A 115343-nucleotide genomic window follows, 5' to 3' on the forward strand; every position below is an offset into this window, starting at 1 on the left:
GTGCTGCGGTGGCCGATCGAATCGATCGGGTTCCTCTTTTCGTTCATGCTGGATGCCCGCACCGCGACCGACCGCGTGTTCGACATCTTCTCCGAGACGAACAGCATCACAGACCCAGAGAACCCCGTGCAGATCGGCGAGCCGCGCGGCGAACTGGTCTTCGAGAACACGCATTTCCGGTACCAGGATGCCGGATCCGCCGAACGCGACCTCCTGGACGGCATCGACCTCGTTCTGCGCCCCGGCGAGACGATGGCACTGGTGGGCCTCACCGGCAGCGGCAAGACCACGCTGACGACCCTGCCCGCACGCCTGTACGACGTGACGGGTGGCCGAGTGCTGCTCGATGGCGTCGACGTGCGCGATCTCTCGCTCGTCGAGCTGCGCCGTCACATCGCCATGGCGTTCGAGGACGCCACGCTCTTTTCTGCATCAGTGCGCGAGAACGTGCTGCTCGGACGGGCCGAACTCGACATCCACAGTGCAGAAGGCGAGCGCGTGCTGCGTGAAGCGCTCGGCGTTGCGCAGGCCGGCTTCGTCGACGAGCTTCCGGAAGGCGTGGAGACGGTGATCGGCGAAGAAGGCCTGAGTCTCTCGGGCGGCCAGCGTCAGCGTCTCGCTCTTGCCCGCGCGGTCGCCGCAGCGCCCAAGGTGCTCGTACTGGATGACCCGCTGTCGGCGCTGGATGTCGACACCGAGGCGCTCGTCGAAGAGGCGCTGCGCCACGTGCTCGCTGAGACGACAGCGCTGATCGTCGCGCACCGTCCGTCGACGGTGGCGCTCGCCGATCGCGTCGCACTTCTCGAGCGGGGACGGATCACGGCTGTCGGCACGCACTCGGAGCTTCTTCGCTCGAGCTCGCACTACCGCCACGTGATCTCCAGTCTCGAGGCCGAAGAGGCCGTGCGCACCGGCGCGATTCCAGTCATCGATCTGCAGACCGATACGCAGAACGATACGCGGACCGATACGCGGACCGAAGAAGAGGAGGTGCAGGCGTGAGCGCGTCGCTGACCGGCACCCAGGATGAAGACCGCTCGAACTACACGCGCGAAGAGAGCCGCGCGATCCGTCAGCGCTCCCTGCGGCTGCTCGGCTCGCTCGTCGCGCCGCTGCGCACGAAGATCGTCCTGGCCGCGATCGTTCTCGTGATCTCCACGGCGCTGCAGGTCGCCGGCCCCATCCTCATCAGCATCGGGATCGACTGGGCTCTGCCGCAGGTGCTCGACAACGCCGACTGGATGCCGACATTCCTGATCGGCACCGTCTACCTGGTCGCCGGAGCGGCAGCTGCGGCACTGATCGGCTGGTACGTCGTCCTCGCCGCGCGCATCACCCAGGCGGTGCTCATCGACCTCCGCAAGCGCATCTTCCTGCACACGCAGCGGCTGAGTCTCGAGTTCCATGAGACGTACACGTCCGGCCGCATCATCTCCCGTCAGACGAGCGACCTCGACTCGATCCGCGAGCTTCTCGATGGCGGCCTCAACAACCTGGTCTCCGGCGTGCTCTTCGGCGCGTTCACGTTCATCGCGCTGATGGTGTGGGACTGGCAGTCCGGCGTCATCCTGCTGCTGGCAGGGGTGCCGCTGGTGCTGCTCATGCGCTGGTTCTACTCGCGTTCGCAGGTGATCTTCCGCGAGTCGCGCGTGATCAGCGCCAAGGTGATCGTGCAGTTCGTCGAGACCATGACCGGCATCCGTGCGGTCAAGGCATTCCGCAAGGAGCCGCGCAACGACGTCGCCTTTCAGGAGGTCGCTGGCGATTACCGCGACGTGAACCGCCGTTCGATGCTGCTGTTCGGCACGTTCGAGCCGGGGCTCATGGCGGTCGCCGCCCTCACCCTGGGGCTTGTGGTGCTGTGGGGCGGCATCCGGGTCGCCGACGGCGCGCTGACTGTCGGCGTGCTGCTGTCTGCCGTGCTGTATGTGCGCAACTTCTTCGCGCCCATGCAGGAGATCGCGATGTTCTTGAACTCCTACCAGTCCGCCACGGCGGCGCTGGAGAAGGTTTCTGGCGTGCTCGATGAGGTGCCGACGGTTCCGGACCCCGAAGAGCCCGTCGACCTGTGGGAGTCCCGCGGACACGTGAACTTCGACGAGGTGACCTTCGGGTATTCGGGAGAGAAGACGATCCTGCCGAACTTCTCGCTCGATATTCCCGCAGGGCAGACGATCGCTCTGGTTGGAACCACGGGGGCGGGCAAGTCGACGCTCGCCAAGCTCATCTCGCGCTTCTACGATCCCTCGAAGGGGAACGTGACGCTCGACGGCGTGGATCTGCGTTCACTGCATCCGAAGGATCTGCGCCGTGCGATCGTGATGGTCACGCAGGAGGCGTACCTGTTCAGCGGCACCGTCGCAGACAACATCGCGCTCGGAAAGCCGGATGCGACGCTCGACGAGATCAGGGCGGCCGCCCGCGCCGTGGGTGCGGACGAATTCATCTCCGCGCTGCCGGACGGTTACAGCTCCGACGTGAATAAGCGCGGCGGGCGAGTGTCGGCGGGACAGCGCCAGCTGATCTCGTTCGCGCGTGCGTTCCTCGCAGATCCTGCGGTGCTGATCCTCGATGAGGCCACGGCATCCCTGGATATTCCGTCGGAGCGACTCATCCAGGACGCACTGCAGACCCTGCTCGCCGACCGCACCGCGATCATCATCGCGCACCGGCTCTCGACGGTCGCGATCGCCGACCGGGTGCTCGTGATGGAACACGGCAAGATCATCGAGGACGACACCCCGGATGCTCTGATCAGCGGAACCGGCAAGTTCGCCCAGCTGCATGCGGCGTGGCAGGAGACGCTCGTCTGACCGCCACTGCCCGGCGTGCGGTCGCGCCCCGGGCGGCTGCGGAGGGGTCGCGTCTGGTCGCCTCAACGGAGTTCTGGCGACCATCTGCGACCCCTGCGGCAGTCCGAGGCCAGCACTCCCCGCCCGACGGCCACCGCGCGACCGATACCATCGAGGAGTGGATCCGTTGTGGATGCTGGCCGCCGAGTGGTGGTGGGTCGCTCCGACCGCGGTCGGAGCGGGCGCCGTCACCGCCGTCGGCGTGCGCCGTGGCGTGAAGAACAGCGGCCGAAGAGTGGCGGTGGATGCCGCGCGCAAAGACCTGCACGACGCCCAGCGCGAGGCCGGTGACCGCCGCAGAGCAGTCAAGGTGGCTCGTGCCGAACATGCCCGTCTGGTTGCAGGACGCACGGCATCGCGAGCATCCGCGTCAGAGGTGGCAAGTGCGCGCCGCACGCTGAAGCAGGCAGAGCAGGACGCCAAGGCGGCGCGGGCGGATGTGCGCGCGCGCCGCGTGCACGTGAGCGTGGCGCAGGCGGAGGTGCCATCGGCATCCCAGCGCGAGCTCTACCCGATCGCCCGACTGCACCGGGCCCACGACGCGATCACCGCCCGCTGGATGGCATACGAGACCGATCCGGCCCTGCTCATCGCATACCCCGTCATGAGCGATGGCAAAGAGCCGGCGATGGCGGCGTTCCTCGCTGCCGCACGCGCGGCGCGTGATCTTCGTCCTTCGTCGAGTGCCGGTCTCTCGACTGAGGACTACTCCGCGTATCGCCAGGCGGTGGCGCGCCTGGAGCGCACCTTCGACATCGCAGAGCACACGGCGAAAGAGCGAGCGGCCGGCCGCAACCCGAACAGCGCGAACGGGTGGCAGGACAGCGCGCAGGAGATGCTCAATCGCTCCACGGAGGCGTTGGACAAGGCGGCGGGAGCCGCGGCATCCGCCTTTGCGGTCTGGTCGTCGCGCAAACGTCCGCGCGATGACCAGGACCGCTGAGCCGGGAGCTGCTCAGGCAGGCAGAGAGCGAGTGCGCACGAGTTCTTGGTACCAGTGCCCGGAGTCCTTGACCGTGCGCTCGAGCGAATCGAAGTCGACGCGGACGATTCCGAATCGCTTCGCGTAGCCGTAGCCCCACTCGAAGTTGTCCAGCAGTGACCACACGAAGTAGCCGCGCAGGTCGACACCGCGCTCCATGGCGCGATGGGCTGCGGTGAAGTGGCGACGCAGGTAGTCGGTGCGCTCGGTGTCGGGAACAGTCCCGTCCTCTGCCACCTCGTCTTCGAATGCGGCACCGTTCTCGGTCACCATGAGGGGCTGCTCGGGGAACTGCTCAGACAGCGAGACGAGCAGTTCTTCCAGGCCCTCCGGTGCGATGTTCCAGCCCATCGCCGTGTATGGTCCGGGCTGCTCGACGAACTCGACGGCCTGGTCGCTGCCCGGCCATGCGGTGCCGGCCGAGGTGCCCTTGTGCCCGTCGTTCTGCTGCTTCTCGGACACGCCGTCCCACAGTCGGACGGTCGCTGTGGAGTAGTAGTTGACCCCCAGCACGTCGATCGGCTGATTGATGGTCGCAAGGTCGCCATCGTGCACGAAGGCCCAGTCGGTGACCTCGGCCGTGTCGGCAAGCAGATCTTCGGGGTACTCGCCGCGCAGCATCGGATGCGTGAACGCGCGGTTTGCGAGGCCGTCGATGCGGCGCATCGCCTCGGCGGCCCCGTCGCCCTGGCCGCGCAGCACGTGGAAGTTCAACGTGACCGAGTAGTCGGGGTCTCCCGTGGAGGTTGCACGCAGCCCCTGGATGGCGCGGCCGTGCGCGAGGTTGAGGTGGTGCACCGCAGCCAGCGCGGATGCCGGCTCGGTGCGCCCCGGTGCGTGGCCGCCCTGGCCGTAGCCGAGGTAGGCCGAGCACCACGGCTCGTTGAGTGTCGTCCAGGTGTGCACGCGGTCACCGAGTGCCTCGCCCATGATCTCGGCATACCGCTCGAACGCATCGGTGGTGGCGCGTGAGGTCCAGCCGCCGGCATCTTCGAGGTACTGCGGGAGGTCCCAGTGATAGAGCGTGGCGACCGGGCGGATGTCGCGCTCGAGCAGACCGTCGACCAGGCGCGAATAGAAATCGATACCTGCCTGGTTGACCTCGCCGGTGGCGGTCGGCTGGATGCGCGGCCACGCGATCGAGAAGCGGTAGGCCCCAAGCCCCAGGTCCTTCATCAGATCGAGGTCCTCCGAGGCGCGGTGGTAGTGGTCACAGGCCACGTCTCCTGTGTCACCGTTCCAGACCTTGCCGGGCGTCTTGCTGAACGTGTCCCAGATGGAGGGAGTGCGGCCATCCTCGGCGGCCGCACCCTCGATCTGGTACGACGCGGTCGCCGATCCGAACGTGAACGAGGGCGGGAAGACGAGGCCGGAGTCGCGGTAGTCAGCGGAACCGGTGATGGAACTCATGCGGTGGTCTCCTCAAGGTCTGCAGTGTAGGCACAACGCTACCGGGCCGGGCGAGGTCCACTCATCGGAGGAAGGCGACGGAGCCTCGGTGGGGGAGGGTATCCGAGACCCCGCCGCCAGTATTAAGGGGCGACCTGGATGGACGCGATGACCTCGCCGTACTCGGTCTCGCCGACCTGCGTGAAGCCGACGCGCTCGAAGAACGCGCCAGGACCGCCATCGCCTGCCTCGTAGATGACATCGACGTGACCCATGTCGCGCGATCGGGCTTCGTCGATCAGCGCGGCCACCGCGAAGCGGCCGATGCCTCGGCCCTGATCATCGGCATCGACGTTGATGCGCCACAGCACCGAGCGGAAATGCTCTTCGGGCGCCTCGGGGTCGAAGTTGGCGCTGACGAAGCCGACGACCTCGTTGCGATCGAGGACGACGCGCTGCCAGGACGTCTGCGGGTTGATCACCGTAGCGGCGATCCCGTACGAGACAGGTGCGAGGAACTGCTCCTGTCCTGGTTTGAGAGACAGGTTGTTGACCGCGACGATCGTCGCGGCGGACAGTTCGACCACGCGCAGTTCAGTCATACGCCCAGGGTAACCTCTCTTCGCAGTGTGCGCGCGAAGTTGTCAGCGAACGTTGATAAGTCGACTCAGGTATCTTGGTATCGAGACAAATTTGACTCGTGAACGGAGAATCTCCCGGTGACCGACGACGCCATCATCTACACGTACACGGACGAGGCACCGGCTCTGGCCACCGCGTCGCTCCTCCCCATCGTTCAGGCTTACGCAGGCAAGGCGGGAATCGAGATCGAAACCCGCGACATCTCGCTCGCCGGCCGCATCCTCGCAGCGTTCCCGCAGCGGCTGACGGCCGACCAGGAAGTGTCCGACGCGCTCGCCGAGCTCGGCGGCCTTGCCACACTGCCCGAGGCGAACATCATCAAGCTGCCCAACATCTCGGCATCCATCCCGCAGCTGAAGGCGGCAGTCGCCGAACTGCAGGCCCTGGGCTACGAGATCCCCAGCTTCCCGGATGAGCCGTCCTCTCTCGAAGAGAAGGACATCCGCGCACGTTACGACCGCATCAAGGGCTCCGCTGTGAACCCGGTGCTGCGCGAGGGCAACAGCGACCGCCGCGCACCGCTGGCCGTGAAGAACTACGCCAAGAAGCACCCGCACACGAACAAGCCGTTCGTCGAAGGCTCGAAGACCCGTGTCGCCACGATGAGTGAGAACGACTTCAAGCACAACGAGAAGAGCTGGGTCGCAGCGCACGACGACGTTCTCACCATCCGTCACACCGCAGAGGACGGCACGGTCACCGTGCTCAAGGACAACCTCAAGGTGCTGCCGCGCGAGATCATCGACGCGACCTTCCTGTCAGCATCCGCTCTCGATGCCTTCCTCGCGGAGACCCTCGAGGCGGCAGGGAGCGACGATGTGCTGTACTCGGTGCACCTGAAGGCGACGATGATGAAGGTCTCTGACCCGATCATCTTCGGCCACGTCGTGAAGGCTTTCTTCGCGGACGTGTTCGCTCGTTTCGGCGACCAGCTGGCAGCGGCCGGCCTCAGCGCAAACGACGGCCTCGGCTCGATCCTCGCCGGGCTCTCGGAAATCGATGGCGGCACGGAGATCGCCGACGAGTTCGCCGCGAAGATCGCGGCCGGACCTCGCCTGTCGTACACGAACTCCGACAAGGGCATCACGAACCTGCACGTCCCCTCGGACGTCATCGTGGATGCCTCGATGCCCGCACTCGTCCGCAACGGCGGCAAGCTCTGGGGTGTCGACGGCGGTGAGGACGACACGCTCGCCGTCATCCCGGACTCCTCGTACGCCGGTGTGTACCAGGCCGTGATCGAGGACGTCATCGCGAACGGTCCGCTGAACCCGGCCACGATCGGCACCGTGCCGAACGTGGGCCTCATGGCGCAAGCCGCCGAGGAGTACGGCAGCCACGACAAGACGTTCGAGATCGCTTCAGCCGGCCGCGTCGAGGTTCTCGATGGCGAAGGCCACGTCGTGATCGAGCACCGCGTCGGTGCCGGTGACATCTGGCGTGCGACGCAGACCAAGCACATCCCGGTCATGGACTGGGTGCGGCTTGCTGTTTCGCGTGCACAGGCGACCGGCGTCCCGGCCGTGTTCTGGCTCGACCTGAACCGCGCCCATGATGCACAGCTCATCGCCAAGGTGCACCAGGCGCTCGCAACCCTCGACACCAATGGTGCGCAGATCTCGATCCTCGCTCCTGAGGAGGCCACGCGCTACACGCTCGCGCGCATGCGTCACGGCCTCGACACCATCTCGGTCACCGGCAACGTGCTGCGCGACTACCTCACGGATCTGTTCCCGATCCTCGAGGTGGGCACCTCGGCGAAGATGCTCTCGATCGTTCCGCTGCTCGCCGGCGGTGGACTGTTCGAGACCGGTGCTGGTGGATCGGCACCGAAGCATGTGCAGCAGCTCGTCGAGCAGAACTACCTGCGTTGGGACTCGCTGGGCGAGTTCTTCGCGCTGGCGGCATCGCTCGAGCACTTCGCGGACCGCACCGGAAACGAGAAGGCCCGCGTTCTCGCCGAGACCCTGGATGCCGCAACAGGCACCTTCCTCGAAGAGGACCGCTCGCCCGGCCGCAAGCTCGGCACGATCGACAACCGCGGCAGCCACTTCTACCTGGGGCTGTACTGGGCTCAGAAGCTGGCTGCGCAGACGAAGGATGCCGAACTCGCCGCGGCCTTCGTCCCGATCGCTGAGAAGCTCGCAGCCGAAGAGCAGGAGATCGTCTCCGAGCTCAACGGCGCTCAGGGCTCTGCCGTCGACATCGGCGGCTACTACCGCCCCGACGTCGAGAAGGTCGCGAAGGTCATGCGCCCCTCGCAGACGCTGAACGCGATCATCGACGCGATCTGACACTGATCACGAGAAAGGCCGGATGCTTTCAGCATCCGTCCTTTTACGTACTGTTGGCGTCGCTATGGGCGACGTCAGGAAATCAGTAGTGCACGTTGACCGTGACGCCTTCGGGCGCCCAGTCGAACAGCCACGCGGCCTTCCATACGGGCATACCCACACAGCCGTGGCTCATCGGGGTGCCCCAGTTGCTGTGCCAGTACACGCCGTGCAGCGCTTCGTCGCCGTTGAAGTACATCACCCACGGCACATCGGGCTGGAAATAGTTGGGCGCCTTGGTCAGGTCGCGATTGCCCATGTTCTGGCTCGTGGTCTTCCAGCCGATCTGGAACGAGCCGGTCTGCGTGGCGAACTCGCCCGCACCTGAGGACACCGACCAGGAGTCGACGACAGATCCGTTCTCGATGGCTGTGACGGTCTGGTTCGCGAGGTCGACATCGATCTCGCGGACGAGTGCTGTGCTCTCGAACGGAGTCTCGGTCACAGCGATGGGTTGTACCGCGTCGCCGGATTCGATCCTCTTGGCGAAGTCTGCCGCAACGGTGCTGGTGTCGCCGATCGTGCGGCCGTTCACGCCCACGACCAGATCCTCGAGGACTGTGCCGCCGGTGTTCGTGACCATCTCGGCGGCCACGGGGGCTCGATCGACCGCGGCAGGAAGCGCGTCGACAGCAGTCTGGATCGCCGCTTCGTCTGCAACGACACGCAACGTGCCGTCCTCGTCGACGACATCGATCCAGGTCGCGGCGACAGCGGGAGCCACCGGCACGGTGCGCTCGTCGCCGATGTAGAAGCCGAGCGTTGTGAGCATCGTGTTCAGTTCGGTGGCGACGTCCGTGGCATCGGCGTCGCTGACCGCGGCTGGAGCCTCGGCTGGCGCGCCGGAGTACTCGGCGGCATTGCGATCTGAGGCGAGGGCATCGGTCATCGCAGCGGTGAGACCGGTGAGATCGACACCCGTGCCGGCGACGGCCGGGGTGATGGAATAGGTGCCAGCGGCTTCATCGAAGACGACGGCCGCGTCGACAGCATCTTCGTAGCTCGCCGGAGCCAGCGCGCGCAGCGTCTTGTGCGCCACCGCGGGGTCGAGGGCGATGTCGCCTGCGATCGGGGCCGACATCCATGAGCCGACGTTCCACATGGGATGCTCGGCGAATGCGGACTCGGCAAGAGCGGTGGCATCGACGCTCGCGCCGAGCTCGGCGCCGGTGACGACCGGTTCTGCGCCGACATCGGTCAGCGTGATCTCTACGTCAGCGAGGCGGGACTCGACGACATCAGCGGCAGCGCCCGGGGTCAGGCCGCCGACCGGGATCCCCGCAATCGTCGTGCCGGGAGCGATCAGGAACATCGACGCAGCCCCGAGCGCGACCAGCAGCGCACCCGCGCCGAGTCCTACCCAGAGACCAGTGCGGTGCTTCTTGGGGTCGGGCTCGCGAGGTGCCCACTCGAGTGGCTTATCGCCATCGTTCGGCGGCAACGCCTCTGTAACCGCTGCGCTCGGAGCGGTCTCTGCACCAGGTGATGCGATGAGGTCGGTCACGAATTCACCCCCCGGAGTCGACGTGACATATCCCCTTATCATACGGGGCTGTTTATAACGACGAGGCAACGGTGCGTCAAGCAGAAGCGCCCCGACATCAGACGATGTCGGGGCGCTTCGAGGTTCAGCCGATCAGCTGCAGAGCTTCTGCAGTGCGGTGGCCGAATCCGTCATGTCGCTGGTGATGGTGCTGAGGTCGGATGCTGCCGACATGTCCTGGTCGACGAGCACCTTGGAGAGCACCTCGCTCAGCGCGCCGAAGTCTTCGTAAACGGCGGTGGTCGCAGCCTTGACCTCTTCGTTGGAGACGCTGTCGGCTGCGTCGCCGAAGGCGGCGACGACGGTGTTGAACTGGTCGACGGTGGTCTGCGGGTCGGTCGCCCCGGTCGTGTCGATGTCACCGGCGGCGGTGCTCGCCTCCTGGAGCTTGGGCAGCACGATGCCGCACGCTTCTTCGACGGACTGGTCGGTGTTGGTCTCTTCTGCAGGCGCCGAGCTGTCAGCGGAGTCGGCGGAATCGTTCGAGGTGTTCTCGGATGCGCCTCCCGAACATGCGGTGAGGCCGAGGATGGCGACGGTGGCGATGGCGAATGCTGCGATACGACGGTTCATATGTGACTTCCTCAATGACGGCACCACGAAGAGCGGTGCGATTCTCCGGTCGGTGACCAAGTCAAACACATGTCTAGATCACTGACGATGGGCAGAAGGGCCCCGCTGCCCTGTGCAGTATCGTCAGCACAACGGGCCGATACCCGATCGGCGTGTGAAAGAACTTCGACTTGCGCATATCCCCGTTCGTAAGGTGAACTAACAAACATGACCGAAGCGGGTGATCGGCGGGGAACGACCCCTGCCCAGTACGTCAGCGCGCAGCCGCATGCCTTCGGGCCTGCGCGCTCGCTGCGCTCTCGTGCCAAGGTGCTCCCCGAGCATGCTCGCGGGCACAACAGGGCACTGGTGCTGCAGACTCTGTACCACGCGGGGTCGATGAGTCGCGCCGATCTCTCGCGCGAGACCGGGCTGACTCGCGTCACCATCTCCGATCTCGTCGCCGAGTTCATCACTGACGGGATCATCATCGAACTCGGCATCCGCGAGACGGTCGGCCCCGGAAAGCCGCCCACTCTCATCGACATCGATCGCCTGGGCCATCAGATCATCGGGCTCGATCTCTCGGATGCCGAAGTGTTCCGCGGCGCGGTGCTCAGCCTCGACGGCGACGTGCTGGTGCGACGCGAGGTGGCGCGTCCCGCACAGTCCGACGGAGACGCCGCCTATGAAGCGGTTCTCGGCCTCAGTCGCGCGCTCGTGTCTGCGGCCACCGCCTCGCTGCTGGGCGTCGGCGTCGGCACCCCTGGTGTGGTGCGCCCGGACGGGGTCGTCTTGAACTCTCCCAACCTCGGCTGGACGGACTTCCCTCTCGAAGCACGACTCGGAGCTGACCTCGATCTGCCTGTGCTCGCGCGCAATGATGCCAATGCCGCGGTGCTCGCCGAGTACACGTTCGGGGATGCTCGGTCCGACTTCATCCTGATCAAGATCGGTTTCGGCGTCGGTGCCGGGCTCATCTCCGGCAGTCAGCCGCTGATCGGGAGTCGGTTCGCCGCCGGTGAGATCGGGCACGTCGTCGTCGGCACCGGCGGGGGACCGCACTGCGTCTGCGGACGAGAAGGATGCCTAGAGGCCTGGCTCAGCGTCACACGATTGCGTGACGAAGTAGCAGCCCGACCCGATGCCCGCGACGTGATCCTGCGCGATGCAGGAGCGCGCATGGCGATCGCGATCGCTCCCATTGTCACAGCGCTCGACCTCTCTGAAGTGGTGCTCTCCGGACCATCCGAGCTGCTCGACGGCCCGCTCATCGAGGCGGCCACTGAAACTCTGCGCGCCCGCGCGCTCGAAGGCGTCTTCGACAACGTCGTGATCCGGCTCACCCGCCAAGACGACATCGTGCTTCGCGGCGCTGCAGTCATGGTCCTCTCCGCCCAGCTGGGAGTCTCGTAGTGCCGCCTGGAGCCCCTTCCCGCGTCGCTGCATCGAGATGCCCCGCGACGGTGGCTCCATCGCCCGTGCATCTCGATGAGAGAATCGAACTGCTTCCCTCCGGTTCTCCAGCGGCCGCCCTTGGCGCCGCGCTGGTCGGAGCGCCCGCCCCCGAACAGGAGACCGCTATCCATGGCTGAAGTCGTCATCGTCGAGAACCCCGCTGCTGCGGGAGCGCTGGTCGCGGATGAGGTCGTGCGACTGATCGCGCGGCGTCCGGATGCCGTGTTGGGCCTTGCCACCGGATCGACTCCGCTCCCGGTGTACAAGGCGCTGCAGGAACGTCTCGCCGGAACCGATGTGTCGCAAGTGCGTGGATTCGCTCTCGATGAGTACGTCGGCATCGACCCCGCTCACCCCGAGAGCTACCGGTCTGTGATCACCCGCGAGGTCGTCGAACCGCTGGGGCTGAACCCCGAGCGCATCCACACTCCGAATGGTGCTCTGGAGAGCGTCCAGCATGCCGGTGCTGATTACGAGGCCGCGATCGAGGCGGCGGGCGGCGTCGACCTGCAGATCCTCGGAATCGGCACCGATGGTCACATCGGATTCAACGAGCCCGGCTCATCCTTCGCGTCGCGCACGCGCGTGAAGACCCTCGCCGAGCAGACCCGCAAGGACAACGCCCGCTTCTTCGACTCGATCGACGACGTGCCGATGCACTGCATCACTCAGGGCCTCGGCACGATCCAGCGCGCGCGGCATCTCGTGCTCCTCGCGTTCGGTGAGGGCAAGGCGCGGGCGGTCGCCGGTGCCGTCGAGGGTCCCGTCAGCGCGCTGCTGCCTGGCTCGGCCATCCAGCTGCACGAACACGTGACGGTCGTTGTCGATGAAGCCGCAGCATCCCAACTGAAGCTCGCCGACTACTACCGTTACGCCTTCGACAGCAAACTGGAGTGGCAGGGGCTCTAAGGCCGGGCGCCTGCGTTCCGGTTCCTCGCGAGCGCGGGCCAGGCGATGGGCAGCAGGTGCTCCAGGCTCAGCGGCGCGAGCTCGAGCGTGCCGATGTCTGCGGGGGTGATCCATCGCAGCTCGGCGAGCTCGGCCTGCACGGTGACAGCATCCGCGTCGATCGTGAGCGCGAACGCATCGGCGATGACGCGGTGACCCGGTTCGTTCGCGGCGGCGGATGTGAACCTGCCCAGCGGCTCCAGTTCGGCCTCGGCAACGATCAGACCGAGTTCTTCGTCGAGTTCACGGGCGAGCGTCTGGGCCGGCTTCTCGCCGGCCTCCGGCTTGCCTCCCGGCTGCATGAAGGCGGTTGTGCCCTGCTTGCGCACGACGAGTACGCGGCCGGCCTCATCGTGGATGACCGCCGCGCTGACGTAGATGTCAGGCATGATCGAACACCTTTCCGGGATTCAGGATGCCGAGAGGATCGAATACGCGCTTGATCTGCCGTTGGATCTCCCACTGATCCTCGCCGAGTTCTTCGGAGAGCCACCGGCTCTTCAGCATCCCGATGCCGTGCTCGCCGGTGAGAGTGCCGCCCAACCGAATCGCGGAACGGAACAGATCGTCGGCAGCGGCCCACACGATGTCGGGAACCTCTTCGCCTTCGAAGACGAAGTTCGGGTGCAGGTTGCCGTCGCCCGCGTGGGCGACCGAGGGGATGATCAGCCCGTACTGCTCTTCGATGCGGGCGATTTCGTCGTACATCGCCGGGAGGGCGCTGCGCGGCACCGAGACGTCTTCGATCAGGGTCGTGCCGAGACTCGCGAAGGCGCCATGCATCGAGCGGCGGATCGCGAGCAGTCGCTCGCCCTCGGCACGGTCATAGGTGAGCGAGACCTCTCCGCCTGCCGTGCGTAGGACCTGCGCGATGCGATCGGCGTCGGAGCGAGCCGTGGGGCCGTCGGTCTGGATGGTGAGCTGCGATGTCGCGGGCGGGGGAGCAGGCAGCGAAAGATACGCGTGCACGGCGGCGAGGCCAGCCGCGTCGATGAGCTCCATGATCGCCGGCTGAACACCGGATGCGGTGATCGCGGCCGACCCCATCGCCGCTGCGCGCACACTCGAGAACAGCGCGGTGAGCGTGCACGTCTCGCCCTCGACGACGCGGCGAAGTTTGAGAGTGGCACCGACGACGACACCGAGGGTGCCCTCCGAGCCGATGACGAGCGACGTCAGATCGAGGCCGGTGACGCCCTTCACGCTGCGGTGCCCCAGGCGAAGGAGGCGCCCGTCGGCGAGCACGAGATCGATGGCGAGCACCCAATCGCGGACCACGCCGTACTTGGCGCAGAGCAGGCCGCCGGCGCCGGTGGAGATATTGCCTCCGACGGTGGAGATGTCGCGGCTGGCGGGGTCGGGCGGCCACCAGAGTCCGCTCTCGGCCAGCAGGGCGTTGAGATCCGAATTGAGGATGCCGGGCTCGACGACGGCGATCAGATCATCAGGACGGATCTCGAGCACGCGATTCATCCGCGCGGTCGACAGCACGATCTCGCCAGGGCCGGCGTTGGCAGCCCCCGCGAGTCCGGTCCCCGCGCCGCGCACGACGACCGGGGTGCGATGCTCGGTGGCAAGACGCATCGTCTGCTGCACGTGGGCGATGCTCTCCGCATGCACGATCGCCAGTGGCCTGCCGGGGGATCGGTGTCCTGACCGATCGGAGCGCGCGGCCTCCAGAGAATCTGCGGCGACATCGACAATGTCGCCGAGCGAATCTCGCAGGGCCGCGACGACGGTCAACGCAGGTTTCTCCGACCCGTGACGACACCGGTTGCCACGGCGACGACCGCGAAGGCGATGCCGGCCCACGCCTGTCCCATCGACCACCATGCCAGCGTGACGCCGGCGTAGATCAGCAGTTCGACAGCGGCGCGGATGAACGGATGCAGCTGCAGCACAGCCCGCGGGGAGAGGAAGAGCGCCCAGACCAGCAGCACGACGGCGGGTGTGCCGATACCGAAGACGAGCCCCCCCGGGAAGTCCCACATCGAGAAGCCCCAGATCGCAAGAGATGCCAGCGCGACGATCAGGACGACGGTCCGAATGATCTCGAGCGGACTGATCCTGGGCCGGGTGGGATCGGGGACGGCGTCTACTGCTTCGGGCATGATCCCAGTCTATTCGGCCGGTGCAGCGTCCTCGGTCGGGGCATCATCCTCGGCCGGGACATCGGGCACGACCTCTTCGACCACGGTGCCCTCGGCTGATTCTTCGACTGAGGCTTCGGGGGCGGACACTTCCGCAGCAGGAGCCTGTGCGTCGATGACCGGCTGTTCGGCGGCGGGCTGGTCTTCGACGACCTGATCATCTGATGCTGCCGGGTCACCGGAATCTGTCGAGGCCAGATCACGGAGTTCGTGCAGGCTGCGGGTGAAGACGATCGTCGGGCCGGTGTCGGTCAGGTACTGGAAAACGACGGCCTGATCGGATTGGATCTGGCCAGGGTTCGGCGTCAGCTGGAGAGTACCGTTTCCGTCGCTGTCGAGAACGGTGCGGGCAGAGCCGCCGGTGCCCTTGTTGATGACGGCCTCAAGAGTCGCTCCAGGAACGCCGCCGGAGATGGGAACGATGACGTGCACGCCGTCCTGCATCCAGGTGACCTCTCCGATCGTCGCACCCTCCGTTGGATCCGTCGGGTCCGTCGGATCGGTTGGCTCCGTCGGGTCGACCTCTCCGCCGTCGCCGGGGTCGGTCACCCCGCCATCGCCTGGATCTGTCGGCTCTACGCCGTCGTTGCCCGCACCGTCGCTCGGCTGCTCGTCGTCGACAGGCGCAGAGGCCTCTTTCACCGGTGCTTCCTCGGTGACCGGTGGTGCGACGGGCTGCTGCGGTGGCAGGTCGGGAGCATCCTTCGGCGTCTTCTTATCCGGGACGTCGAGAACCAGGGGGGCCTTCGACTCGATGCTGCCGTCGGGGGCGACATCCGAAGAGATGGATGAGCTGTCTGCGTCACCGGCGCTGGGCAGCGATGTCACCGGGCTCGCATCGAGGAGACCGGGGATGATCGCCGCCGCCGCGACCACGCCAGCGACGACCAGGGCGGCTGAGCCTGCGCCGACGAGTGCGCCGATGCTGGTGATGGCTCCGCCACTCGCCCCACCGCCTGCTGAACTGCTGGCAGCGGCGCTCGCCGCGGCATCCATGCCGGCCGGTGTCGCACCGGTGACGACGACGCCGCCGGCGACCACGCTGGAAGGCATTGCGGCGACGGCGACGGCAGGAACGCCGCCGGTCTGCAGCATGGCGGCGTATCCGCTGGCTCCGGCGATCCCCAGAACCAAGGGCAGCAGAACCAGAGCGAGTCGGCTGGAGACCTCATCCGCTTCGCCGGCGACGATGAGGCAGCGTGCGCAGCCGTCGAGGTGCGCGTCGATGCGCGCGCGGTCTCGTGTGCTGACGTTCCCGCGTGCGTAGGCACCGAGACGTTCGATGGTCCAGTGGCATTCCGAATCGGAAGAAGTGCTTCGAAGGTGCGCCTGCACCCATGCCGCGCGCAACCCTTCGCGGGCACGGAAGGCGAGCTGAGAAACTGCGCCGGCCTTCATCCCCAGCAGGGGGGCGATCTCGGCAGGCTTCATCTGCTCGATCTCGGAGTACCAGAGCACCTCCTGCCAGCGGGTGGGCAGACCACGGAACGCCTGCGCTGTCAGTCCGCGGTCGAGCGCGTCGTCGGCGGCCTGTTCAGTGCTGTCGGGATCGGGAACGGTCTCGAGCTCGTCCATCGCGGTCTCGCGACGCGCGCGTCCCCAGGCAGCGGCAGTGTTGCGGATGCTCGTGAACAGGTAGGCGCGGAACGAACCGTTCGGGCCGCCGCCCTTCAAGATCGCCTGATAGATGCGTGCGTACGACTCCTGGACCAGGTCATCCGGATCGATGCTCGAAGTGACAGAGCGGGCGACCACGATGCCGGAAGGGTAGTGACGGCGCCAGAGTTCACCGAACGCTTCGCCGTCTCCTGAACGGGTGCGCAGGATCAGGTCGGCATCAGCTGCCGGCTCGGTCTCAGAAGTCTTGTCGTAATGCACTGTCATCCATAGGTTGTGGGGCAGATCGTGGGCCTCCACAAGAAGAGACGCGTGAATCGCTCATTCGTCACGCGCCCGGACTATTCTCTCGTGAAATTTCCCGCCTGGCCAGCCCTGGGGATAACTCGGCGATGATTCTCCGAAATCTTCTCGATCTCGCGTAATGAATCGGCGTGACGGTCGTCTCATATGTGAGAGACAGCCACAAGAACTCCACCGGGGGGCGGAGTTCGGCTCCGATGCAGGGGGTAAACGCATCGGCCGGGCAGGCTCAGGACCCTCGGGGGAGGAGATCCTGGGCCTCCCGCTCTCGGCCCGTCTGCACGTGCCGCACCTGCAGTGCTGCGTCCAGCACCACGGCATCGCCGACGAAGCCGGGTGCGAGCTGTCCCAGACGCGCGCCCAGACCGATTGCTGCCGCCGGCGTCTGCGTGAGTGCACGGACAGCGTCGACCAGGTGCACTCCTGCCTGCACTGCGCGCTGGAGTGCGATGTCCTGAGTGAGAGTCGATCCCGCGATGGATCCGGTGGCATCGGTGCGCGCGATTGCGTTCGTCACCGTCACCCGCACCGCACCGAGGTCATAACTGCCATCAGCGCTGCCGGCGGCCGCCATGGCATCGGTGACGAGTGCGACCCGGCCAGGGGCTGAGTCGAACAGCAGCTTGATGACCTTCGGGTCCAGGTGCACATTGTCTGCGATCGCCTCGAGCACGACGCGGTGGTCTGCCGCAGCGGTGAGGACGGGTCCGGGTGCACGGTGATGGATGCCGGGCATCGCGTTGAACGCGTGGGTGAGGATCGTCGCCCCTGCATCGAACGCGGCATCCGCCTGTGCGGCATCCGCGCTCGTGTGGCCGACCGCGGCCGCTGCGCCGGCCGCGACGATCAGTCGGATCGCCTCGATGCCGCCGGGCAGCTCAGGGGCGAGCGTGACCTGGCGTATCGTGCCGCGCCCTGCGTCGAGCAGCCGCTGTACGTCCTCCGCCAGCGGCGCGCGCAGCAAAGAGGGCTCATGCGCGCCGTGGTGCGCGACATCGAGGAACGGTCCTTCGAGGTGCGAGCCGAGAACATCGGCATCCGTCTGCATGAGATCTGCGATCGCGCCGATCTGGCCGACGAGATCGTCGATAGACGCCGTGACGAGCGAGATCACCGCACGTGTCGTGCCGTGCGCGCGGTGCATCGTGCGTGCGGCGCGGATGGCCTCCGCACCGTCGTCATAGGAGGCTCCGGCGCCGCCATGCCCGTGGATATCGACGAAGCCCGGGGTGAGCACGGCATCAGGGCCCGCGATCGTCGTGGCGTCGAGAATCGTGTCGGCATCGGACCAACCAGACCCGGTGCCGACTTCGACGACCAGACCGTTCTCGAACCGTACCCAGGCATTCTCGGTCTCGGCGCCGTCGGTGACCAGACGAGCCGAATGGATCACGGTGGTGCTCATCTGCTGCTCCAGTCGACGTCGGCGAGAAGGACCATGAACAAAAGGTACTCGGTACTGCGGGCGAGATGAGCGCGCGGGCGCTGTTCCATGCCCGGTGATTCCGATATGCTCGAACGGTCGCGACTGGCGTCTGGGTGGGTCACCACCGGGGAGCGACCGTTACGGAAATTCGACCGCGCGCCTGGGCCGATGACATGCATTCCCCCATGCCATTCATTCCGCAACGAAAGAGGACGACATGACCGATCCGTACTTCAACGCCCCGCTCTCCGAGGTCGACCCCGAGATCGCCGAGGTCCTCGACCGCGAGCTGAAGCGTCAGCGCACGTTCCTCGAGATGATCGCATCCGAGAACTTCGTGCCCGTCTCCGTGCTTCAGTCGCAGGGCTCGGTTCTCACGAACAAGTACGCCGAGGGCTACCCCGGTCGTCGCTACTACGGCGGCTGCGAAGAGGTCGACGTTGCAGAGTCCCTCGCGATCGAACGCGTGAAGAGCCTGTTCGGAGCCGAGTACGCGAACGTTCAGCCGCACTCCGGTGCCACGGCGAACGCCGCCGTCATGCACGCGATCGCCCGCCCCGGCGACACGCTGCTGGGGCTCTCGCTGGACCACGGCGGACACCTGACCCACGGCATGAAGATCAACTTCTCCGGCCGCCTCTACGACATCGTCGCCTACGGCGTCGATCCCGAGACGTCGCTCGTCGACATGGACGAGGTGCGTCGCCTCGCTATCGAGCACAAGCCCAAGGTCATCGTCGCCGGCTGGTCGGCATACCCGCGTCAGCTGGACTTCGCTGCGTTCCGCGCGATCGCCGATGAGGTCGGCGCTCTGCTCTGGGTCGACATGGCGCACTTCGCAGGCCTCGTCGCGGCAGGTCTGCACCCGAACCCGGTTCCGCACGCACACGTCGTCTCGTCGACCGTGCACAAGACGATCGGCGGCCCGCGTTCGGGCTTCATCCTCTCGAATGACCCCGAGATCGCGAAGAAGATCAACTCCGCCGTCTTCCCCGGTCAGCAGGGCGGACCGCTCATGCACGTGATCGCTGCGAAGGCCACGGCGTTCAAGCTCGCCGCGACGCCCGAGTTCAAGGACCGTCAGGTCCGCACGCTCTCCGGCGCCAGCATCCTCGCCGACCGCCTCACCCAGCAGGACGTCAAGAACGCCGGAATCGCCGTGCGCTCGGGCGGCACCGACGTGCACCTCGTGCTCGTCGATCTTCGGGATGCCGCGATCGACGGCAAGCAGGCCGAAGACCTGCTGCACGACATCCACATCACCGTGAACCGCAACGCTGTTCCGAACGACCCTCGCCCGCCGATGGTCACCTCGGGGCTGCGCATCGGCACGGCTGCGCTCGCCACGCGCGGGTTCGGCGATGCCGAGTTCACCGAGGTCGCCGACATCATCGCGCTCGCGCTGATCCCCGGCACCGACGTCGCAGCCCTCAAGGCCCGCGTGGATGCCCTCGCAGGCGCCTTCCCCCTCTACCCCGACCTGCAGCAGTAAGCCGCCCACACTCACCCCGAGAATCGGCTTGCCGCGCGAGAATTCTGCTGCCACGCAGATTCTCGCGCGGCAGAGCAATTCTCGAGGGATGCTCGAGAGGAAGACAACATGACCGCACAGGTACTCGATGGTAAAGCCGCAGCAGCGGAGATCAAAAGCGAGCTGACGGAGCGCGTTGCCGCCCTGCGCGCGCAGGGAATCGTGCCCGGCATCGCCACCGTGCTCGTCGGCGCAGACCCCGCCTCACAGCTGTATGTCGGGATGAAGCACCGGCAGTCCGAGGCGATCGGCATGAATTCGATCCAGCGCGAACTGCCGGCGGATGCTGCGCAGCACGAGGTTGAGGCGCTGATCGACGAACTCAACGCCGACCCGGACTGCCACGGCTACATCGTGCAGCTGCCGCTGCCGAAGCACCTCGACACCGACGCGATCCTCGAGCGCATCGACCCGGCGAAGGATGCCGACGGACTCCACCCCACGAACCTCGGCCGCCTCGTGCTGAACGTCAACAACCCGATCACTACGCCGCTGCCGTGCACGCCGCGCGGTGTGATCGAACTGCTGCAGCGCAACGGCTACGATCTGGGCGGCAAACACGTCGTCGTGGTCGGACGAGGCGTCACGATCGGCCGGCCGATGGGCCTGCTGCTGACCCGTCGCGACATCAACGCGACCGTGACCCAGGTGCACACCGGCACCCCTGACATGTCGCCGTATCTGCGCCAGGCCGACGTGATCGTCGCTGGTGCCGGAGTCAAGCACCTCATCAAGGCCGCAGACGTCAAACCGGGCGCTGCAGTGCTCGATGTCGGCGTCACCCGTGAGGACGACCCCGAGACTGGCAAATCGAAGGTCTACGGCGACGTGCATCCCGATGTCGCAGAGGTCGCCGGCTTCGTATCGCCGAACCCGGGCGGTGTGGGCCCGATGACCGTTGCGCTGCTGATGACGAACGTCGTCGAGGCAGCCGAGCGGCTCGCAGCTTCCCGCTGAGCGGGACGGAGAGAGCCGCTAGAGCTCGTCGAGCATGCGTCGCTGCTCGGGTGTGAGCCCGTCGTCCAGTTGCGCGCGCCCTGCGGCCTGGGCGGGCGATGGCCCGCCAGAAGGCGAGGGGGCGGATGCCGCGGCACCCCGGCCCTTGACCTTCGAGGCGACCGAACCCATGAGCTCTCCGGTCTTGGCCTCCATGCGGTCATCGATCTGGTCGTAGATGACCCAGGCGATCAGCAGATACAGCGGTGGAAGCACGTACCCCCAGAACCACCCGTGCACGTTCACGCCGCTGAGCACCACGGTGAGCACCCAGACGATGAGCTCGACGACGAAGACCAGCAGGTACTGAACGAGCTTCTCTGCCAGCTTCGAGCGCGATCCAGCCGATTTCGCTGCCGAGCCGCGGAACCCCTTGAGCAGGGCGGGCTTGATCGCAAGAGTCGCCAGCGTGAGGATGATCGATGCCCACAGGGCGTGCCAGCCGACGCTGACACTGCGCATGATCAGGCCGATCAGGAACAGTACGACGACATTGAAGACGTACAGCGATACTGCGCGGATCAGCCAGTTCTTCATGCGCCGAGACTACCCTCGATACCGGTGATCCGCGCCTGCTCATCGAATCGGAAGGTCGCCGTGCCCGAAGCATCCGAGACCTTCGCTCCGGTGAACTCGGCATCGGTCCATTCCAGGTTCCAACCGGCGAGGCGCGCGGCATCCCACACAGACGAGCGGGCATCGCTGAGGGCAAGGCCCGAGAGGATGCGAGGCGCCTTGGCGGCGGCATCCGCGACAGTCGTGGCGGGGATGGGCGCGTCGAGCAGGAACACGGCGCGCGTGCCGCCGCCGATCGGTGCGGCGTAATAGGGGGAGCGCCCGGTGATCTCGGTCGCAATCGCACCGATCTGGTGCGCGGTGTCGGAGATCCAGGCTTCGGCATCGGCACCGACGTCGTCGGGGAAGGCCAGCTCGGACTGCGTCAGCTCGGTCAGCTCGTACTGGGCTCCGTACTCGCGCAGTTGCGCCGCGACGCCCTGCGGGTCGCCCTGAGGGTGAGCCCAGGCCCAAAGCAGCGAGCGAGGGCCCGGAGCGATCGTCGCGATCAGATGCGGCCGCGTGACGATGTTCTGCGCGGGGTCGGCGATCGAGCTGAACGTCAGCGTGCCCGCAGCCATGTCGGCATCCCAGCGGTGCTCGCCGAGCGCATCGACGGCACTGGTGAGCGCATCCTGGCGGAGAGCGGCGAAGAAGGACGCGCGATCGGCGAGTGGCTGAAGAGCTGCGAAAGTCATGCGACCAGTCTGGCCGCAAACCCTATGAGTGCGCCACTGTCGCGGCCGGGGCAGCCCTGCCCACCCTCCACGCGTCGAGCGTCGCTGCATTAGAGTGGGAGGGCTTTGCCACGTGGAAAACGTGGCGCACCACACGCAATGCATCCGCCGCACACCGCACCCGGCCGCAAGGGGCAACGACGATGACGTCACCACAGCACAGCTCAGCACCGCGCAGTCGCGCAGACCCTCGGGAGCGCCCTGGCGCGCGACTGTGGATCACAGTGATCGTGATCGGACTGGTCGGCCAGCTCGCCTGGACCGTCGAGAACATGTATCTCAACGTGTTCGTGTACGAGACGATCACACCGGAGCCCGCAGCGATCGCCACGATGGTCGCGCTCAGCGCCGTGGCGGCCACGGCGGCGACCATCTTCGTCGGCGCGTGGTCAGACCGGTTGCGTCGACGCCGCGTCTTCATCGCGATCGGCTACATCGCCTGGGGGCTGTGCACCGCGGGCTTCGGGCTGCTCGCTCCGGAATCCGGTGCCGTCGCGGCGCCGTATGTGCTCGCAGCGGTCGTCGGGGTGATCGTCCTGGACTGCGTGATGAGCGTGTTCGGCTCTGGGGCGAACGATGCCGCTTTTGGCGCGTGGGTGACCGAGTCGACGACTGTCCGCACCCGTGGACGGGTCGACGGCGTCGTGGCGATCATGCCGCTGATGGCCATGCTGCTGGTGTTCGGTCTTCTGGATCCTCTGACGCGCGCGGGGGAGTGGCGGCTGTTCTTCGCCGTCGTCGGTGCTGCCACCATGATCACGGGAGTCATCGCGTGGTTCCTCGTCAAAGACGTGTCGCGGGATGCCCTCCCGGCAGGCTTCCACGGTCCATCGGTGGCGGTACGGCTGATCGAGGGCTTCCGGCCAGCGACGATTCGCGCGAACGCGCCGCTGTACGTCTCGCTGGCTCTCTGGCTGGTCGTCGGCACCTCGAGTCAGGTGTTCCTGCCGTACGTGATCATCTATCTGCAGTACTGGCTGCAGGTCGAGTCATACGCGCTCATGCTCGGCGTATCGCTCGTCGCCGCGGCCGTGATCAGTGTGCTCGGAGGCCGGGTCATGGACCGGGTGGGCAAGCGGCGGGTGCTGCTTCCCGCAGCGGCACTGTTCGCGGTCGGTCTCGTGCTGATGTTCTTCGCTCGCGACATGGTGTTCGTCATCGTCGCGGCATCCCTTGCTCTGGGCGGCATGATGCTCGCGATCGCGTCGATCTCGGCGACGGTGCGCGACGAGACGCCGGACGGACGCGCGGGGATGGTGCAGGGGCTGCGCATGGTCACGGCGATCATGGTCCCGATGATCGTCGGACCTTTCCTCGGCGCATGGGTCATTTCCGGGGCTGGGCAGACGTACGTCGACCTCGGGGTGTCGAAGCCGGTCCCAGGGCCCGAGATGTTCCTCGCCGCGGCGGCGGTGCTCGTCTTCGTGCCGGTGCTGGCCATCGTGCGTGCGCGAATGGAGCGAAGCCGATGACGAAGGATGCTGTGCCTTTCCCCGAGTACCCCCGTCCGCAGCTGCGGCGCGAGAACTTCACGATCCTCAACGGACGATGGGACTATGCGTTCACCGCCGCAGGAGTCTCGCCCCAGTCTTGGGGCGGCAGCATCCTCGTGCCCTTCTCGCCCGAGGCCGAGCTCTCGGGCGTGGGACGACAGCTGCAACCGGACGAGTCGCTCTGGTACCGCCGGCAGCTCGATGTCGCAGCGAAACCAGGGCATCGCACCCTGCTGCACTTCGGCGCGGTCGACCAGTCGTGCCGTGTGCTCATCGATGGAGTCGAGGTCGCCGCGCACATCGGCGGCTACCTGCCGTTCACCGTCGACATCACCGACGCTCTGGGTGCCGGTGCCGGTGCCGGTGCCAGCGCCGGTGCCGGTGACGTGCACGAGCTCGTCGTCGAAGTGCGCGACGTCAGTGACACATCGCACCATTCGGTCGGCAAGCAGCGGCTCGACCGAGGGGGTATCTGGTACACCGCACAGTCGGGAATCTGGCAGACCGTCTGGCTTGAGATCGTTCCAGACGAGCACATCACTGGGCTGCGCCTGCGCACTCCCGACGCGCGGACGGGGGCACCGCACGCATCCGTAGAGATCACCGTCGAGGCGGCGAGCGCGGCCCCGGTTGCGGTGACGATCAGCCAGGACGGACAGAGCGTCGCGACTGCTCATGGAATCCCGGGAGAGAACCTTCAGCTGCAGATCGCCGAGCCCCGGCTGTGGACGCCGGAGGACCCCCACCTCTACGACATCGAGGTGACTCTCGGTGATGACCGGGTCACCAGTTACGCAGGGGTCCGCAGTGTCGGGGTGCAGCCGGATGCGAACGGCATCGCGCGCCTGCATCTGAACGGCGACCCGTACCCGCACATCGGCGTGCTCGACCAGGGGTACTGGGAGCGCGGGCTCTACACGCCGCCCGATGATGCGGCGCTGGAAGCGGACGTCACCGTGATGAAGAATCTCGGATTCACGATGATCCGCAAACACATCAAGATCGAGCCGCTGCGCTGGTACCACCACTGTGACCGACTCGGCATCCTCGTGTGGCAGGACGCGGTCAACGGTGGTGAGCGCTACAAGCCGTGGGTCATCACCGCGCCGGTGATCTCACCGCACGTCGGAATCTCAGATCACCGCTACGGGGCGTTCGGAAGAGCGGATGCCGAAGGCCGCGCGGAGTTCCTCACCGAGCTGGACGCCACGGTGGATCTGCTGCGCAACTCGCCAGCGGTGGTGACCTGGGTTCCCTTCAATGAGGGCTGGGGACAGTTCGACGCGGCGGAGGCCGCCGAGAGGGTGCGTCGGCGCGACCCGGATCGCGTGATCGATCATGCGAGCGGGTGGCACGACCAGGGCGCGGGAGACCTGCGCAGTCTGCACGTGTACTTCCAGCCGATCCGTCCTGCGCGCTGGTGGCGGCGCGATGGCAGGGTGCTGGTCGTCTCCGAATACGGTGGATACAGCCTGCGGCTGCCAGGGCACAGCTATCCCGAGAAGGTGTTCGGCTACCGACGCTTCGAGACGCGCGAAGCGCTCACCGATGCCTACGAGAAGCTGCATCGTCGTGAGGTTCTTCCGGCGATCGCCCGAGGGCTGTCAGCGACGGTGTACACCCAGCTGGCAGACGTCGAGGACGAGTCGAACGGTCTGCTCACCGCTGATCGCAGCGCTGTGAAGCCGGACCCCGATGTCGTGCGCGCGTTGAACGCGCAGTTCCGCGAGATATTCGAAGAATCAGTCAAGGAGAGTGCTGAACGATGACCGAGCGCGAGATCACGAGTCCCGTCCCGTTGTGCCTGCCAAACGGCGATCTCAATCCGGATGCCGTCGGCTGGAGCCGCACGCCGCTGCATGACACCTCGGGGATCGGGGGCGGTATCCGCGACCGCGGACGCATCAAGCGCTGGGAGTACTGGGCGATCGTCAGCCCGACCCACATCATCTCCATCACCGTGTCGTCTCTCGACTACGCCGCCGTGCACGGATTCTGGGTGCGCGATCGGCGGAGCGGCGTCACGATCGATCGGGGCAAGATCGGCGGCCCGTGGACGGCAACGCTGCCGCCCACACTGGGGGATGGGCCGGCGACGGCGAAGACGCGCGATCTCGAGATCGAGATCGCCGAGGTGCGAGGCGCCACGAAGATCACCGCGCGGGCGCCGGGGCTCTCGGTGTGCATCAGCGCGGAACGGGAGACCGCGCACGAATCGATGGCGGTCGTCGTCCCGTGGAGCAAGAGGCGATTCCAGTACACGGTGAAGGATGTCGTGCGTCCTGCGAACGGGCACATCGAGATCGATGGTGTCGTGACAGAGCTCGAGGATGCCTGGGCTGTGCTCGACCACGGGCGCGGGCGCTGGCACCACGACGTGCGCTGGAACTGGGCGGCGGCGGTCGGGCACACCGACGGACACTTGGTCGGACTGCAGTTCGGTGCCAGGTGGACCGAGGGCACCGGCATGACCGAGAACGCGCTGATCGTCGATGGGCGCACGACGAAGATCTCGGAGCAGCTGCGCTGGGAGTACGACCTCGAGCGTCCCCTGGAGCCGTGGCGCATCACCGGAACGGACGTCGACGTCACGTTGACACCCGAGTACGACCACACCTCGCGCACCGATCTGGGGGTGATCGGCACGCGAGGCGATCAGGTGTTCGGCACCTTCGACGGCTGGGTGCGCGTCGAGGGCAGACGCATCGAGATCAGCTCGCTGTTCGGGTGGGCGGAGGATGTCGCCAACCGCTGGTGATGCTCAGCTGACGAGCGCCCCGGCCTGCCTGGCAGCGCCGAGAGCGACGTACTCCGCGGGCTCGGGTACCTCGACGGGAAGGCCCAGAACCTGAGCGGCGACCTGCCGCACAGCTTCGGACTGCGCCCCGCCGCCGATCAGGAGCGCGCGCTCCAGCGGGATGCCGAGAGCGCGAAGCGCGTCAAGACCTGCGCCGAGCCCGCTCAGCATGCCTTCGACGGCCGCGCGAGCGAGGTTGGGGCGAGTCGTAGCCGCCAGCGTCATTCCCGACAGCGTCGCCGTGGCATCCGGCAGGTTCGGGGTGCGCTCGCCCTCGAAATAGGGCACGAGAGTGAGTCCGCCGGCGCCCGCATCCGCCTCCAGCGCGAGGGCGCTGAGGTCATCGAGAGAGACGCCGAGCAGGGATGCTGTGACAGCCAGCACCCGCGCCGCATTGAGCGTCGCCACCAGGGGGAGGAAGTTGCCGGTCGCGTCGGCGAACCCGGCGACCGTGCCGGACGGATCCGTGACAGCGCGCTCGCTGACCGCGAAGACCGTTCCGGACGTGCCGATCGAGACGACGACATCGCCGGGGGCTGCGCCGAGTCCGAGGGCTGCGCCCGCGTTGTCTCCGGCGCCGGCTCCGACCAGGCGGTCAGAGGCATCGCGCACCGACTCATCGGGGCCGAGAACGCGGGGGAGCACCGCGTCATGACCGAGGGCTGCGATCAGCAGCTCGCGGTCGTAGTCACCGGTGGACGGATCCCAGTATCCGGTGCCCGAGGCATCCGAGCGGTCGGTGACGAGCTCGTCGAGTACGGGGTTCGCAGGGCCGAAGCCGCGCAGTCGCCAGGTGAGCCAGTCGTGCGGAAGCGCGACGGCCGCCACGCGAGCCGCATTCTCGGGCTCGTTGTCGCGCAGCCAGCGCAGTTTGGTGATCGTGAACGATGCCACCGGAACCAGTCCGGTGCGGGCAGCGAGCTGCTCGGCGCCGAATTCGGCGATGAGCTCTTTCGCGGCATCCGCAGAGCGCGTGTCGTTCCACAGGAGTGCATCACGGACGACACGGCCTTCGGCATCCAGCGCCACCATTCCGTGCTGCTGACCGCCGATCGCCCAGGCGGAGATGTCGTCGAGTCCGCCGGCCTCGGTGAGTGCGGTGTTCAGCGCCGTCCACCACGCCTCGGGGTCGACTGACGTGCCGTCGGGGTGCGAGGCGCGACCGGTGCGCACGACGGCACCGGTCGCGGTGTCCACCACGACGACCTTGCAGGACTGGGTCGAGCTGTCGACCCCGAGAGCGAGCGGCATGATCAGCGCGCGCCGAGAAGGTGCTCTGTGGCGAGCTGCTGCAGACGAACGAAGCCGAAGCCCTTGCCGCCGAGGTAGGCGTCCGCGTCGAAGTCCTCGTAGGCGCTGCGGTCAGCGAGGAAGTCGTCGTAGCTCTCGCCCGGGTTCAGAGTCGGCTGTGCGAGCTCGTCGACCTTGGCGGCAGACAGTGCCTCCTGAACCTCGGGGTCGGCGCGGAATGCGGCGGCACGCTCCTTGAGGAGCAGGTAGGTGCGCATGTTCGCGGCCGCCGAGGTCCAGACACCCGTCTCGTCCTCGGTGCGCGAGGGCTTGTAGTCGAAGTGGCGAGGGCCGTCGTAGGCGGGGACTCCACCGGGGCCACCGTTTTCGAGCAGGTCGACGAGCGAGAACGCGTTGTGCAGGTCGCCGTGACCGAACACGAGGTCCTGGTCGTACTTGATGCCGCGCTGGCCGTTGAGGTCGATGTGGAAGAGCTTGCCGTGGTACAGCGCCTGGGCGATACCGGCCGTGAAGTTCAGGCCCGCCATCTGCTCGTGGCCGACCTCGGGGTTGACTCCGAACAGCTCGGAGCGCTCGAGCGATCCGATGAAGGCGATGGCGTGGCCGAGCGTGGGCAGCAGGATGTCGCCGCGAGGCTCGTTGGGCTTGGGCTCGATGGCGAAGCGGATGTCGTAGCCCTTGTCGGTGACGTAGTCGCCGAGCAGGTTCACGGCCTCGCGGTAGCGCTCCAGCGCCTGGCGGACGTCCTTGGCCGAGTCGTATTCTGCGCCCTCGCGGCCACCCCACATGACGAAGGTCTTCGCCCCGAGCTCTGCACCGAGGTCGAGCTGGCGGAAGACCTTGCGCAGCGCGAAGCGACGCACGTCACGGTCGTTCGAGGTGAAGCCGCCGTCCTTGAAGACGGGCGCGCTGAAGAGGTTCGTGGTGACCATCGGCACGACCAGGCCGGTGTCGGCCAGTGCGCCCTTGAGACGGTCGATCTGGTTCTGACGCTCGGCATCGGTAGAACCGAACGCGAAGAGGTCGTCGTCGTGGAAGGTCAGGCCGTACGCGCCGAGCTCAGCGAGCTTCTCGACAGCGTGCACGACATCGAGGCGAGGGCGGGTCGGTCCGCCGAACGGGTCGGTGCCGTTGTAGTCGACGGTCCAGAGACCGAACGAGAACTTGTCTTCACGGGTGGGGGTGGGCATGGCTGCTCCTCTGCAAGCGGTGAATCAATATAAGTTGTGATAGACAACATAAGCGATCGAGAGCCCTTCCGCAATTGCAATCGCCGATGAAGATCCTCAGCGCCGCGGAGCGGCGGTCGACTCGCGCACGACGAGCGTCGTCGGCATCCGGATCGGCTCCGGCGCATGGCCCTGCAACACGTCCAGCAGCATCCGCACAGCGGCGGTCCCCATCTCGGGCAGCGGCTGGCGCACTGTCGTGAGCTGCGGTGTGTGTGAGGCGGCATCGAGGATGTCGTCGAAGCCGACCACCGAGATGTCGTCCGGCACTCGCAGTCCGCGTTCCGAAGCGATGCGGATCATCTCGATGGCAGACAGGTCGTTCGCCGCGAAGACCGCGGTGGGGGTGTCTGGCAGGTCGAGGATCCCTCGCGCTGCCGCTGTGGAGTCCGAGGTGCGGTATCCGCCATCTGCGACGAGCTCTGGATCGAAGGGGATGCCGGCCGACTCGAGCGCCTCGCGGTATCCGCGCTCTCGCTCCTGCGCGGATTCTAGATCGATGCGCCCTCGGAGGTGAGCGATCCGGCGGTGACCGAGCGAGATGAGGTGCTCGGTCGCTGCGCGTGCCCCCTCGACGTTGGCGACCCCCACGGTGGCGGGATCATCGGCGCCGATGTGCGGGTCGACCGAGACGATCGGCACCGAAGTCTTCGTGCGGGTGGTGGTGGGGGTGACCAGGATCGCCCCGTCGATGAGCGTGCCGCCCAGGCGTGACAGCGAACGATGCTCCCAGCCCAGGTGGTCACCGGCCGATACTGTTCCGGCGTACGCGAGAACGTCGTAGTCGGTGTCCTGGAGCGCACTGGAGACTCCGCGCAGCAGCTGGAGCGAGAACGGCTCGAACTCGGCCACGAGCACGCCGATCACGTTCGTGCTGCGACGGCGCATCGAGGTGGCGACCAGGGAGCTCTCGTATCCGAGATCGGAAACGACGCCCATCACGGTCGCCATCGTCTCGGGGGAGACCCCGTATCGCCCGTTGATCGCTTTGGACACCGTTGCGACCGAGACTCCGGCAGCACGGGCGACGTCGTTGATCGTGATCCGGCCATTCATGGCTTCACTATAGCCATGGTGTCGAAAACGTTATCGATAACGTTTGACACAACGTGATCCCGGATGCCAGAGTAGGCGCACGGCATATTGGGGTTGCTGGCAACAAATAAGCCCACGGCCGTTTCATCGCCTCAGCGATGGTGCGAAAACCCGATGAAGACAATCACTCGACGAAGAGGAGAACACAGCATGAAGATGCGCAGCGTACGGGGAGCGGCGATCGCCGCCGCAGCCCTGATGGTGGTGGGCCTCACAGCCTGCAGCGGCGGATCCGGCGAACCCGCAGAGGGCGGCAAGGCCGAGCTGACGATGTGGCACAACTCCACGACCGGCGACGGCAAGCAGTACTGGGACGACGCCGCAGCGGCGTTCCAGAAGGAGAACCCCGATGTGACGATCAAAGTCACGTCCATCCAGAACGAAGACATGGACGGCAAGCTGCAGACCGCCGTCAACTCGGGTGACATGCCCGACATCTTCATGGCACGCGGTGGTGGCAAGCTCGCCGACATCGTCAACGCCGACGCAGTCAAGGACCTCACCGACCTCGTCGACCCGAGCGTGAAGGAAGCATTCGGTGACGCGCCGTTCAGCGCATTCAGCGTCGACGGCAAGATCTACGGCATGCCGTCCGCAGTGCTCCCCGGCGGTTTCTTCTACAGCAAGGACCTGTTCGCGCAGGCCGGCATCACTGAAGAGCCCAAGACCCTCGATGACCTCGAAGCCGCCGTCGACAAGCTGAAGGCCGCCGGCATCGAGCCGATCGCCCTCGGCGGCAAGGCCGCATGGCCCGCTGCGCACTGGTACTACTTCTTCGCACTGCGCGCCTGCGACCAGGGCCTGATCGAGAACCTCGCCACCGAGGCAGACTTCGCCGACGCGTGCTGGCTGGAAGCCGCGGAGAACTTCCAGGACTTCGCTGCGATCGAGCCGTTCCACAAGGGCTTCCTGACGACCGACCCGCAGGAAGGCGCGAACTCCTCGGCCGGCCTGATCGCCAACCACAAGGCCGCCATGGAGCTCATGGGTGCCTGGGACGTCGGCGTGATCGCCAGCCTGACCCCCGACGAGCAGCCCCTCCCGGACCTTGGCTGGTTCCCCTTCCCTGAGGTTGCAGGCGGAGCAGGCGGCGCCGGTGCCATGATGGGCGGCGTCGACGGATACTCGTGCTCGAAGAACTCGCCGTCTGCGTGCGAGGACTTCCTGAACTTCGTCTCGTCGAAGGAATGGCAGGAGAAGTACGCGGTCGCATTCCAGACCATCCCCGCCTCGCAGGAGGCCATGGGCGCGGTCACCGACCCGTCACTCGAGCCGCTGATGGCCGCCTTCCAGAAGGCTCCCTACGTCGCGCTGTGGCTCGACACCGCACTCGGCCAGAACGTCGGAAACGCGCTGAACACCAGCGTCGTCGAGATGCTCGCCGGTCAGGGAAGCCCGGAGAAGCTGGTCGAGACCGTCACCAAGGCTCAGGCAAGGGGCTGACCGACCAATGCAAGACACCCAGGCACTAAAAAGCACGTCAGTGCCTGAGAGGGCTGCCGTTTCCGGGGCGGGCGCATCGCCCGCCCCGGAGCGGCGCTCGCCGCGGGCCGACTGGCGCAAGCGCGGCGAGATCGCGCTCCTCTCGGGACCCGCGCTGCTCATGTTCGTCGGCTTCGTCATCCTCCCGGTGGGGATGGCTGCGTTCTACGGATTCTTCAAGTGGAACGGCTTCGGCTGGCCCACCGAGTTCATCGGACTCGACAACTACATCATGATGTGGGAAGACGACACCTTCCGCGCTGCCGTCATGCACAACGGCATCATCGTGGTGCTCTCGCTGGTGCTCCAGGGCCCGATCGCGATCCTGTTCGCGCTGCTGATGAACCAGAAGATTCGCGGACGTTCGATCATCCGTGTACTGATCTTCGTTCCCTATGTCATCTCCGAAGTGATCGTCGGCATTGGCTGGAGCCTGATGCTGCAGGATTCCGGAGCGCTCAACTCACTGCTCGAGAAGTGGGGCCTCGGCGCCCTCCAGCAGTCCTGGATCGCAGATCCTGCGTTCGCGATGACCTCGCTCATGGTCATCATCACCTGGAAGTACATCGGCTTCGCCGTGATCCTCATGCTCGCCGGTATGCAGTCCATTCCGGAGGAGCTCTACGAAGCCGCTGCCATCGACGGCGCGGGCTTCTGGAAGATGCAGTGGACCATCACAGTGCCGCTGCTGGGCCCGACCATTCGGATCTGGGCGTTCCTGTCGATCATCGGCGCGCTGCAACTCTTCGACCTGGTCAACATCATCTGGGGCCAGTACATCGCTGCAACCGCCGGCACCTCGACGATGGCCACTTACATGTACCAGAACGGCCACCTGGCCGGCAGCTACGGATTCGGTAACGCCGTCGCCGTGATGCTGTTCATCATCACCCTGATCGTCGCGCTCATCTACCAGCGCTTCGTCCTGCGCCGCGACACCGAAGGCGCATTGACCGGCGACAGCGGAAGGAGGCGCAAGTGAGCGCTGACAACCTGAACACTCGGGTCGCCATCCAGGCGGTCACCACCAACGGACGTCGACCGCGACGCGTGCGCGAATCCGGCGTCAAGTGGGGCAGCCCCGCGGTCTACCTCGCAGCCCTGGTGCTGATCACCATCTGCATCACTCCGGTGCTCTACATCATCATCGGAGGGTTCCGCACCAACTCGCAGATCACGCTCGACCCGTCCGGCTTCCCGAGCCCCTGGCAGCTCGGCAATTACGGTGACGTGCTGGCGAGCTCGCAGTTCTGGACCGCCATGATGAACTCCACGATCACGGCCGTGGCAACCACCCTGGGAGCCGTGCTCCTCGGCCTCATGGCCAGCTTCGTGATCGCACGCTACAACTTCGGCGGCCGCGGCCTGATGTATTCGATCTTCGCCGCGGGGCTCATGTTCCCCGTGACGGTGGCGATCACCCCGCTGTACATCCTGATCCGAAACCTCGGACTGGTGAACAGCTTGGCCGGGATCATCCTGCCCCAGATCGCCTTCGCGCTGCCCATGACGATCATCATCCTCGTGCCGTTCCTGCGGGCGATCCCGAACGAGCTCGAAGAGGCGGCATCCATCGACGGCGCATCGCGCCTCGGGTTCTTCTGGCGCATGGTGCTACCGCTGAGCCTGCCCGGTGTGATCACCGTCGGCATCCTCGCCTTCGTCGGCTCGTGGAACGGCTACATGCTCCCGCTGTTCATTCTGAATAACGAGGCGCTGTTCACCCTTCCGCTGGGCGTGCAGAACTTCGCCTCTCAGTACTCCGTGGATACCGCACGTGTGCTGGCGTACACCTCACTGTCGATGCTCCCCGCACTGATCTTCTTCAGCATGTTCGAGCGTCGCATCGTCGGTGGCCTCACCGGGGCGGTGAAGGGATGACCGTGACGAACGACACCTTCGTGCCGGAGACGAAGGCAACCGCCGGCATTCCCGCGTTTCCCCTGGCCTCCGAGCGAGTGAGCGCACTGATCTCGCAGATGACGCTCGAAGAGAAGGCAGCGCAACTGGTCGGCTACTGGCTCGATCAGGGTGGCGAGGTCGTGGCCCCGATGCAGAACGAGATGGGCGGTGGCGGTCCTTCGGGGGCGCTCGCCGAGATCACCCGTCATGGCATCGGTCATTTCACCCGGGTGTACGGCACCCGCCCCGTCGAACCCGCAGAGCGTGCGGCATGGCTGTGGGCGGAGCAGCGCCGGCTGAAGAGTGAGACGCGCCTCGGCATCCCCGCGCTCGTGCATGAGGAGTGCCTGACGGGACTCGCTGCGTGGAAGGCCGCGACGTTCCCGACTCCGCTCGCCTGGGGAGCAGCATTCGACCCCGAGCTGGTCGCCGAGATGGGCACCCTGATCGGAGAGTCGATGCGCGAGCTCGGCATCCATCAGGGCCTCGCTCCCGTACTGGATGTCGTGCGCGACCCGCGCTGGGGGCGCGTCGACGAGTGCATCGGTGAGGACCCGTACTTGGTGGGCACCGTCGGCACCGCGTACGTGCAGGGCTTGCAGTCCGCAGGTGTCCATGCGACGCTCAAGCACTTCCTCGGGTATTCAGCCTCACGTGCGGGGCGCAACCACGCGCCGGTCTCGGCCGGTCCGCGCGAGATCGCCGATGTGTTCCTCCCGCCGTTCGAGATGGCGATCCGCGACGGCAACGTCCGCAGCGTCATGAACAGCTACGCGGCGATCGACGAGGTCCCCGTGGCATCCGACCCGGAGCTGCTCACGCACGAGCTGCGGGAGCGCCTCGGCTTCGACGGCGTCGTGGTCGCAGACTACTTCGCGGTCGCCTTCCTCGAAGTGATGCATGCGGTGGCTGCCGATCGCGGCGAAGCCGCGGAGCTCGCGCTGAAGGCGGGCATCGATGTCGAGCTGCCTTCGGGAGATGCGTATCTGGAACCGCTCCTCGATCGAGTGCGTGCAGGCGTCTTCGACGAGGCGTACATCGACCGCTCCGTGATCCGTGTGCTGATGCAGAAGGAGCAGCTGGGTCTGCTCGAGCCCGATGCGTTCGAAGACGCCCCGCCCACGGAGATCGATCTCGACACCCCGCGCCACCGGGACGTGGCGCGACGGCTGGCTGCACAGTCTCTGGTGCTGCTGTCGAACGATGGCGTCCTGCCCCTGGCATCCTCCGCCCGGCGCATCGCGCTCATCGGACCGAACGCCGATCGCACGGATGCGCTGCAGGGGTGCTATTCCTTCGCGAACCACGTGCTGGCCCACCACCCGGGTTTTGAGAACGGGTTCGAGATCCCGACGGTGCGCGAAGCGCTCGTCGCCGCGATTCCGGATGCCGAGATCGTGCATGTGCGCGGTGGCGAGGTCGAGGGCGATGACCGTTCCGGCTTCGCCGAAGCCGAGCAGGCTGCGGCGGACGCCGACATCGCCATCGTGGTCGTCGGCGACCAGGCCGGGCTCTTCGGGCGCGGAACGGTGGGGGAGGGCAACGACGTGGAGTCGCTGGACCTGCCCGGTGTGCAGCGCGAGCTCGTCGAGCGGATCGCGGCGACGGGGACCCCCGTCGTCATGGTGCTGCTCACAGGTCGCCCCTACGCGATCGAGTGGGCGCTCGACACGGGAGAGGCGCGTCCTGGCGCAGTGCTGCAGGCGTTCTTCCCCGGTGAAGAGGGCGCGACAGCGATCGCTGACGTGCTGACCGGCGCTGTTTCGCCGTCGGGCCGGATGCCGCTGAGCCTGCCGCGATCCGCCGGGGCGCAGCCGTACACCTATCTGCATCCGATTCTCGGGGGGGCCTCGGATGTCACGTCGACCGACCCCACGCCGGTGCGTCCCTTCGGGTTCGGGCTTTCGTACACGTCGTTCGAGTACTCGGACTTCGTCGTCGATGAGCAGGCAACGACAGACGGACGCTTCCGCGCCTCGGTGACGGTGACCAACTCCGGATCCCGCGAGGGCGCGGACATCGTGCAGCTGTACGGGCGCGACCTCGTCGCGTCCGTCACTCGCCCCGTCGCTCAGTTGCTCGGTTACGCGCGGGTGCCGCTCGAGCCGGGACAGTCGCGTCGAGTGAGCTTCGACGTTCCGGTGACGAGATTTGCCTTCACTGACCGGAGACGGGTCAAGGTCGTCGAACCCGGTGATGTGACTGTTTGGGTGGGGTCGCATGCCGCCGCGACCCCTGACCTCGAGCGCGGAGACACGACCGGTGGCGCGATCGTGAACTCGCGTGATCGTCATCACCGCGACTTCGCGTCCTCCGCCACGCCGGCACGGGTGCTTCCACTCATCGGTGGAGTCCATGCCGTCACGGGGGCCGACGCTCGTCTGGTGGAAGTCTCGTATTCGTGATCACGGCGGCCAATCCCATCATTCCCGGGTGCTTTCCGGATCCTTCGATCTGCCGGGTCGGTGACGACTACTACCTCGTGACGTCGACCTTCGAGTATCTGCCTGGCCTCCCCGTTCTGCGATCACGCGACCTCGTGAACTGGGAGACCATCGGCTTCGCGATCGATCGCGACGGGATGCTCGATTTCGACCGGATCGCGTCATCCGGCGGGCTGTACGCGCCGACGATCCGACACGACGGAGAGCGGTTCTGGATCGTCTGCACGATCGTCGATCAGCAGGACGACTCGCGCGGAGGCAACTTCGTGATCACCGCAGAGGACCCGGCAGGTCCGTGGAGCGACCCCATCTGGCTCGATGCCCGAGGGATCGATCCCTCGGTGGCGTTCGACGAAGACGGTCGGGTATGGATGCATGGGACCAGGCTCGCCGAGGATCCGCTGTGGTTCCACCAGACGGAGGTCTGGGTGCGGGAGTACTCCCGCACCGAACAGGCACTCGTCGGCGAAGAGCACGTGATCTGGCACGGAGCAGTCGATGGCGTGGTGTGGGCAGAAGCGCCGCACCTGTACCTGATCGACGGCCGCTGGTACCTGATCGCGGCCGAAGGCGGCACGGAGTTCCATCACGCCGTGAGCGTTGCACGCGCTGACGAGGTCACTGGCCCCTACGTGGGCAACCGGGCAAATCCCGTGTTCACGCATCGACACCTCGGGCGGAGCTCGCCCGTGATCGGCGCGGGACACGCCGACCTCGTCCAGACCCCGGACGGCTCATGGCAGGCGGTCATGCTCGCCATGCGTGCGGCGGACGGTCATCACTACCCGCTGGGACGCGAGACCTTCCTGTGCGACGTCGCGTGGGAGGACGGCTGGCCCGTCTTCGCCCCTGGGCGTGGAAGCCTGGCCAAGGCGATCGAGATCCCCTGGGCCGATACGGCTGTGGACGAGCGCACCTGGCAGCCGGACGCGCGAACGGCAGGCGTCGTGCTTCCGGGTGACCCCCGCTGGACGTCTCTGCGCGCGGTGCCGCGAACCATCGCCACCCCTGACGGCGATGGATGGATGCTGCCGGTGAGGGCAGAGGCTCTGACCGACGCCGGAACAGTGGCCTTCGTCGGTGTGCGGCAGCAGCACGATCACGTCGATGTGACGGTCGACCTCGATGCGTCCGCGCTCGCGGTGGGCGAGACGGCCGGGCTGGTCGTGCGGCAGTCCGAGAAGGACCACGTGAGCGTGCAAGTCACACGAACGGATACGGGACTGCAGCTGGGCAGCGTGCAGCGCAGGGCGGGCCGTGACACCGTGAGTAACGGAGGGGTCATCCCCGCTGAAGCATCCGTCACTCTCGGCGTGCGCAGCCGCGGGTACGACTACGAGCTCGTCGCCGGCGGTGACGTGCTGGCCCGCGCTGACGGGCGCGAACTCGATGCCTCATCGACAGGCGGCTTCCTCGGAATCTGGTTGGGCGTCTTCGCGACCAGTCAGGGGAATGAACCGCGCGGGAGCGTGCGAATCCGCGACTTCCGCTACGAGCCCTCCGAGGATGCGTCGCTCGCGCCGGTAACCTGAGAGCAATCGACCATGACATAGGAACGAGCACCTCGATGAAGGAACGCGCGACCGCAGTCGAAGAGGTGCGCCGTGCCAACCTCGGCGAGGTGCTGCGTCTGGTGCATCACATCGGTCCACGATCGCGCTCGCTCATCACCGCAGAAACCGGCCTCAACAGGTCGACGGTCGCAGACCTCGTGACAGCACTGGCAGAGCACGGACTCGTCGTCGAGCAGCAGCCCGATCCGACCAGGAGGGTGGGGCGGCCGAGCCCCATCGTCGCGGGCAGTCGTGACGTCGTGGCGATCGGGGTGAACCCCGAGGTCGACGCCATCGAGATCGGGGCGGTCAGCCTCGGCGGGGCTGTGCGCATGCGTGTCCGCGTCGACGCCGTGCGCCCAGGGGTCGCGGAGGTGGTCGAGACCGTCGCGCGCGTCGTCCGCGAATGGACGGACGGCGAGCTCGCCGGCAGCCGCATCGTCGGAGTCGGCGTGGCGGTTCCTGGTCTCGTGCGCTCCGGGGATGGACTGGTGCGCCTGGCGCCCCATCTGCAATGGCGTGATGAAGACATCACGACACCGCTCTCCGAAGCGCTCGGCGTGCCGGTGGCCGTCGACAACGACGCATCGCTGGGTGCGCGTGCTGAGCATCTCTTCGGCGCAGCGCGCGAGCATGGCGACATCGTGTATCTGAACGGCGGTGCCAGTGGTATCGGTGGCGGTGCGATTCTCGGCGGTGCGCTGATCCGCGGAGCGGGCGGCTACGCCGGTGAATGGGGACAGACCAGACCCGGCATCGCGAACGAATCGCATCGCCGCACTCATGACGGCGTTCTGGAAGACGAGGTCGGCAGGGCTCGGCTGATGTCAGCAGTGCAGCTGGTGAGCGGAGATGACGCCGCTCTGGCCGCAGCTCTCGCCGGCGACCCAGGACCCACCGCGGACGATGAGGTCGACCGTCAGCGTGGCGTCCTCGCTGCCACCATCAGCAATGCCGTGAACGTTCTGAATCCGTCAATGATCGTGCTCGGCGGATTCCTCGGCATTCTGCGAGATCGGGACCCAGAGGGCTTCGACGCGGCGGTGCGCGAGCGCTCACTCGTCATCTCTGCAGAAGAACTGCATATCGCATCTGCCGCCCTCGGACAGGACCGTCTGCTCATCGGTGCGGCCGAGGCAGCTTTCGCACGACTCCTCACCGACCCGCTGGGGTGAGCGCTGCGCTCAGAGCGTGAGCGACCTGCTCAGAGGCGCTCTCCGGTCATGTAAACCTGCAAAACCACGCCGAGACCACGGTGAATCACCGCGGTCTCGGCGTGGTTTTGCAGGAAAGGGCTCAGTAGCTTTCGCGCCCGGTGGTCTCGGCGTCGGGGATCCACGTCGCGGCGAGATTCTCGGTCGCGCGGGCGAGGATCGATACGTCGGCGGCGACCAGCACGAATGCCGCCCCGGCCGCAAGATAGCGGCGGGCAGTGTCGGGGGCGAACGCGTTCACTCCGACGGGCTTGCCGGCTGCGCGCACCTCCGCGATCGTATGCTTGACAGCCGCGACGACATCGGGATGCTCCTGCTGACCGAGCAGCCCCATGGAGGCGGCGAGATCGCTCGGACCGATGAAGACCGCATCCACGCCGTCGACTTCGGCGATCTGACGGGCGTTCTGCACTGCGGCATCCGTCTCGATCTGCACCGTGAGCGAGGTGATCTCGTGAGCTCGCTGCAGGTAACCGTCGATGCGGTTGAACTGCGCTGCGCGCGCGAGCGCGCTGCCCACCCCGCGGATGCCCAGAGGCGGGTAGCGGGTGGCGGCGACAACGGCGGCGGCATCCTCAGCGGTGTTCACCATCGGCACCAGCAGATTCTGCGCCCCGAGGTCGAGGACCTGCTTGATCCAGGTCGGGTCCGCCGATGGCACCCGCACGAGGGGGGTGATCGGGTACGGCGCCACTGCCTGCAGCAATGCGAGGATCGACTCGAGGCCAATCGGGCTGTGTTCGCCGTCGATCAGGGTCCAGTCCAGGGCGGAGCCCGCGACGATCTCGGCGGCGATCGGGCTGCCGGAGCAGATCCAGGCGCCGACCAGGGGCCGGGAGCTCGCCGCGAGGCGATCGCGGAACGACGGCGGTGGGGTCAGATGAAACGGCATGCGATCTCACCCATCTCTGCGTAGTCGCAGCGCACCTCGTCGCCCTTGTGCACCCACATCGGGCGGGTGAAGGAGCCGGCGAGAATGATCTCGCCCGCTTCCAGACGTGCACCGTGCTGATGGAACTTGTTCGCCAGCCACGCTACCCCGGTCGCCGGGTGCCCGAGCACGCCCTGCGCGACACCGGTCTCCTCGATCTCGCCGTTGCGCGAGAGGACGCCGGGCACCCAGCGCAGATCGATCTCATCCGGGCGCTTGCGCACATCCCCCAGCACCATCGCACCGTATGCGGCATTGTCGCTGATCGTGTCGACGATCGTGCGGCCCTCGAGCTCGATGTGGGAGTTGAGTACTTCGAGCGCGGGCACGGCGTAGTCGATCGCAGCCAGAGCGTCTTCCAGCGTGCAGTTCGGGCCTTCGAGCGGTGCTTTCAGCACGAACGCGAGCTCGACCTCGATGCGCACGTTCGAGAAGTCGTCGAACCGGAGCTCGGCGCCCGAGGAGAACACGGTGTCATCGAACATCACGCCGTAGTCGGGCTCGGTGATCCCGGTCGCCTGCTGCATGGCTTTCGAGGTGAGCCCGATCTTGCGACCGACGAGCTTGCGCCCGGAGGTGACGTTCTTGTCCCGCCATATGCCTTGAATGGCATAGGAGTCCTCGATCGTGGCATCCGGGTATCGCGCGGTGATCCGTGGGATCACGCTCTTCGTGCGATCGGCCTCGGCGAGCTCGTCCGCGATCGCTTCGATCACCTCTGCGGGCAGCGTCACAACTGGTGTCCCAGCTTGTACTCACCCTGCTTGTACTCGGGCATGGAGTCCTCGCCCTCGTCCTTGCGAGTGTACGAGAAGCCGTCGGCGCCGATCGTGACCGCCATCTCGCTGGAGTCGGTGCGCGCGATGACCGGTTGCGGGTTGCCGTCGAGGTCGAGCACGAGCGATGCGTCCGTGTACCAGGAGGGCACGACGGGGGTGCCCCACCAGTCACGACGCTGATTGTCGTGCACATCCCAGGTGATGACCGGGTTGTCGGGGTCACCCGTGTAGTAGTCCTGGGTGTAGATCTCGACGCGGTGCCCGTCAGGGTCGCGCAGGTACAGGTAGAACGCGTTGCTCACACCATGACGGCCAGGGCCGCGCTCGATGGCATCCGAGCGGCGCAACGATCCGAGCTTGTCGCAGATCGCGAGGATGTTGTGCTTCTCGTGCGTGGCGAAGGCGACGTGGTGCATCCGCGGGCCATCGCCACCGGTGGCCGCGGTGTCATGCACCGTGGGCTTGCGGCGCATCCAGGCGGCGTAGACAGTGCCCTCTTCATCCTGGATGTCTTCGGTGACGCGGAATCCGAGGTCCTGGTAGTGGCGCACTGCGCGCGGCACGTCAGGGGTGACCTGGTTGAAGTGGTCCAGGCGCACGAGCTCGCCGGGAGTGTGCAGGTCGTAGCGCCAGGAGAGGCGCTCGACGTGCGTGGTCTCGAAGAAGAACTCGTACGGGAAGCCGAGCGGGTCGACCACGCGCACGGAGTCGCCGATGCCCTTGACGAAGCCGTCGGCATTGCGGCGGACGTCGCAGCCGAGCTCGGTGTAGAACTCGACGGCACGGTCGAGGTCCTCCGCCGAGCGAACCCGGTACGAGAACGCGGCGACGGCCGCGATCGGGCCCTTGCGCAGCACGAGGTTGTGGTGGATGAACTCCTCCGTCGAGCGCAGGTAGATCGCCTCATCGTCCTCTGCGGTCACGTACAGACCGAGGATGTCGACATAGAACTGGCGGGATGCCGCGAGGTCGGTGACCACGAGCTCCATGTAGGCGCAGCGGAGGATGTCTGGCGGTGACGCCTGGGGGGTCGCGACCGGGTTGTCAGCCTGGATGGGCGCCTCTGCGCTCACGTAGTAACCCGAAGAGGTCAGGGTCATGTCTTCACGATTCGTCATGTCAGCGTCCTTACTGCTTTCCGAAAACGGGGTTGTGGACCTCGCCGAGGGTGATGTGCACGGCCTGCTGGTCGGTGTAGAAGTCGATCGATCGGTATCCGCCCTCGTGGCCGAGACCGGACGCCTTCACGCCGCCGAACGGGGTGCGGAGGTCGCGCACGTTGTTCGAGTTCAGCCAGACCATGCCCGCTTCGACGTTGCCGGCGAAGTTGTGTGCGCGCCGCAGGTCATTCGTCCAGATATACGCAGCCAGGCCGTACCTGGTGTTGTTCGCCAGGGCGAGAGCCTCGTCGTCGTCATCGAACGGCGTGATCGTGACGACCGGTCCGAAGATCTCCTCCTGGAAGATGCGCGCATCGGGGGAGACGTCGGCGAAGACGGTAGGGGCGACGAAGTTGCCGGTCTCGAATCCTTCTGGGCGTCCGCCGCCGGCGACGAGCTTCGCCTCTCCCTTGCCGATCTCGATATAGCTCATGACCTTGTCGTAGTGCTCGGGGTGGACGAGAGCGCCGACCTCGGTGGTCGGGTCGTTCGGGAGCCCGACCTTCACGCGCTCTGCCTGTGCCGCGTAGCGCGTCACGAACTCCTCGTAGATGCTGCGCTGTACGAGAATGCGCGAACCCGCAGTGCAGCGCTCGCCGTTGAGCGAGAAGACGCCGAAGATGGTCGCATCGATCGCGGTGTCCAGATCGGCATCTTCGAACACGACAGCGGGCGATTTGCCGCCCAGCTCCATCGACAGTCCCTTGAGGAACGGCGCGGCGTTGGCGAAGATCAGCTGCCCGGTGCGGCTTTCGCCGGTGAAGGAGATGAGCGGAACGTCAGGGTGCTTCACCAGCGAGTCACCGGCGAAGCCCTCTTCCCCGAAGCCGTTGACGAGGTTGAAGACGCCAGAGGGGAGGCCGGCCTCCTCGAAGATGCCGGCCCAGAGGGATGCCGAGAGCGGGGTGAACTCGGCCGGCTTCAGCACGACCGTGTTGCCGGTCGCGAGCGCAGGGCCGAGCTTCCACGACTCGAGCATGAAGGGGGTGTTCCACGGCGTGATGAGGCCCGCGACACCGATCGGCTTGCGGTTGACGTAGTTGATCTGGCGACCGGGCACCTTGAAAGTGTCATCGGCCTGCGCGACGATCAGATCGGCGAAGAAGCGGAAGTTCTCGGCCGCGCGACGAGCTTGGCCCAGCGCCTGGGCGATCGGGAGGCCGGAGTCGAAGCTTTCGAGCTCGGCAAGGCGCTGATCGCGGGACTCGACGATGTCGGCGATCTTGTGGAGCACGCGGGAGCGCTCGCGCGGCAGCATCTTGGGCCAGGGACCCTCGTCGAATGCGCGCTTGGCTGCGGCGACGGCGCGGTCGATATCGGCGACCTTGCCGGAAGCCGCCGTGATGTAGACGTCGTTGGTCACCGGGTCGATCACGTCGAAGGTGTCGCCGTCGAGGGAGTCGACGAACGCTCCGTCGATGTAGTGCTGGATGCGATCGGGAAGATCTGCGGGGATGCGTGAATCGGTCATGATTCCTCCGGTATCAGTGAACGGGTGTCGCGACGGCATCGTCGCGCTGTTCTGGGGCGACCGCGCGCTCGTGCGCAATGTAGGCCTCGAGGGTGGCCGAGTGGTGTCTGCGTGCGGCATCCTCGATCTCGGCGAACGGCGCGCCGTTCTCGATCAGCGCGATGATCTGCTCGTGCTCGCGGACCGACTCATGCGCACGGCCGGGAACGAAGCTGAAGGTCGAATCGCGCAGACGGTTCAGGCGCTGCATCTCGAGGGTGACGAGCTCGCGCAGGCGCGGGTTGGGGCATGAGGAGATGAGAGTCTCGTGGAACTGTTGGTTGAGCTGGGTGAACGCGGTCGGGTTGAAGTGACCGAGGGTCTCGGTCAGCTTCTCGTTGATCGCGCGGGCGCGCTCGAGGTCTTCGGCCTCGAGGTGCGGCGCCGACAGGGCAGTGGCGTTGCCTTCGAGGACGCTGAGGGCCTCCATGCTGTGGCGGTACTGCGCATCATCGACCATGGCGACGCGTGCGCCGATGTTGTGCTCGAACTGCACGAGTCCCTCGGCTTCGAGCTGCCGGATCGCCTCGCGTACGGGGACGACGCTCATGTCGAGCTCACCGGCGATGCTCCCGAGCACCAGCCGATAGCCGGGCGTGTAGCTCTGGCTCGCGATGCGCTCTTTGATCCACTGGTAGGCGCGCTGTGACTTGCTGAGGGATTTGATCATGCGCGGCTCGCTTCGTACTTCGCACGCCATTCGGCGTTCATCGGGAACAGCCCATCGACCGGGTGCCCTGCCTCGACCTGCGTGGCGATCCAGGCATCTTCATCCTCCTGCGCGAGCGTTGCATCGACGACCTCTTCCGCGAGGGACGGCGGAATCACGACCACGCCGTCACCGTCGCCGACGATCACATCTCCCGGCTGAACGGCGGCTCCTCCGCAGCCGATCGTGACGTCGAGCTCCCACGGAACATGCTTGCGGCCGAGAACCGACGGGTGGGCGCCTTGTGAGAACACCGGCAGGCCGATGCGCACCACCTCGTCGAAGTCGCGCACGCCGCCGTCGGTGACAACTCCGGCTGCGCCGCGCGCGGTGGCGCGAAGGGCGAGGATGTCGCCGAGGGTTCCGGTCGTCGCATCCCCTCGCGCTTCGATCACGATGACCTCGCCCTCGCACACGGCGTCGAACAGGCGCTTCTGCGCGTTGTAGCCGCCGCCATGGCTTGCGAAGAGGTCCGGGCGGGCAGGGATGAAACGCAGCGTCCGCGCGGTACCCACGATCTTCGTTCCGGGGATGTTGGCCGCGACACCATCGATGAAGCACTGGTGGTGACCGCGCTTGCGCAGCTGGGCGGAGAGCCCGGCGGTCGGTGCCTTCTCGAGCTTCGCCCGCAGCTCGGCGGAGAGGCCGCTCGGCGCGGCGGGGGTGAGACCCGCTTCTTCAGCGGACCCCCATGCCTCCGTGCGCTGCGTGTCATCGACAGCGGGAAGCGAGCCCAGCGTCTCATCGAACGGAATCGAACCCTGCGTGACAGTGGTGATCAGCCGGCCCGAGGTGGGGGAGCCGGGTGCGTTCGGAGCATCCACCTCGACCTCGATGACGTCTCCGGGAACGATCACCGATGAGCCCGCCGGGGTGCCGGCGAGGATCACGTCGCCGGTCTCGAGCGTGAAGTGCTGTGACAGATCTGCGACGAACTGCGCGAGGGGGAAGATAAGGCCGGAGGAGCTGTCGTCCTGACGGAGAGTGCCATTGACCCAGGTGCGCACGCGGATGTCGTTCGGATCGATCGACTGCGCATCGATCAGCCGAGGGCCCAGCGGTGTGTACCCGTCGCCGCCCTTGGAGCGGACGTTCGAACCCTTGTCGTTCGCGCGCAGGTCGTAGAGGCCGAGGTCGTTGGCCGCGGTGACAGATGCGACGTGCGACCACGCATCCTCGAGGCTCACGTGTCGGGCAGGTGCGCCGATGACCAGCGCGATCTCGCCTTCGAAGGCGAGCAGCTCGGTGCCGGCGGGGCGCTCGACAGTGCCACCGGATGCCGCGACCGAGCTTGCGGCCTTGAAGAAGTACGAGGGGGCAGCGGGGCGCCGGCCGCGCTGCTGCGCGCGAGAGGCGTAGCTGAGGTGGATCGCGATGATCTTGCCGGGACGACCGATCGAGTCCGTCACAGTGAGCGCCTCCTTGCGGTGTGTGCACCGCTCTTGTGCGATGTATTTGAAATCGTATATCATCTGATCAGGAGGTTGCAAGGATGACTTCAGCCCCGCGACAACGACGTCCCCCCAAGGAGCATCAATGACTGATCACCCCGGCTTCACGCCGACCGGTACCATCGCCAGTGCCGCAGATCGCCGTCGCGTAGTCTTCGCGACCGTCGTCGGCACCACCGTCGAGTGGTACGACTTCTTCATCTATGCCACCGCCGTCGGCCTCGTCTTCGGACAGCTGTTCTTCTCGGCACTGGGAACCAACACCGTGATCCTCGGATTCGCCACGGTGGGCATCAGCTTCCTGTTCCGTCCACTCGGCGCGTTCCTGGCAGGACACTTCGGAGACCGCCTCGGCCGCAAGCGCGTGCTGATGTGGACGCTTGTTCTGATGGGCGCGGCCACCGCGCTGATCGGTGTGCTGCCGACCGCTGAGGTCATCGGCATCGGCGCACCGATCATGCTCGTCTTCCTGCGCATTCTGCAGGGCATCTCTGCCGGCGGCGAGTGGGGCGGCGCGGTGCTCATGGCCGTCGAGCACGCTCCCAAGCACAAGCGCGGAATCTTCGGCGCCTCTCCGCAGATCGGCGTGCCGCTCGGCCTGCTGCTGGCCTCTGCCGTCATGGCGATCATGACCGTCATCGCACCAGGCGACCAGTTCCTCGCCTGGGGATGGCGCATTCCCTTCCTGCTCAGCGTCGTGCTGATTCTGATCGGTTACTACGTGCGTCGCAACGTCGAAGAGAGCCCCGTGTTCGCCGAGCTCGCCGCACGCAAGGAGAAGGCGAAGATGCCGATCGTGCAGCTGTTCCGCAAGCACCTGCTGCTCGTGATCATCGCCGCGCTCGTCTTCGCCGGCAACAACGCGGTCGGATACATGACCACCGGCGGATACATCCAGGGCTACGCGACCAACCCCGAGGGTCCGATCGGTCTCGACCGCGGCGAAGTGCTGTGGGCGGTCACCGGCTCTGCGGTCACCTGGCTGCTGACGACCCTTCTCGCCGGATGGATCTCCGACAAGGTCGGTCGCCGCAACACCTACATCGCCGGGTGGATCCTCCAGCTGGTCGGTGTGTTCCTGCTCTTCCCGCTGGTGAACACCGGGAGCGTCGGGCTCCTGTTCCTCGGCCTTGCGATCCTCACGATCGGTCTCGGGTTCACGTACGGGCCGCAAGCGGCGCTGTACACAGAGCTGTTCCCGGCATCCATTCGGTTCTCGGGCGTCTCGATCTCGTACGCGATCGGTGCGATCGCCGGTGGCGCATTCGCGCCCACGATCGCCGCGGCCATCGTGGCTGCCACCGGCTCGACCGAGATGGTCACCTGGTATCTGGCGGGCATGACGACGATCGGGTTGATCGCGACGCTGCTGCTGCGCGATCGCAGCGGGATTCCGCTCGGACCTGACCATGAAGAAGAACAGTCAGTGAGTCCGATCTACGGAATGTCGAGGGCGTAGGAAATGCAGTTCCACCATCACGGTTACGTCTCTAAGGACCCGCGCGTCGTCGCGGCGGCGGGCACGGGTATCGATCGCCCGGCTGACCTTCCGGATGAGATGGACGTTCTGATCGTCGGATCCGGACCCGCGGGGATGCTGCTATCCGCACAGATGTCGCAGTATCCGACGATCACGACGCGGATCATCGAACGCCGTGACGGCCGGCTTCCGCTCGGCCAGGCCGACGGCATCCAGCCGCGCAGCGTGGAGACCTTCCAGGCATTCGGGTTCGCCGACGCGATCTCAGCCGAGGCGTACAACATCGGCTACATGAACTTTTGGAGTCCCGATCCGGAGAACCCCCAGAACATCATCCGCACGACTCGCACCGAGGACTACGGGCTCAAGATCAGCGAGTTCCCGCACCTCATCGTGAACCAGGCGCGCGTGCTCGACTACTTCGCCGAGGCCGCGGCCGACGGACCCGCACGCATCGTTCCCGACTTCGGCGTGGAGTTCCTCGGGCTCACCGTCGGCGAGACCGGCGAGTACCCCGTCGAGGTGCGCGTGCGCTACGTCGCGGGGGAGCGCAGCGGCGAGGAGCGCACGATCCGTGCGAAGTACGTCGTCGGCTGCGACGGGGCTCGCAGCGGAGTGCGCGAGGCGATCGGTCGCCAGCACATCGGTGAGTTCTCCGCGCACGCATGGGGCGTCATGGACGTTCTCGTGAACACCGACTTCCCGGATTGGCGTACCAAATGCGCCATCAACGCGGCGGCGGGGAACATCCTGCACATTCCGCGCGAGGGCGGCTACCTCAGCCGGGTCTACGTGGACCTCGGCGAGGTCCCTGCAGACGACAACCACCGCGTGCGTCAGACGCCGATCGAAGCGATCATCGAGAAAGCGAACGAGATCCTGCATCCGTACACGCTGGATGTGAAGGAGATCGCCTGGTCGAGCGTCTACGAGGTCGGACACCGCGTCACGGATGGCTTCGATGACGTGGCTGGAACGAACGACCGCGCACCGCGCGTCTTCCTCACCGGAGACGCCTGCCACACCCACAGCGCCAAGGCAGGCCAGGGCATGAACGTCTCGATGCAGGACGGCTTCAACCTCGGGTGGAAGATCGGCTCCGTGCTCACCGGGCTCTCGCCGGAGAGCCTGCTGCGCACGTTCTCTGCAGAGCGGCAGCCGGTCGCGCAGCAGCTCATCGACTTCGATCGGGAATGGTCGACCCTGATGGCGCGCAAGCCCGAGGAGATCTCCGACCCGCAGGAGCTGTCGAACTACTACCTCGCGACCGCCGAGTTCCCCTCTGGATTCATGACCCACTACGAGCCCTCGGTGATCACCGGCGGTGCAGAGCACCAGGACCTCGCCGTGGGCTTCCCGCTCGGGAGACGCTTCAAGTCGGCCGAGGTGGTGCGGGTCTGCGACGGCAATGTCCAGCACATCGGACACCACGCGAAGGCCGACGGTCGCTGGCGCGTGTACGCGTTCGCGGATGCCTCGCACGAGAAGCTGGAGAAGTGGGCAGCGGACGCTGCGCCTGTTTTCGCCGGATTCACCCCGGCGGATGCCGACGTGGATGCCATTTTCGATGTGAAGGTGATCTACCAGGACAAGTACGAGGACATCGAAATCCTGTCGGCGCCGCAGCTGTTCCTGCCGAAGTCCGGTCCGCTGGAATTGACGGACTGGGAGAAGGTCTATACCGCAGCCCCCAACGCGTGGACGGACGCGGATATCTTCGCCGAGCGCGAGCTGAGCCGAGACGGCGTGATTGTCGTCGTGCGTCCTGATCAGTACGTCGCCGCTGTCCTGCCGCTGGATGCTGCGGACGAGCTCGAATCGTTCCTGGACGGCGTCTTCCTGCGAGCCTGACCCCGCCAGGTCGCGAATTGTGCCGTTATCCCGCCGGAATAACGGCACAATCCGTGACCCGAACGCGCACCGGAGGCATGACACGTGTCATGCCGATGAGGTGACAGCGGCCTCCGGAACCTGTGCAACGGCTGCGCCAGGCTGGATGCATGAGCACTTCACCGGCAACTCTGACTCCGAAAACACCCGCAGTCGCGGCATCCGACACCGCCATCGCGATCGAGAACCTGCAGAAGCGGTTCGGCGTGGGCGAGCGTGCGGTGAAGGCCGTCGACGGGGTGAGCCTCAGCATCCGCCGTGGTGAGATCGTCGCTCTTCTCGGGCCCAATGGCGCCGGCAAGACGAGCACGCTCGACATACTGCTCGGTCTCGCAGAGCCGAGCGGCGGGAGTGTGACGGTCTTCGGAGAGAAGCCGGGGAAGGCCGCGAAGTCCGGCGTGATCGCCGGTGTGCTGCAGACCGGCGGACTGCTGTCGGATCTCAGCGTGCGCGAGACCGTCGAGGTGATCGCGTCGCTGCACGGCTCTGCCGCGCTCTCACGAGTACCGGAAGTGCTCGCCCGCACCGACCTGACCGAGATCGCCCGGCGCCGCGTCGCGAAGTGCTCCGGCGGTGAGCAGCAGCGAGTGAAGTTCGCGCTGGCGCTGGTCGCCGACCCCGACATCCTCGTGCTCGACGAGCCGACGGCGGGAATGGACGTCAACGCCCGACGGCACTTCTGGGACGTCATGCGCGCCGACGCGGATGCCGGGCGCACGATCCTGTTCGCCACGCACTACCTCGAAGAAGCCGAACAGTTCGCTCGCCGCACCATCGTTATGCGCCGAGGCGCGATCGTCGCCGACGCGCCCACCGCGCAGTTGCGCGCGAACCTGGGCGGGCGCACGCTCGCAGCCACCCTGCCTGCTGAAGGAGCGGATGCTCTGGTGCGCGCCCTGCAGGCCGCAGAAGGCGTCGTCGACGTCCGCATCGACGGTGACCGGATCACCCTGCGGGCGGCGGATTCGGATGCCGCGGCATCCGCTCTTCTCACCGCGGGCGCCCACGGTCTGGAGATCACCGCACCCACCCTCGAAACCGCTTTCACCGCCCTGACGGAGGACTGATCATGGCCATGTCGATCTCACCCACAATGCTGCGCGTCGAAGCGATGCGTCAGGTCCGAAACCCGTACACGCTCGCGTTCACGCTCGGGATGCCGGTGGCGATGTATCTGCTCTTCGGAGCGAGTATGGGCTACGGCGACCTCAGCGCCGGACACGGCAACGTCAAGTTCTACGTGATGGTGTCGATGGCTGCGTACGGCTGCGCGGTCGCGATGAGCTCGCTGTCGTCGCTGGCTGCAACGGAGTCCAAACAGGGCTGGGGGCGCCAGCTCGCCATGACTCCGCTCGGCACGACCGGATACGCGGTCACGAAGCTCCTCACTTCGCTCGCGTTCGCAGCCCTCGCGGTGGTGTTGGTGTTCGCGGCCGGATTCGCGACTGGAGCGGAAGCATCCGATGCGTGGCGCTGGTGGGCATCCGCTGGAATCATGCTGGGGCTCGGCCTGATCTTCGGCCTTTACGGGCTCGGTGTTGGACTGTTCTTCAACTCCGATACGGCAGCTGCCCTGGCCTCCATCTCGATGACCTTCTTCGCCTTCTTCGGCAACGTCTTCATGCCCCTTGACGGTGTCATGCTCGACATCGCTCGGTTCACCCCGCTGTACGGTTTCGTCGCTCTGAGCCGCTGGCCGCTCACCGACGGCCTGCTCACCACGGGCCAGACGGATCCGCTGTGGGCGGTCGTGCTGAACATCCTGGCGTGGCTGGCCGTGTTCGTCGTGTTGGTGATGGTGGGCACTAAGCGCTCGTACTCGCGCCGATAGGGTCGAAACCATGACGGACGGAACCACTCACCGCAGCCGGCGCTCGCCGTGGGAGCGCTACGGCTGGGTGATGGCCGTGATCTGGTTGGTGTTCCTCGTCTACCCGGTCATCGCCCTCGTGAACTCCCCAGCGGATTCCGGATGGGTGATCACCGGATGGACGGCGCTGGTGGCATTCGTGGTCATCTATGTCGCGGGGTTCATCAACGGCATGAGCGGCTCAGGCGGCGGGCTGATGACCCCGCCCAAGCCGATCCAGTGGTGGGCGTTCGGTGCGCTGATCGTCTGCGGTGCGTTGACGATTCCCAGCGTGGGCGGCAACGCGCTGAGCTTCATCCCGTTCATCATGTCGTTCGCGTCATACGGGCTCACCAGGCCCGCGCACTGGATCACGCTCGCTGCCGGAATCGCGATCACCGGGGCGACGATCTTCCTCATGCCGGGGTGGATCAGCTACGTGGCGATCCTTGCAGTCGTGGTGATGCTCGGCGTGGTCAACACGGTCTCGACGACCTTGATCATCCGGTCGACTGAGGCAGAGACCCTCGATCGCGAGCTCGCCACGAGCGAGGCGCGCGAGGGGGTCGCTCGTGACGTGCACGACCTCGTCGGGCACTCGCTGACCGTGGTGAAGCTCAAAGCGCAACTGGTGCGCAAGCTCATCGACAGCGACCCGGAGCGGGCGAAGGCCGAGCTCGCTGACATCGAGGCTCTCACCACTGAGGCGATCTCAGGAGTCCGTACGACGGTGGCCGGAGTCCGCAGCGCTGAGCTCTGCGATCAGCTCAACACCTGTCGTGAGGCGCTGAAATCGGATGATGTGCGGTTGCGCGTCGAGGGGGACCCTGCAGCGCTCTCTCCGGTGCAGTCGCTGACGGCGAGCTGGATTCTGCGCGAGGCGACCACGAACGTGCTGCGGCATGCCCGCGCGAAGAACGTCACGGTGCGCATCGCACCGGGGAAGTTCACGGTGACCGATGACGGACGCGGTCACAGCGGCAGCGAGGGCAACGGCATGCGTGGCATGCGTGAGCGCGCGACTACCAGCGGAGCGACGTTCCTGGTCGCGCCGGCGGGCGACCGCGGCACGAGAGTGGAGGTGACCTGGTGACCGAAACAGCGCAGATCACGATCGTGGTGGCTGACGACCAGGCGATGCTGCGCGGAGCGCTGGCGGCGCTGCTCGAGCTCGAGCCTGATCTCCGGGTCGTCGGCGTCGCGTCCGATGGCGAAGAGGCCGTGCGCGTGGTCGCGGAGACGAACCCGGACGTCTGTTTGATGGACATCCAGATGCCCGGGATGGACGGTATCGCCGCCACGCGCGTGGCGCGCGCCGCGAACCCCGGCACGCGCGTGCTGATCGTCACGACGTTCGCGCGCCCCGGTTATCTGCGTTCGGCACTGGATGCTGGGGCGAGCGGGTTCGTCGTGAAGGATGCTCCGGTGGAGCAGCTCGCCGATGCCGTGCGCCGGGTGCATGCGGGTCTACGGGTCGTGGATCCGGCGCTGGCCGAATCCAGCCTGTTCGAGGGCGCGAACCCCCTCAGCGAACGCGAACAGCAGGTGCTGCGACTGGCAGCTGACGGACGCAGCGCCGCGACCATCGCATCCGAAGTGTTCCTCTCACCGGGTACGGTGCGCAACAACCTGTCCGCGGCGATCGGCAAGGTCAGCGCTTCGAACCGCGCCCAGGCGGTGCGGATCGCGCAGGACAAGGGCTGGATCTGACGACAGCTCACTGAAGAGTCGGCAGCTCACGGCTTCGCCGCCGACTGCTTTATCTGCGCGAGCCACGTGTAGTTGGCGATTGCCGCGCGCACCTCGGCGGAGTATTTTCCTCGGCCGCCCGGTCGGCGGTAGAGGTCCCTCGAGTAGAAGGGAGATGTCTCCTCATAGGGATGGCTCCTTTCGATGCGCCTGGCGAGCTCGGTGATGTAGTCGTGACCGCGTTTGCGGTACTGCTGCTGCTCCGACTCATCCAAAAGGACCAGAGCACTATCGTCGACCATCGTGTTGATCGCGTACCTGGCGTCGAGGTACAGCCCGTCAGGTCGCTCGACGAGGAACCAGGATGCCGGTTCATGATCGACGTATCGCATTGCGTCGCGGGCCGCAGCGATGCGGGCATCGTCAGCCCATTGCTCGATAGGAGGAATCGCCTCGAGCGGACGTCGCCTGGCCGCATCGGCGGGGTAGTGGCCGAAGGTCGGGGCGGAATCGCGGTGAAGGGTGACGCATGCGACCCGGTGGCATGCGGTGCAGGTGGCCTGACTCTCTACCAGCGCCAACAGGGCCGAGGCATGCAGAGGTCGAAGATCGGCGAGGGGCACGCATCTCGCTTCTTCTTTGAGGCTCCCGGCGTCGACGGCCGCGATGAGGGCGTCGACCGTGTCGTCCAGATCGAAGGATCCGTCGGACGTTCGGCGAATCAGATCGCGGCACACCGAGCAGTCCTCGTCTGCCGGTCGACAATCGGCTTTCGGATCATCAACGGTGAAGAGCACGCGCCGCAGGTCACCGGCTGCGGAGCCACCGTACTCCTTGAACTCAGGGAGCATGAACCCCGAGTCGAGTGTGAAACAACGGTCGCCGTCCGTGAAGTGCCATGACGAGCCGAAGATCGTCTTGAAGTCTTCGAACGTCGCGTCGTTGTCGACACCATCGATCCATTCCGCCACGTCGAGCCCACGCGGAGCGAACGGTGTTGCGGTCACATGCAGGATCACCGCGACGACGGCTCCGTCGTGAAGCACGATCTCCCCGCCGGACTCGAAGCGCAGGTGCCGTGAGAACACCTGCGGTTCGCCGAAGCGGTACTCGCGAGCCTCGACGGGTTCTCCGCCGAACGCATCGATCAGCTGACGCACCTGCGTATCGTGCTGCCCGAGACACAGAGCGTCGAGGATCATCTGCATCCGACCGGCTGCACGCTGCGATGTCATCTGACCAGTATCCAGGGGAATGGGGGCAGCGCGTCGTGCGCGCGATGGGGCTTTTATGACGGACCCTCTGGGAATACCTTTTCCTTAACGGGCGCTGTGCTTCTTCGCACGTTGCGCGTTCGCCCGCGACGGCAGAAGGGCGATGCGCATGGAAGGTCTCGAGATCACGGTCCTGCTGGGGCTGACGATTCTGGTGGGAACGCTGCTCGCGCCGCGTCTGCGTCTGGCGCTGCCACTCGTGCTCGTCGTGTTCGGCCTGCTTCTGGGATTCGTCCCGCCGCTGCGGGAGGTGCAACTGCCGCCCGAGACGGTGCTGCTGCTATTCCTGCCGGTGATGCTGTTCTGGGAGAGCCTGACGACCTCGTTGCGGTCGATCAGGCGCGACTTCCGATACATTCTGCCGATGAGCACTCTGCTCGTCGTCGCCTCAGCCTTCGCAGTAGCGGGAGTGGCGGTGATGTTCGGGATGCCATGGGAGATCGCACTCATCCTGGGTGCCGCGGTCGCGCCGCCGGATGCGACGGCTGTCGCAGCTCTTGGCAGACTGCTGCCTCGGCGCACTTTCATGAAGTTGAAGGCCGAGAGCCTCACGAATGACGGCACCGCACTGGTGCTGTACGCGATCGCGGTGTCTATCGCCGTCGGTGGCCAGGTGACTCCACTGATCGTCACCTGGACCGTGCTGGTGTCGTACCTCGGCGGGATCGCGGTCGGAATCGCGGTCGCGGCTGCCGCCTGGCTCCTGCTGCGTCGAGTGGGCACCACGATCGCGATCAATGTGACGATGCTGCTGATGCCGTTCACCGCGTTCATGATCGCTGAGCTGATTCATGCATCGGGTGTTCTCTCGGTCGTCGTCGCCGGACTCATCGCGGCGTACCTCAGCCCACGCGTCACCACCGCGGCTTCCCGGCGACAGGCAGAAGGAGTCTGGCCGTTCGGGGTCTTCCTGCTCAACGGGGCGCTCTTCGTGCTGATCGGGCTGGAAGTGCAATGGGTCGTGCACCAGACCTCGCTGCGGATGATCGGCTGGTTGACCCTTGCCACCGTCGCCGTATGGGTGGCGCTGCTGGTCGTGCGCTTCCTGTTCCAGATGCTCGCCGTGCCGTTCCAGCGCATGGGCGGAGGTACGGTGCACCCGCTCGGCCTGCGCACGCGGATGCAGATCGTGAGCACCGTGGCCGGGATGAGGGGTGCGATCTCACTCGCGATCGCGCTGTCGGTACCGCTCGCAACCGAGAGCGGCACCCGACTCGACGGACGCGACGACATCATCTTCGTCACCGCAGGAGTGATCCTGCTCAGTCTTCTCGTGCAGGGCCCGCTTCTGCCGGTAGTGGCCCGCTGGGCTCGGTACCCGGTCGATCACGATGAGGACGAAGAGTTCGAACTCGCTGAGCGCGCGATCTCCGGCTCGGCGATGGCAGCGTTGAACGCGCTCGCCGCTGAGCACGGGGTCAGCGATGAGGTGCGAGATCGAGTGCGACGCGATGGTTACGAGATGCTCGAGCTCGCGAATGCCAGAGCGATGGCGAGAGAGCGTGCGCTGGTCGATGCCGAAGTGGGCGCGATGGAGGAGATGCTGGACCAGCCGGATCCGCTGGCCGATGGCTCGGTGGAGCTGACCCCCGCCCCTGTCGCGCCATCCGGGAGGGTGCTGCAGATGGTCGCCACGTCAACCGATGTCGACCTCGAGCAGCGCTCGCCGCTGCTGAAACACGACGAGCTGTCGCGACTGAAGCTCGCGATGCTCGATCACAAGCGCGAGGTGCTTCGCAGCCTTCGCCGTGCGGGAACCGTCGACGATCTCATCGTGCATCAGATCTCTGCGCGACTCGACCTCGACCAGATCCGGCTGGAGGGCATCGAACAGTTCGAGTGAGAACAGTTCGAGTAAGAGGTGACGCCTCAGGAGTTCACACGGATGACCTCTTGCTGGTACGGCGCGATGACCGTGGGGGAGATGCGCAGATCCAGCAGCAGGAATGGGCGCTCGGCCACGGGCTGCGCTGCCCAGCTCGCAAGGCGGTCGAGGTCACCGAGGGTGCGCACGGCGACCCCCTCGGCGCCGACCGCCGCGGCGAACGCCGCGAAGTCGACCTCGGGAATCAGCATCGGCTCCTCGGCGAGACCTTTGAGCCCGTACAGGTGAACCTCGGCGCCGTACGCGGCGTCGTTCCACACCACCGCGCAGCCGCGACCGCCGGCAGCCCGCACGGCTGACTCCAGATCGGCGATCGCCATCAGGCCGCCGCCGTCTCCGGTGGTCAGGACGATGGTCGATTCCGGCCGTGCGCGCGCTGCGCCGACGACACTCGGCCATCCCTGGCCGATCGCCTGGAAGGCGGTGCCGACCATCATCATGCGATCGGGCGCCGCGACGGGCCAGTACATGTTGGCCCAGCCGATGAAGTGCCCGCCGTCTGAGACGACGATGCGGTCCTCGGGCAGAAGTTCGGCGATGCGGCGGGCGGCCGAGCGGGGATCGATGCGGCCGTCCGGGGCCAGATCGTCGCCGGCGTCATACGCACGTTCCGCCGCCGCGTCGACTGTCTCCCGCCACGACACTCCTGCGAAGCTCGTGCGGCTGAGCCGGCCGACCAGAGCTTCCGCAACCACTCGGGCATCGCCTCGCACGAAGCCGCCCACGTGGGCGTGCGTCGCAGCCGGTGCGACATCCACCTGGAACACCCGGGTTCCCGGAGCGAACAGCTCGCCGAAGCGCATCGTGAACTGATTGAGCGCGGCGCCGAAGACGACCACGACGTCGGCATCGTGAACCAGCGACATTGCTCCGTCTGCGCCGAATCCGCCGGTGACGCCCAGATCGAATTCCGCAGCGGGGAACACGCCTCGCCCGAGGGCGGTGGATGCTGTCAGCGCACCGGTCGCGTCAGCCAGAGCCCCGAGGGCCTCGCCTGCTCCCGAGAGCCACGCGCCGCGTCCGGCGAGTAGGAACGGCCGCTTCGCATCGCGCAGCGCAGCAGCGATCTCATCCAGCATCCCTTCGGCAAATGCGCCCTCTGGCTCAGGGGCGGAGGGCACGCGGGGGGAAGGGACGTCCGGGACCGGCCCCGCCTCTCGCGAGGCGACGTCGTAGGGGATCGCAAGCACGACCGGCACGCGGTAGGTGAGGGCGTGTTCGATGGCGATGACCGTTGTCGCCGCGGCATCCGCATGTCCGACCGTGTAGGTGCGGGCGCCGACCGCCGAAGCCAGTGCGATCTGATCCACATCCCACGGGCGCGGGCCAGACGTCGGCCCATCGCCGACGACCAGAACGAGCGGAACGCGCGCCTGCACGGACTCCGCGAGAGCCGTCAGCGTATTAGTGAAGCCCGCGCCGTACGTCGCCGTCCCCGCAGCGATACGGCCGGAGGCACGGTAGTGGGCATCAGCCGCGACGACCGCACCCTGCTCATGTCGTACCGCGGTGAATTCCGCTGTGGTCTCGCGCTCCAAGGCATCGAGGAAGTAAGCGTTGCCGTTGCCCATCACGCCGAAGACGGCATCAATGTGCTGAGCAAGAGTGAGAGCGACGTGTGCGGAAACCGAGGGCATGGCAAGCCTTTCGAGACGGTATCGGTGAAGGATTCCGTATGTGTCTCGCGCATCGCATCGCTGCGACGTCGGCGTCGTGCCCATTTTTCGAGCACCGGCTCGGCCGGACGACTCGATTCTACTGCCGCTGGCCAAACCGCTGCTGAGCATGCGGCCCCGCTACGCTGGGGACCACCTTGACCTCACCGGGACGGCCTGACTATGACAACCTCGACCTCATCATTCCTGCAGCGATTGCAGCACGCTTCGCGCACAGGCGTGATCACTCTTGAGAGTGCCGCTCTGCTGGTCGGCGCCGTGTTCTTCGCTCTCGGCTTCCTCGTCGCGCTCATCATCTTCTGGGGGCGCGAACTCAGCATCACGGGAGCAGGCTCGATCGGTATGTACGCCGCAATCGGCGGTGCGGTGGTCGCGGTTCTCTCCGTGCTGCTGGGCAGGTACGTCGTGGCGCGCGAAATCGGCATGAAGACCCGTGCGGACGGGCTGAAGATGCACGATGATCGCCTGCGCTGGTACGACATCGCCGCGATCGCGCTCGCTTACGCATCGACGGCATTCCTGGGATGGTGGGGCGTCTCTTCGCTGCTCGAACTCAGTTTCACTGGCGCTCCGGTCTTCGACTTTCCCGGAGCGATCCTGGTCGCCGTCGCTTTTGCGCTGACCGCATACATCTGCTTCCTGAGCTCCGCATCGCTGACACCGATGACGCTGTCGCTCGTGCTGGCGATCTTCCTGGTCGTGGGCGCGTTCGCCAGCATGCTCACGGCCACCGACGCGCACTGGTGGCAGGACAACCTCTCGGCATTGGGCATGGCCAGCAACGACTCGTCGTGGGTCTTCAACGGAACCGTGATCGTTGCCGGCGTCATCGTGACGATCATCGCGCGCTATGCGACCTCGGAGCTGCCCGTCGGAGACCCGAAGGCCATCCGCCGGCGCCACGTCGTGCGCATCGGTCTCATCCTCATGGGCATCTTCCTCACCTGCGTGGGCATCTTCCCTGTCGACAAGTTCTTCCTCGTGCACAACACCGTGGCCACCGGCATGGTGGTGTCGTTCGGCATCGTGGTCATCGCACTGCCGTGGCTGGTGCCGTCGGTCTCTAAGGTGTTCGTCACACTCGGATACATCTATGTTGCGGTGATCATGCTCGTGGTGATCTTCTTCGCGACGGGCTACTACAACCTCACCGCCGTCGAGCTGATCGCCGCGATCCTCATCTTCAGCTGGATCATCGTGTTCCTGCGGGCGACCGCAGAAACTGCGTCAGCAGACGAAGAGGTCGTACGCCTCTGACGAGGTCCCTGATGTGCACCGTGCCCGATGAGACTGCCCCCGAAGCGGATTCCTCCCGTCTGACCGAGCTGCTCGGCGTGCTCTCGACGCTCAGCACCGAGGCGGTGACCACCGAGCGCGGCGACCTCGACCTGCAGGGCACCGTCGAGCTCGTGCATCAGATGAATCAAGAAGATCAGCGCGTGCCCGTCGCTGTCGCCGAGCGCGCCGATGTCATCGCGCTGGCCGTCGACGGTATCACCGCACGCTTCCGCCGCGGTGGTCGCCTCATCTACATCGGCGCAGGAACTGCCGGACGCATCGGCGTACTCGACGCGAGTGAGTGTCCGCCGACGTTCGGGACCGAGCCCTCGATGGTGGTCGGTCTGATCGCGGGTGGCGAGAGGGCGATCCGCAACGCCGTCGAGAATGCCGAAGACGATGCGGATGCTGCGCCGCAGGCGCTGCGCGAACTCGAACTCACCCATCGTGACACGGTCGTGGGCATCTCGGCATCCGGGCGCACGCCCTACGTCATCGGCGGGCTCGAATACGCACGCGGCGTCGGCGCGCTCACGGTGGCGATCTCGTCGAACGCGCATTCCGAGATCGGAGCCGTGGCGGAGATCGCGATCGAGGTCGTCACAGGTCCCGAGTACATCTCCGCTTCGACGCGCCTGAAATCGGGCACCGCGCAGAAGCTCGTCGTCAACATGCTGACCACGCTGTCGATGATCAAGCTCGGCAAGACCTATCGCGGTGTGATGGTCGACCTCATCGCGACGAACGAGAAGCTGCACGCGAGGTCCGTCCGCACTGTCGCGCAGCTCTCGGGGGCCGGGATCGAGGAATCGTCGACCGCGCTGCGCGCGGCGGATGGCTCGGTGAAGCTCGCTGTGCTCATGCTGGTGACCGGCGCTGACCCGGAGCGCGCGAAGGCTGCGCTGGCGGATGCTGACGGGATCCTGCGCGAGGCGATCGCCGCGCTCGCCTGACGGCGACCGCTCAGCTGATCCGAATTTTGAACCCGTCATCGCTCGCGGCGAGCTCGACCTGCGTGAGGTCATCGACGTGATGCGCCGGGCCGAATGACGGTGCGTGCGGTCCGACGCCGATGACTGTCATACCGGCGTCGATCCCCGCGCGAATACCCGCGCCGGAGTCTTCGAAGACGACGCAGTCGGCAGCGGCGATGCCGAGAGCGGATGCGGCGAGCAGGAAGCCCTCCGGATCGGGCTTGCTGTTCGAGACGCGCTCCGCGGTGATCGCGAGTGTGGGGATCTGCAGTCCGGCAGCGCCCATCCGGGCGTTCATGAGCGCGACGTCGGCGGAGGTGACGATCGCGTGGGGCACGCCCTGGAGCGCACTCAGAAGCGCTGCGGCCCCGGGGATCTCGATGACGCCGTCGGTCTCGGCGCTCTCGCGGGCGAGCATCTGCTGGTTCTCTTCCAGGTTTATCGCGTGGTCACGGTCGGGAAGGAGCATCGACATGCTCTGCCAGCCCTGGCGGCCGTGGACGGTCTGGAGCACAGTGTCCTGGTCGAGGCCGTGGGGCGCTGCCCACTCCCACCACAGGCGCTCGACAACCGCGGTCGAGTCGACGAGCGTGCCATCCATGTCCAGGAGCGCGGCGCGGGCGAAGAGAGTGGTGGTCATGGATCCAGGCTAGCCGGGGTGCATCACCGCCTCGCGCTTCGCAGTATCCTGGAGGCATCCCCCGAAGCTTCACCCGGCAACTTGCGCGCCGGACGATCTTCGGTGCGCTCAGACATGCAAGGACGCAGATGAACGACTTCGCGGCACACAGTGATGACTGGAAAGCCAAGGAAGAACTCGCAGAACAGATGGTTCCCCTCGTCGGTGGACTCCGCCGTGATCGGGAGGTCGTGACCTCGCTGCACGGGCACCGACTGCTCGGACTGTCCACAACGGGCATCATCGAGCTGCACGAGCGCGTGGCGCAGCTCGGGCATGAAGAGCTCGCCCTCGAAGAGACCCTCGCGGTGCTCGAAGGGCTGCGTGAGCTGGCGCCCGGAGCGTCCTCGATCGACGTCGCGCGTCTTGTCGCGGGACGAACCGATGCACCGCTGGACGAGTACCTCCGTGAGGTGCTCGCACCGGCGATGGGCGCGACGCCCGCAGACCCCACCGACGTCGTGCTCTACGGCTTCGGCCGAATCGGACGCCTGCTCGCCCGCATCCTCATCGCGCATAACAGCGGTGGCAGCGGACTGCGCCTGCGCGCGATCGTCGTGCGACGCGGCGCGGAGAATGACCTCGTCAAGCGCGCTTCGCTGCTGCTGCGCGATTCAGTGCACGGCAAGTTCGCCGGCTCCGTCACGGTGGACGAGGACGCCGAGCAGATCATCGCCAACGGCACGCGCATTCAGGTGATCTACTCGAACGATCCGGCATCCATCGACTACACCGGCTACGGCATCCGCGACGCGATCATCGTCGACAACACCGGGCGCTGGCGCGATGAAGAGGGCCTTTCTCGTCACCTCGAGGCGAAGGGGGCGGCACGAGTGCTGCTAACCGCTCCTGGCAAGGGGAACCTGAAGAACATCGTGCACGGCATCAACGATGCGACCATCGAAGACGGCGACCGCATCGTGTCGGCGGCATCCTGCACGACCAACGCGATCACGCCGGTTCTGAAGGCCATGGACGAGGCATACGGCATCGTGCGCGGACACGTCGAGACAGTGCACTCGTTCACGAACGACCAGAACCTCATCGACAACTTCCACACCGGCGACCGACGCGGACGCTCCGCAGTGCTGAACATGGTCATCACTGAAACGGGTGCGGCGAAGGCTGTGGCGCGGGCGCTGCCAGAGCTCGAGGGAAAACTCACCGGGTCGGCGATTCGTGTTCCCACCCCTGATGTTTCGCTCGCCGTGCTCCACCTGACGCTGGAGCGGCCGGCGCAGAAGGACCAGCTCAACGACTACCTGCGCCGCGTCTCCCTGCACTCGAAGCTGCGCCAGCAGATCGACTACGTCGAGTCACCCGAAGTGGTCTCGACGGACTTCGTCGGCTCGCACCGCGCCGGCATCGTCGACGGGCTCGCAACCATCGCGAACGACCGTGACGTCGTGCTGTACGTCTGGTACGACAACGAGTACGGCTACTCGTGCCAGGTGATCCGCGTGCTCGAAGTGATGGCGGGCTCGCACCCGATCGTGCTGCCGACGCGCCGCGAGGTGACTCTGGAAGTCTGAGGGTCTCGCGCCGCGCTGCCCGCCGTTTCCTCGGCGCGCGGGCGAAAACGGCTAGCGCCTACTCGGCGGCGTGGCGGTCGAGGAACGAGTAGACCTCGCTGGCGTCCACACCGGGGAACGCGCCTCGGGGGAGCGGCGAGAACATGTGGGTGTGCACGCGCGCGCTCGGCCACGAGCGTCCTGCCCAGTGCCCGGCGAGCTCGGGGGAGGGCAGACGGCAGCATGCCTCATCCGGGCACGTCGACACGGCGCGATCAGCGGTCTCCCTTCCGCGCCACCAGCGTGCGTCGTCGAATGGCACGCCCACGGTGACCGAGTATTCGCCGTCGCTGCCTGATCCGGTCTGTGTCGCACACCAGAAGGTCCCCGACGGAGTGTCCGTGTACTGGTGGCGCTCAGTCGTGCGGTTCTGCTGCGTGAAAGCCGCCCGCGCCTGGAACTTGCGGCACACCGGCTGCCCCTCCACTGCACCGGTCACGTCCATCGGCAGAGGCAGATCGTCGTTCTCGTACACGCGAGTGATCGCACCGGTCTGGTCGACCCGCAAGAAGTGCAGTTTCATGCCGAGGCGCTCGGTCATGAGGTTGGTCATGCGCATGCCTGCGGCCTCGTGCGTGACACCGAATGCGTCGCGAAAGTCCTCGACAGCGAGATTGCGGTCCTTCTTCGCCTGCTGCAGAAAGGCGACACCCGCAGTCTCGGGGATCAGGCACGCCGCTGCGAAGTAGTTGATCTCGAGACGCTGCTGCAGGAAGTCGGCGTAGTCGGTCGGCGGCTTGTGGCCGAGAAGGCGGTGCGCCATCGCCTGGAGTGCCATTGAGCGCAGGCCGTGACCACCTGGAATGGATGCCGGTGGCAAGTAGATCCGGCTGTTCTCGAGGTCGGTGACCGAGCGGGTGGATTTCGGCAGATCGTTCACGTAGATCAGCTCGAAGCCGAGCTTCTCGGCCATGATGATCACGGTGCGGTGGGTGAGTGCACCGCTGACGTGCCCGGCAGACTTGAGCTGCTTCTCTGCCAGCTTCTCGATATCGCCGATGTAGTTGTTCTGCGCGCGCATGCGCAGCCGCAGCTCGGTGTTCGCGCGCCTGGCCTCTTCCGGAGTCGCAATGGCTTCGCGCTCGCGGCGCTGCAGCTCACGGTGCAGGCCGAGGATCGACTCGATGGTCTCGTCCGGCATGCCTTTCGACACGCGCACGGGGTCGATGCCGAGCTGGCGGAACACCGGGCTCGCCTGCGCCTTCTCCAATTCGATCTCCAGCGCTGCGCGCCGGTTCGGCGGCTCGTCGGAGATGAGGTCCGAGACTTCGGTGCCGGTCGCCTGCGCGATGGCCTGCAGCAGGGAGAGCTTGGGCTCGCGCTTGCCGTTCTCGATGAGGCTCAGCTGGGAGCCCGCGACGCCGACCCGCGCGCCGAGTTCGTCGAGGGTGAAGCCCTGAGCCACGCGGTGGTGGCGGATGCGGTGTCCGAGAGTCGTGAGATGGATGCCGGAGCTGCTCATTCCTTGATCATAGCGAAAGAAACGCATTTCTTTAGAGCCGAATCGACCGAAAGTGCCCGCCTACGTTGCGCAGAATGGAGGCATACACCGATCTCTTCGATCACCAAGGAGTAGACATGGCCATGGCTGAGACCTTCACCCCTCGCGTTCCGGCGGTTACCGCAGTGCGAACCCTGGGAGCGGCTCCAACCTATGACACGCCTGCCATGGCCGACCTTCAGGCTTGGGTGGATGAGATCGCCGAGCTCACTCAGCCCGACGCGGTGCACTGGGTCGACGGCTCTGCCGCCGAGAACGACGCGATTCTGCGCGGGCTCGTCGATGAGGGCAAGATCATCAAGCTCAACCCCGAGTGGCGTCCCGGGTCGTACCTCGCCCGCTCGCACCCGAGCGATGTCGCTCGCACAGAGGCGCGCACCTTCATCGCTTCTGCGAAAGAGAAGGACGCCGGCCCCACGAACAACTGGGCTGAGCCCACCGAGATGCACAAGAAGATGGACGAGATCTTCGAGGGCTCCATGCGCGGCCGCACGATGTACGTCGTGCCGTTCTCGATGGGCGCCGTCGGCGGTCCTCTTTCGCACATCGGCGTGCAGATCACTGACAGCGCCTACGCCGTGGCATCCATCGGCATCATGACCCGCGTCGGAGACGCGGTCACCCGTCAGATCGCCGAGGGCAAGCCGTGGGTCAAGACCGTTCACTCGGTCGGCGCCCCGCTCGCCCCGGGTGAGAAGGATGTCGAGTGGCCGTGCAGCGACGAGAAGTACATCGTGCACTTCCCCGACACTCTCGAGGTCTACTCCTACGGCTCCGGTTACGGCGGAAACGCCATCCTCGCCAAGAAGTGCTTCGCGCTGCGGATCGCGTCGGTCATCGCCCGCGACGAGGGCTGGCTCGCCGAGCACATGCTCCTGATCCGGGTCGTCGACCCCGCAGGCAAGGCCTACCACGTGGCTGCCGCCTTCCCCTCAGCGTGCGGCAAGACGAACCTGGCGATGCTGCGCCCGACCATCCCCGGCTGGAAGGTCGAGACTCTCGGCGACGATATCGCCTGGATCCGCCCTGGTGAAGACGGCCGCATGTGGGCCATCAACCCCGAGGCCGGCTTCTTCGGCGTCGCACCGGGCACGGGCGAGTCGACCAACGTCACCGCCATCGAAACGCTCTGGGGCAACACGATCTTCACGAACGTCGCGCTCCGCCCGGACGGCGATGTCTGGTGGGAGGGGCTGACCGATGCTCCGCCGGCGAACCTCATCGACTGGGAGGGCAATGACTGGACGCCCGACTCCGGTCGCCCTGCTGCGCACCCGAACTCGCGGTTCACCGTTGCCGCGGCGCAGTGCCCGCAGATCTCGGATGACTGGGAAGAGGCAGTCCCGCTCGATGTCATTCTGTTCGGCGGTCGCCGCGCGAGCAACGTACCTCTCGTCGTTGAAGCCACGGACTGGACGCACGGCGTCTTCCTCGGATCGACCATCTCTTCGGAGCGCACTGCCGCAGCTGAGGGAACCGTCGGTGAACTGCGCCGCGACCCCTTCGCGATGCTGCCGTTCTGCGGTTACAACATGGGCGATTATTTCGCGCACTGGCTGAAGGTCGGCCGGTCGCTGCGCTTCGATCGTGCCCCGCGCATCTTCCAGGTCAACTGGTTCCGTCGCGGTTCCGACGGCCGCTTCCTGTGGCCAGGATTCGGCGACAACTCCCGCGTGATCGACTGGATCATCCGTCGTATCAGCGGCGAGGTCACCGCGATCGACAGCCCGATCGGTCGCTTGCCCGTGACCTCGGACCTCAACCTCGACGGCGTGGATGTGCCTGAGAAGGACCTCGAGGAACTCTTCGAGGTGGACCCGGTGGCCTGGGCGGCCGAAGCCGACTCGACCGAGGCGTTCTACGACACCTTCGGTGACACCCTTCCGGCGGCACTGCGCACCGAGCTCGCTTCGCTGCGCTACCGCCTCGCACAAGCTTGAGGCTGCATCTGCAGTCTCACTGAGACCCGCGGCGGCGGGATGACTGGGATGACCCATGGCTGAGTGGTCCCGCCATCCTGCTGCCGCGAGATAGCCGGGCGCACGCGCCCGATCAGCCGGGCCTGTCCGGGTTCTGCTGACGTTTCGGGGGAATCAGTCAGCAGATCGGGACAGGCCCGCACCCCTGTGACCGGATATCTGCGACCGAGGTGTTGCACTCGGCGGAGCTTGTTGCGCTCGGCGGAGGTTCTGGCTGAAAAACTCCGACATGCGCAACAGCGTCCGTCAAGCGCAACAGGTGCAGGTTCGGATGCTGCGAGTCGAGGGCCTTACGCCAGCAATTGATGCCGGGCGAGATCCCGGTACAGCGGAACCTGTTCGACGAGCTCGATGTGCGTGCCGCTTCCGACGACCTCGCCGTCCTGCAGCACGACGATCAGATCACTGTCGACGACCGTCGCGAGCCGGTGGGCGATCACGACGAGCGTGCGGTCGGCAGATACGGCATCGATGGCTTCGCGCATGCGCTGCTCGTTCACTCCGTCAAGGGACGAGGTCGATTCGTCGAGCAGCAGGATCGGAGCTTCGGTCAGCAGCGCACGGGCGATCGCGAGGCGCTGGCGCTCACCGCCGGAGAGCATGACGCCGTCTTCTCCCACCGGCGTCTGAAGACCCAGCGGCCCGCGCTCGAGCACATCGCCGAGGTTCACGGCGCGCAGCACCCGCTCGCAGTCGGCATCCGTCGCGTCGGGCGAGGCCAGACGCAGATTGTCGGCGAGTGTGCCGGCGAGTGTGGGGGCATCCTGCTCGACGTAGCCGAAGTGCGCGCGCAGCTCGGCGCGCGGGTAGGTGCGGATGTCGTGTCCATCCAGGCGGATGCTGCCGCCGGTCGGGTCGTAGAAGCGCTCGACGAGAGACAGGATCGTGCTCTTGCCCGCGCCACTGGGCCCGACCAGAGCCACCCGTGCACCGCGTGGCACGTTGAACGAGACGCCGCGGAGCACGTCGTGGCCGGTGGGTGCCTCAGCATCCAATGCCTCTTCTGTGCGCTCCAGGTGCGCGTCGACCAGAAGCGTGCGGGCTTCCTTCGTCGCCGCCTCGCGTGCGGCGATGACGGCGTCGGGGTAGCGGAAGCGCACGTCGTGGAACGACAGCGCGGGTGTCGCACCGTTCGCGCTCACTGAGCCTGTCGAAGTGTCGGTCACGGATGCCGCGATCGCTGCGTCATCCTGGTCCTCGGTCGGGAGATCAAGGACCTCTTGGATGCGACCGAGTGCTCCGAGCGCCTGGTTCACCGAAGTGATCGCCCCGAAGGTCGTCGCGAGCGGCATGAGCAGCATGAACAGGAACATCACGAACGTGATGAGGGACGCCACGGTGAGTGCCCCCGCAGCGACGCGGAAGCCGCCGACTCCGAGCACGGCGAGCAGCGAGAGCTGCAGGGCGACGCCCGAGATCGGCACCACGAGCGCCGAGACTTTGGCGATGCGCACGCCGATGCCGTACGCATCCTTCGCGAGCCCTGAGACCGCCTCTGTCTCGCGTTCGGTCGCCCCTGACGCCCGCACGGTGCGGATCGAGCCGACAGCGCGTTCGACGGCAGATGCCAGTTCGCCGACCTTCACCTGCTGAGCGGATGATGCCGTGCGGATGCGTCCGCCGAGGACCACGACGACGGTAAGTGAGATGCCGACGACCACCACGATGATCAGCAGCAGGATGGGGTCGATGATGAGCATCGCGATCAGTGCGCCGACGAAGAGGACCGTGCTGCCGACGGCATCCGCCAGTCCTTGGGTGAGCACGGCGTACAGCAGTGTCGTGTCGGTGCCGACGCGTGAGACGAGGTCACCGGTGCGGCGGGCGTCGAACTCGCGGACCGGCAGGTGCAGGATACGGGCGATGAGCTGGCGGCGGCTGGAATGCACGACGGCCGTTCCCGTGCGCTGCAGCAGGTAGTGCTGGTATCCCGAGATGACGGAGGAGATCACCACGAACCCGACGAGCGCCCACACGAGCATGCCCAGGGTCTGATTCGTCTGCACGGCGCTGATCACCTGTCCGACCAGCAGTGGCTGCACGAGTGAGGTGGCGGCGCCGACGACGCTGAGCACCGCGACGACGATCAGCGTGCGCTTGTGCTCGAAGAGGAAGGGGAGAAGCTGACGGAACGTGGCGCGCGGGCCGTCGTGCGGCGCACCGCGTCCGCGTCGGCGAGTGGGCGCCGTACGAGACATGCGAGACCTCGATCTGAGTAAAAGGGGTTACCTACGACCGTACTTCCTCCAGATAGGCGCGCGTTGACAGCGAGCGGGCAGAATGGACGGATGCTGACACCGCCCAAGCTCGTTCCCGGTGACCGCGTCGCCGTCCTCTCGCCATCCTTCGCCGCCCCTGCGGTGGCACCAGAGCTGCACGAGCAGGCGCTGCGGCGGCTCACCGAGCTGACGGGTCTTGTTCCGGTTGAGTACCCCACCACCCGTCAGCTCGGAGCGAGCCCCGAAGCACGCGCGGCCGATGTCAATGCGGCGTTCGCCGATCCGAGCATCCGGGCGATTCTCGCCACGATCGGCGGGGACGACCAGATTCTCGTGGTCCCGCATCTGGATGCCGCATTCGCGATCGCCGACCCGAAGCCGTTCATCGGCTACAGCGACAATACGAACATCCTCGACTGGCTATGGCACCACGGTGTGGAGGGCTTCTACGGCGGGTCGACCGCCGTGCATCTCGGCCCAGGTCCCGCTGTCGATGACATCCACCTGCGGTCCCTGCGCGCAGCCCTTCTCGACGGTGGCGAGATCGAGCTCACCGAACCTGGGGAGTCCGAAGACGTGGGCAAGCGTTGGGAAGATCCGCGCGCGCTCACCGAATACGGCGACAGGATCCCGACCGACCAGTGGACCTGGGCGGGCCCCGCGGAGCGCGTCGAAGGCCGCACCTGGGGCGGATGTCTCGAGGTGCTCGACGGGCTCGCCTTCGTGGACCGTCTGCCGCCCGCAAGCGAGCTCGAAGGCGTGATCCTGCTCCTGGAGACCAGCGAGGAGCGTCCGCCGGCTGGATGGGTTGCACGTTGGCTGCGCGGACTGGGGGAGCGCGGCATCCTCGCGGCTGTCGCCGGAGTCATCGTCGCCCGCCCGCCGGTCAGCGACTTCGAGTTCCTCCCGTCCGCGGCCGAGGCAGACGCACTGCGCGCCGCCCAGCGTGACGTCGTGATCGAGACGGTCGCCCGCTACAACCCGGATGCTGTCGTGTGCGTCGGTGTGCCGTTCGGGCACACCCGGCCGCAGTGGATCGTGCCCTACGGCGGCCGGATGGTGCTCGACGGCGCGCAGCAGAAGGTGTTCGCCCGCTACTGATTGCGCTGTACAGCCCTGCCGATCAGGTCCAGAGAACAGCGATACCGGCGTTGACGAGCGTCAGCACGCCGACGAGCCAGAACAGGGCCGGTGCGACATTCTGGTTCTTGCGCTGCTTGCTGAGGCCAATGCCGAGAAGGGCACCGATGATGAGCAGGATCACGAGCTTGGTGCCGATCTTGGCGTAGTTCATCTCGACGCCCTCTGGTAGACCCCACGGGGCGGCGAGGATGAGACCGCCGACGGCCGCAATCGCCATACCGGTGTTCATCAGGCTGGTGAACTGGCGCTTGCCTCCGAAAGCCTGCACGGCCCACGATCCGAAGAGCGTGGCGAAGCCGATGAGGTGGACGAAAAGAACGATGTGGCGCAGGGTCTCCATGCCCTCACCCTAGCCGCGAAGAGCCCTGGCGACCAACGCTGTCCGCAGCGCGGCATCCGCGGCCTCAGCGCCCTTGTCCTCCTTCGATCCTTCCAAGCCTGCCCGGTCCAGCCCCTGCCGTTCATCGTCGAGAGTGAGCACGCCGAATCCGACTGGCTTTCCGGCATCCAGGGAGACGCGCGTGAGCCCGTCGGTGGTCGCCGCCGACACGTACTCGAAGTGAGGAGTGCCGCCTCGGATGATGACGCCCAGTGCGACCACAGCATCCGCCCCGCCAGCGAATGCCGCCTGCGCGGCGATGGCGAGTTCGAAGGACCCGGGAACGCGCACGGTGTCGAAAGACGCTCCGGATGCTGCGAGCACGCGCTCGGCGCCGGCGATCAGTCCGTTCGTGATGACGTCATGCCAGGTGCCGGCGATGACGATGACGCGCAGACCTGTGCCGTCGATCTTCTCGGTAGGGGAGGGAGCTCCGACGCCGCTCATGCGTTGTCCTTTCCTGCGGCGAGGGCCGCGGCGAGTTCGTTCTCACCGATGATGTGGCCCATGCGATCGCGCTTGGTCTCGAGGTACTGGTGGTTGTTGGGTCCGACGCCGACGATCAGCGGCACCTGCTCGATGACATCGAGGCCGAGCTCGCGAAGCTTGCTCACCTTGTCGGTGTTGTTGGTCATCAGACGCACCTTCGACACGCCCAGGTCGCTGAGGATGCCGGCGGCTGCGGCGTATTCGCGCGCGTCGGCGGGGAGTCCGAGGGCGAGGTTCGCATCGACGGTGTCGAGGCCGTCCTCCTGCAGACTGTACGCGCGCAGCTTGTTGATCAGGCCGATGCCGCGTCCTTCGTGGCCGCGCATGTAGATGACGACGCCGCCGTCTTGCTCGATCGCGTCGAGTGCGGCATCCAGCTGCGGCCCGCACTCGCACTTCAGCGACCCGAAGGCTTCTCCGGTCAGGCACTCGGAGTGCACGCGCACGAGCGCAGTCTCGCCGAGCTCGCCCGAGACGACCGCGATGTGGTCGGTTCCGGTGACGCGATCCTTGTACGCGAGGAAGCGGAACGTGCCGTGCTCGGTCGGCACAGTGGCATCCGCTCGCAGGCTCACCCGGCGGCGGCCACTGCGCGAGGAGGAGATCGGCTCGGAGAGCGGGTCGATCACGTTCAGGTGCGCGATGAGCTGTTCGATCGTGATGACCGGGATGCTGTTGCTCCGCCCGAGCTCCTGTAGCCCGGGCAGACGCATCATGCTGCCGTCCTCGGCGACGACCTCGGCGATCGCCCCGATGGGGTGCAGCCCCGCGAGCTTCATGAGGTCGACGGCGGCCTCGGTGTGGCCGCTGCGCTCCCGCACGCCCCCATCGACAGCGCGCAGCGGCAGAACATGGCCGGGGCGGATGACGCTCGTTGCCGTGGACTCCGGGTCTGCGAGAACGTTCAGAGTGTGCGCACGGTCGGAGGCGCTGATGCCGGTCGTGACGCCCTCGGCGGCGTCGACACTCACGGTGTACGCGGTGGAGCGGGCATCCTCGTTGGCCTCGACCATCGGCGGAAGGTTCAGATGATCGGCCAGATCAGAAGGCATCGGGGCGCAGATGAAGCCGGACGACCAGCGCACGGTCCACGCGACCCATTCGGGGGTGGCGAGCTCGGCCGACAGGATGATGTCACCCTCATTCTCGCGATCCTCATCATCGGCGACGATGACAGGGCGACCTGCCTTCAGCGACTCGAGAGCTTCTTCGATGGTGGACAGGCTCATCGCGAGCCTCCTTCCGGAGCGGCCCGGAACGCCAGAAGGCGCTCGACATGACGGGCGAGGATATCTGTTTCGAGGTTGACGCGGTCGCCGATGACGCGGCGTCCGAGGGTGGTGGCGACAAGGGTCTCGGGAATGAGGGAGACCTCGAGCCAGTGTGATTCTGCGCCGGCATCGCTCACCGCGCTGACGGTGAGGGAGATGCCATCGATCGAGATCGACCCCTTGTCGACGACGAGCGGTGCGAGGTCTGCGGGGAGCGAGACGCGCAGCACGCTCCACTGGTCGCCGGGTCGGACATCGATCACGACACCGGTGCCGTCCACATGTCCCTGCACGATGTGCCCGCCGAGGCGGGCGCCGACCGGCATCGCCTTCTCGATGTTGACTGCCGTTCCCACAGCTGCCGTCGCCAACGCCGAGACGTTGAGCGTCTGCTTCATGACGTCGACGGTGAAGGTGTCTGGTGAAGAATCGACCACGGTCAGGCAGACCCCCGAGACAGCGATCGACTCGCCGTGCACGGCATCGTGCGCGGCCTTCGCCGCGCGCACCGTCAGACGCCAGCCGTCGCCGGACGGCACGATAGCGGTGATCTCGCCGATCTCTTCGATGATTCCGGTGAACATCAGTGGGTTCCTTCCTGGGGTCCGTCGTCGATGACGTGCGCGATCACGAGCAGGTCCGCGCCGAGCGGCTTCCACTCGTCGACGGCAAGGCGCCGCGCCGCGCCGATGGTCGGGACGCCGATATCGGTGAGAGCCAGGCGATCGCCGCCGAGCAGCACCGGGGCGATATAAGCGAGGACGCGGTCGGCGAGACCCGCGGCGATGAACGAGCTGGCAAGAATCGGACCGCCCTCGACGAAGACGCTCTGGATGCCGCGGGCATGAAGATCGGCGACGACGGCGTGCAGATCGTGTGTGTCGTAGAACAGCGGTTCATGCGGATGGCTGCGCAGTGCGGCATCCTCAGGCGTCGTGCGCGAGCCGATCACCACGGGGATCGGTTGATGGTCGTACAGGGCATCCCCGTTGCGAGCTGTGAGCGCGGGGTCATCAGCGAGCACGGTGCCGGTGCCGACGATGATCGCTCCCGCGGCGGACCTGCGGCGGTGCACGTCGGCGCGCGCATCGGAGCCGGTGATCCACTGGCTGGTGCCGTCTGAGGCGGCCGCACGACCGTCGAGACTCTGCGCCCACTTCACCGTGATGTGCGGGCGTCCCAGGCGATGCGCGGTCAGCCAGTCGGAGATCAGGGTGTCGACGGCATCCTTCTGCTCTCCGGACTGCACTTCGATGCCGGCGGTACGCAACCGCTCGGCGCCTCCGCTCGATGCGTCACCTGGGTCGCTCTCGGCGTAAACGACGCGCGCGATGCCCGCGTTGATCAGCGCGAGCGCGCAGGGACCCGTGCGTCCGGTGTGGTTGCAGGGCTCGAGAGTGACGACCGCTGTCGCCCCGCGAGCGGCACCGTCTTCGAGCTTCGAGAGCGCGTCGACCTCAGCGTGCGGGGTGCCGGCGCCACGGTGCCAGCCCTCGGCGATGACGTCGCCAGCAGGGGAGAGGATCACCGCACCGACCTGCGGATTGACACCGCGAGGACCGCGGGCGGCGAGTTCGATCGCGCGCGTCATCGCGTGGCGCTCTGCTCCGGTCACTGCCATCCGTCGTCCTTCGGTCTGGCTCCGGGGATGACAGAAGTCGCGCTTGCGCGCATCGTGCTGCCTCTCTTCCGGACTAGCGAGATCTCTCTCGCATCACCGTCGGTCCCGGAATTCCACCGGATCAGCACTTCGGAATCCGAAGCGCTCGCGGACTGTCACCGCCGGTTCGGATTCTCACCGACCCCGGAGCACGTTGATGCTCAGTGTAGTCAACGCGCGAGTGCTGGATTCATTCCGCGTCGCACGAGGTCATTTGAGCAACCGCGACAAGCGCCGGTCCGCGAGGATCTTGCCGTCGGTCTGGCATGTCGGGCAGTACTCCAGCGAGCGGTCGGCGAAGAACACGCTGCGGACAGTGTCGCCGCAGACCGGGCAGGCTTCGCCCCGGCGTGCGTGCACACGGAACCCGGAACGCTTGGCGTCTTTGAGGTCGGCCGGTGGTTTGCCGGATGCTGTCGACACGGCATCCTTCAGCGTGCTCTGCATCGCGTCGTAGAGCCGGTCGACCTCGGTCGGATCGAGCGTGCCGCTGATCGCATACGGCGACATCTTCGCCGCGTGCAGGATCTCATCGCTGTAGGCGTTTCCGATGCCCGCGATGACGCTCTGGTCGCGCAGCAGCCCCTTGATCTGCATCCGCTTGCCCTCGAGAAGCGCCGCGAACGCGTCGCGGGTGAAATCGGTGCTGAGCGGTTCGGGACCGAGTCGCGCGATACCGGGGACATCCTGCGGGTCGCGCACGACGTAGACGGCCAGCGACTTCTTCGTGCCCGCCTCGGTGAGGTCGAAGCCGCTGTCGTCATCGAGGGCGATGCGCAGCGCGATCGGGGATTTGCCCGGCTTGATCAGTGTCGTCGGCAGCAGCTCGTACCAGCGCAGCCAGCCCGCTTTCGCGAGATGGAACACCAGATGCAGCTCATCTCCGCAGGAGAGGACGACGAATTTACCCTGTCTGCTCGCCGCAGTGATCGTCGCGCCGTGCAGGGCGGTGTTCGGCGGATCGTAGGTCTTCAGTGCCGCGATCTCGCCGACGCTGGTGCGTGTGATCGCGTGCCCGACTGCGCGCTCGCCGAGGAAGTCGACGAGCCCCTGCACCTCAGGCATCTCGGGCATGCGCCCATCCTGCCACTGCCGTCGGACGTTCGGGGATCAGTTCCGTCCGGAGCTCTCGCGCACGATCAGCTCGTAATCGATGTCGACGTTCGTCGGTTCCAGGTCATTGTCATCGAGCAGCGCGAGCAGCGAATCGACGGCCTGATCAGCAATGGCCTGCTTGTTCGGCGCGATCGTCGTCAGTGACGGAACGGAGAACTCTGCCTCTTGCACGTCATCGATCGAAGCGATCGCGACGTCGTCGGGTATGCGCACGCCCAGGTTGGCGAAGGCTCGGATCGCACCGAAGGCGAGAAGGTCGGTGAAGCAGACGAGAGCGTCGAAGCGAGTGCCGCCCTGCCATGCCTGCACGATGCCCTCCAGCCCTGCCTGCCTTCCGAAACGGTCGGTGTACAGCACGAGGTCGGGGTCGAAGGGCACGCCTGCATCGTCGAGTGCCTGGCGGTAGCCGCTGAACCGGAGGCGCGAGCTGCGGTAGACGTCGGAGTGATATGCGCCGAGCGTGGCGATGCGTCGATGGCCGCGCTCGAGCAGGTGCCGGGTGATGTCCGCGGTCGCTGCCACGTTGTCGATGGCGATGTTCGTGTAGCGCGAGCTCGAGATCTGCTCGCCGATGAGCACGGTGGGCACACTAGGGGGAGTGCGGTAGAGCTCGTCCTGCTCCATCGACATCGGCGAGAAGACAAGCCCGTCGACGATGTGCGAACCGAGGTCGCGGAGGGCTCGTACCTCGTTCTCGCGGATGCCGCCGGTCTGCGTGGCGATGACGGTATAGCCACGCTTCTGCGCGGCGATCTCGACCAGTTCGCTGAGTTCGGCGAAGTAGGGCTGGGAGAGCTCGGGCACTGCGAAGCCGAGGATCCGCGTGCGTCCCTGGCGCAGGCGGCGAGCGGAGATGTTCGGACGGTATCCCAGCTCGTCGATCGCGGCGAGCACACGCTGGCGGGTGGTGTCGCGCACATGAACGAAGTCGTTCACGACATTGGAGACCGTGCGCGGCGAGACGCCGGCGAGCTTCGCCACGTCGGTCATGCTCGCGCTCATTCGTCCTCCTTGAGCGGCACGGGCCATTCCGTCGGCGTGCGGTCATCCGATGCCAGCAGGCCTGCCATCCACCCGTCGTCGCGCCCGCGTGTGCTCGTCAGCCCTTGGCGGATGGTGCCCTCGTAGCGGAATCCGAGCGCGCGGGCGGTGCGGGCTGAGGGGATGTTTCCCACCACCGCGCGCCAGGTGATGCGCGCGAGCCCGAGTTCGGCGAACCCCCACTCGATGACAGCGCGGGATGCCTCGACCATGAAACCCTGGCGCCGCGCCGCAGCCGTCGCCCAGTAACCGAGTTCGGTCGAACCGCCCGCGTCGTGCGCCGTGATGTGATGCAGACCGACGACGCCGACAAGTGTGCCGTCGGCGTAGATGCCCCAGATGGTCTGGCTCTCATCCGCCCACCACTGGGCGATCAGCTCGACGAAACCTTCGGCGTCAGCTCGCGTGTAGGGGCTCGGAACGGTCGTCCAGCGGGGGATCTCCGGATCCTGGCAGGCCTCGAAAATCGCGTCCACGTCATCTGCGGTGGGAGCGCGCAGGACGAGTCGATCGGTGTGCAGGGTGATCGGTTCCATCGTGACAGGGTACTGGTGTCTGAGGCGCCCATTAGACTCACCTGGTGACTGTTCCCGGGATTCTGCGCGCCTTGGAAGAGGCAACCCTGTACCACGACGCCCTCACCTGGGCGCAGACCGATGCCGACCTCGGGCTCGTCGACGGACTCGATGCTCCGACGATCGCTGGTCTCCTCGCCAAGCGCACGAGCGCCGGGCATCCGGCATCTCTTCTCGTCGTCGCACCGACCGGGCGCCGCGCCGAATCGCTGGCCGCAGCTCTCGGGTCTTTCATTCCCGATGCGGAGATCCTCAGCTTCCCCGCCTGGGAGACACTGCCCCACGAACGACTCAGCCCGAGCGCCGACACGGTCGGCCGGCGACTGGACACCCTGCGCCGCATCACGACGTGGTCCGGCGAGCGTCCGCTCATCGTCGTTGCCTCCGTGCGTGCGGCCCTTCAGCCGATCGCGGGCAACCTCGGAGACACTGCTCCTCTCGCGCTCGCGCTGCGGGGACGAGGTCTCGAGCTCGATGACGCCGTCGAGCAGCTCGTCGAGCGGGCCTATACGCGGGTGGACATGGTCTCTCGTCGTGGCGAGTTCGCTCTGCGCGGCGGCATCCTCGACGTCTTCCCGCCGACGAGCGAACATCCGTACCGCGTGGAGTTCTTCGGTGACGAGATCGACCAGATCCGCGCGTTCTCGGTCGCTGACCAGCGGTCGCTGCCAGGCGATATCGAGCTCGTCGAACTCCCGGCGACCCGAGAGCTGCTGCTGACGGCTGAGGTGCGCGACAAGGCACGGTCGCTCATCGCGGGCTTTCCTGCCATCGCGGGAATGCTCGAGAAGATGTCAGAGGGCATTCCTGTCGAAGGTATGGAGTCGCTGCTGCCAGCTGTCGCCGGACCCCTCAGGTCTCTCGCCGAGTACTTCGCGCCCGGTACTGCGGTCGCCCTCGTCGACCCTGAGCGAGCCACCGCCCGCGCCCAGAGCCTCGGTGAGACGAACCGCGAGTTCCTGGATGCTGCGTGGAGCGCGGCGACGTCCGGAGCATCCGCCCCCATCGATCTCGGCGCCGGGGACTTCCTCAGCGTCGCGAGGCTTCGCGAGATCGTCCGGGAGCGCGATGGCGTCTGGTGGCGGTTCAGTCCCTTCGCGAGCGATGACGACGATGCCGCCAACATCGACGCGTCGATCATCCCGTCCTTCCATGGCAACGTCGATGGCGCGATCGACTTCGTCGCAGCCCGCCTCGCCGATGCGTGGCGAGTTGTGGTCGTGGCATCCGGAACCGGGCTCGTCGACCGCGCCCGTGACGTCCTCTCGGAGCGGGGGCTGGCTGCCCGCCCCGTCGAGACGCTGACGGATGCGCCGGATGCCGGTGTCGCAACCCTCGTGCTCGGATCTCTGGAGTCCGGATTCCAGGTGCCGGAGGCGAAGCTCGCCGTCCTCACCGACAACGAGTTCTACGGTCGCACGATCGGCGGCGACCAGCGCGTCGTGAAGAAGCTCGCCTCGCGGCGCCGCAACGTCGTCGACCCGCTGCAGCTGAAGAACGGCGACTATGTCGTGCATGCCACACACGGCATCGCGAAGTTCGTCGAGATGACTCAGCGTGAGGTCTCCACCGGCGGACGAAATGCCACCAAGACCACGCGTGACTACCTCGTGCTCGAGTACGCGCCGTCGAAGCGCGGCTATCCCGGTGACAAGCTCTACGTGCCCACAGACCAGCTCGACCTGCTCTCGAAGTACGTCGGCGGTGAAGCACCGAGCCTGTCGAAGATGGGCGGCAGCGACTGGTCGGCGGCCAAGAGCAAGGCACGCAAGGCGGTCCGCGATATCGCGGTCGAGCTCGTGAAGCTGTACTCGGCCCGTATGGCGGCGAAGGGCTACGCGTTCTCGCCGGACACGCCGTGGCAGCGCGAGCTCGAAGAGGCGTTCCCGTTCGCCGAAACACCCGATCAGCTGCAGACGATCGATGAGATCAAGGCAGATATGGAGCGGCCGATTCCGATGGATCGTCTGCTCTCGGGCGACGTCGGCTTCGGCAAGACCGAGGTCGCAGTGCGCACCGCGTTCAAGGCGATTCAGGATGGCAAGCAGGTCGCCATGCTCGTGCCGACCACGCTGCTGGTGAAGCAGCACCTCGAGACCTTCACCGAGCGCTTCGCCGGATTCCCCGTGAAGGTCAAGGCGCTCTCGCGCTTCCAGACCGATAAGGACGCCAGGCTGACGCTCGAGGGGCTCCTGGACGGTTCGGTCGACATGGTCATCGGCACCCACCGCATCCTCACCGACCAGGTGATGTTCAAGGACCTCGGGCTGCTGATCATCGACGAGGAGCAGCGCTTCGGCGTCGAGCACAAGGACAAGCTGAAGAAGCTGAAGACCAACGTCGACATCCTGGCGATGAGCGCGACACCGATCCCGCGCACGCTCGAGATGGCGGTCACGGGGATTCGTGAGATGTCGACGCTTGCGACGCCGCCGGAGGACCGGCATCCGATCCTCACCTTCGTCGGTCCACGAAGCGACAAGCAGATCGCCGCCGCGATCCGGCGCGAGATCCTCCGCGAAGGACAGGTCTTCTTCGTGCACAACCGGGTGCAATCGATCCAGCGCGTGGCGAGCGAGCTTGCTGAGCTCGTGCCGGAGGCGCGCATCGCCGTCGCCCACGGGCGGATGGGCGAGCACCAGCTCGAGCAGGTCGTCGATGATTTCTGGGAGCGCAAGTACGACGTGCTCGTGTCGACGACGATCGTCGAGACCGGACTCGACATCTCCAACGCCAACACGATCATCATCGACAAGGCCGACAAGTACGGTCTCTCGCAGCTTCACCAGCTGCGAGGCCGCGTGGGCCGTGCGCGCGAGCGCGCCTACGCGTACTTCCTCTACGACGATGCCAAGCCGCTCTCCGAGACAGCCGCTGACCGGCTGCAGACCATCGCGATCAACAACGACCTCGGCTCGGGTATGCAGGTCGCACTGAAGGACCTCGAACTGCGCGGGGCGGGCAACATGCTCGGCGGAGAACAGGCCGGTCACATCGCCGGTGTCGGGTTCGACCTCTACCTGCGCATGGTCGGCGAGGCCGTGGCGAACTTCCGCGGTGAAGACACCGGAGAAGACATCGAGCTTCGGATGGAGCTCCCGGTGGATGCTCGTATCCCCGAGACCTACATCGACAGCGAGCGGCTGCGCCTGGAGGCCTATCAGAAGCTGTCAGCCGCAGCAGCTCTCAGCGCCAAGGATGACGCGATCGATCTCGTCATCGAAGAGCTCACCGACCGCTACGGCGCGCTGCCCGAAGAAGTCGAGGGGCTCATCGCGATTGCGCGCCTGCGCCGTCGTGCGGCCGCGGCAGGGCTGACTGATCTCGTCGTCATGGGATCGAACCTGCGCGTGGCCCCGGCGCGTCTCGAAGACTCGATGAAGGTGCGCCTGCAGCGCCTGTACCCGAAAGCGAAACTCGTCGCCGGGGGAGAGGCGCTCGTCGTACCGCTCGCGCAGGATGCCGAGATCCTCCCGTGGGTGTCGCAGCTGCTCACCGCGCTTTTCCCGCAGCCGGCTCCGGTCGCTTCCTGAAGTCGTGCACGCCGGCGCCGCGCAGCGCTAGTCTGGCGGCATGTTGTACGAGCACCTCGGGGCTCGGCCCCGCATCGATGACACTGCTGTCATCGCGCCGACCGCTGTCATCTCAGGCGATGTGCAGATCGGACCTGGCTGCCAGGTGCTGCATGGCGCCGTGATCACCGCCGAGGGCGGTCCGATCACGCTCGGCGAGCACGTGATCGTGATGGAGAACGCCCTCATCCGCGCCACGGCCGCCAACGCAGTGCACATCGGGAATCACACCCTCGTGGGCACTCTTGCGAGCATCGCCGGTGCGACCGTCGGCGAGGAGGTGTTCTTCGCTTCGGGCGCTCGTGTGTTCAACGGTTCGATCGTCGGGCCGCGCTGCGAGATCCGAGTGAACGCGATCGTGACGCGCCGTGCGGTGCTTCCAGAGGGCACGGTGGTGCCGATCGGGTGGGTCGCCGTCGGAGACCCCGTGCAGCTGTTCTCGCCTGGTCAGGCGGATGCCATCGCCGATGCGCAGCCGGATCTGGACTTTCCCGGGCACGTGTTCGGCGTCGACCGGGACACACCCGATCTGATGGTGCAGCTCACGGAGCGGTATGCGACTTCTCTCGCGCGGCACGCCGACGATCGCGTGGTCTGAGCCGGGGGCTTCGCACAGGTGCGCGGGCTTCGCACAGGTGTCGGTGTAAAACACGAATGCCGGTCGAAACCGTGTGGTTTCGACCGGCATCTGTGAAATGCACTGACGGCTGTCAGCACCCGTTAGAGCGGGGGATCAGATGACGCCCTGGGCGAGCATCGCCGCGGCAACCCGCTGGAAGCCCGCGATGTTCGCTCCGGCGACGTAGTCTCCCGCGACGCCGTACTTCTCGGCCGCATCGAATGCCGCCCGATGGATGTCGCGCATGATCTCGCGCAGCTTGTCCTCACTGTCGCCGAAGGTCCAGCGCTGACGCGATGCGTTCTGGCTCATCTCGAGCGCAGAGGTGGCCACACCACCCGCGTTGGCCGCCTTGCCCGGTGCGAACAGCACGCCGGCGCGCTGGAATGCGGCGACGGCATCGGGAACACACGGCATGTTGGCGCCCTCGGAGACGGCGCGGACGCCGTTCGCGATCAGCGACTCCGCGTCGGCGAGGCTGACCTCGTTCTGCGTCGCAGACGGCACTGCGATGTCGACGGGAACATCCCAGACGCTGCCGCCTTCGATGAAGCGTGCGCTGGCGCGACGGTTCGCGTACTCGACGATGCGGCCGCGCTCGACTTCCTTGATCTGGCGCAGGAGGTCGAGATCGATTCCGGCATCGTCGACGATGTAACCCGAAGAGTCGGATGCCGTCACGGCAGTCGCGCCGAGCTGTGCAGCCTTCTGGATGGCGTAGATCGCGACGTTGCCCGAGCCCGAGATGCCGACGCGCTTGCCCTGGAGAGAATCGCCGTGCACGCCGAGCATCTCCTCAGCGAAGAACACCGCCCCGTAACCGGTGGCCTCGGTCCGCACTTCAGCACCGCCCCAGCCGGTGCCCTTGCCGGTGAACATGCCCGACTCGTGACGGTTCGTGATCTTGCGGTACGCGCCGAACAGGTAGCCGATCTCGCGCCCGCCGACGCCGATGTCACCTGCAGGAACATCGGTGTGCTCGCCGAGGTGGCGGTACAGCTCGCCCATGAACGACTGGCAGAAGCGCATGACCTCGGCGTCGCTCTTGCGGTGCGGGTCGAAGTCCGAACCGCCCTTGGCGCCGCCGATGCCCTGACCGGTCAGAGCATTCTTGAAGATCTGCTCGAAGCCCAGGAACTTGATGATCGACAGGTTCACCGAGGGGTGGAAGCGCAGTCCGCCCTTGTACGGGCCGAGCACCGAGGAGAACTGGATGCGGTAGCCACGATTCACCTGCAGCTTTCCTGCGTCATCGATCCACGGCACGCGGAACATGATCTGACGCTCGGGCTCGACGAGCCGCTCGAGGATGCCTGCTTCGACGTATTCCGGGTGCTGCTCGAGCGCCGGGGAGATCGTTCCGAGCACTTCGTGCACGGCCTGCTGGAACTCGGGTTCGTGCGGGCTGCGGGCCAGAACCGTGTCGAACACGGGCTGGACAGACTCGGTGAGCGGGTGAAATTCAGTGAGGGTTGCGGTCACGCGGGACAGCTTTCTGGTTTTGTGGCTGAGGGCGCGATCGTGTCGCGAGAAGTCGTGCGCCGGATCGGGCGCGAGGTTTCACTTTACCCCGGGTGTTCGATGGTGTAGTAACAGGGGGTCTCACCCGGTGTTCTGCAGGCCAGCGGCAACGCCGCTGACCGAGAGCAGCAGGAGCCGGCGTTGCTCGTCAGCCGCGCCCGATCCCTGCGGGTCGGATGCCGCCGAGCGCAGCTCACGCAGCGCACGCAGCTGCAGCAGCGACAGTGCATCCACGTAGGGGCTGCGCAGTGTCACGGCCCGCTGGAGGATCGGCTTGTTCTCGAGCAGACCCGTGCCACCAGTGAGGCGGATGACCCACGCTTTGGTGAGCGCGAGCTCGTCGAGGACGAGGGCTGCGAGGTCGTCACGGTCGCCGAGCGCCAGGTACTGACGCGCGATGCGCTCGTCGGTCTTCGCCAGGCTCATCGCCACGTTGTCGATCATCGTGCGCAGCAGTGGCCACTCGTGGTAAGCCTCGACGAGGAGCGCTTCGTCTCCCACCGCCTCGAGCGCGCTGCCCAGACCGAACCACCCCGCCAGGTTGATGCGGGCCTGGGTCCACGCGAACACCCACGGAATCGCGCGCAGGTCTTCGAGGGACTCGACCGAGAGTCCGCGGCGGGCGGGCCGCGAGCCGAGAGCGAGCAGGCCGATCTCCTCCATCGGGGTGACGGTGGCGAACCAGGGGGCGAAGCCCTCGGCCTTCACGAGCGAGAAGAAGCGCTCGCGGGACGCAGCATCCATCGTCTGTGCGATCGGTGCGTAGCGCGCGGCAGCGCCGCTGGTGCGCTCCTCGACGCTCGGCGAAGATGCCAGCAGAGTCGCCGCAGCGACCTGGTCGATGTGACGCATGGCGATCGCGGGCTCGCCGTAGCGAGCGAAGATCGTCTCACCCTGCTCGGTGAGCTTGAAGCGGCCGTCGACGGAGTGCGGCGGCTGGGCGAGGATCGCCGAGTTCGCCGGCCCTCCGCCGCGGCCGAGAGCGCCGCCGCGACCGTGGAACAGGGTCAGCGCGATGCCGGACTCCTTCGCCCACAGTGCGATCTTCTCCTGCGCTTCGTAGAGCGCGAGGTTCGCGGCAACCGGGCCGACGTCCTTCGACGAGTCGGAGTACCCGAGCATGACCTCCAGGCGGTTGCCGGTCGAGGCCATCCGGGCGCGGAACTCAGGGAAATCGACGACCTCGGTGAGGATCGCCGGGGCCGCCTGCAAGTCCGCGAACGTCTCGAACAGCGGCACCACGTCGAGGACGGGAACGTCGTCGCCGAGCGCATACGTCGCGAGCCGGTGCACGTTCGCGAGATCTTCTGCCGACTGCGTGAACGAGACGACGTAGCGTCCGGCTGCACGCAGACCGTAGGTGCGCTGAATTTCGGCCACCGCGCGGAACACATCGAGAACCTCGAGCGTGCGCTCGCTGAGCTCGCCGCCCGCGTCGAGTTCGGCAAGGGCCTCGCGGTGCACCTGGGAGTGCTGGCGCACTTCGAGCTCGGTGAGGTGGAAACCGTAGGTCTCGACCTGCCAGATCAGATGCTGGATGCCACCGAAGGCGTGACGTTTCGCGCCAGAGGCGACGAGTGAGTGCTGTACGGCGCGGAGGTCTGCCAGCAGCTCCTCAGGGGCGCTGTAGGCTCCGGATGCATCGGCGCGCGTGGCGGCGACGCGGTCCGCGAAAGCGAGCAGCACGCGGCGGTGCGGCTCATCCGGGGAGCGCGTGGCGATCTCGTTCGCGAGGTCGGGTGCGGAGTGCGCGAACGCATCCCACAGAGCGGTGACCTCGCCGCTGGGCGGGGTACCTTCGGCGTCGAGCGTGAGACTGCGACCGATGCGGTCGATGGCGCGTTCGAGGCCGCGCAGGACGTGGTCGGAGGCGATCTTCGAGGCCTCGCGGGTCACGGATGCGGTGACGAACGGGTTGCCGTCACGGTCGCCTCCGACCCACGATCCGATGCGCACGAATGCGGGAACGATCGGCGTGCTCGCGCCGGAATCCTCACCGCGCAGCGCGTCGTCGATGCGGCGGTAGACGTGCGGGACGGTGGTGAAGAGGGTCTCATCGAACACCGACATGACGGTGCGGACCTCGTCGGTGGGAGAGGGCTTCTGCGCCCGCAGCGGAGCGGTGCGCCAGAGAGTGTCGACCTCTTCCAGCATCCGACGGCTCGCGCGACGCTCTTCTGCGCCCCCGACGCTTGCCGCATCGTGTTCGCTCAGCAGCTCGGAAAGGCGACGGATGCTGCCGGAGACGGCCCGTCGCCGTGCCTCAGTGGGGTGTGCGGTGAAGACGGGGTGGAAGCGCAGACTTTCGAGGCGTCGCTGGGCCTCGTCATCGCCGACCTCGCTGCGCAGCTGAGCGTAGGCGGCGGCGAGCGTATCGGATGCCGGGGCGCCGGTCGCTGACGCAGAGGAAGTGCTGGGGCGTCCTGCGCGTTCGCGAAGGACGCGCACCCGCTGGTGCTCCTCGGCGAGGTTCACCAGGTGAAAGTAGCACGTGAAGGCGCGGGCGACCTCATCAGCCCGCTCGATCGTAAACGATTCGGCGATCTCGGCCGCGCGCTGGAACGCTCCGCTCTCGGACGGGGTGCTGTGCTCTTCGTACGCCTGAATGCTGGCCAGGCGCAGCCGCTCGACGTCTTCGAACAGTCCGGGGCTGCCGCATTCGCGGAGCACCTGACCGAGCAGCGCGCCGAGCATTCGCACGTCCGCGCGCATCTCGTCGGGAATGCCGCGTCCGGCTTCGAAACGGCCGATGACGCGGATGGCCTCTGTGGGTGTGGGCTCGGGGGTGGGGGAATCCGTGATCACCATTCGAGGTTAGCCCCGTCGCTGCGGGGCCTCCGACCACGTGACGCGGTGTCATCGGCCGAAGTAGCATGGAGCGGATGTCTGATACCCGTAACCTTCTGCGCACGCAGCAGTTTCCCGCAGTGCTCCTTCTGCTCGCCGCAGCGCTCGGCCTCCTGCTCGCGAACCTGCCGAGTCATGGCCCGATCGCGGCGATTCTCGACGCGCATATTGCGATTCCTGGGACAGGCATCGACCTTTCGGTCGCACACTGGATCTCAGACGGACTGCTGGCGATCTTCTTCTTCGTCGTCGCGATGGAGCTGCAGTACGAGCTCACCCGAGGGGAGCTCAACTCCTTCCGCAAAGCGGTTCAGCCGGCGATCGCTGCCGCGGGTGGTGTACTCGTGCCGATCGCCATCTACCTCATGCTCGCCGGTGACGGAGCGACAGCATCCGGATGGCCTATCCCGACCGCCACCGATATCGCTTTCGCGCTCGGGGTGCTGGCGGTGTTCGGAAAAGGGCTGCCAGCCGCGGTGCGCGTCTTTCTGCTCGCGCTCGCGATTCTCGACGACATCATCGGCATCATCTTCATCGCCGTGCTCTTCGCGCACGATCTGAACTGGGTCTTCCTCGTGCTCGCTGTTGTGGGTGTCGTCGCGTTCGGTGCCATCTCGCGGATGCTGCCCACAAAGAACTCGCGGCTCGTCATCACCGTGATGATCATTCTCGGGGTGGTGGTGTGGGCGCTCGTGCTGCTCTCGGGCATCCACGCCACGATCGCCGGCGTCATGCTGGGGCTGGCGATCGCGCAGTCGCCCTCGATGCAGGCCCGTCACGCGATCGAGCCCTGGGTCAACGGGGCGATCCTGCCGATCTTCGCCTTCGCCGCAGCCTTTGTCGTGATTCCCGCTGTGGCGCCGGCAGACCTGTCGCCGGCGTTCTTCGGCATCGCGGTGGCGTTGCCGGTGGGCAAGATCATCGGCATCACCGTGTTCGGATGGATCGCGGTCAGAATCGGCTCAGGCAGCAAGAGTTCCGCCCTCACGGTCATGGATCTCGTGGCGGCGGGGGCACTCGGCGGCATCGGATTCACCGTCTCGCTGCTGCTGGCGAACCTGGCGTTCGCCGATGATCCCGGCGTTCGCGACCAGGCGATCCTCGGCGTGCTCGTCGGGTCGCTGATCTCGGTGGTGCTCGCTGGGGTTCTCGTCTCTTCGCGGGCAGCGTGGCATCGGCGTGTGAACGCAGCCAGCTCATGACAAGGAGGACGCGATGACCGGCTCTGATGCTCTGCGCACCGCCGCTGACACGATGCGCGCGGTCCGCGAGAAGTGCGTCTGGTCGCAACAGATCACCCACCGCGATCTCGTGCCCTACCTGATCGAAGAGTCCCACGAGGTCATCGACGCGGTCGAGAGCGGTTCGCGCGCCGACCTGCGCGAAGAACTCGGTGATCTGTTGTGGCAGGTACTGTTCCACGCGGCGATCGCCGCGCAAAACCCGGAGGATCCGTTCGACATTGACGACGTGGCTGAGAGGCTGACCGAGAAGATGATCCGCCGGCATCCGCATGTATTCGGCGATGAAGTGGCGACGACTCCCGATGAGGTGCTCGTGCACTGGAACGCGGCGAAGGCGGCCGAGAAGCGTGAGCGACGCAGTGTGCTCGACGGCGTGCCCGCGGGGATGCCGTCGCTCGCACGTGCGCAGAAGGTGCTGGGCCGTGCGGCATCCGTGGGGACAGGAGATGATGTGGCGCTCGCCGCGCACGATGCTGCCGAGGTCGGCGCCGCGCCGGAGTCGGAAGAAGAGCTCGGTGAACTGCTGCTGATGCTCACCGCCACCGCTCGTGCGAACGGATGGGACGCAGAGCGCGCGCTTCGCGAGCGTCTGCGCGTGCTTGAGGACGAGGTTCGCGCGGCCGAGGGTCGCTGACCTGGAAAGATGGAGACGTGGCTACTGTGAACCCGCCGCGCGGCATGCGCGACATCCTCCCCGCCGACAAGGCCCGTCGTGAGCGCGTGCTCTCCGTCATCCGCGAGCGCTACCTCGCGCATGGATTCGACGAGATCGAGACGCCTGCCGTCGAGGAGTATGACCGGCTGCATGCGGGTATCGGCGGCGACAACGAGAAACTCTCGTACAACATCCTTCGTCGTGGGCTGGATGCCGAGGCCATCGCCGCAGGCGCCGGAGACCCCGCTGCCCTCAGCGACCTGGGCCTGCGCTACGACCTGACGGTGCCGCTCTCGCGTTTCTATGCCAGCAATCGCGGGCAGCTTCCCGGGGTGTTCCGTGCGATTCAGATCGGCCCGGTCTGGCGGGCAGAGCGCCCGCAGAAGGGCCGCTACCGCCAGTTCATGCAGTGCGATATCGACATCATGGGCGACGACACCTCGCGTGCCGAAGCCGAGCTGCTGGTGGCATCCCTTGATGCCCTCGACGCGCTCGGGCTCACCGGCGCGACCGTGCGCATCAATGACCGTCGAGTGCTCGATTGGATGCTGGATTCCTTCGGATTCGCGATCGAAGAGCGCCCCGGCGTGCTGATCACGATCGACAAGCTCGACAAGATCGGACCCGACGGCATCGTCGCTGAGCTGCGTGAACGCGGAGCCACGGCATCCGCTGTCGATGCCTTCGACGCTTTCCTGCGTCGCCCGCAGACGATGGAGTACAACCCGTTCGGCGAGCGGCAGATCCGCAAGGCGCTGCCCGAGGGCGCGCCCGACGAGATCGTCGCGCACCTGGTCGGAATCGGCGAGGCTGTGGCCGTCGGAGGAGGGACCTCGTCCCCTGAGCCTGTCGAAGGGGCGATCCCGCTCGTCTTCGACCCGTTCCTGGTGCGCGGCATGGGCTATTACACGGGCACGATCTTCGAGCTCGCGCACCCGTCGGTGTCGTACTCGCTCGGTGGTGGCGGGCGCTACGACGGCATGATCGGCCGGTTCCTCGGCCAGCAGGTGCCGGCGGTCGGCTTCTCGCTCGGCTTCGAACGGCTTGTCGACCTCGTCGAGCTGGACGCGGATGCTGACAGCAGCTCGGTCGTTCTCGTGCACGACGCGGATGTGCCTGTGGCTGAACTCGTCGCGCACAAGGCGGCCTTACTTCGGTCCCTGAGCCCGTCGAAGGGTCGCGTGCGCCTGGAGCGGCGCGTGAAGAACTTCAAGGCGCTGCTTGAGCGCTCGGCCGCAGACGGCTACAACGCCTTCGCGACGGTGTCGGTCGGCGCCGAGCCCGGAACTCTCGAGATCAAGCCGCTCGCCTGAGCCCTCACGACCGCACTCCGCGGCACACCTGTCAGTCCAGATCACGGATGTCAGCCGCGAATGCGCTTTTTCCACTGATATCTGTGATTTCAACTGACAGCTGTCCTCGCGGTCACGCCGCGCTCAGCGCGCGACCTTGAGGCGTAGCATCCGGTACGCCACACCCACGAGTACGACTCCGGTGCCGACGAGCGATGCCAGCACGGGCAGAGTGCTCACCAGCACCAGGCAACCGAACGCTCCGAAGACCTGAAGTGCGCGTGGATAACGGCGCACATCTGCTTTCTGGCGGAACGCGGAGGCGTTCGCGATCAAGTAGTAGAGCAGCACGCCGAACGACGAGAAGCCGATCGCGTTGCGCAGATCGGCGAACAGCAGGATGACGATGACGACGAGACCGATTGTGATCTCCGCGCGGTGCGGAACCTGCCAGCGCGGGTGCACGGCCGCGAGCCACGGCGGCAGATCGGATTCGCGCCCCATCGCGAGGGTGGTGCGCCCGATTCCGGTGATCAGCGCGAGCAGCGCGCCGAGGGATGCTGTGGCGGCAGCGACTCGTACGACAGGTGCGAGCGCATTCCAGCCGGCTGCGCTGACGACATCAGCCAGTGGTGCGGTGCTGGTCTCGGCATCCGCCCCCAGCGTCTGCATCACTACGACGGCGATGAGCGCGTAGACGATGATCGCTCCGGAGAGAGCGAACACGATCGCGCGAGGAATGTTGCGGGCGGGGTCTGTGACCTCTTCGCCCATCGTGGCGATGCGCGCGTAGCCGGCGAAGGCGAAGAACAGCAGTCCCGCTCCCTGCAGCACGCCATAGGCGGTGAGGTCGGGCAGGGGAGCGGGACCTGCCGTCGGCGTTGCGGCGAACCCTGCGGCCACGACGACCGCGAGTCCCAGCAGCGAGACGATGACGAGGATGCGGGTGAGCAGCGCTGTGCGCGTGACGCCGAAGCAGTTCACCGTGACGAGGGCGGCGACGGCGAGGATCGCGACCGGCAGCTGCCAGCCCTCGGGGGCGGCGTACGCCGCGAACGTCAGTGCCATCGCCGCACAGCTGGCGATCTTGCCGATGACGAAGCACCAGCCGGCGATGAATCCCCACCACGGGCCGATCTCGGTGCGGGCGTAGGAGTAGGTGCCACCGGATACCGGGTGCACGGCGGCGAGCTGCGCAGACGAGGTGGCATTGCAGAACGCCACGACAGCGGCGATGGCCAGCGCGATGAGCAGACCGGAACCGGCGGCGTCGAGCGCCGGTCCCCACACCGAGAAGACCCCGGCGCCGACCATAGAGCCGAGACCGATGGCGACGGCATCTGTGAGAGTCAGGCGACGGGCGAGCTGCATCCTGTCATCGTGTCACCCGCGGGTGAACTTCAGGTGTCGCGAGTGGCGGTCACACGCTTCTTCTCACGGATGTACACCTCACGGCGCACCTTCGCCACCACGTCTCCGTCGCGGTCGGTGATCTCGGTCTCGAACCATTCGAGCACCTTCGCGCCGCCGTGCGCGCGTTCGCGGATCTGCGCGATCCGCTCCTTCGAGACATGGAAGTGCGCGGTCAGCACGCCGCGCCCCGGCTTGATGAGGTCGATCTCGCCACGGGTGTCCCAGACGACGTAGTCACGTCCGAGCTGGTGCATGACAAGCATGAAGTAGTACGGGTCGGTCATCGCCGACATCGAGCCGCCGAATGCGGTCTTCACGTAATTGCGCGTGAACAGGTTGACGTGCAGCTCGACGCTCGCGCGCGTCCAATCGTCGCTGAAGCGCCGAACGCGGATGCCGCTGAAGAAGTTCGGGGCCCACAGGCTCATTCCGATCGCGAGACGGCGGGGAGTGATCTTCATGTCCTCAGTGTGGCCGACCGAAGGAGGTCAACAAGAACTGATGTGTGTGTTGCCACAATTGTTCTAGTTGTCATAGAATTATAGGGACAACTCAGGAGGTGCGGGATGCTCATCAGAATCGATGCCGAAAGCAATCGGCCGCTGTTCGAGCAGGTCGCATCCTCGGTGCGCGGTGACATCCTCGCCGGACGCATCGGCCCGGGGGACCGGCTGCCGACGGCGCGTGAGGTGGCCGATGCGCTCGAGATCAACCTGCACACGGTTCTCCGCGCCTACCAGCAGCTGCGTGACGAGGGTCTGATCGATCTGCGCCGTGGTCGCGGCGCGCTCGTCTCCGGTTCCGCCGCGCCCCTCGCCGATCTCGCAGGTGACGTCGCCGATCTCGTCCGCCGCGCTGCGTCCCTTGGGATCTCCTCCACAACTCTTGCCTCTCTCGTGAAGGACACCGCTCATGAAAGATGACGTTCGACGCTCCCGCACCGCATTTGCCTGGGTTGGTGTGATCGTCCCGTTGGTGATCATCCTCATCGCCACCGTCATCGTCGCGACATGGCTGCCGGAGCTGCCTGACCCGATCGCTACTCACTGGGGCTCCGAGGGCGTCGACGGCTACGGGCCGAAGTGGATGGCGATCGTGCTTCCGCTCGGTGTCGGTGGTGGCTTGGTGACGCTCATGACGCTGATCGGGGTCTCCGGGCACCGCATGCCGCAGAGCAGCACGAAGCCACAGGTGCAGCCGTGGGGGTCCACCTCGCGATTCCTCGGCGGAATGAACCTGGGGCTCGCTCTGCTCTTCGCGTTCATCTCACTTGTCACGACCGGTGTGCAACGCGGGATCCCCGATGCGGCACAGGCGCCTGACATCGCCGGCGCGGTCTGGATAGCGCTCGGACTGCTCGTCGTCGGTGCAGCGGTGGGGTGGTTCCTGCAGCCGCGCTCGCCCGAGCCCACCGGTGACGCGGGCGCGGCGGTAGAAGACATCGAGCTCGGTGAGAGCGAGCGTGCCGCGTGGTTCGGCACCGCGGCGATGGCGCGTCCCGGCATCATCGCCTTGATCGCGGCAGTCCTCCTGCTGATCATCACGACCGGATGGGTGTTCGTCGCCGATCCCGGCACGGGATGGATCATGGCCGCGGTCACGCTGTTGGTGGTCCTGCTGGTCGTCGTCACGCTCGTCTTCCGCGTCCGGGTGAACGCTGAGGGACTGCGAGTGCGCTCTATCGCAGGGTGGCCGCGGTGGAACATCCCCGCGGCAGACATCAGCGATGTGCGGGTCGTATCGGTCAATCCGATGGGAGAGTTCGGCGGGTGGGGTCTGCGCATCGCCGTCGACGGCCGGATGGGCATCGTGCTGCGCACCGGGGAGGCCCTCCAGGTCACTCGTCACAACGGTCGACGATTCGTCATCACCATCGACGATGCCGCCACCGCGGCATCCGTCCTCAACAGCGCTGCCAAGGGAGCCAAATCATGACCCGCATCCGCCCGTTCGCCACGATCTCGTTCATCGTTCTCGCCTGCGGGCTGGCCTGGCTCGTCGCTCTTCCGCTGTGGATGGATGGCGGGCTCGCGAATCCGCTCACGGGGATTCTGATCCCGATCATGATGTACACGCCAGCAGTCGCCGTGCTGATCGTCATGCTCGCTCTGCGTCCGGTGCCCAAGGGCGAGCGCCTGAGATTTCTGGGCATGTGGCCGCTGCGCCCGGCGAAGCGCGTCGTGTGGATGATGGTGCTCGGCCTCTTCGCTCCCATCGTGCTGTCGATGGCGACCGTGACCGTCGCGGCGCTGTGCGGATGGGTGCAGCTCGACCTGGTGCACTTCTCGGCGTTCGCCGAGCAGATCGAGGCGAGCCTTCCTGCCGGAGTTCCCGCACCGCCGGTCATCGTCGTGATCCTCTCGCAACTGGTGGCGATACCGTTCGCCGCCGCCACGATCAACGCGGCTCTCGCCTTCGGTGAAGAGCTCGGATGGCGTGGTTTCCTCGTTCCGGCGCTGCGCCCGTTGGGGACGTGGCCTGCGCTGCTGATCAGCGGTGCCGTGTGGGGACTGTGGCACTCGCCGGTCATCCTGCTCGGTTACAACTTCGGCCGCCTCGACATCACCGGTGTGCTGTTCATGACCGGCGGATGCGTCGCCTGGGGCGTGCTGCTCGGATGGCTGCGCCTGCGTTCGGCGTCAGTGTGGCCGGCGGTATTCGCACACGGCGCGATGAACGCTTCCGGTGGACTGATCGGGCTGCTGTACCTTTCCGGGACCACGTTCGATCCCGCACTGGCGGGCTTCCTCGGATTCTCCGGCTGGATCGTCTGCGCGATCGTGGCGGTTGTGCTGGTGCTGACCGGGCAGTTCCGTCGTCAGCCCGAGCTGGACGGTGCAGTGGGTCGCGTGCTCTCCGCACCGCGCGTCGGAGCGCAGCACACGGACGCTTGACGTGGCGAACGCCGCGGGGTTGGGTGGAGCCATGTCCGAATCGACTCCTGCGAACTGGCGCCGCACAGACGAGTTCCTCTCTGAGCTGCTCGTCGGCCACGACGCGGCGCTCGACGCCGCACTCGCTGCGCAGGAAGACGCCGGGATGCCGGCGATCGAGGTCGCACCAGTCAGCGGCAAGCTGCTCAGCCTGCTCGCCCGCATCAGTGGCGCCCGCCGCGTCCTCGAGATCGGCACGCTCGGTGGATACTCCACGATCTGGCTCGCGCGTGCTGTCGGCGACGACGGCCAGGTCGTCTCGATCGAAGCCGAGCCGGCGAATGCCGCAGTGGCGCGCGCGAGCATCGATGCAGCCGGGGTGGGGGATCGGGTCGCCGTCCGCATCGGGCGCGCGGCGGAAGTGCTGCCCACACTCGACGGCTCAGAGCCCTTCGATCTGGTCTTCATCGATGCGGATAAGCAATCGAACACGATCTACCTCGACTGGGCCGCTCGGCTCGGCAGGCCGGGCACCGTCGTCATACTCGACAACATCGGTCGAGACGGCGAGATCGTCAATGATGCGAGCGCGGATCCGATGGTGATCGGCACGCGTGACGCATTGCGGATGCTGGCGGAGGACCCGCGCTTCGACGCGACGGCTCTCCAGACAGTGGGAATCAAAGGCTGGGACGGCTTCGCGCTCGCCCTCGTGATCTGAACATGTGGCGGGTGAGCACCGCCAGCTAGACTGACCACGGATCGACGACGCTCCACACCCACCTTTCTCTCTGATCAAGGAGCACATACGTGGCACTCATCGAGGCTGTAGGCGCACGCGAGATTCTGGATTCCCGTGGCAACCCGACCGTCGAGGTGGAGGTGCTCCTCGACGATGGAATCGTCCAGCGGGCAGCTGTTCCCTCCGGCGCATCCACTGGCGCGTTCGAGGCGTACGAGCTCCGCGACGGTGACAAGTCCCGCTATGGCGGCAAGGGCGTCCTCAAGGCTGTTGAAGCGATCATCGACGAGCTCGGCCCTGCGATCGAGGGTGTCGAGGCGAGCGAGCAGCGCATCGTCGACGAGATCCTGAACGAGACCGACGGCACCGAGAACAAGAAGCGCACGGGCGCCAACGCGATCCTCGGTGTGAGCCTCGCAGTCGCCAAGGCCGCGGCGGACAGCGCAGACCTGCCGCTGTACCGCTACCTCGGCGGACCCAACGCGCACGTTCTGCCCGTTCCGCTGTTCAACGTCATCAACGGTGGCGAGCACGCCGACAACGGCATCGACATGCAGGAGTTCTTCCTCGCGCCCATCGGTGCAGAGACCTACTCGGAGTCGCTGCGCTGGGGCGTCGAGACCTACCACGTGCTCCGCGGCGAGCTGAAGGCCGCCGGCTACGCCACGGGCCTCGGCGACGAGGGCGGCTTCGCCCCCGACCTGCCCAGCAACCGCGAGGGGCTCGAGTTCCTCGTCAAGGCGATCGAGAAGGCCGGTTTCACCCCGGGCAAGGACATCGCCCTCGGCCTCGACGTCGCCGCAACCGAGTTCTTCAACGACGGCGTCTACCGCCTCGACAACAAGGACTGGTCAGGACCCGAGCTCATCGAGTACTACGAGGGCCTGGTCAACGATTTCCCGATCGTCACGATCGAGGACGCACTGGCCGAGGACGACTGGGACAACTGGAAGCTGCTCACCGATGCGCTCGGCTCGAAGGTGCAGCTCGTCGGCGACGACCTGTTCGTCACGAACCCGCAGCGCCTGGCAGACGGCATCAAGCGCGGTGTCGCCAACTCGCTCCTGGTGAAGGTCAACCAGATCGGCACCCTCACCGAGACGTTCGACGCTGTCAGTCTCGCTCAGCGCTCCGGATACACCGCGATGCTCTCGCACCGCTCGGGTGAGACCGAAGACACCACGATCGCCGACCTCGCCGTCGCGACGAACGCCGGCCAGATCAAGACGGGTGCACCGGCGCGCAGCGAGCGCGTTGCGAAGTACAACCAGCTGCTGCGCATCGAAGAAGACCTCGCGGACGCCGCGGTCTTCGCCGGTCGCTCGGCGTTCCCGCGTTTCCAGGCCTGAGCGCGTAAAGCGATCGACTGAACGCAACACAGCACACAGCTGAGAGATGACAGAGAGGGGAGTCATGACGAAACGTCCGGCTCCCCTTTCTGCTCCCTCGGCACAGGGCGCCCCTCGTGCGCAGGCTCGTCCACGCGCGCAGAGTCCTCAGGTCGACGTACGGGAGTGGGCCTCCGGCATCCGTCTTTCGGGATTCATGGTCATCATGCTCTCGCTGGTCGTCCTCGGCGCGTGGGTGCTCGTGCCCACGCTCGGCACCTACATCGACCAGCGTCAGAAGATCGCGGCGTTGGAGGCTTCAGTGCAGGTGAGCGCCGCGGAGATCAAGGCGCTCGAACAGCAGCAGACGCGCTGGGAAGACCCAGCCTTCATCACCACACAGGCGCGTGAGCGTCTGTACTACGTCAAGCCCGGCGAGGTCGTCTACCTCGTCGACAACGACCTCGATCCCGCCTCTCTCCCACAGGAGCAAGCGCCCGTCAGCGGCGATCTTGTGGAGACGCCGGCCGATTGGATGCCGCAACTGCTGCGGACCGTCGCCGGGGCAGGTCTGGCGCAGAACGCAGCGCCCGGCCCCGGGGAGTGATTTCGGGAGATTCCACAGGCGAGACCCGTAGGCTGATGAGGTGACGACACCGCCATTCGCCCCGCCCACCTCCGCCGAAATCGACGTGGTCTCCGCACAGCTCGGCCGCCAGGCGCGCGGCGTCGTCGGTATCGCCGCACGCTGTGTCTGCGGCAACCCGACGGTGGTTGCCACAAACCCTCGTCTGGACGACGGCTCTCCGTTCCCGACGTTCTACTACCTCACTCATCCCGCCGCAACCGCGGCCATGTCGACGCTCGAGGCGAATCAGCTGATGCCTGAGCTCGCAGCCACGCTCGAGGATGAAATTGTCGCCGCAGCCTACCTGGCAGCACACGAGGCGTTTCTCGCGGACCGCGCCCAGTTCGGTGACGTCGAGGAGATCGCGGGCATCTCCGCCGGGGGCATGCCCACCCGCGTGAAGTGCCTGCATGCGCTGGCCGGTCACGCTCTCGCGGCAGGTCCCGGGGTGAACCCGATCGGCGACGCTGCGCTCGAGCGCTCGAGCTGGTCACCGCAGCGCTGCCAGTGCGAAGACCCCGGAGCTGCGACGCGATGAAGCTGAAGACGATGCTGCGGGGAGCTGTCGCTGTCGCGGCGGTTGCAGCATCCGTCTTGCTCGTCGGCGCGACCGCCACCCCGACACCCACGCCCACCCCGACTCCGGTGCCGGTGCCGATTCCGGACAATCCGGCTGATCCGGTTCGCGCGCTCGAGTACTGGCTCGACAGTTCGCAGATCCGCGAGGCGTGGCAGACGACACGTGGCGAGGGCGCGACGATCGCCATCATCGACACCGGAATCGGCAAGGCTCCCGCAGCCTTCGAAAACGCCGTGGCAGCTGGCACCGATGTCTCCGGCAGTGGCACCCCAGATGGCCGCTCTCCTGTCGGCGCAGTCGACGGTGATCACGGTTCGTGGGTCGCCTCTCTCGCGGCCGCGCGGGGCAAGAGCGACGGCACCGGAATGATCGGCGTCGCGCCCGAAGCCAAGCTGCTCTCGGTATCGATCGGCTTCGGCGCCGCCGCGGCAGTGCCGTTCGTCGATCAAGTGTCCGAGGGCATCCGCTGGGCCGTCGATCATGGCGCCGACATCATCAACATGTCCTTCACGACCAACACTCTCGACTGGGACAAGAGCTGGGACGAGGCGTTCCTGTACGCCTATGAGCATGACGTCGTCGTCATCGTCGCCGCGGGAAACCGGGGCAGTGGCACTTCAGTCGTCGGCGCGCCGGCGACGATCCCAGGGGTGCTCACCGTCGGCGGCGTCAACCAGGCAGGAACAGCGAGCGTCGAGGCCTCCACGCAGGGCATCACGATCGGAATCTCGGCCCCCAGCGAGGGGCTTCTCGGTATCTCGGCCGACGGTCAGCTGAGTGCATGGCGCGGCACGAGCGGTGCGGCGCCGATTGTGGCGGGAGTGGCGGCGCTCGTGCGCTCGGCTCATCCCGACCTGGATGCGGCGAATGTCATCAACCGCATCATCCGCACCGCGACTCCGGTTCCAGGAGTGACCGCAGTCCCCGACAAGCTCTACGGCTACGGTCTGCTGAACGCGGCAGCTGCGGTCTCAGCATCCGTTCCCCATGTCGATGAGAATCCGATGGGCGACCTGGCCGAATGGGTGCGGCTGTACCGTCGTGCTGACGCGGCGCCCGCGCCGGAGCCCGAGTTCACACCGATCGAGGTCGCGCCACTTCCCGCCGCAGATGCGCCGACCACTCCCGGTTCTCCGCTGCTTCCCAGCGCAGAATCGCTACGCTTCGGGACGCTCCCGCTCATAGCACTCACAGTCCCTGGTATTCTTGTTGGGCTAGGCGTCACCGCAGCGGCCCGGCGCATCCGATCGGCGCGCAAGCAACGCACGCCAGCAGCCTGACGAGGAGTTGTCCTTCTGTGCCTGAGAACAGAACTGTGCCCAAGATTCTGATCGTCGGTGGTGGCTACGCGGGCTTCTACACTGCGTGGAAGCTCGAGAAGCACCTCCGCAAGGGCGAAGCCGAAGTGACGATGGTCGACCCATTGCCCTACATGGCATACCTGCCCTTCCTTCCGGAGGTCGCTGCCGGATCGATCGAACCACGTCACGCCGTGGTCTCGACCCGCCGCCACCTGAAGCGCACCAACGTGGTCGCCGCGAAGGTGACCAAGATCGATCACGCGAACAAGGTCGCCACGATCACCCCCGCAGAGGGTGAGTCCTACGAGTACGCGTACGACCAGATCGTCGTCACTGCCGGTTCCGTCTCGCGCACCTTCCCGATCCCGGGCATCGCTGACAACGCGATCGGCATGAAGTCGATCGAAGAGGCAGTTTGGGTCCGCGACAAGCTCCTGTCGAACTTCGACAAGGCCGCAGCACTTCCGGCCGGACCTGAGCGCGAGCGTCTGCTCACCGTCGTCGTCGTCGGCGGTGGCTTCGCAGGCATCGAGACCTTCGCCGAGCTGCGCTCCTTTGCTTCTGCACTGCTCAAGCGCTACCCGGAGCTCACGTTCGAAGAGACGCACTTCCACCTCGTCGAGGCCATGGGACGCATCATGCCCGAGGTTTCGCTGAAGACCAGCGAGTGGGTGCTCAAGGATCTCGCCAAGCGCGGCGCGAACGTTCACCTCGACACTCAGGTCACCGGCGCTGTCGGCGGTAACGTCGAGCTGTCGACGGGTGAGGTCATCCCCAGCGACATCATCGTCTGGACCGCAGGCGTCATGGCCAACCCGCAGGTCGTCCGCGCGGGCGACCTCCCCACCGAAGAGCGCGGTCGTATTCGCGCCGAGGCGACGCTGCGCGTCATCGACGCTGATGCAAACGTCGTCGAGGGTGCCTGGACCGCAGGTGACGTCTCGGCTGTTCCCGACCTCACCGGTGGTGGCGTCGGCGGTTTCTGCGTTCCGAACGCACAGCACGCGGTTCGCCAGGCCAAGCGCCTTGCCAAGAACCTCGTCGCGGTGCTGCGCGGCGAAGAGCCCGTGAACTACGTGCACAAGAACCTCGGGGCGGTTGCAGGCCTCGGCCTGGGCACCGGCGTCTTCCAGTCCGGAAAGTTCGCCCTCAAGGGCTTCCTCGCCTGGGTCGCGCACCGCGGCTACCACGGTCTGGCTATGCCGACGTGGGAGCGCAAGTGGCGTGTGCTGTGGGGCTGGTGGAACAACCTGTGGCTCGACCGCGACATCGTGAACCTCGAGAAGGTCCAGCAGCCGCACGCGTTCTTCCAGGAGTTCGCCGCACGTCCGCGCCCGGCGGCGGATGCTGCCCCGGCTAAGCCTGTGGCCGAGAAGCCTGCGGCCGAGAAGCCGGCTACCAAGAAGGCCCCGGCGGCCAAGAAGGCTCCTGCGAAGAAGGCTCCGGCTAAGCAGGCCGCGTCGTAATCACGATCTGACCGCGCATGCGGGATGCATTTCGTTGCTTGTGGGACTCCACAAGCAACGAAAAGCATCCCGCATGTTTCGTATGGCGATGCGCGCGGTGGTGCCCCCACTGGGACTCGAACCCAGACTGAAGCGATTTTAAGTCGCCTTCCTCTGCCATTGGGATATGGGGGCCTGACACTCTCAGCCTAGCCGTGCGTGCCCGCGCATCGAGGCATAAGGTGGGGGAGTGATCGACCTCACCGCGCCTCCGACGTCCTCTGCCGATCGCGCGTGGGAGCAGCCCGCGTACTGGTGGCCGCGGCTGACAGAGGCCACCGCTCATCTTCCTGCCCCCGTGGGGATCATCGATCTCGATGCCCTGCGCCACAACGCCATGGATCTCCTGGTGCGCGCGGGCGGAATCCCGATCCGTGTCGCCTCGAAGTCGGTGCGGGTGCGCGCGGTGCTCGATGCGGTGCTGCAGATCCCCGGGTATCACGGCATCCTGTCGTACGCCCTCGCCGAAGCGCTCTGGCTCTCTGAGACCTATGACGACATTGTGCTCGGATACCCCACCGTCGACCGCGCGAGTCTCGAGCGGCTTGTGCACGATGAACAGGCGGCCTCCCGCATCACCCTGATGGTCGACGACGTGGCGCACCTCGATTTCATCGACAGCATCGCCGCGCCGGGCGAGCGCGAGATGATCCGCGTTGCGATCGATGCGGATGCTTCGTGGCGTTCCGCAGCTCTCGGGCACATCGGTGTGCGTCGCTCTCCGCTGTTCACCGCCGGCGATATCGCCCGCTTCGCCCGTGTCGTCACGAGCCGCCCGGGATTCCGACTCGTGGGCCTGCAGATGTATGAGGCGCAGATCGCCGGCCAAGGAGACAACGGCTCGGATGCTCCGGTGATCCGCGCTATGCAAGCGCGCTCCCGCGCCGAATTGCGCACACGTCGGGCCGAGATCGCCGATGTCCTCACCGACATCGCCTCGCTGGAGTTCCTCAACGGCGGCGGCACCGGTTCTCTGGAATTCACAGCGAGCGATGAATCCGTCACAGAGGCCTCGGCGGGCAGCGGTCTGCTCGGGGGACACCTGTTCGACGGATACCGGTCGTTCCGCCCCGCGCCGGCCAGTGCGTTCGCCTTCGACGTGGTCCGCCGTCCCGCGAGCGACATCGCGACGGTGCTCGGCGGTGGCTGGATCGCGTCCGGCCCGCCGGTGGCATCTCGCCAGCCGAAGGCCGTATGGCCTGAGGGGCTGCGCACGATGCCGCGCGAGGCGGCCGGTGAGGTGCAGACCCCGCTTCAGGGGCGTGCTGCTGCTGGTCTCGCCATCGGAGACCGCGTCTGGTTCCGACACTCGAAGAGCGGCGAACCCGCTGAGCACATCGATGCATACCACCTCGTCTCCGGCACCCAGATCATCGATGAGCTCCCCACTTATCGCGGCGAGGGAAAGGCGTTCCTGTGACTCGACCCGGCGGCACCTGGCAGAACTGGGGGCGCTCGGCCAAGGTGAGACCGGCACGGGTTGAGCGCCCGCGCAGCCCAGAAGGCGTTCAGCGGGCGGTGGTCGCGGCCGCTTCTCACGGTCTTCCGATCAAGGCCGTCGGCGCCGGGCACAGCTTCACCGGAATCGCAGTCGCGCCCGGCGTTCTGCTCGAACTCGATGACATGCAGGGGGTCGTATCGGTCGACGCCGAGCGCGCACGCGTGACGCTGCTCGCCGGAACGCGGCTGCATCGCATTCCACGTCTTCTGGCGCACTACGGGCTCGCGATGCAGAACCTCGGCGACATCGATCGGCAATCCATCTCGGGCGCGATCTCCACCGGCACGCATGGCACGGGAGCCGGATTCGGTGGATTAGCGACGCAGGTCGTCGGTGTGACTCTGATCACCGCGGCGGGTGAGTTTCTCCGTGTGAACGAAGAAGAGAACGCCGAACTGCTGCCTGCCGTGGCTCTGGGGCTCGGGGCGCTGGGCATCCTGGTCGACGTCACGCTGCAGTGCGTGCCCGCCTTCATCCTGCACGCGATCGATGAGCCGACGCCGCTCGATGAGGTGCTCGAGACGCTTGACGAGCGCGTCGCAGCATCCGATCATTTCGAGTTCTATTGGTTCCCGCATACGGATGTCGCACTCACGAAGCGTCAGACCCGTCTGCCGGAATCGACACCGCGACGGCCATTGCCGAAGGTCGGCAGGTGGATCGACGAGACACTCCTCTCCAACGGCGTCTACCGCGTCGTGTGCGCCACGGGTCAAGTCGTGCCAGCGATCACCCCGCCGTTCAACCGGCTCGCGGTGAAGCTCACCGGTGACCGTGAGTACACCGACCGCTCGCACACCGTGCTGACCCAGAGTCGCACTGTGCGGTTCCGTGAGATGGAGTACGCCCTGCCCGCCGAGAACGTGGTTCCCGCGTTCCACGCGATCCAGCAGCTCATTCGCGAACGCGGATGGAAGATCGAGTTCCCGGTCGAAGTGCGTTTTGCGGCATCCGACGATCTCTGGCTCTCCACCGCGCACGGGCGAGCCAGTGGGTACATCGCGGTGCACCGATACTGGCGTGCCGCTCCGACCGCATATTTCGAAGCAGTCGAGAGCATCTGCCTCGAGCACGGTGGGCGCCCGCACTGGGGAAAGCTGCACACGCTCACCGCCGATCAGCTGCGGGAGCGCTACCCGAGGTTCGATGATTTTCTCGCCCTTCGCGACAAGATGGACCCCGAGAGGCGCTTCGCCAACCGCCACCTCGATCGAGTGCTCGGCGCGTAAAGACCGCGGCCAGACGCCCAGTGCGCTTGCAGACAGCGTCGATAGTATGAATGAAAATACGCTTCAAGGGGGTTGCCTGAGATGGAATGGCTCATTCCGGTTCTGATCGTCGTCGCGGTGCTCGTGCTGATCGGCATCTACCTGTGGGCGACGTACAACTCCCTTGTGCAGCTCAACGTCCGTGTTGATGAAGCGTGGAGCGGAATCACCGTTCAGCTCAAGCGGCGCGCGGATCTCATCCCCAATCTCATCGAGACGGTGAAGGGCTACGCCGCGCACGAGAAGGCCGTATTCGAGAATGTCACTCGTGCCAGGGCCGAGACGCTCTCTGCCACCAGCCCGGGCGAAGCAGGCATCGCCGAGGGGCACCTGCAGCAGGCGCTGAAGAGCCTGTTCGCGGTCGCAGAGGCCTATCCGCAGCTGCAGGCGAGTCAGAACTTCCTCCAGGTGCAGCACGCGCTGGTCGACACCGAAGACAAGATCCAGGCCGCTCGCCGCTTCTACAACGGCGGCGTGCGCGAGCTGAACACGAAGATCAAGGTCTTCCCGAACAACCTCTTCGCCCGCGGCCTCGGCTTCACTGAACGTGAGTTCTTCGAGGTGGCTGACAGCGCTGCGATCTCCGAGCCGCCGCGCGTGCAGTTCTGAGCGACCAGACGCCTATTCGCGCTCGTGCGCGTGTCGTAGCACCCGCCCGTGCGTGACCACGAGCGCGCCCGCCACGGTCTCGGCAGCGTCACCCCAGCCTGAGACTGAGATGTTCTCCAGACCCTGCCAGGATGCCGCCAGCGCAAGCTCCTGCGCGATCCTCTCGGCGTCTTCGGCGCGTGATTGCGGCTCCCACCAGGCCGACTGCACCTGAAGAGTCGACGAGGCCCGATCGGCTTTGAGATCGATGCGCGCCACGATGCGGTCGTCGACGAGCACGGGCAGCGAGTAGTAACCGTAACGGCGCTTGGCGGCCGGTACGTAGATCTCGATCCGGTAGTCGAGCTCGAAGGCGCGCAGCGCGCGTTCTCTGAACCACACCACGGGGTCGAACGGCGTGAGGATGGCCGCGGCATCCACACGGCGGGGGAGCACCGCATCACGGTGCAGCCACGCCTCGACAGGCCGGCCTGCGCGCTCCCATCCCCGTACCTCGATAGGGCGCAGTTCGCCGCCGTCGACGAGTTCGTCGATCGAGGATCGCACCGCCGCGCGGTCGCGGATCCGGTAGTAGTCGGCAAGATCTGCCGCCGTTGCGACGCCGTGCGACCGGGCGGCACAGCCCACGAGCTCACGGATCGCCTCTTGGCGCGGCACGTCGCGCTCGCGCACTTCGGAGGGGATCACCTGCTCTGCGAGGGCATAGACCCGCTCAAACCCTCGGCGACCGCTGATCGCCACGTCACCGGTGCGCCACAGGTGCTCGAGCGCGAGCTTGACTTCGTCCCAGTCCCACCAGGTGCCGCGCTCTCGCGGCGCATCGGCGCGCAGCTCGGCGGGTCGCAGCGGTCCGCGGGCACGCAGCTCGTCCTGCACCCACGCGAGGGTGCGGACATTCTGACTCGTCCACGAGTCGGGGGAGTCCCACCGCCGACGGAAGTCCTCCATGCGGAATCGCCACAGCGCCCAATCGTCGACGGGGATGAAGGTCGCCTCGTGCGCGAGGTACTCCACGTAGTGCGTTGTGCGCGACATGAAGACGCGGTCGAGCACCGCGGGGTCGTAGGAGCCGAGGCGCGAGAACAGCGGCAGGTAGTGGCTGCGGGCGAAGACGTTGACCGAATCGATCTGCAGCACGCCCAGGCGCTCCATCGTGCGGTGCATATGACGCGCTGACACGGTGGCCTCTGGGCGACGACGGGTGAAGCCTTGCGCGGCGAGAGCGATACGTCGCGCCTGCGAAGCACTGAGATTCTCCGGCATCCGGTCAGCGTATCGTCCGTCTCAGACATCGACGGCGACGTCACAGCAGACATGATGCCGCAACTAGACTTGCCGCATGACGGATGAGCAGCGCCCTCGCAAGCGTGATCTTCTGTGGGGTCGTATGCCCACCGATCGAACGATCTCGACCGAGGCTGACAACAGTGTGCCATTCTCGTTGCGCGTGGGCGCGAGCTACGCCTGGCGGCTGCTGCTCATCGCTGCGGCTGCGGGTGTGATCATCTGGCTCGTCATTCTGCTCAAGCTCCTGGTCATCCCGCTGCTGGTGGGCATCCTCATCACGGCGCTGCTCTGGCCGGCATTCGGTTGGATGCTGCGCCACCGGGTGCCGCGCTGGCTCGCGATCATCGTCTCGCTCCTGGGCACGATCGCGATCGTGGTCGGCTTGATGTGGCTGGTCGGCTGGCAGGTCTCTCAAGAGTGGCCCGAGGTTCAAGCACGGACCGTGACCGCCGTCGAGGGGCTGCGCGCCTACCTCATCGACGGACCGCTCCATCTGACCGATTCGCAGATCCAGGACTACCTCGACCAGGGCTTCGAGCTGCTCCAGCAGCAGGCACAGCTCCTGTGGTCAGGGGCCCTGGCGATCGGCACGACGGCGGGGCACGTCGTCATCGGCGCGCTGCTGACGTTGTTCATCCTGATCTGCCTGCTCGCCGATGGCGGCGGGATCTGGCGCTGGACGACCAAACTCTTCCCCAAGGACGCTCGCCTGGCAGTCGATGCTTCCGCCCGCAGCGGATGGCGCACCGTCGTCAACTACGCCAAGACTCAGCTGCTCGTGGCGACGATCGACTCGATCGGCATCGGCCTCGGCGCGTTCCTGCTCGGTGTTCCGCTGCCCATTCCGGTGGCTGTGCTGGTGTTCCTCGGTGCGTTCGTCCCCATCGTGGGTGCTGTCACGACCGGCACCGTCGCCGTCTTCCTCGCACTGGTCTACAACGACCCGTGGAACGCGCTGTGGATGCTGATCGTGGTGATCGGCGTTCAGCAGATCGAGGGACATATTCTGCAGCCGATCCTCATGGGATCGGCAGTCAAGGTTCACCCGCTGGCTGTGGTGCTCGTGGTGGCCGGAGGATCGATGATCGCCGGCATCCCGGGTGCGCTCTTCGCCGTGCCGCTGGCCGCGTTCGTGAACGTGGTCGCGGTCAGCCTCAGCAGTGGTTCGTGGAAGACCGGTGCCAGACCGCCCGGTGATCTGATCTGGAGTACAGTGCCGCGCGAGCGGAGAAAGAGGAGCACATGAGCACAGTCCCCACCCTGGCCGAGTTCGAAGAAGCCGCACGGGGGCTGGAGCGCGTGATTTCGCACACTCCGACATTGCCTTCCCGGGCGCTCTCCGACGTCCTCGGCTCGCCTGTCGTGCTGAAGATGGAGAACCTTCAGCGCACCGGTTCGTTCAAGATCCGTGGTGCCGGGTACCGGCTCTCGCAGCTCACCCCCGAAGAGCGCTCGCACGGTGTGGTGGCGGCATCGGCCGGAAACCACGCGCAGGGTGTGGCGCTGGCGGCACAGGAACTGGGGATTCCTGCGACGGTCTTCATGCCGCTGGGCGTTCCCGTTCCCAAGCTCCTCGCCACGCGCGGTTATGGTGCAGAGGTCGTGCTCGAGGGCGAGACCGTGTCCACGGCGCTGCGGCTCGCCGCCGAGTACGCCGAGCGCACCGGTGCGATCATGATCCACCCCTACGACCACCGCGACATCGTGATCGGTCAGGGAACCCTCGGTCTGGAACTGATCGAGGATGCTCCCGACATCGACACGATCATCATGGGCATCGGCGGCGGCGGACTCATCGCCGGAGTGGCTGCGGCGGCCAAGGCAGCGGCAGCCAAGCTCGGGCGAACGATCCGCGTGATCGGTGTGCAGGCCGAGAGCGCCGCAGCCGTGCCGCCTTCTCTTGCCGCCGGACACCCCGTCGAGATCGAAACGCGTCCGACGATCGCCGACGGCATCCTCGTCGCAAAGCCGGGCGCTGTGCCGTTCGAGATCATCAAGGACCTTGTCGATGAGGTCGTCACGGTGACCGACGACGACATCGCGCGGGCGATCCTCATCCTGCTCGAACAGGCGAAGGTCGTGGCCGAGCCCGCGGGGGCGGTGGCCGTCGCCGCGATCCTCGCCGGCAAGATCGCTGACACGGGCAACACGATGGCAGTGCTCACGGGTGGCAACATCGACCCGCTGCTGCTTCAGCGCGTGGTCGCTCATGGCCTGGCAGCATCCGGCCGTTATCTCACGATCCGCATTCCGCTGCCTGACCGCCCAGGGCAGCTCGCGCGCGTCTCCGAGCTCGTCGCCGAAGCCGGTGCGAACGTCATGGAGGTCATGCACACGCGGCACGGGCAGGGCTTGCAGATCAGCCAGGTCAGCCTGCAGCTGAGCATCGAGACCCGCGGCGCAGAGCACACCGAGCTGACGCTCGACACTCTCCGTCGTGCCGGTTACGACCCGGTCGTCGTGCCTGACTAGCCTTTCGTTCCCACAAACCGGCAAAACCACGCCGAGACCACGTCGTTGCGACGCGGTCTCGGCGTGGTTTTGCAGGTTTAGGTTTAGGGGTGAACTCAGCCCGAGAAGGTCTCCACACCGGTGACCTCGACCGAGATCGACTTGCCGCTGGGCGCTTCGTAAGAGGTCTTCTCGCCGATCTTGAGGCCGAGGATGGCCTGTCCGAGCGGGCTCGCCTCGCTATAGACGTCGAGGTCGGTGTCGCCGGCGATCTCGCGGCTGCCGAGAAGGAAGACTTCTTCGCCACCCGCGACGAGAGCGGTGACGACAGTGCCGGGCTCGACAACACCACGGCTGGCCGGCGCGACGCCGACCTTCGCGGTCTTCAGCAGCTGCTCGAGGGTGCGGATGCGCGCTTCCTGCTTGCCCTGCTCGTCTTTGGCAGCGTGGTAGCCGCCGTTCTCCTTGAGGTCGCCCTCTTCACGTGCCGCTTCAATGCGCTTGGCGATCTCATCGCGACCGATGGTGGAGAGGTGCTCGAGCTCGGCGACGAGTCGATCGTAGGCCTCTTGCGTGAGGAAAGGTACCTGAGCGTCTGTAGACACAGCGTGCTCCTTTGTCGAACGCCCTTCAGGGCGGTTTCTGAACGCCCATGTGGGGCTGAGGGGATATGCCAAGACGCCCCGGCGGATGGGCCAGGGCGTCGTCTCGAGAGAATTCTATGCGACCCAGCAGGCGTTCACCAAACCTGTGGTGGCCTCTGAAACAGTGGGAACGGTCGTAGTGAACTGCTGGATATGGCTCTCCAGCTTCGGGATCTCGACGATCTTCCAGCCGACGACGCCAAACTCCTCATCCAGCGCTTCGACCGCGCAGGCGACCTCTTTGCCGTGCGCATTGGAGATCTGGAATCGCACCGTCACCTCGTGCGAATCGACGACCTCGAAGCCGAGATCGTCGGAGGTGACGGAGTTCGCGGACTGCGAGATCGTCATCCACGCGGCGATCGCGACGACGATGACAGCGGCGATGATCGTGAGCAGCCAGGGCAGGCGCCGACGACGGGTGCGTCCGTATCGCTGGTCGAGATCTTCGGCGGTCGTCACGCAGGTCGCCTTTCGGTCGTTAGGCTTGTAGTTCCAGGTTACGCGACCTGTGATCGAGAGGCGGACACATGATGGGGCTCTTCGGAACGGCACTGGCCGCAACGGTGTTCGCAGGAACAGTGTTCTCAGACACCGACACCCCGATGCCCACCCCGTCGATGACGGTCGACCCGAACTCCGTCACCCCCGGCCCCGCCGGTTTCGCCGTGATCGTCATCATCGTCGTCGCCCTGGCGCTCCTGATCTGGGATATGAATCGTCGTGTGCGCCGAGTGCGCTATCGCGATGAGGTTCGCGAGGAACTCGACGCCGAACAGGCAGCCGCGAAGACGGATGCTGAGAAGACGGATGCTGCGCAGACAGACGCAGGGCAGGCGGATGCTGCGCCCTCGAGCGCTCCGGATGCTGACGACGAACACCCTCCAGCAGACAACGCGCGCTGATCGCGGGCCGGGTGCGTGCGGCGTCAGTGCATCGTCATGCCGCCGGTGACGTTCAGCCCCTGACCGGTCATGTAGCTTGCGAGATCACTCGCGAGGAAGAGCGCCACACCGGCGACATCCTCCGGCGTCCCGGTGCGACCGAGCGGCACCTGTGAGCGGTCTTCCGCCGCGACCTCTTCCGCAGTCATCCCGCGGATTGCCCCGCCCTCGATGCGCTCACGGTGCTTCATGGGCGTCTCGATGATTCCGGGGCAGATCGCGTTCACGGTGACGCCGTGCGGCGCGAGCTCCACCGCCATCGTCTTGGTCACCCCGAGCACCGCGTGCTTCGATGCCACGTACGCGGTCATCCCGCGGTAGCCGTTCTTCGCGGCCTGAGAGGCGATGAAGATGATGCGGCCGGTGCGCCCAGCATCCACCAGCCGTCGCGCGACCCCGCGCGCGACGAGAAAGGACCCCTTCGCGTTCACGTCGAGGTTTCGGTCCCAGTCGCTGCTGGTCGTCTCGGTCGCGAAGCCCATCGTGGAGGTCCCGGCTGCGGTGACGACGACGTCGACGATGCCGACGGTTTCAGCGACAGCATCCAGAACCTGCTCGACGGCGTCCTCATCGCCGACATCCAGGCGCACGGTCCATTCGTCGTCGCGCCCCGGGTGCAGGCCTTCGGGCAGGCTCAGATCGGCGCTGACGACGGTCGCACCCTCGGCGAGGAAGGCATCTGCGGTGCTGGCGCCGATGCCGCTGGCACCTCCGGTGACGAGAACGACGCGATCGCGCAGCTCGTTGAACATCACACGCCCACGCGCGTGAACGCGTCGAGGCTGATTCCCTGCTCGAGGATGTGCTTTGACCACTCGCGAGCACTGTGCAGGCTGTGGTCGCGGTAATTTCCGCAACTGATCGCATCGACGCCGGGAACGTCATCCCAGGTGATGTCCTCGGCGATCGCTGTGAGCCCGACCCGGATCGCCGCGACGACCGCGGCGACGCTCGGTTCACCCCACACGATGAGGTGGAAACCGGTGCGGCAGCCGAACGGTGAGATGTCGATGACGCCCTCGAGGTGATCGCGGATCAGGCTGGCGAGCACATGCTCGATCGTGTGCAGACCTGCCGTGGGGATCTCGCCCTCGTTCGGCTGGACGAATCGCACATCGAAGTTCGAGATCGCATCGCCCTTAGGGCCGTGCTCGGTCTGGATGAGCCGCACGTACGGGGCGCGGACAGCGGTGTGATCGAGGGTGAAGCTCTCGACATCGGCCATGGTGTTCTCCTTGAGAGGTCAGCCCGGCAGCCCGAGCGAGGGGGAATACGGTGCGATTGAGATGAGCAGGCAGGCGGTCCAGTGGCACAGGAACGCCAGCACCGTGCACAGGTGGAAGAGCTCGTGGAACCCGAAGTGACCTGGCCACAGGTTCGGCTTCTTCATCGCGTACGCGATGGCGCCCAGTGTGTACAGGACCCCACCCACGCACACCAGGACCATCATGGCGACGTTGGCGTTCAGCAGGTCGCCCATGTACATGACGGCAGCCCACCCGAGAGCCAAATAGAGGGCGACGTACAGCCAGCGCGGCGCATTTATCCAGAACACCCGGAAGAGGATGCCGAGTATCGCCCCGGCCCACACGACGCACAGCAGCAGGATGCCCTTCTCGGGGATGAGCGCGTTCACTGCCAGTGGCGTGTAGGTTCCGGCGATCAGCAGCAGGATGTTCGCGTGATCGATGCGCTTGAGGAGCAGCTTCGTCTTCGGTTTCCAGTCGATGCGATGGTACAGAGCGGAGTTCCCGAACAGCAGCAGCGAGCTCGCCATGAAGACGGCGGCTGCCCACTTCGCGGGGGCGCCATCCGCGAGAACGATGAGCACGATGCCCGCAACGATCGCCACGGGGAAGGTTCCGGCGTGCAGCCAGCCCCGCCAGGTCGGTTTGATCTCGATCTCGGCGTCATCGGCTGCGGCTTCGACGAGAGGCAGCTCAGGAACGGGAACGGAGCCGGAATCGGGTGTACTCACGTTCTCACTCTAAGTCGCAGCCGATGCCATGAACTGCACATATCCTTGATCCTCGGCCGCATCACATGAGTCGGCGCCGATGGCGCGGTAGCGTAGGCACGTGAATGCACGTACGAGCGAAGGCCGGGGTCCGCTGTACCGGCTGTACAGCAACCGGCTCCGCAGGCAGCTCGATCCGGCATCCGTTCCGCACCATGTCGCGATGATGATCGATGGCAATCGGCGGTGGGCGCGACAACTCGGATTCGACTCCGCCGCTGATGGGCACCGTGCGGGAGCTGCGAAGATGCGCGAGTTCCTCGGCTGGTGCGATGAGATCGGCGTGCGTGTCGTGTCTTTGTACCTGCTCTCCAGCGACAACCTGAGAAAACGCGACTCGAAAGAGATCGAGGATCTCATCGAGATCATCGCCGAGCTCGCAGAAAGTCTGTCGCAGGAGCCGGACTGGCGAGTGAAGCACGTCGGCCGATCAGACATTCTGCCCACCGAGCTCGCCCGCGTCCTCGCCGACGCAGAGGCGCGTACGAACGGGCACCCCGGTCTCCATGTGAACCTCGCCGTCGGGTACGGCGGACGCAACGAGATCGTGGATGCTGTGCGGTCGATCATCGGGGAGCACGAGGCATCCGGGGGGACTCTCGAGGACCTCGCCGCGCACCTGACTCCGGAGATGATCGGGGAGCACCTCTATACGGGCGGGCAGCCCGATCCCGACCTCGTCATCCGCACGAGCGGCGAGCAGCGGCTCAGCGACTTCCTGCTGTGGCAGAGCGCGCACAGCGAGTTCTACTTCGTCGAGGCGCTCGGCCCCGATCTGCGCGAGGTCGACTTCCTGCGCGCCATCAGAGACTTCACGGACCGGGATCGCCGCTTCGGTCGGTGAGCGCACGGTCGTTAACCCAACGTTAATCGCGCTGCGTGCGTGTCCTCCGGTGTGTCGCGCGACTGCAGTCGTACCTTCGAGGCATCGGACACCGTGTCTGGTCGAGTCGGCCCTCAGGATCGCGACTCGTGGCCCCAGGTCGACTCGTGGCTTAGCCGGGAAGCATCCCGGGTCGGGAGTGGGTCGTGACCACACGTGCAGCACAGCAGTCAACCCGTCAGATCTCACGCAGGTCTTCCTCTGGGAAGCCTGATCAGGATCTCCGCACTTATGTGCTCGACACCTCGGTGTTGCTCTCGGATCCGCAGGCGCTGTTCCGCTTCGCCGAACACTCGATCGTCCTTCCTGTCGTCGTCATCACCGAGCTCGAAGGCAAGCGGCACGACCCTGAGATCGGCTATTTCGCGCGGCAGGCACTGCGTCACCTGGATGAGCTGCGTATCGAACACGGCCGCCTCGACTACCCGGTGCCGATCGGCGAGGGCGGCACGCTTCGTGTCGAACTCAGCAACACCGATGCCGGTGTGCTTCCCAGCGGCATCCGACTCGGCGACAACGACAGTCGCATCCTCGCGGTTGCCATGCATCTCGCAGAAGACGGTCAAGACGTCACGATCGTCTCGAAAGATCTTCCGATGCGTGTCAAGGCGGCATCGCTCGGAATCTCGGCGGAGGAGTACCTCGCCGAGCAGGCGGTCGATTCCGGATGGACCGGAATCGCCACCCTCGCCCTCTCGGGTGATGAGATCAGCGACCTGTACGAGAGCGAGGTCGGCATCAGCGAGGAGGCCCGCGGCATCCCCGTCAACACCGGACTGATCATCCACTCCGAACGCGGGTCCGCCCTCGGGCGGGTCTCCGGCGACGGCGAGTACCGACTGGTGCGGGGCGACCGTGACCTGTTCGGGATGCATGGTCGCTCCGCTGAGCAGCGCATCGCGATCGACCTGCTGACTGATCCTGACGTCGGGATCGTGTCGCTCGGTGGGCGCGCAGGCACCGGCAAATCGGCACTCGCGCTGTGTGCGGGACTCGAAGCGGTGCTGGAGCGGCAGCAGCAGAAGAAGATCATCGTGTTCCGGCCGCTGTTCGCCGTCGGCGGCCAGGAACTCGGCTACCTGCCGGGTGACCAGAACGAGAAGATGGGCCCGTGGGGGCAGGCGGTCTTCGACACGCTCGGCTCGGTCGTCTCGGGCAACGTCGTGGAGGAGGTCATCGCGCGAGGACTGCTGGAAGTCCTTCCGCTGACGCACATCCGCGGACGCTCGCTGCACGACGCGTTCGTGATCGTCGACGAGGCGCAGTCGCTGGAGCGAAACGTGCTGCTGACGGTGCTCAGCCGGATGGGCCAGAACTCGCGCGTCGTGCTCACCCACGACGTCGGACAGCGCGACAACCTGCGGGTGGGCCGGCACGACGGCATCGCTTCGGTGATCGAGACGCTGAAGGGTCACGAACTGTTCGGTCACGTGACGCTGATGCGCTCGGAGCGCTCGGCCATCGCGGCACTGGTCACCGACCTGCTGGAGGGTGGGGAGCTCAGCTGAGCTTCGGGGTCCGGGGTCCGGGGTCCGGGGGCCGGCGGGATGGTCGGCTGTTACGCCTGTCGGAGGGGGTGACGTAGGTCGGAGTGATCCGACGAAAACCTCCGATGGGCGCAACACCCTCCGCAGGGTGCAACACTCAAGCGTGGTCGCGGAGCCGTTTCAGCGCGCCGATGACGGCTGACTGCACCGTCGGCCAGTCGTGGACGATCTGGGAGTAGTCGAAACGCAGCGTTTCGTAACCGCGCGCGGATGCCGCGGCATCCCGCAGCAGATCTTTGTGGCGCATCTGTTCGGACGCGTGATTCTCTTTGCCGTCTGCCTCGAGGATCAGCTTTCTGCCGATCACGAAGTCCACCCTGCCGACCCCGGTGATCTCCACCTGGCAGTCGAGACGGATGCCGAGGATGTGCAGCCGTAGCCTCAGCAGCGATTCCAGACCACTGTCGGCATCGGGTCGAGCGAGATCGACGAGCCATTGAGCGGATGCCGGCAATGCCGCCCGCACGCGGGCGCGAGCGGCTCGCGAGAGCAGCCGAAGCTTCCACGCGGATTCGAAGGCCGCGAAGAAGGCTTCGTCGCCTTGACAGCGGTAGAGGTGCAGCAGTGCCTGCTCGAGCGAGGCTCTTCCCAGAGGAGGGTCGCCTCGATAGTAGTGACTCACACAAGCGCAGTCCGGGTGCGTGCGTGCTCGTCCGGATGCTCCCATCCAGATATGCGGCTCGGTGCCATCGTGCAGAACCCAGACCTTGTGCGAGCGCAACACCGAGGTGCAGGTCAGGGCACCGCCGTGCGCGATGGCCTCGCGTACGGATGGTTTCAGACCGGGCACGGCGAAGACGCCGGAGCGGATGCGTTGGATCGTGCCCTTGGCGACGTGGCGTGCCAGCGTCGCACGTGAGATGCCGTACTCCTGCAGGCGGGATCCGAGAGCTACGCCGCCGAGTCGAGTGATGAGGTGAGCCGGGTCGATCATCCATCCAGGATTGCTGATTCACGCGCGCAGCAGCGGCGAAGGCATCCGATTGTGGACGGTTTCGGCAGTTTTATGAATGTGGAGAACGAGTGCTTCCGCGGCCCACGCTCGGGAAGGGGATGCAGTGACGCCCGGCGGAGCATGTGACAGGACGCGGAGCAATTTACCTGAAAGCTCCGCCGTGTGTCACAGCATCCGCCGGGCGTCACACCAACGAGCTGAGGCTCAGCCCGGGTGGGTCATGCTGAGCAGGTCGAGCTTCTCGTCCAGCTGCTCGAGCGTGAGCTCACCGCGCTCGACGTAGCCGAGGTCGATCACGGCGTCGCGCACCGTGATGCCCTTGGCAACGGCGTGCTTAGCGATCTTGGCCGCTGCCTCGTAGCCGATGAGCTTGTTCAGCGGCGTCACGATCGACGGCGACATTCCCGCGAACGCCGCCGCACGCTCGGTGTTGGCGACGAGACCGTCGACGGTCTTGTCGGCGAGCACGCGCGAAGCGTTCGAGAGCAGACGGATCGACTCGAGAAGCGCAGTACCCATCACCGGGATGGCGACGTTGAGCTCGAACGAACCGGATGCTCCGGCCCAGGCGACCGTCGCGTCGTTGCCGATCACTCGGGCGCAGACCATCAGCACGGCCTCCGGGACGACCGGGTTGACCTTGCCGGGCATGATCGAGGAGCCGGGCTGCAGGTCGGGGATGTGCAGCTCGCCGAGACCCGTGTTGGGACCGGAGCCCATCCACCGCAGGTCGTTGTTGATCTTCGTCAGCGAGACGGCGATGGTGCGAAGGGCACCGGATGCCTCGACCAGACCGTCGCGGTTGGCCTGAGCCTCGAAGTGGTCCTTGGCCTCGGTGATCGGCAGCTCGGTCTCTTCTGCGAGCAGAGCGATGACCTTCTGCGGGAAGCCGAGCGGAGTGTTGATGCCGGTTCCGACCGCGGTACCGCCGAGCGGAACCTCAGCGACGCGGGGGAGTGCGGACTGCACGCGCTCGATGCCCAGGCGTACCTGACGGGCGTAGCCGCCGAACTCCTGGCCGAGGGTGACGGGTGTGGCATCCATGAGGTGCGTGCGGCCCGACTTGACGGCGTCCTTCCACAGCTCTGCCTTCGCCTCGAGAGCCACCGCGAGGTGGTCGAGCCCCGGGATGAGCGTGTCGATGAGTGCCTGGGTGACGGCGATGTGCACCGAGGTCGGGAACACATCGTTCGACGACTGCGACGCGTTCACGTGGTCGTTCGGGTGCACGGCAGAACCGAGGATGCGGGTGGCGAGAGTCGCGAGCACCTCGTTCATGTTCATGTTCGACGACGTGCCAGAGCCGGTCTGGTAGGTATCGACGGGGAACTGACCGTCGTGTGCACCCGTAGCCACCTCGTCTGCGGCCTGCGCGATCGCATCGGCGATCGCGCCATCGAGCGTGCCCAGGCTCTTGTTCGCGAGAGCGGCTGCCTTCTTGATGCGAGCGAGGGCGGCGATCTGCGTGGATTCCAGCCCGGTGCCCGAGATCGGGAAGTTCTCGACCGCGCGCTGGGTCTGAGCGCCGTAGAGCGCGTTCACGGGAACGCGTACTTCGCCCATGGTGTCGTGTTCGATGCGGTACTCGGTATCGGTCACTTCGATCCCTCCAGAGTTGCGGGGTCGACTGCGATCCCCGATTCGATTCCAACAGTGATGACAGGCACAGCGGTGCCTTCGGAAAGACGGTAGTTCGCACCGACGATACCCAACCGGCCCTCGGCCACTGCGGTGCTGATCATCTCGGACGACTGAAGCAGGTTGCGCACCGTGTTGCGTAGGTGCTCCTTGCCGACCAGCTCAGCGTCGATATCGCTCACCGCGCCGCCGCCGTTCTCGGCGAGCACCTTGCGTGCGGCGGGAACGATCGGGGCGATGAGCTTCCAGATCTGCGGGGGCAGCGGCTCGGCATCGATCGGCGTGCCGTCGATCGCCGCGCGCACGGCCCCACAGGAGTCATGCGCGAGGACGACGATCAGCGGTACCTCGAGAATGCCGACGGCGTACTCGAGGCTGGCGACGATCGATTCGCCGATGACCTGGCCGGCGTTGCGGACAACGAAGAGGTCTCCGAGCCCGAGATCGAAGATGATCTCGGCTGCGAGTCGCGAGTCGGAGCATCCGAACAGTGTGGCGAGTGGGTTCTGATGGTCGGCGAGATCATGACGTCGCCCCACGTCCTGGTTGGGGTGACGCGGTTCGCCGGAGACGAAGCGCTTGTTTCCCTCGAGCATCTGCTCCCAAGCAGCGGTGGGGGTGAGAGTTGTCATCAGTCCTCTGCAATCTCTTCGATCTGTGGAACAAGAGACTCGGCGAATTCTGCTGTCGAGTCGGGGGAACGCGAGCCGTACAGGAGCACGTAGTCGACGCCTGCCTGGGTGCCGATGGCGTAGCTCACGTTGTCGTCGGAGTTCTTGCTCACCGAGTAGACATCCCACTCGACACCGCCGATGCGGGTGGTCTCGGTTGCGGCAGTGCCGTTCAGCACTTGCGGCGCCCATTTCGCATCTGCTTCGAAGGCCTGGGCGACGCGGATGAATCCGCGTTCGTCTTCAGCGGCGGGCGCCAGGGTGATGTTCCAGACGACGGTGGGACCGCCCTCGAGTTCTGCCGCGTTCACACGCCAGAAGTCGCCCAGCTCGGGTACGAGCACCGGACGCTCCATCGTCGATTCGACGTCGGCCGCGATCGCGGGCAGATCGACTTCAGGTTCGGATGCGGGCTGGCCGCGGGGCACGCCGAAGATCACGATCGCGACGACGGCGAGTGTGATGATGAGCGCCGCGATCAGGTTGCGGAAGGTCTGGCCAGACCGATAGGTCTTGCTGAACTCCGCCTTGCGCGCAGCGGTCTCTTCAGGAGTCTCGGGCCGGCCGAGCTCCGCGACGACGCGTGGCTGCTTGCTCATGAACTGGCACCGTTGGGATCTGCAGAATCGGATGCCGAAGAGTCGGATGCCGCGGCACGAGTGGCCTCGAGACGGCGCTTCGCGCCGAGAAGCCATTCCTCGCAGCGGGCAGCGAGCGCTTCACCGCGTTCCCACAGAGCGAGTGAGTACTCGAGCGTAGGAGAACCCTGCTCGAGCTCGGAGACCACGCGGACGAGTTCGTCACGGGCGTCTTCGAACGACAGGGATTCCACCGGGGTGTCGTTGGGCGCAGTCACGGTTCCCAGTCTACGACGCGCTCCGACATCGTCCGCCCGGGTGACATCAGCTGGCTTCCGAGATCTCCCCCTCGGATCGGGCGGCGATCGATCCGCGGTCCACGGTGATGGTGAGGGGGCTGCCTGCCGGAGCATCCGATGCATCGCGAAGGATCACGCCGCCGTCGAGGTGAGCGATCGCGTACCCGCGGGCGAGGGTTGCGGCGGGCGACAGCGCGCGCAGCGACGCGCGCAGCTCGGAGGTCTTGCGGCCCGCAGCATCCCACTGCCGATCGATCGTGTCGCGCCCACGCGCCTGCAGCAGCCAGAGCTCCTGCGCGCGTGCGGAGATGATCGGTTCGGGGGAGCGCAGCACCGGGCGCGAGCGCAGCTGCTCGAGCTGTGCGATGTCATGAGAGATGCGCTGAGTCAGGCGCGAGGTCGCGCGGGCGCGCAGCTGGCCGATGAGCGCGCGCTGCTCTCCGACGTCGGGGACGACGCGCTTGGCGGCGTCCGTCGGCGTCGATGCGCGCAGGTCTGCAACGTCGTCGAGGAGCGGATGGTCGTTCTCATGGCCGATCGCCGAGACGATGGGGGTGGATGCTGCGGCGACCGCGCGTACGAGACGCTCGTCGCTGAATCCGAGCAGCGTCTGCGGATCACCACCGCCGCGGGCGATGATGATCACGTCGACGTCGGGATCCGCATCCAGTCGTGCGAGCGCTGCTAGCGTCTCGGGGACGCACCGGTCGCCCTGCACAGCGGCGTATTCAGTGCGGAAGCGCACCTGCGGCCAGCGCAGCTCGGCGTTGCGATGAACGTCCTTCTCGGCATCCGATCGCTCGCCGGTGATGAGTCCGATCACGTGCGGAAGGAAGGGCAACGGCTTTTTGCGGGATGCGTCGAACAGCCCTTCCTGACGCAGCTGCGCACGGAGCTTCTCGAGCCGCTCGAGCTGGTCACCGAGACCGACGTGCTTCATGCTCGCGACGGTGAAGCTGAAATCTCCGGCCTTGACGAAGTAGTCGGCCTTGACTGCGGCGATCACGTGGTCGCCGATCGCGAGGTCGGCAGGGATGCGACCGCGCACGCTCGACCACACGCGGATCGAGATCTGCGCGTCGGACTGCGTGTCTTTGAGCCGGCCGAACACGTTGCCGCCGCGGACGTTCCACGAGGTGATCTCGCCCTCGACCCAGACGGTGTTCCACCGGGCGATGAAGTCGCGGATGGTGCCGTTCAGTCGCGCGACCGAGGTCGGAGCATCCGCTGTCGAATCGCGGGGCGCGACCGCGTCTGCCGGAGGCGTCTGGCCATTCGCGGAGGAGGCTTCGAAGACCG

The 115343-nt window shown here is 66.4% G+C and carries 100 protein-coding genes, 1 tRNA gene and 2 riboswitches (2 of these 103 cut by a window edge); of the genes, 51 read left to right on the forward strand and 50 right to left on the reverse strand.

Features of this window, described 5'->3' with window-relative positions; genetic code table 11:
- From ACN0RC_RS00505 to ACN0RC_RS00515, 3 genes are all read left to right on the forward strand, one after another.
- Positions 1-1002 carry the 3' portion of an ABC transporter ATP-binding protein gene (locus ACN0RC_RS00505; RefSeq protein WP_417508103.1) on the forward strand. The gene continues 891 nt to the left of window position 1, outside the view, so 1002 of the gene's 1893 nt are visible here — the last part of the coding sequence; the start codon falls outside the window, past its left edge; its stop codon occupies positions 1000-1002.
- Complete coding sequence (locus ACN0RC_RS00510) at positions 999-2813, forward strand: ABC transporter ATP-binding protein (RefSeq protein ID WP_417508104.1); 1815 nt, start codon at positions 999-1001, stop codon at positions 2811-2813. Before ACN0RC_RS00505 ends, ACN0RC_RS00510 begins: the two co-directional genes overlap by 4 nt.
- Before the next feature lie 157 nt (positions 2814-2970).
- Positions 2971-3795: a hypothetical protein gene (locus ACN0RC_RS00515; RefSeq protein ID WP_417508105.1), complete on the forward strand. Its 825-nt coding sequence runs from the start codon at positions 2971-2973 to the stop codon at positions 3793-3795.
- Positions 3796-3807: 12 nt separating this feature from the next.
- Here ACN0RC_RS00515 and ACN0RC_RS00520 read toward each other — a convergent pair whose 3' ends face one another.
- A complete protein-coding gene (locus ACN0RC_RS00520; RefSeq protein WP_417508106.1) occupies positions 3808-5244 on the reverse strand; it encodes a GH1 family beta-glucosidase in 1437 nt (478 codons plus the stop codon).
- Between the two features lie 122 nt (positions 5245-5366).
- Positions 5367-5825 (reverse strand): GNAT family N-acetyltransferase, encoded by a 459-nt coding sequence (locus tag ACN0RC_RS00525; protein WP_417508107.1) that lies wholly within the window; start codon positions 5823-5825, stop codon positions 5367-5369.
- Between the two features lie 117 nt (positions 5826-5942).
- On the opposite strand from ACN0RC_RS00525, the gene ACN0RC_RS00530 reads away from it, so the two are divergent.
- A complete protein-coding gene (locus ACN0RC_RS00530) occupies positions 5943-8159 on the forward strand; it encodes an NADP-dependent isocitrate dehydrogenase (protein ID WP_417508108.1) in 2217 nt (738 codons plus the stop codon).
- A gap of 82 nt (positions 8160-8241) precedes the next feature.
- Here ACN0RC_RS00530 and ACN0RC_RS00535 read toward each other — a convergent pair whose 3' ends face one another.
- Together ACN0RC_RS00535 and ACN0RC_RS00540 are read right to left on the reverse strand one after the other, a co-directional pair.
- Complete coding sequence (locus ACN0RC_RS00535; protein ID WP_417508109.1) at positions 8242-9702, reverse strand: L,D-transpeptidase family protein; 1461 nt, start codon at positions 9700-9702, stop codon at positions 8242-8244.
- A gap of 132 nt (positions 9703-9834) precedes the next feature.
- Positions 9835-10314, reverse strand: a complete 480-nt coding sequence (locus ACN0RC_RS00540) for a hypothetical protein (protein ID WP_417508110.1) — start codon at positions 10312-10314, stop codon at positions 9835-9837.
- Between the two features lie 207 nt (positions 10315-10521).
- Here ACN0RC_RS00540 and ACN0RC_RS00545 point away from each other — a divergent pair, with 207 nt between their 5' ends.
- Together ACN0RC_RS00545 and ACN0RC_RS00550 are read left to right on the forward strand one after the other, a co-directional pair.
- Complete coding sequence (locus ACN0RC_RS00545; RefSeq protein ID WP_417508111.1) at positions 10522-11709, forward strand: ROK family transcriptional regulator; 1188 nt, start codon at positions 10522-10524, stop codon at positions 11707-11709.
- A gap of 171 nt (positions 11710-11880) precedes the next feature.
- On the forward strand, positions 11881-12660 hold the full coding sequence (locus ACN0RC_RS00550) for a glucosamine-6-phosphate deaminase (RefSeq protein WP_417508112.1): 780 nt from the start codon (positions 11881-11883) through the stop codon (positions 12658-12660).
- On the opposite strand, the gene ACN0RC_RS00555 is transcribed toward ACN0RC_RS00550, so the two are convergent.
- The 5 genes from ACN0RC_RS00555 to ACN0RC_RS00575 form a co-directional block, all read right to left on the reverse strand.
- Positions 12657-13088 carry an NUDIX hydrolase gene (locus ACN0RC_RS00555; protein ID WP_417508113.1) on the reverse strand — a complete coding sequence of 144 codons (432 nt, stop codon included), beginning with the start codon at positions 13086-13088 and terminating at the stop codon, positions 12657-12659. The two genes, ACN0RC_RS00550 and ACN0RC_RS00555, sit on opposite strands and share 4 nt — an antisense overlap.
- Positions 13081-14442 carry an FAD-binding oxidoreductase gene (locus tag ACN0RC_RS00560; RefSeq protein WP_417508114.1) on the reverse strand — a complete coding sequence of 454 codons (1362 nt, stop codon included), beginning with the start codon at positions 14440-14442 and terminating at the stop codon, positions 13081-13083. The genes ACN0RC_RS00555 and ACN0RC_RS00560 overlap by 8 nt, the downstream gene beginning before the upstream one ends.
- Complete coding sequence (locus ACN0RC_RS00565) at positions 14439-14810, reverse strand: YrdB family protein (protein WP_417508115.1); 372 nt, start codon at positions 14808-14810, stop codon at positions 14439-14441. The genes ACN0RC_RS00560 and ACN0RC_RS00565 overlap by 4 nt, the downstream gene beginning before the upstream one ends.
- A 9-nt stretch (positions 14811-14819) precedes the next feature.
- Entirely contained in the window at positions 14820-16733 is a 1914-nt protein-coding gene (locus ACN0RC_RS00570) for a sigma-70 family RNA polymerase sigma factor (protein WP_417508116.1), read from the reverse strand.
- Between the two features lie 265 nt (positions 16734-16998).
- Entirely contained in the window at positions 16999-18174 is a 1176-nt protein-coding gene (locus tag ACN0RC_RS00575) for an N-acetylglucosamine-6-phosphate deacetylase (protein ID WP_417508117.1), read from the reverse strand.
- Positions 18175-18283: 109 nt separating this feature from the next.
- A riboswitch (ZMP/ZTP riboswitch) is annotated at positions 18284-18368 on the forward strand.
- 44 nt (positions 18369-18412) lie between these two features.
- Here ACN0RC_RS00575 and glyA point away from each other — a divergent pair.
- On the forward strand, positions 18413-19687 hold the full coding sequence (gene glyA, locus ACN0RC_RS00580) for a serine hydroxymethyltransferase (protein WP_417508118.1): 1275 nt from the start codon (positions 18413-18415) through the stop codon (positions 19685-19687).
- A 108-nt stretch (positions 19688-19795) separates the two neighbouring features.
- The gene (locus tag ACN0RC_RS00585) at positions 19796-20683 is read left to right on the forward strand and encodes a bifunctional methylenetetrahydrofolate dehydrogenase/methenyltetrahydrofolate cyclohydrolase (protein WP_417508119.1); all 888 of its coding nucleotides are present in this window, start codon (positions 19796-19798) and stop codon (positions 20681-20683) included.
- Between the two features lie 18 nt (positions 20684-20701).
- Here ACN0RC_RS00585 and ACN0RC_RS00590 read toward each other — a convergent pair whose 3' ends face one another.
- On the reverse strand, positions 20702-21259 hold the full coding sequence (locus ACN0RC_RS00590; RefSeq protein WP_417508120.1) for a hypothetical protein: 558 nt from the start codon (positions 21257-21259) through the stop codon (positions 20702-20704).
- Positions 21256-21975 (reverse strand): DUF6882 domain-containing protein, encoded by a 720-nt coding sequence (locus tag ACN0RC_RS00595; protein WP_417508121.1) that lies wholly within the window; start codon positions 21973-21975, stop codon positions 21256-21258. The genes ACN0RC_RS00590 and ACN0RC_RS00595 overlap by 4 nt, the downstream gene beginning before the upstream one ends.
- A 182-nt stretch (positions 21976-22157) precedes the next feature.
- Here ACN0RC_RS00595 and ACN0RC_RS00600 point away from each other — a divergent pair, with 182 nt between their 5' ends.
- Genes ACN0RC_RS00600 through ACN0RC_RS00610 form a run of 3 tightly spaced genes read left to right on the forward strand, consistent with a single transcriptional unit; the run spans position 22158 to position 26265 of the window.
- Positions 22158-23486 carry an MFS transporter gene (locus ACN0RC_RS00600; RefSeq protein ID WP_417508122.1) on the forward strand — a complete coding sequence of 443 codons (1329 nt, stop codon included), beginning with the start codon at positions 22158-22160 and terminating at the stop codon, positions 23484-23486.
- Complete coding sequence (locus ACN0RC_RS00605; RefSeq protein WP_417508123.1) at positions 23483-25276, forward strand: glycoside hydrolase family 2 protein; 1794 nt, start codon at positions 23483-23485, stop codon at positions 25274-25276. Before ACN0RC_RS00600 ends, ACN0RC_RS00605 begins: the two co-directional genes overlap by 4 nt.
- A complete protein-coding gene (locus tag ACN0RC_RS00610) occupies positions 25273-26265 on the forward strand; it encodes a DUF2804 domain-containing protein (RefSeq protein ID WP_417508124.1) in 993 nt (330 codons plus the stop codon). Before ACN0RC_RS00605 ends, ACN0RC_RS00610 begins: the two co-directional genes overlap by 4 nt.
- A gap of 3 nt (positions 26266-26268) precedes the next feature.
- Here ACN0RC_RS00610 and xylB read toward each other — a convergent pair whose 3' ends face one another.
- From xylB to ACN0RC_RS00625, 3 genes are all read right to left on the reverse strand, one after another.
- Positions 26269-27555: a xylulokinase gene (xylB, locus tag ACN0RC_RS00615; protein ID WP_417508125.1), complete on the reverse strand. Its 1287-nt coding sequence runs from the start codon at positions 27553-27555 to the stop codon at positions 26269-26271.
- A gap of 2 nt (positions 27556-27557) precedes the next feature.
- A complete protein-coding gene (xylA, locus tag ACN0RC_RS00620; protein ID WP_417508126.1) occupies positions 27558-28745 on the reverse strand; it encodes a xylose isomerase in 1188 nt (395 codons plus the stop codon).
- A gap of 96 nt (positions 28746-28841) precedes the next feature.
- Positions 28842-29840: a LacI family DNA-binding transcriptional regulator gene (locus tag ACN0RC_RS00625; RefSeq protein ID WP_417508127.1), complete on the reverse strand. Its 999-nt coding sequence runs from the start codon at positions 29838-29840 to the stop codon at positions 28842-28844.
- Positions 29841-30035: 195 nt separating this feature from the next.
- Between ACN0RC_RS00625 and ACN0RC_RS00630 the strand changes: the two genes are divergently transcribed.
- Genes ACN0RC_RS00630 through ACN0RC_RS00655 form a run of 6 tightly spaced genes read left to right on the forward strand, consistent with a single transcriptional unit; the run spans position 30036 to position 38435 of the window.
- Positions 30036-31322 carry an ABC transporter substrate-binding protein gene (locus ACN0RC_RS00630; RefSeq protein ID WP_417508569.1) on the forward strand — a complete coding sequence of 429 codons (1287 nt, stop codon included), beginning with the start codon at positions 30036-30038 and terminating at the stop codon, positions 31320-31322.
- Between the two features lie 7 nt (positions 31323-31329).
- Positions 31330-32343, forward strand: coding sequence for a carbohydrate ABC transporter permease (locus ACN0RC_RS00635; protein WP_417508128.1), 1014 nt, complete (start codon positions 31330-31332; stop codon positions 32341-32343).
- Positions 32340-33242, forward strand: a complete 903-nt coding sequence (locus tag ACN0RC_RS00640) for a carbohydrate ABC transporter permease (RefSeq protein ID WP_417508129.1) — start codon at positions 32340-32342, stop codon at positions 33240-33242. Before ACN0RC_RS00635 ends, ACN0RC_RS00640 begins: the two co-directional genes overlap by 4 nt.
- Positions 33239-35668, forward strand: coding sequence for a glycoside hydrolase family 3 N-terminal domain-containing protein (locus ACN0RC_RS00645; protein ID WP_417508130.1), 2430 nt, complete (start codon positions 33239-33241; stop codon positions 35666-35668). Before ACN0RC_RS00640 ends, ACN0RC_RS00645 begins: the two co-directional genes overlap by 4 nt.
- A complete protein-coding gene (locus tag ACN0RC_RS00650; protein ID WP_417508131.1) occupies positions 35665-37239 on the forward strand; it encodes a family 43 glycosylhydrolase in 1575 nt (524 codons plus the stop codon). Before ACN0RC_RS00645 ends, ACN0RC_RS00650 begins: the two co-directional genes overlap by 4 nt.
- Positions 37240-37274: 35 nt before the next feature.
- Entirely contained in the window at positions 37275-38435 is a 1161-nt protein-coding gene (locus ACN0RC_RS00655; RefSeq protein WP_417508132.1) for an ROK family protein, read from the forward strand.
- 121 nt (positions 38436-38556) lie between these two features.
- Here the strand turns inward: ACN0RC_RS00655 and ACN0RC_RS00660 are convergent, their stop codons facing one another.
- Genes ACN0RC_RS00660 through ACN0RC_RS00685 form a run of 6 tightly spaced genes read right to left on the reverse strand, consistent with a single transcriptional unit; the run spans position 38557 to position 44972 of the window.
- A complete protein-coding gene (locus ACN0RC_RS00660) occupies positions 38557-39366 on the reverse strand; it encodes an HpcH/HpaI aldolase family protein (protein WP_417508133.1) in 810 nt (269 codons plus the stop codon).
- Positions 39351-40133 (reverse strand): 2-keto-4-pentenoate hydratase, encoded by a 783-nt coding sequence (locus ACN0RC_RS00665; RefSeq protein ID WP_417508571.1) that lies wholly within the window; start codon positions 40131-40133, stop codon positions 39351-39353. The genes ACN0RC_RS00660 and ACN0RC_RS00665 overlap by 16 nt, the downstream gene beginning before the upstream one ends.
- Before the next feature lie 2 nt (positions 40134-40135).
- Positions 40136-41302 carry a 3,4-dihydroxyphenylacetate 2,3-dioxygenase gene (gene hpaD / locus ACN0RC_RS00670; protein ID WP_417508134.1) on the reverse strand — a complete coding sequence of 389 codons (1167 nt, stop codon included), beginning with the start codon at positions 41300-41302 and terminating at the stop codon, positions 40136-40138.
- Between the two features lie 10 nt (positions 41303-41312).
- Entirely contained in the window at positions 41313-42815 is a 1503-nt protein-coding gene (gene hpaE / locus ACN0RC_RS00675) for a 5-carboxymethyl-2-hydroxymuconate semialdehyde dehydrogenase (protein WP_417508135.1), read from the reverse strand.
- A 13-nt stretch (positions 42816-42828) separates the two neighbouring features.
- Positions 42829-43524, reverse strand: coding sequence for a GntR family transcriptional regulator (locus ACN0RC_RS00680; protein ID WP_417508136.1), 696 nt, complete (start codon positions 43522-43524; stop codon positions 42829-42831).
- Complete coding sequence (locus ACN0RC_RS00685) at positions 43521-44972, reverse strand: fumarylacetoacetate hydrolase family protein (protein WP_417508137.1); 1452 nt, start codon at positions 44970-44972, stop codon at positions 43521-43523. The genes ACN0RC_RS00680 and ACN0RC_RS00685 overlap by 4 nt, the downstream gene beginning before the upstream one ends.
- A 127-nt stretch (positions 44973-45099) precedes the next feature.
- Between ACN0RC_RS00685 and ACN0RC_RS00690 the strand changes: the two genes are divergently transcribed.
- The 6 genes from ACN0RC_RS00690 (at position 45100) to ACN0RC_RS00715 (ending at position 51943) form a co-directional block, all read left to right on the forward strand.
- A complete protein-coding gene (locus ACN0RC_RS00690; protein ID WP_417508138.1) occupies positions 45100-46473 on the forward strand; it encodes an MFS transporter in 1374 nt (457 codons plus the stop codon).
- Positions 46474-46476: 3 nt separating this feature from the next.
- Entirely contained in the window at positions 46477-48345 is a 1869-nt protein-coding gene (locus ACN0RC_RS00695; RefSeq protein ID WP_417508139.1) for an FAD-dependent monooxygenase, read from the forward strand.
- Positions 48346-48494: 149 nt separating this feature from the next.
- Positions 48495-49451: an ABC transporter ATP-binding protein gene (locus ACN0RC_RS00700; protein WP_417508140.1), complete on the forward strand. Its 957-nt coding sequence runs from the start codon at positions 48495-48497 to the stop codon at positions 49449-49451.
- Positions 49452-49453: 2 nt separating this feature from the next.
- Entirely contained in the window at positions 49454-50215 is a 762-nt protein-coding gene (locus tag ACN0RC_RS00705; protein ID WP_417508141.1) for an ABC transporter permease, read from the forward strand.
- 10 nt (positions 50216-50225) lie between these two features.
- Positions 50226-51326 carry a sensor histidine kinase gene (locus tag ACN0RC_RS00710; protein WP_417508142.1) on the forward strand — a complete coding sequence of 367 codons (1101 nt, stop codon included), beginning with the start codon at positions 50226-50228 and terminating at the stop codon, positions 51324-51326.
- Positions 51323-51943 (forward strand): response regulator, encoded by a 621-nt coding sequence (locus ACN0RC_RS00715; protein WP_417508143.1) that lies wholly within the window; start codon positions 51323-51325, stop codon positions 51941-51943. Before ACN0RC_RS00710 ends, ACN0RC_RS00715 begins: the two co-directional genes overlap by 4 nt.
- Before the next feature lie 26 nt (positions 51944-51969).
- Here ACN0RC_RS00715 and ACN0RC_RS00720 read toward each other — a convergent pair whose 3' ends face one another.
- Positions 51970-53157, reverse strand: coding sequence for a hypothetical protein (locus ACN0RC_RS00720; RefSeq protein ID WP_417508144.1), 1188 nt, complete (start codon positions 53155-53157; stop codon positions 51970-51972).
- Positions 53158-53305: 148 nt separating this feature from the next.
- On the opposite strand from ACN0RC_RS00720, the gene ACN0RC_RS00725 reads away from it, so the two are divergent.
- A complete protein-coding gene (locus tag ACN0RC_RS00725) occupies positions 53306-55039 on the forward strand; it encodes a Na+/H+ antiporter (RefSeq protein WP_417508145.1) in 1734 nt (577 codons plus the stop codon).
- Positions 55040-55065: 26 nt separating this feature from the next.
- Here the strand turns inward: ACN0RC_RS00725 and ACN0RC_RS00730 are convergent, their stop codons facing one another.
- Positions 55066-56718 carry a thiamine pyrophosphate-binding protein gene (locus ACN0RC_RS00730; RefSeq protein ID WP_417508146.1) on the reverse strand — a complete coding sequence of 551 codons (1653 nt, stop codon included), beginning with the start codon at positions 56716-56718 and terminating at the stop codon, positions 55066-55068.
- Between the two features lie 201 nt (positions 56719-56919).
- Here ACN0RC_RS00730 and ACN0RC_RS00735 point away from each other — a divergent pair, with 201 nt between their 5' ends.
- Together ACN0RC_RS00735 and murQ are read left to right on the forward strand one after the other, a co-directional pair.
- On the forward strand, positions 56920-58014 hold the full coding sequence (locus ACN0RC_RS00735; protein ID WP_417508147.1) for a DUF998 domain-containing protein: 1095 nt from the start codon (positions 56920-56922) through the stop codon (positions 58012-58014).
- Between the two features lie 11 nt (positions 58015-58025).
- The gene (gene murQ, locus ACN0RC_RS00740) at positions 58026-58988 is read left to right on the forward strand and encodes an N-acetylmuramic acid 6-phosphate etherase (protein WP_417508148.1); all 963 of its coding nucleotides are present in this window, start codon (positions 58026-58028) and stop codon (positions 58986-58988) included.
- A 10-nt stretch (positions 58989-58998) separates the two neighbouring features.
- On the opposite strand, the gene ACN0RC_RS00745 is transcribed toward murQ, so the two are convergent.
- Positions 58999-59649: an HAD-IA family hydrolase gene (locus tag ACN0RC_RS00745; protein WP_417508149.1), complete on the reverse strand. Its 651-nt coding sequence runs from the start codon at positions 59647-59649 to the stop codon at positions 58999-59001.
- 128 nt (positions 59650-59777) lie between these two features.
- Here ACN0RC_RS00745 and ACN0RC_RS00750 point away from each other — a divergent pair, with 128 nt between their 5' ends.
- The gene (locus ACN0RC_RS00750) at positions 59778-61220 is read left to right on the forward strand and encodes a glyceraldehyde-3-phosphate dehydrogenase (protein WP_417508150.1); all 1443 of its coding nucleotides are present in this window, start codon (positions 59778-59780) and stop codon (positions 61218-61220) included.
- 58 nt (positions 61221-61278) lie between these two features.
- Here ACN0RC_RS00750 and ACN0RC_RS00755 read toward each other — a convergent pair whose 3' ends face one another.
- Entirely contained in the window at positions 61279-62721 is a 1443-nt protein-coding gene (locus ACN0RC_RS00755; RefSeq protein WP_417508151.1) for a helix-turn-helix domain-containing protein, read from the reverse strand.
- A gap of 116 nt (positions 62722-62837) precedes the next feature.
- On the opposite strand from ACN0RC_RS00755, the gene ACN0RC_RS00760 reads away from it, so the two are divergent.
- The gene (locus ACN0RC_RS00760; RefSeq protein ID WP_417508152.1) at positions 62838-64700 is read left to right on the forward strand and encodes a phosphoenolpyruvate carboxykinase (GTP); all 1863 of its coding nucleotides are present in this window, start codon (positions 62838-62840) and stop codon (positions 64698-64700) included.
- Between the two features lie 329 nt (positions 64701-65029).
- On the opposite strand, the gene ACN0RC_RS00765 is transcribed toward ACN0RC_RS00760, so the two are convergent.
- Positions 65030-66937, reverse strand: a complete 1908-nt coding sequence (locus ACN0RC_RS00765) for an ABC transporter ATP-binding protein (RefSeq protein ID WP_417508153.1) — start codon at positions 66935-66937, stop codon at positions 65030-65032.
- Between the two features lie 90 nt (positions 66938-67027).
- Between ACN0RC_RS00765 and ACN0RC_RS00770 the strand changes: the two genes are divergently transcribed.
- Positions 67028-68059 carry a S66 family peptidase gene (locus ACN0RC_RS00770; protein WP_417508154.1) on the forward strand — a complete coding sequence of 344 codons (1032 nt, stop codon included), beginning with the start codon at positions 67028-67030 and terminating at the stop codon, positions 68057-68059.
- A gap of 22 nt (positions 68060-68081) precedes the next feature.
- Here ACN0RC_RS00770 and ACN0RC_RS00775 read toward each other — a convergent pair whose 3' ends face one another.
- From ACN0RC_RS00775 to ACN0RC_RS00810, 8 genes are all read right to left on the reverse strand, one after another.
- Positions 68082-68441 carry a Fe-S protein gene (locus tag ACN0RC_RS00775; protein ID WP_417508155.1) on the reverse strand — a complete coding sequence of 120 codons (360 nt, stop codon included), beginning with the start codon at positions 68439-68441 and terminating at the stop codon, positions 68082-68084.
- A gap of 9 nt (positions 68442-68450) precedes the next feature.
- Positions 68451-68927, reverse strand: a complete 477-nt coding sequence (gene ribH, locus ACN0RC_RS00780; RefSeq protein WP_417508156.1) for a 6,7-dimethyl-8-ribityllumazine synthase — start codon at positions 68925-68927, stop codon at positions 68451-68453.
- Positions 68924-70198 carry a GTP cyclohydrolase II gene (gene ribA, locus ACN0RC_RS00785; protein ID WP_417508157.1) on the reverse strand — a complete coding sequence of 425 codons (1275 nt, stop codon included), beginning with the start codon at positions 70196-70198 and terminating at the stop codon, positions 68924-68926. Before ribA ends, ribH begins: the two co-directional genes overlap by 4 nt.
- Positions 70195-70824, reverse strand: a complete 630-nt coding sequence (locus ACN0RC_RS00790; RefSeq protein WP_417508158.1) for a riboflavin synthase — start codon at positions 70822-70824, stop codon at positions 70195-70197. Before ACN0RC_RS00790 ends, ribA begins: the two co-directional genes overlap by 4 nt.
- Positions 70824-71861, reverse strand: a complete 1038-nt coding sequence (ribD, locus tag ACN0RC_RS00795) for a bifunctional diaminohydroxyphosphoribosylaminopyrimidine deaminase/5-amino-6-(5-phosphoribosylamino)uracil reductase RibD (protein WP_417508159.1) — start codon at positions 71859-71861, stop codon at positions 70824-70826. The genes ACN0RC_RS00790 and ribD overlap by 1 nt, the downstream gene beginning before the upstream one ends.
- A gap of 50 nt (positions 71862-71911) precedes the next feature.
- A riboswitch (FMN riboswitch) is annotated at positions 71912-72057 on the reverse strand.
- A gap of 53 nt (positions 72058-72110) precedes the next feature.
- Positions 72111-72974, reverse strand: a complete 864-nt coding sequence (locus ACN0RC_RS00800; RefSeq protein ID WP_417508160.1) for an Fpg/Nei family DNA glycosylase — start codon at positions 72972-72974, stop codon at positions 72111-72113.
- Between the two features lie 36 nt (positions 72975-73010).
- Positions 73011-74018: a LacI family DNA-binding transcriptional regulator gene (locus ACN0RC_RS00805; protein ID WP_417508161.1), complete on the reverse strand. Its 1008-nt coding sequence runs from the start codon at positions 74016-74018 to the stop codon at positions 73011-73013.
- On the reverse strand, positions 74015-74593 hold the full coding sequence (locus ACN0RC_RS00810; protein ID WP_417508162.1) for a GNAT family N-acetyltransferase: 579 nt from the start codon (positions 74591-74593) through the stop codon (positions 74015-74017). Before ACN0RC_RS00810 ends, ACN0RC_RS00805 begins: the two co-directional genes overlap by 4 nt.
- Before the next feature lie 44 nt (positions 74594-74637).
- Here ACN0RC_RS00810 and mfd point away from each other — a divergent pair, with 44 nt between their 5' ends.
- The gene (gene mfd, locus ACN0RC_RS00815; RefSeq protein WP_417508163.1) at positions 74638-78165 is read left to right on the forward strand and encodes a transcription-repair coupling factor; all 3528 of its coding nucleotides are present in this window, start codon (positions 74638-74640) and stop codon (positions 78163-78165) included.
- A 40-nt stretch (positions 78166-78205) separates the two neighbouring features.
- Positions 78206-78802, forward strand: coding sequence for a gamma carbonic anhydrase family protein (locus ACN0RC_RS00820; RefSeq protein WP_417508164.1), 597 nt, complete (start codon positions 78206-78208; stop codon positions 78800-78802).
- Between the two features lie 135 nt (positions 78803-78937).
- Here ACN0RC_RS00820 and gdhA read toward each other — a convergent pair whose 3' ends face one another.
- Positions 78938-80305 carry an NADP-specific glutamate dehydrogenase gene (gene gdhA / locus ACN0RC_RS00825; protein ID WP_417508165.1) on the reverse strand — a complete coding sequence of 456 codons (1368 nt, stop codon included), beginning with the start codon at positions 80303-80305 and terminating at the stop codon, positions 78938-78940.
- A gap of 120 nt (positions 80306-80425) precedes the next feature.
- The gene (locus tag ACN0RC_RS00830; RefSeq protein ID WP_417508166.1) at positions 80426-83152 is read right to left on the reverse strand and encodes a phosphoenolpyruvate carboxylase; all 2727 of its coding nucleotides are present in this window, start codon (positions 83150-83152) and stop codon (positions 80426-80428) included.
- Positions 83153-83226: 74 nt separating this feature from the next.
- On the opposite strand from ACN0RC_RS00830, the gene nhaA reads away from it, so the two are divergent.
- Genes nhaA through ACN0RC_RS00845 form a run of 3 tightly spaced genes read left to right on the forward strand, consistent with a single transcriptional unit; the run spans position 83227 to position 86403 of the window.
- Entirely contained in the window at positions 83227-84393 is a 1167-nt protein-coding gene (gene nhaA / locus ACN0RC_RS00835; RefSeq protein ID WP_417508167.1) for a Na+/H+ antiporter NhaA, read from the forward strand.
- A 13-nt stretch (positions 84394-84406) separates the two neighbouring features.
- Positions 84407-85069: a MazG family protein gene (locus ACN0RC_RS00840; RefSeq protein WP_417508168.1), complete on the forward strand. Its 663-nt coding sequence runs from the start codon at positions 84407-84409 to the stop codon at positions 85067-85069.
- Between the two features lie 44 nt (positions 85070-85113).
- The gene (locus ACN0RC_RS00845) at positions 85114-86403 is read left to right on the forward strand and encodes a histidine--tRNA ligase (RefSeq protein ID WP_417508572.1); all 1290 of its coding nucleotides are present in this window, start codon (positions 85114-85116) and stop codon (positions 86401-86403) included.
- Between the two features lie 123 nt (positions 86404-86526).
- On the opposite strand, the gene ACN0RC_RS00850 is transcribed toward ACN0RC_RS00845, so the two are convergent.
- Both ACN0RC_RS00850 and ACN0RC_RS00855 read right to left on the reverse strand, forming a co-directional pair.
- Positions 86527-87753 (reverse strand): APC family permease, encoded by a 1227-nt coding sequence (locus ACN0RC_RS00850; protein WP_417508169.1) that lies wholly within the window; start codon positions 87751-87753, stop codon positions 86527-86529.
- 29 nt (positions 87754-87782) lie between these two features.
- On the reverse strand, positions 87783-88256 hold the full coding sequence (locus tag ACN0RC_RS00855) for a DUF4442 domain-containing protein (RefSeq protein WP_417508170.1): 474 nt from the start codon (positions 88254-88256) through the stop codon (positions 87783-87785).
- Between the two features lie 105 nt (positions 88257-88361).
- Here ACN0RC_RS00855 and ACN0RC_RS00860 point away from each other — a divergent pair, with 105 nt between their 5' ends.
- From ACN0RC_RS00860 to ACN0RC_RS00900, 9 genes are all read left to right on the forward strand, one after another.
- Positions 88362-88718 (forward strand): GntR family transcriptional regulator, encoded by a 357-nt coding sequence (locus ACN0RC_RS00860; RefSeq protein WP_417508171.1) that lies wholly within the window; start codon positions 88362-88364, stop codon positions 88716-88718.
- Positions 88708-89730: a DUF1648 domain-containing protein gene (locus ACN0RC_RS00865; protein ID WP_417508172.1), complete on the forward strand. Its 1023-nt coding sequence runs from the start codon at positions 88708-88710 to the stop codon at positions 89728-89730. Before ACN0RC_RS00860 ends, ACN0RC_RS00865 begins: the two co-directional genes overlap by 11 nt.
- Positions 89727-90689 carry a CPBP family intramembrane glutamic endopeptidase gene (locus ACN0RC_RS00870; RefSeq protein ID WP_417508173.1) on the forward strand — a complete coding sequence of 321 codons (963 nt, stop codon included), beginning with the start codon at positions 89727-89729 and terminating at the stop codon, positions 90687-90689. Before ACN0RC_RS00865 ends, ACN0RC_RS00870 begins: the two co-directional genes overlap by 4 nt.
- Before the next feature lie 31 nt (positions 90690-90720).
- Positions 90721-91389: an O-methyltransferase gene (locus ACN0RC_RS00875; RefSeq protein WP_417508174.1), complete on the forward strand. Its 669-nt coding sequence runs from the start codon at positions 90721-90723 to the stop codon at positions 91387-91389.
- Positions 91390-91478: 89 nt separating this feature from the next.
- Positions 91479-92759: a phosphopyruvate hydratase gene (gene eno / locus ACN0RC_RS00880; RefSeq protein WP_417508175.1), complete on the forward strand. Its 1281-nt coding sequence runs from the start codon at positions 91479-91481 to the stop codon at positions 92757-92759.
- 64 nt (positions 92760-92823) lie between these two features.
- The gene (locus ACN0RC_RS00885) at positions 92824-93345 is read left to right on the forward strand and encodes an FtsB family cell division protein (RefSeq protein WP_417508176.1); all 522 of its coding nucleotides are present in this window, start codon (positions 92824-92826) and stop codon (positions 93343-93345) included.
- 40 nt (positions 93346-93385) lie between these two features.
- Positions 93386-93904: a DUF501 domain-containing protein gene (locus ACN0RC_RS00890; protein WP_417508177.1), complete on the forward strand. Its 519-nt coding sequence runs from the start codon at positions 93386-93388 to the stop codon at positions 93902-93904.
- Positions 93901-95226, forward strand: a complete 1326-nt coding sequence (locus ACN0RC_RS00895) for a S8 family peptidase (RefSeq protein ID WP_417508178.1) — start codon at positions 93901-93903, stop codon at positions 95224-95226. Before ACN0RC_RS00890 ends, ACN0RC_RS00895 begins: the two co-directional genes overlap by 4 nt.
- A 35-nt stretch (positions 95227-95261) precedes the next feature.
- A complete protein-coding gene (locus tag ACN0RC_RS00900) occupies positions 95262-96713 on the forward strand; it encodes an NAD(P)/FAD-dependent oxidoreductase (RefSeq protein ID WP_417508179.1) in 1452 nt (483 codons plus the stop codon).
- A gap of 98 nt (positions 96714-96811) precedes the next feature.
- On the opposite strand, the gene ACN0RC_RS00905 is transcribed toward ACN0RC_RS00900, so the two are convergent.
- Positions 96812-96887, reverse strand: a tRNA-Leu gene (locus tag ACN0RC_RS00905).
- A 58-nt stretch (positions 96888-96945) separates the two neighbouring features.
- On the opposite strand from ACN0RC_RS00905, the gene ACN0RC_RS00910 reads away from it, so the two are divergent.
- The 3 genes from ACN0RC_RS00910 (at position 96946) to ACN0RC_RS00920 (ending at position 100130) form a co-directional block, all read left to right on the forward strand.
- The gene (locus ACN0RC_RS00910) at positions 96946-98172 is read left to right on the forward strand and encodes an amino acid deaminase/aldolase (protein ID WP_417508574.1); all 1227 of its coding nucleotides are present in this window, start codon (positions 96946-96948) and stop codon (positions 98170-98172) included.
- The gene (locus tag ACN0RC_RS00915) at positions 98169-99482 is read left to right on the forward strand and encodes a D-arabinono-1,4-lactone oxidase (protein WP_417508180.1); all 1314 of its coding nucleotides are present in this window, start codon (positions 98169-98171) and stop codon (positions 99480-99482) included. The genes ACN0RC_RS00910 and ACN0RC_RS00915 overlap by 4 nt, the downstream gene beginning before the upstream one ends.
- Positions 99483-99563: 81 nt before the next feature.
- A complete protein-coding gene (locus ACN0RC_RS00920) occupies positions 99564-100130 on the forward strand; it encodes a LemA family protein (protein ID WP_417508576.1) in 567 nt (188 codons plus the stop codon).
- A gap of 12 nt (positions 100131-100142) precedes the next feature.
- Here the strand turns inward: ACN0RC_RS00920 and ACN0RC_RS00925 are convergent, their stop codons facing one another.
- Complete coding sequence (locus ACN0RC_RS00925; protein WP_417508181.1) at positions 100143-101393, reverse strand: winged helix-turn-helix domain-containing protein; 1251 nt, start codon at positions 101391-101393, stop codon at positions 100143-100145.
- A 76-nt stretch (positions 101394-101469) separates the two neighbouring features.
- Here ACN0RC_RS00925 and ACN0RC_RS00930 point away from each other — a divergent pair, with 76 nt between their 5' ends.
- Together ACN0RC_RS00930 and ilvA are read left to right on the forward strand one after the other, a co-directional pair.
- Positions 101470-102663, forward strand: coding sequence for an AI-2E family transporter (locus ACN0RC_RS00930; protein ID WP_417508182.1), 1194 nt, complete (start codon positions 101470-101472; stop codon positions 102661-102663).
- A complete protein-coding gene (gene ilvA / locus ACN0RC_RS00935) occupies positions 102660-103889 on the forward strand; it encodes a threonine ammonia-lyase (RefSeq protein WP_417508183.1) in 1230 nt (409 codons plus the stop codon). Before ACN0RC_RS00930 ends, ilvA begins: the two co-directional genes overlap by 4 nt.
- 95 nt (positions 103890-103984) lie before the next feature.
- On the opposite strand, the gene greA is transcribed toward ilvA, so the two are convergent.
- Both greA and ACN0RC_RS00945 read right to left on the reverse strand, forming a co-directional pair.
- The gene (greA, locus tag ACN0RC_RS00940; RefSeq protein ID WP_417508184.1) at positions 103985-104473 is read right to left on the reverse strand and encodes a transcription elongation factor GreA; all 489 of its coding nucleotides are present in this window, start codon (positions 104471-104473) and stop codon (positions 103985-103987) included.
- A 114-nt stretch (positions 104474-104587) separates the two neighbouring features.
- Positions 104588-104974 carry a DUF4307 domain-containing protein gene (locus ACN0RC_RS00945; protein WP_417508185.1) on the reverse strand — a complete coding sequence of 129 codons (387 nt, stop codon included), beginning with the start codon at positions 104972-104974 and terminating at the stop codon, positions 104588-104590.
- A 68-nt stretch (positions 104975-105042) separates the two neighbouring features.
- Here ACN0RC_RS00945 and ACN0RC_RS00950 point away from each other — a divergent pair, with 68 nt between their 5' ends.
- The gene (locus ACN0RC_RS00950) at positions 105043-105417 is read left to right on the forward strand and encodes a hypothetical protein (RefSeq protein WP_417508186.1); all 375 of its coding nucleotides are present in this window, start codon (positions 105043-105045) and stop codon (positions 105415-105417) included.
- A 23-nt stretch (positions 105418-105440) separates the two neighbouring features.
- Here ACN0RC_RS00950 and ACN0RC_RS00955 read toward each other — a convergent pair whose 3' ends face one another.
- From ACN0RC_RS00955 to trhA, 3 genes are read right to left on the reverse strand one after another with little or no spacing between them, the layout of a single operon-like run.
- A complete protein-coding gene (locus tag ACN0RC_RS00955) occupies positions 105441-106208 on the reverse strand; it encodes an SDR family NAD(P)-dependent oxidoreductase (protein WP_417508578.1) in 768 nt (255 codons plus the stop codon).
- Positions 106208-106681, reverse strand: coding sequence for an S-ribosylhomocysteine lyase (locus ACN0RC_RS00960; RefSeq protein WP_417508187.1), 474 nt, complete (start codon positions 106679-106681; stop codon positions 106208-106210). Before ACN0RC_RS00960 ends, ACN0RC_RS00955 begins: the two co-directional genes overlap by 1 nt.
- An 18-nt stretch (positions 106682-106699) precedes the next feature.
- Positions 106700-107434, reverse strand: a complete 735-nt coding sequence (gene trhA / locus ACN0RC_RS00965; protein WP_417508188.1) for a PAQR family membrane homeostasis protein TrhA — start codon at positions 107432-107434, stop codon at positions 106700-106702.
- 100 nt (positions 107435-107534) lie between these two features.
- On the opposite strand from trhA, the gene ACN0RC_RS00970 reads away from it, so the two are divergent.
- A complete protein-coding gene (locus ACN0RC_RS00970) occupies positions 107535-108317 on the forward strand; it encodes an isoprenyl transferase (protein WP_417508189.1) in 783 nt (260 codons plus the stop codon).
- A gap of 221 nt (positions 108318-108538) precedes the next feature.
- The gene (locus tag ACN0RC_RS00975; protein WP_417508580.1) at positions 108539-109864 is read left to right on the forward strand and encodes a PhoH family protein; all 1326 of its coding nucleotides are present in this window, start codon (positions 108539-108541) and stop codon (positions 109862-109864) included.
- A 136-nt stretch (positions 109865-110000) separates the two neighbouring features.
- Here the strand turns inward: ACN0RC_RS00975 and ACN0RC_RS00980 are convergent, their stop codons facing one another.
- The 6 genes from ACN0RC_RS00980 to xseA all read right to left on the reverse strand — a co-directional run.
- Entirely contained in the window at positions 110001-110837 is an 837-nt protein-coding gene (locus ACN0RC_RS00980) for a DUF559 domain-containing protein (protein WP_417508190.1), read from the reverse strand.
- Positions 110838-111062: 225 nt separating this feature from the next.
- Positions 111063-112457, reverse strand: coding sequence for a class II fumarate hydratase (locus tag ACN0RC_RS00985; protein WP_417508191.1), 1395 nt, complete (start codon positions 112455-112457; stop codon positions 111063-111065).
- A complete protein-coding gene (locus tag ACN0RC_RS00990) occupies positions 112454-113128 on the reverse strand; it encodes a carbonic anhydrase (RefSeq protein ID WP_417508192.1) in 675 nt (224 codons plus the stop codon). Before ACN0RC_RS00990 ends, ACN0RC_RS00985 begins: the two co-directional genes overlap by 4 nt.
- Entirely contained in the window at positions 113128-113766 is a 639-nt protein-coding gene (locus ACN0RC_RS00995; RefSeq protein WP_417508193.1) for a DUF4245 family protein, read from the reverse strand. The genes ACN0RC_RS00990 and ACN0RC_RS00995 overlap by 1 nt, the downstream gene beginning before the upstream one ends.
- On the reverse strand, positions 113763-114023 hold the full coding sequence (locus ACN0RC_RS01000; protein WP_417508194.1) for an exodeoxyribonuclease VII small subunit: 261 nt from the start codon (positions 114021-114023) through the stop codon (positions 113763-113765). The genes ACN0RC_RS00995 and ACN0RC_RS01000 overlap by 4 nt, the downstream gene beginning before the upstream one ends.
- A gap of 46 nt (positions 114024-114069) precedes the next feature.
- Positions 114070-115343, reverse strand: the 3' portion of a protein-coding gene (gene xseA, locus ACN0RC_RS01005) for an exodeoxyribonuclease VII large subunit (protein ID WP_417508195.1). It continues 4 nt past the right edge of the window; only the last 1274 of its 1278 coding nucleotides appear in the window; the start codon falls outside the window, past its right edge; the stop codon is at positions 114070-114072.

Source organism: Microbacterium sp. (assembly GCF_048259935.1).
Taxonomy (GTDB): domain Bacteria; phylum Actinomycetota; class Actinomycetes; order Actinomycetales; family Microbacteriaceae; genus Microbacterium.

What these genes read in the sequence shown, in the direction of transcription:
- ACN0RC_RS00520 (WP_417508106.1), bottom strand. Translation starts at nt 5,244, where the DNA reads ATGAGTTCCATCACCGGTTCCGCTGACTACCGCGACTCCGGCCTCGTC.
- ACN0RC_RS00525 (WP_417508107.1), bottom strand. Translation starts at nt 5,825, where the DNA reads ATGACTGAACTGCGCGTGGTCGAACTGTCCGCCGCGACGATCGTCGCG.
- ACN0RC_RS00540 (WP_417508110.1), bottom strand. Translation starts at nt 10,314, where the DNA reads ATGAACCGTCGTATCGCAGCATTCGCCATCGCCACCGTCGCCATCCTC.
- ACN0RC_RS00545 (WP_417508111.1), top strand. Translation starts at nt 10,522, where the DNA reads ATGACCGAAGCGGGTGATCGGCGGGGAACGACCCCTGCCCAGTACGTC.
- ACN0RC_RS00550 (WP_417508112.1), top strand. Translation starts at nt 11,881, where the DNA reads ATGGCTGAAGTCGTCATCGTCGAGAACCCCGCTGCTGCGGGAGCGCTG.
- ACN0RC_RS00555 (WP_417508113.1), bottom strand. Translation starts at nt 13,088, where the DNA reads ATGCCTGACATCTACGTCAGCGCGGCGGTCATCCACGATGAGGCCGGC.
- ACN0RC_RS00565 (WP_417508115.1), bottom strand. Translation starts at nt 14,810, where the DNA reads ATGCCCGAAGCAGTAGACGCCGTCCCCGATCCCACCCGGCCCAGGATC.
- ACN0RC_RS00570 (WP_417508116.1), bottom strand. Translation starts at nt 16,733, where the DNA reads ATGACAGTGCATTACGACAAGACTTCTGAGACCGAGCCGGCAGCTGAT.
- ACN0RC_RS00575 (WP_417508117.1), bottom strand. Translation starts at nt 18,174, where the DNA reads ATGAGCACCACCGTGATCCATTCGGCTCGTCTGGTCACCGACGGCGCC.
- glyA (WP_417508118.1), top strand. Translation starts at nt 18,413, where the DNA reads ATGACCGATCCGTACTTCAACGCCCCGCTCTCCGAGGTCGACCCCGAG.
- ACN0RC_RS00585 (WP_417508119.1), top strand. Translation starts at nt 19,796, where the DNA reads ATGACCGCACAGGTACTCGATGGTAAAGCCGCAGCAGCGGAGATCAAA.
- ACN0RC_RS00590 (WP_417508120.1), bottom strand. Translation starts at nt 21,259, where the DNA reads ATGAAGAACTGGCTGATCCGCGCAGTATCGCTGTACGTCTTCAATGTC.
- ACN0RC_RS00595 (WP_417508121.1), bottom strand. Translation starts at nt 21,975, where the DNA reads ATGACTTTCGCAGCTCTTCAGCCACTCGCCGATCGCGCGTCCTTCTTC.
- ACN0RC_RS00600 (WP_417508122.1), top strand. Translation starts at nt 22,158, where the DNA reads ATGACGTCACCACAGCACAGCTCAGCACCGCGCAGTCGCGCAGACCCT.
- ACN0RC_RS00605 (WP_417508123.1), top strand. Translation starts at nt 23,483, where the DNA reads ATGACGAAGGATGCTGTGCCTTTCCCCGAGTACCCCCGTCCGCAGCTG.
- ACN0RC_RS00610 (WP_417508124.1), top strand. Translation starts at nt 25,273, where the DNA reads ATGACCGAGCGCGAGATCACGAGTCCCGTCCCGTTGTGCCTGCCAAAC.
- xylB (WP_417508125.1), bottom strand. Translation starts at nt 27,555, where the DNA reads ATGCCGCTCGCTCTCGGGGTCGACAGCTCGACCCAGTCCTGCAAGGTC.
- xylA (WP_417508126.1), bottom strand. Translation starts at nt 28,745, where the DNA reads ATGCCCACCCCCACCCGTGAAGACAAGTTCTCGTTCGGTCTCTGGACC.
- ACN0RC_RS00625 (WP_417508127.1), bottom strand. Translation starts at nt 29,840, where the DNA reads ATGAATGGCCGGATCACGATCAACGACGTCGCCCGTGCTGCCGGAGTC.
- ACN0RC_RS00630 (WP_417508569.1), top strand. Translation starts at nt 30,036, where the DNA reads ATGCGCAGCGTACGGGGAGCGGCGATCGCCGCCGCAGCCCTGATGGTG.
- ACN0RC_RS00635 (WP_417508128.1), top strand. Translation starts at nt 31,330, where the DNA reads ATGCAAGACACCCAGGCACTAAAAAGCACGTCAGTGCCTGAGAGGGCT.
- ACN0RC_RS00645 (WP_417508130.1), top strand. Translation starts at nt 33,239, where the DNA reads ATGACCGTGACGAACGACACCTTCGTGCCGGAGACGAAGGCAACCGCC.
- ACN0RC_RS00655 (WP_417508132.1), top strand. Translation starts at nt 37,275, where the DNA reads ATGAAGGAACGCGCGACCGCAGTCGAAGAGGTGCGCCGTGCCAACCTC.
- ACN0RC_RS00660 (WP_417508133.1), bottom strand. Translation starts at nt 39,366, where the DNA reads ATGCCGTTTCATCTGACCCCACCGCCGTCGTTCCGCGATCGCCTCGCG.
- hpaD (WP_417508134.1), bottom strand. Translation starts at nt 41,302, where the DNA reads ATGACGAATCGTGAAGACATGACCCTGACCTCTTCGGGTTACTACGTG.
- hpaE (WP_417508135.1), bottom strand. Translation starts at nt 42,815, where the DNA reads ATGACCGATTCACGCATCCCCGCAGATCTTCCCGATCGCATCCAGCAC.
- ACN0RC_RS00680 (WP_417508136.1), bottom strand. Translation starts at nt 43,524, where the DNA reads ATGATCAAATCCCTCAGCAAGTCACAGCGCGCCTACCAGTGGATCAAA.
- ACN0RC_RS00690 (WP_417508138.1), top strand. Translation starts at nt 45,100, where the DNA reads ATGACTGATCACCCCGGCTTCACGCCGACCGGTACCATCGCCAGTGCC.
- ACN0RC_RS00695 (WP_417508139.1), top strand. Translation starts at nt 46,477, where the DNA reads ATGCAGTTCCACCATCACGGTTACGTCTCTAAGGACCCGCGCGTCGTC.
- ACN0RC_RS00700 (WP_417508140.1), top strand. Translation starts at nt 48,495, where the DNA reads ATGAGCACTTCACCGGCAACTCTGACTCCGAAAACACCCGCAGTCGCG.
- ACN0RC_RS00705 (WP_417508141.1), top strand. Translation starts at nt 49,454, where the DNA reads ATGGCCATGTCGATCTCACCCACAATGCTGCGCGTCGAAGCGATGCGT.
- ACN0RC_RS00710 (WP_417508142.1), top strand. Translation starts at nt 50,226, where the DNA reads ATGACGGACGGAACCACTCACCGCAGCCGGCGCTCGCCGTGGGAGCGC.
- ACN0RC_RS00720 (WP_417508144.1), bottom strand. Translation starts at nt 53,157, where the DNA reads ATGACATCGCAGCGTGCAGCCGGTCGGATGCAGATGATCCTCGACGCT.
- ACN0RC_RS00725 (WP_417508145.1), top strand. Translation starts at nt 53,306, where the DNA reads ATGGAAGGTCTCGAGATCACGGTCCTGCTGGGGCTGACGATTCTGGTG.
- ACN0RC_RS00730 (WP_417508146.1), bottom strand. Translation starts at nt 56,718, where the DNA reads ATGCCCTCGGTTTCCGCACACGTCGCTCTCACTCTTGCTCAGCACATT.
- ACN0RC_RS00735 (WP_417508147.1), top strand. Translation starts at nt 56,920, where the DNA reads ATGACAACCTCGACCTCATCATTCCTGCAGCGATTGCAGCACGCTTCG.
- murQ (WP_417508148.1), top strand. Translation starts at nt 58,026, where the DNA reads ATGTGCACCGTGCCCGATGAGACTGCCCCCGAAGCGGATTCCTCCCGT.
- ACN0RC_RS00745 (WP_417508149.1), bottom strand. Translation starts at nt 59,649, where the DNA reads ATGACCACCACTCTCTTCGCCCGCGCCGCGCTCCTGGACATGGATGGC.
- ACN0RC_RS00750 (WP_417508150.1), top strand. Translation starts at nt 59,778, where the DNA reads ATGAACGACTTCGCGGCACACAGTGATGACTGGAAAGCCAAGGAAGAA.
- ACN0RC_RS00755 (WP_417508151.1), bottom strand. Translation starts at nt 62,721, where the DNA reads ATGAGCAGCTCCGGCATCCATCTCACGACTCTCGGACACCGCATCCGC.
- ACN0RC_RS00760 (WP_417508152.1), top strand. Translation starts at nt 62,838, where the DNA reads ATGGCCATGGCTGAGACCTTCACCCCTCGCGTTCCGGCGGTTACCGCA.
- ACN0RC_RS00765 (WP_417508153.1), bottom strand. Translation starts at nt 66,937, where the DNA reads ATGTCTCGTACGGCGCCCACTCGCCGACGCGGACGCGGTGCGCCGCAC.
- ACN0RC_RS00770 (WP_417508154.1), top strand. Translation starts at nt 67,028, where the DNA reads ATGCTGACACCGCCCAAGCTCGTTCCCGGTGACCGCGTCGCCGTCCTC.
- ACN0RC_RS00775 (WP_417508155.1), bottom strand. Translation starts at nt 68,441, where the DNA reads ATGGAGACCCTGCGCCACATCGTTCTTTTCGTCCACCTCATCGGCTTC.
- ribH (WP_417508156.1), bottom strand. Translation starts at nt 68,927, where the DNA reads ATGAGCGGCGTCGGAGCTCCCTCCCCTACCGAGAAGATCGACGGCACA.
- ribA (WP_417508157.1), bottom strand. Translation starts at nt 70,198, where the DNA reads ATGAGCCTGTCCACCATCGAAGAAGCTCTCGAGTCGCTGAAGGCAGGT.
- ACN0RC_RS00790 (WP_417508158.1), bottom strand. Translation starts at nt 70,824, where the DNA reads ATGTTCACCGGAATCATCGAAGAGATCGGCGAGATCACCGCTATCGTG.
- ribD (WP_417508159.1), bottom strand. Translation starts at nt 71,861, where the DNA reads ATGGCAGTGACCGGAGCAGAGCGCCACGCGATGACGCGCGCGATCGAA.
- ACN0RC_RS00800 (WP_417508160.1), bottom strand. Translation starts at nt 72,974, where the DNA reads ATGCCCGAGATGCCTGAGGTGCAGGGGCTCGTCGACTTCCTCGGCGAG.
- ACN0RC_RS00805 (WP_417508161.1), bottom strand. Translation starts at nt 74,018, where the DNA reads ATGAGCGCGAGCATGACCGACGTGGCGAAGCTCGCCGGCGTCTCGCCG.
- ACN0RC_RS00810 (WP_417508162.1), bottom strand. Translation starts at nt 74,593, where the DNA reads ATGGAACCGATCACCCTGCACACCGATCGACTCGTCCTGCGCGCTCCC.
- ACN0RC_RS00820 (WP_417508164.1), top strand. Translation starts at nt 78,206, where the DNA reads ATGTTGTACGAGCACCTCGGGGCTCGGCCCCGCATCGATGACACTGCT.
- ACN0RC_RS00830 (WP_417508166.1), bottom strand. Translation starts at nt 83,152, where the DNA reads ATGGTGATCACGGATTCCCCCACCCCCGAGCCCACACCCACAGAGGCC.
- nhaA (WP_417508167.1), top strand. Translation starts at nt 83,227, where the DNA reads ATGTCTGATACCCGTAACCTTCTGCGCACGCAGCAGTTTCCCGCAGTG.
- ACN0RC_RS00840 (WP_417508168.1), top strand. Translation starts at nt 84,407, where the DNA reads ATGACCGGCTCTGATGCTCTGCGCACCGCCGCTGACACGATGCGCGCG.
- ACN0RC_RS00845 (WP_417508572.1), top strand. Translation starts at nt 85,114, where the DNA reads ATGCGCGACATCCTCCCCGCCGACAAGGCCCGTCGTGAGCGCGTGCTC.
- ACN0RC_RS00850 (WP_417508169.1), bottom strand. Translation starts at nt 87,753, where the DNA reads ATGCAGCTCGCCCGTCGCCTGACTCTCACAGATGCCGTCGCCATCGGT.
- ACN0RC_RS00855 (WP_417508170.1), bottom strand. Translation starts at nt 88,256, where the DNA reads ATGAAGATCACTCCCCGCCGTCTCGCGATCGGAATGAGCCTGTGGGCC.
- ACN0RC_RS00860 (WP_417508171.1), top strand. Translation starts at nt 88,362, where the DNA reads ATGCTCATCAGAATCGATGCCGAAAGCAATCGGCCGCTGTTCGAGCAG.
- ACN0RC_RS00865 (WP_417508172.1), top strand. Translation starts at nt 88,708, where the DNA reads ATGAAAGATGACGTTCGACGCTCCCGCACCGCATTTGCCTGGGTTGGT.
- ACN0RC_RS00870 (WP_417508173.1), top strand. Translation starts at nt 89,727, where the DNA reads ATGACCCGCATCCGCCCGTTCGCCACGATCTCGTTCATCGTTCTCGCC.
- ACN0RC_RS00875 (WP_417508174.1), top strand. Translation starts at nt 90,721, where the DNA reads ATGTCCGAATCGACTCCTGCGAACTGGCGCCGCACAGACGAGTTCCTC.
- ACN0RC_RS00885 (WP_417508176.1), top strand. Translation starts at nt 92,824, where the DNA reads ATGACGAAACGTCCGGCTCCCCTTTCTGCTCCCTCGGCACAGGGCGCC.
- ACN0RC_RS00895 (WP_417508178.1), top strand. Translation starts at nt 93,901, where the DNA reads ATGAAGCTGAAGACGATGCTGCGGGGAGCTGTCGCTGTCGCGGCGGTT.
- ACN0RC_RS00920 (WP_417508576.1), top strand. Translation starts at nt 99,564, where the DNA reads ATGGAATGGCTCATTCCGGTTCTGATCGTCGTCGCGGTGCTCGTGCTG.
- ACN0RC_RS00925 (WP_417508181.1), bottom strand. Translation starts at nt 101,393, where the DNA reads ATGCCGGAGAATCTCAGTGCTTCGCAGGCGCGACGTATCGCTCTCGCC.
- ACN0RC_RS00930 (WP_417508182.1), top strand. Translation starts at nt 101,470, where the DNA reads ATGACGGATGAGCAGCGCCCTCGCAAGCGTGATCTTCTGTGGGGTCGT.
- ilvA (WP_417508183.1), top strand. Translation starts at nt 102,660, where the DNA reads ATGAGCACAGTCCCCACCCTGGCCGAGTTCGAAGAAGCCGCACGGGGG.
- ACN0RC_RS00950 (WP_417508186.1), top strand. Translation starts at nt 105,043, where the DNA reads ATGATGGGGCTCTTCGGAACGGCACTGGCCGCAACGGTGTTCGCAGGA.
- ACN0RC_RS00955 (WP_417508578.1), bottom strand. Translation starts at nt 106,208, where the DNA reads ATGTTCAACGAGCTGCGCGATCGCGTCGTTCTCGTCACCGGAGGTGCC.
- ACN0RC_RS00960 (WP_417508187.1), bottom strand. Translation starts at nt 106,681, where the DNA reads ATGGCCGATGTCGAGAGCTTCACCCTCGATCACACCGCTGTCCGCGCC.
- ACN0RC_RS00980 (WP_417508190.1), bottom strand. Translation starts at nt 110,837, where the DNA reads ATGATCGACCCGGCTCACCTCATCACTCGACTCGGCGGCGTAGCTCTC.
- ACN0RC_RS00990 (WP_417508192.1), bottom strand. Translation starts at nt 113,128, where the DNA reads ATGACAACTCTCACCCCCACCGCTGCTTGGGAGCAGATGCTCGAGGGA.
- ACN0RC_RS00995 (WP_417508193.1), bottom strand. Translation starts at nt 113,766, where the DNA reads ATGAGCAAGCAGCCACGCGTCGTCGCGGAGCTCGGCCGGCCCGAGACT.